This is a genomic window from Thalassotalea crassostreae, assembly GCF_001831495.1.
GTDB classification, from domain to species: domain Bacteria; phylum Pseudomonadota; class Gammaproteobacteria; order Enterobacterales; family Alteromonadaceae; genus Thalassotalea_A; species Thalassotalea_A crassostreae.
Genome location: NZ_CP017689.1, coordinates 2479874 through 2595216, shown reverse-complemented (window position 1 = coordinate 2595216; position 115343 = coordinate 2479874). Strand labels below are relative to the sequence as shown.

General features: G+C 38.4%; 96 protein-coding genes (2 of these 96 running past the window's edge). 82 read left to right on the top strand and 14 right to left on the bottom strand.

Going from position 1 to position 115343, the window contains the following annotated elements; translation table 11 throughout:
- The 50 genes from cysN to LT090_RS10880 form a co-directional block, all read left to right on the top strand.
- Window positions 1-924, top strand: partial view of a sulfate adenylyltransferase subunit CysN gene (cysN, locus tag LT090_RS11125; RefSeq protein ID WP_068546622.1) — the 3' portion only. The gene continues 492 nt to the left of window position 1, outside the view; only the last 924 of its 1416 coding nucleotides appear in the window; its start codon lies beyond the left edge, outside the window; it ends in the stop codon at window positions 922-924.
- A gap of 348 nt (window positions 925-1272) precedes the next feature.
- The gene (locus LT090_RS11120; protein WP_332452295.1) at window positions 1273-3003 is read left to right on the top strand and encodes an SLC13 family permease; all 1731 of its coding nucleotides are present in this window, start codon (window positions 1273-1275) and stop codon (window positions 3001-3003) included.
- A 24-nt stretch (window positions 3004-3027) separates the two neighbouring features.
- Complete coding sequence (cysC, locus tag LT090_RS16950) at window positions 3028-3633, top strand: adenylyl-sulfate kinase (RefSeq protein ID WP_068546623.1); 606 nt, start codon at window positions 3028-3030, stop codon at window positions 3631-3633.
- A gap of 252 nt (window positions 3634-3885) precedes the next feature.
- Complete coding sequence (locus LT090_RS11110) at window positions 3886-5949, top strand: M13 family metallopeptidase (protein WP_068546624.1); 2064 nt, start codon at window positions 3886-3888, stop codon at window positions 5947-5949.
- Between the two features lie 549 nt (window positions 5950-6498).
- A complete protein-coding gene (locus LT090_RS11105) occupies window positions 6499-6729 on the top strand; it encodes a hypothetical protein (RefSeq protein ID WP_068546625.1) in 231 nt (76 codons plus the stop codon).
- Between the two features lie 66 nt (window positions 6730-6795).
- A complete protein-coding gene (locus tag LT090_RS11100) occupies window positions 6796-8130 on the top strand; it encodes a phosphoenolpyruvate carboxykinase (ATP) (protein WP_157726633.1) in 1335 nt (444 codons plus the stop codon).
- A 368-nt stretch (window positions 8131-8498) separates the two neighbouring features.
- Window positions 8499-8969: a four helix bundle protein gene (locus tag LT090_RS11095; protein WP_068546627.1), complete on the top strand. Its 471-nt coding sequence runs from the start codon at window positions 8499-8501 to the stop codon at window positions 8967-8969.
- A gap of 158 nt (window positions 8970-9127) precedes the next feature.
- Window positions 9128-9742 carry a hypothetical protein gene (locus LT090_RS11090; RefSeq protein WP_068546628.1) on the top strand — a complete coding sequence of 205 codons (615 nt, stop codon included), beginning with the start codon at window positions 9128-9130 and terminating at the stop codon, window positions 9740-9742.
- 96 nt (window positions 9743-9838) lie between these two features.
- Window positions 9839-10444: a hypothetical protein gene (locus tag LT090_RS11085; RefSeq protein ID WP_068546629.1), complete on the top strand. Its 606-nt coding sequence runs from the start codon at window positions 9839-9841 to the stop codon at window positions 10442-10444.
- Window positions 10395-11882, top strand: a complete 1488-nt coding sequence (locus LT090_RS11080) for an O-antigen ligase family protein (RefSeq protein WP_082897177.1) — start codon at window positions 10395-10397, stop codon at window positions 11880-11882. Before LT090_RS11085 ends, LT090_RS11080 begins: the two co-directional genes overlap by 50 nt.
- A gap of 300 nt (window positions 11883-12182) precedes the next feature.
- The gene (locus LT090_RS11075; RefSeq protein ID WP_068546631.1) at window positions 12183-13466 is read left to right on the top strand and encodes an outer membrane beta-barrel protein; all 1284 of its coding nucleotides are present in this window, start codon (window positions 12183-12185) and stop codon (window positions 13464-13466) included.
- A 79-nt stretch (window positions 13467-13545) separates the two neighbouring features.
- On the top strand, window positions 13546-14121 hold the full coding sequence (locus tag LT090_RS11070) for a polysaccharide biosynthesis/export family protein (protein ID WP_082897178.1): 576 nt from the start codon (window positions 13546-13548) through the stop codon (window positions 14119-14121).
- A 52-nt stretch (window positions 14122-14173) separates the two neighbouring features.
- Complete coding sequence (locus tag LT090_RS11065; protein WP_082897179.1) at window positions 14174-16426, top strand: GumC family protein; 2253 nt, start codon at window positions 14174-14176, stop codon at window positions 16424-16426.
- 157 nt (window positions 16427-16583) lie between these two features.
- The gene (locus LT090_RS11060; protein WP_068546633.1) at window positions 16584-17222 is read left to right on the top strand and encodes a hypothetical protein; all 639 of its coding nucleotides are present in this window, start codon (window positions 16584-16586) and stop codon (window positions 17220-17222) included.
- 291 nt (window positions 17223-17513) lie between these two features.
- A complete protein-coding gene (locus LT090_RS11055) occupies window positions 17514-18149 on the top strand; it encodes a NeuD/PglB/VioB family sugar acetyltransferase (protein ID WP_068546634.1) in 636 nt (211 codons plus the stop codon).
- A gap of 395 nt (window positions 18150-18544) precedes the next feature.
- Complete coding sequence (locus tag LT090_RS11050; protein WP_068546635.1) at window positions 18545-20065, top strand: hypothetical protein; 1521 nt, start codon at window positions 18545-18547, stop codon at window positions 20063-20065.
- 11 nt (window positions 20066-20076) lie between these two features.
- A complete protein-coding gene (locus LT090_RS11045) occupies window positions 20077-21009 on the top strand; it encodes a hypothetical protein (RefSeq protein ID WP_068546636.1) in 933 nt (310 codons plus the stop codon).
- Window positions 21010-21018: 9 nt separating this feature from the next.
- Window positions 21019-21516, top strand: coding sequence for a hypothetical protein (locus tag LT090_RS11040; RefSeq protein WP_068546637.1), 498 nt, complete (start codon window positions 21019-21021; stop codon window positions 21514-21516).
- A 10-nt stretch (window positions 21517-21526) separates the two neighbouring features.
- Window positions 21527-21721 (top strand): hypothetical protein, encoded by a 195-nt coding sequence (locus tag LT090_RS11035; protein WP_068546638.1) that lies wholly within the window; start codon window positions 21527-21529, stop codon window positions 21719-21721.
- 177 nt (window positions 21722-21898) lie between these two features.
- Complete coding sequence (locus LT090_RS11030) at window positions 21899-27211, top strand: sulfatase-like hydrolase/transferase (protein WP_068546639.1); 5313 nt, start codon at window positions 21899-21901, stop codon at window positions 27209-27211.
- A 30-nt stretch (window positions 27212-27241) separates the two neighbouring features.
- Window positions 27242-28294, top strand: coding sequence for a hypothetical protein (locus LT090_RS11025; RefSeq protein WP_070795962.1), 1053 nt, complete (start codon window positions 27242-27244; stop codon window positions 28292-28294).
- A gap of 60 nt (window positions 28295-28354) precedes the next feature.
- Window positions 28355-28942: a hypothetical protein gene (locus LT090_RS11020; protein WP_068546641.1), complete on the top strand. Its 588-nt coding sequence runs from the start codon at window positions 28355-28357 to the stop codon at window positions 28940-28942.
- A gap of 254 nt (window positions 28943-29196) precedes the next feature.
- Window positions 29197-30489 (top strand): hypothetical protein, encoded by a 1293-nt coding sequence (locus LT090_RS11015; protein WP_068546642.1) that lies wholly within the window; start codon window positions 29197-29199, stop codon window positions 30487-30489.
- Between the two features lie 51 nt (window positions 30490-30540).
- A complete protein-coding gene (locus LT090_RS11010; RefSeq protein ID WP_068546643.1) occupies window positions 30541-31812 on the top strand; it encodes a nucleotidyltransferase family protein in 1272 nt (423 codons plus the stop codon).
- A 235-nt stretch (window positions 31813-32047) separates the two neighbouring features.
- On the top strand, window positions 32048-32986 hold the full coding sequence (locus LT090_RS11005; protein WP_068546644.1) for a hypothetical protein: 939 nt from the start codon (window positions 32048-32050) through the stop codon (window positions 32984-32986).
- 224 nt (window positions 32987-33210) lie between these two features.
- A complete protein-coding gene (rfaH, locus tag LT090_RS11000) occupies window positions 33211-33735 on the top strand; it encodes a transcription/translation regulatory transformer protein RfaH (protein WP_068546645.1) in 525 nt (174 codons plus the stop codon).
- 378 nt (window positions 33736-34113) lie between these two features.
- Window positions 34114-35295: a polysaccharide export protein gene (locus tag LT090_RS10995; protein ID WP_068546646.1), complete on the top strand. Its 1182-nt coding sequence runs from the start codon at window positions 34114-34116 to the stop codon at window positions 35293-35295.
- Between the two features lie 6 nt (window positions 35296-35301).
- Window positions 35302-35736, top strand: a complete 435-nt coding sequence (locus LT090_RS10990; RefSeq protein ID WP_068546647.1) for a low molecular weight protein-tyrosine-phosphatase — start codon at window positions 35302-35304, stop codon at window positions 35734-35736.
- Window positions 35737-35788: 52 nt separating this feature from the next.
- A complete protein-coding gene (locus LT090_RS10985; protein WP_068546648.1) occupies window positions 35789-38029 on the top strand; it encodes a polysaccharide biosynthesis tyrosine autokinase in 2241 nt (746 codons plus the stop codon).
- Window positions 38030-38372: 343 nt separating this feature from the next.
- The gene (tviB, locus tag LT090_RS10980; protein ID WP_068546649.1) at window positions 38373-39653 is read left to right on the top strand and encodes a Vi polysaccharide biosynthesis UDP-N-acetylglucosamine C-6 dehydrogenase TviB; all 1281 of its coding nucleotides are present in this window, start codon (window positions 38373-38375) and stop codon (window positions 39651-39653) included.
- 24 nt (window positions 39654-39677) lie between these two features.
- Complete coding sequence (locus LT090_RS10975; RefSeq protein ID WP_068546650.1) at window positions 39678-40826, top strand: glycosyltransferase family protein; 1149 nt, start codon at window positions 39678-39680, stop codon at window positions 40824-40826.
- A 9-nt stretch (window positions 40827-40835) separates the two neighbouring features.
- The gene (gene wzx, locus LT090_RS10970; protein WP_068546651.1) at window positions 40836-42251 is read left to right on the top strand and encodes an O-unit flippase-like protein; all 1416 of its coding nucleotides are present in this window, start codon (window positions 40836-40838) and stop codon (window positions 42249-42251) included.
- Complete coding sequence (locus LT090_RS10965) at window positions 42235-42660, top strand: serine O-acetyltransferase (protein WP_068546652.1); 426 nt, start codon at window positions 42235-42237, stop codon at window positions 42658-42660. The genes wzx and LT090_RS10965 overlap by 17 nt, the downstream gene beginning before the upstream one ends.
- Entirely contained in the window at window positions 42657-43097 is a 441-nt protein-coding gene (locus tag LT090_RS10960; RefSeq protein ID WP_082897181.1) for an LbetaH domain-containing protein, read from the top strand. Before LT090_RS10965 ends, LT090_RS10960 begins: the two co-directional genes overlap by 4 nt.
- Window positions 43098-43107: 10 nt before the next feature.
- The gene (locus tag LT090_RS10955; protein ID WP_068546654.1) at window positions 43108-44193 is read left to right on the top strand and encodes a glycosyltransferase; all 1086 of its coding nucleotides are present in this window, start codon (window positions 43108-43110) and stop codon (window positions 44191-44193) included.
- A complete protein-coding gene (locus tag LT090_RS10950) occupies window positions 44193-45347 on the top strand; it encodes a hypothetical protein (protein WP_068546655.1) in 1155 nt (384 codons plus the stop codon). The genes LT090_RS10955 and LT090_RS10950 overlap by 1 nt, the downstream gene beginning before the upstream one ends.
- A 17-nt stretch (window positions 45348-45364) precedes the next feature.
- Entirely contained in the window at window positions 45365-46141 is a 777-nt protein-coding gene (locus LT090_RS10945) for a glycosyltransferase family 2 protein (protein WP_068546656.1), read from the top strand.
- Between the two features lie 168 nt (window positions 46142-46309).
- Entirely contained in the window at window positions 46310-47458 is a 1149-nt protein-coding gene (locus tag LT090_RS10940; RefSeq protein WP_068546657.1) for a glycosyltransferase, read from the top strand.
- Window positions 47459-47468: 10 nt separating this feature from the next.
- Entirely contained in the window at window positions 47469-48407 is a 939-nt protein-coding gene (locus tag LT090_RS10935; protein WP_332452296.1) for a UDP-glucose 4-epimerase family protein, read from the top strand.
- A 43-nt stretch (window positions 48408-48450) separates the two neighbouring features.
- Window positions 48451-49017 (top strand): sugar transferase, encoded by a 567-nt coding sequence (locus tag LT090_RS10930; RefSeq protein ID WP_068546659.1) that lies wholly within the window; start codon window positions 48451-48453, stop codon window positions 49015-49017.
- 2 nt (window positions 49018-49019) lie between these two features.
- Entirely contained in the window at window positions 49020-50186 is a 1167-nt protein-coding gene (locus LT090_RS10925; protein ID WP_068546660.1) for a nucleotide sugar dehydrogenase, read from the top strand.
- 55 nt (window positions 50187-50241) lie between these two features.
- Complete coding sequence (locus LT090_RS10920) at window positions 50242-51270, top strand: NAD-dependent epimerase (protein WP_068546661.1); 1029 nt, start codon at window positions 50242-50244, stop codon at window positions 51268-51270.
- 2 nt (window positions 51271-51272) lie between these two features.
- Entirely contained in the window at window positions 51273-52148 is an 876-nt protein-coding gene (gene rfbA, locus LT090_RS10915; protein ID WP_068546662.1) for a glucose-1-phosphate thymidylyltransferase RfbA, read from the top strand.
- Window positions 52148-52696, top strand: a complete 549-nt coding sequence (gene rfbC, locus LT090_RS10910) for a dTDP-4-dehydrorhamnose 3,5-epimerase (protein WP_068546663.1) — start codon at window positions 52148-52150, stop codon at window positions 52694-52696. The genes rfbA and rfbC overlap by 1 nt, the downstream gene beginning before the upstream one ends.
- Window positions 52697-52707: 11 nt before the next feature.
- Window positions 52708-53580, top strand: coding sequence for a dTDP-4-dehydrorhamnose reductase (gene rfbD, locus LT090_RS10905; RefSeq protein WP_068546664.1), 873 nt, complete (start codon window positions 52708-52710; stop codon window positions 53578-53580).
- A 15-nt stretch (window positions 53581-53595) separates the two neighbouring features.
- The gene (gene rfbB, locus LT090_RS10900) at window positions 53596-54693 is read left to right on the top strand and encodes a dTDP-glucose 4,6-dehydratase (protein ID WP_068546665.1); all 1098 of its coding nucleotides are present in this window, start codon (window positions 53596-53598) and stop codon (window positions 54691-54693) included.
- Between the two features lie 114 nt (window positions 54694-54807).
- Complete coding sequence (locus LT090_RS10895) at window positions 54808-55605, top strand: DUF2971 domain-containing protein (RefSeq protein ID WP_157726635.1); 798 nt, start codon at window positions 54808-54810, stop codon at window positions 55603-55605.
- A 23-nt stretch (window positions 55606-55628) separates the two neighbouring features.
- Window positions 55629-55928 carry a hypothetical protein gene (locus LT090_RS10890; RefSeq protein WP_068546667.1) on the top strand — a complete coding sequence of 100 codons (300 nt, stop codon included), beginning with the start codon at window positions 55629-55631 and terminating at the stop codon, window positions 55926-55928.
- A 196-nt stretch (window positions 55929-56124) separates the two neighbouring features.
- The gene (locus LT090_RS10885) at window positions 56125-56703 is read left to right on the top strand and encodes a hypothetical protein (protein WP_068546668.1); all 579 of its coding nucleotides are present in this window, start codon (window positions 56125-56127) and stop codon (window positions 56701-56703) included.
- Between the two features lie 445 nt (window positions 56704-57148).
- A complete protein-coding gene (locus LT090_RS10880) occupies window positions 57149-57679 on the top strand; it encodes a hypothetical protein (protein ID WP_068546669.1) in 531 nt (176 codons plus the stop codon).
- Window positions 57680-58186: 507 nt separating this feature from the next.
- Here the strand turns inward: LT090_RS10880 and LT090_RS10875 are convergent.
- Window positions 58187-59419: an Arm DNA-binding domain-containing protein gene (locus LT090_RS10875; protein WP_068546670.1), complete on the bottom strand. Its 1233-nt coding sequence runs from the start codon at window positions 59417-59419 to the stop codon at window positions 58187-58189.
- Between the two features lie 606 nt (window positions 59420-60025).
- On the opposite strand from LT090_RS10875, the gene LT090_RS10870 reads away from it, so the two are divergent.
- Window positions 60026-62200: a nuclease-related domain-containing protein gene (locus LT090_RS10870; protein ID WP_068546671.1), complete on the top strand. Its 2175-nt coding sequence runs from the start codon at window positions 60026-60028 to the stop codon at window positions 62198-62200.
- On the opposite strand, the gene LT090_RS10865 is transcribed toward LT090_RS10870, so the two are convergent.
- Genes LT090_RS10865 through LT090_RS10850 form a run of 4 tightly spaced genes read right to left on the bottom strand, consistent with a single transcriptional unit; the run spans window position 62197 to window position 68802 of the window.
- The gene (locus LT090_RS10865) at window positions 62197-63582 is read right to left on the bottom strand and encodes a hypothetical protein (RefSeq protein ID WP_068546672.1); all 1386 of its coding nucleotides are present in this window, start codon (window positions 63580-63582) and stop codon (window positions 62197-62199) included. The genes LT090_RS10870 and LT090_RS10865 overlap by 4 nt on opposite strands.
- On the bottom strand, window positions 63572-66709 hold the full coding sequence (locus LT090_RS10860) for a site-specific integrase (protein WP_068546673.1): 3138 nt from the start codon (window positions 66707-66709) through the stop codon (window positions 63572-63574). The genes LT090_RS10865 and LT090_RS10860 overlap by 11 nt, the downstream gene beginning before the upstream one ends.
- A gap of 15 nt (window positions 66710-66724) precedes the next feature.
- Complete coding sequence (locus LT090_RS10855; protein WP_068546674.1) at window positions 66725-68290, bottom strand: hypothetical protein; 1566 nt, start codon at window positions 68288-68290, stop codon at window positions 66725-66727.
- A complete protein-coding gene (locus tag LT090_RS10850; protein WP_068546675.1) occupies window positions 68287-68802 on the bottom strand; it encodes a hypothetical protein in 516 nt (171 codons plus the stop codon). The genes LT090_RS10855 and LT090_RS10850 overlap by 4 nt, the downstream gene beginning before the upstream one ends.
- 224 nt (window positions 68803-69026) lie before the next feature.
- Between LT090_RS10850 and LT090_RS10845 the strand changes: the two genes are divergently transcribed.
- From LT090_RS10845 to LT090_RS10820, 6 genes are all read left to right on the top strand, one after another.
- A complete protein-coding gene (locus LT090_RS10845) occupies window positions 69027-70235 on the top strand; it encodes a GIY-YIG nuclease family protein (protein WP_068546676.1) in 1209 nt (402 codons plus the stop codon).
- Window positions 70236-70389: 154 nt separating this feature from the next.
- Complete coding sequence (locus LT090_RS10840; RefSeq protein WP_068546677.1) at window positions 70390-71778, top strand: AAA family ATPase; 1389 nt, start codon at window positions 70390-70392, stop codon at window positions 71776-71778.
- Window positions 71762-72487 carry a retron system putative HNH endonuclease gene (locus LT090_RS10835; protein WP_068546678.1) on the top strand — a complete coding sequence of 242 codons (726 nt, stop codon included), beginning with the start codon at window positions 71762-71764 and terminating at the stop codon, window positions 72485-72487. Before LT090_RS10840 ends, LT090_RS10835 begins: the two co-directional genes overlap by 17 nt.
- A 450-nt stretch (window positions 72488-72937) precedes the next feature.
- Window positions 72938-74212 carry a Vi polysaccharide biosynthesis UDP-N-acetylglucosamine C-6 dehydrogenase TviB gene (gene tviB / locus LT090_RS10830; protein WP_068546679.1) on the top strand — a complete coding sequence of 425 codons (1275 nt, stop codon included), beginning with the start codon at window positions 72938-72940 and terminating at the stop codon, window positions 74210-74212.
- 376 nt (window positions 74213-74588) lie between these two features.
- Entirely contained in the window at window positions 74589-75614 is a 1026-nt protein-coding gene (locus LT090_RS10825; RefSeq protein WP_068546680.1) for an NAD-dependent epimerase/dehydratase family protein, read from the top strand.
- Between the two features lie 435 nt (window positions 75615-76049).
- Complete coding sequence (locus tag LT090_RS10820; RefSeq protein ID WP_226996469.1) at window positions 76050-77939, top strand: polysaccharide biosynthesis protein; 1890 nt, start codon at window positions 76050-76052, stop codon at window positions 77937-77939.
- Window positions 77940-78486: 547 nt separating this feature from the next.
- Here the strand turns inward: LT090_RS10820 and LT090_RS10815 are convergent.
- Window positions 78487-79044 carry a porin family protein gene (locus tag LT090_RS10815; protein ID WP_068546682.1) on the bottom strand — a complete coding sequence of 186 codons (558 nt, stop codon included), beginning with the start codon at window positions 79042-79044 and terminating at the stop codon, window positions 78487-78489.
- 796 nt (window positions 79045-79840) lie between these two features.
- A complete protein-coding gene (locus LT090_RS10810) occupies window positions 79841-80368 on the bottom strand; it encodes an outer membrane beta-barrel protein (protein WP_068546683.1) in 528 nt (175 codons plus the stop codon).
- Window positions 80369-81001: 633 nt separating this feature from the next.
- Between LT090_RS10810 and LT090_RS10805 the strand changes: the two genes are divergently transcribed.
- The 13 genes from LT090_RS10805 to LT090_RS10745 all read left to right on the top strand — a co-directional run bounded on the left by LT090_RS10805 (window position 81002) and on the right by LT090_RS10745 (window position 93671).
- Window positions 81002-81334, top strand: coding sequence for an SH3 domain-containing protein (locus tag LT090_RS10805; RefSeq protein WP_068546684.1), 333 nt, complete (start codon window positions 81002-81004; stop codon window positions 81332-81334).
- Between the two features lie 428 nt (window positions 81335-81762).
- Window positions 81763-82329 carry a porin family protein gene (locus LT090_RS10800; RefSeq protein WP_068546685.1) on the top strand — a complete coding sequence of 189 codons (567 nt, stop codon included), beginning with the start codon at window positions 81763-81765 and terminating at the stop codon, window positions 82327-82329.
- Window positions 82330-82365: 36 nt separating this feature from the next.
- Complete coding sequence (locus LT090_RS10795) at window positions 82366-82920, top strand: hypothetical protein (protein WP_068546686.1); 555 nt, start codon at window positions 82366-82368, stop codon at window positions 82918-82920.
- Window positions 82921-82923: 3 nt separating this feature from the next.
- Window positions 82924-85044 carry a tetratricopeptide repeat protein gene (locus LT090_RS10790; protein ID WP_068546687.1) on the top strand — a complete coding sequence of 707 codons (2121 nt, stop codon included), beginning with the start codon at window positions 82924-82926 and terminating at the stop codon, window positions 85042-85044.
- The gene (locus LT090_RS10785) at window positions 85044-88250 is read left to right on the top strand and encodes a tetratricopeptide repeat protein (protein WP_068546688.1); all 3207 of its coding nucleotides are present in this window, start codon (window positions 85044-85046) and stop codon (window positions 88248-88250) included. The genes LT090_RS10790 and LT090_RS10785 overlap by 1 nt, the downstream gene beginning before the upstream one ends.
- Window positions 88237-89016: a tetratricopeptide repeat protein gene (locus tag LT090_RS10780; RefSeq protein WP_068546689.1), complete on the top strand. Its 780-nt coding sequence runs from the start codon at window positions 88237-88239 to the stop codon at window positions 89014-89016. Before LT090_RS10785 ends, LT090_RS10780 begins: the two co-directional genes overlap by 14 nt.
- Window positions 89009-89476 carry a hypothetical protein gene (locus LT090_RS10775; RefSeq protein ID WP_070795960.1) on the top strand — a complete coding sequence of 156 codons (468 nt, stop codon included), beginning with the start codon at window positions 89009-89011 and terminating at the stop codon, window positions 89474-89476. Before LT090_RS10780 ends, LT090_RS10775 begins: the two co-directional genes overlap by 8 nt.
- A 100-nt stretch (window positions 89477-89576) precedes the next feature.
- Window positions 89577-90227, top strand: a complete 651-nt coding sequence (locus LT090_RS10770) for a MotA/TolQ/ExbB proton channel family protein (RefSeq protein ID WP_068546691.1) — start codon at window positions 89577-89579, stop codon at window positions 90225-90227.
- 14 nt (window positions 90228-90241) lie between these two features.
- On the top strand, window positions 90242-90805 hold the full coding sequence (locus LT090_RS10765) for an ExbD/TolR family protein (protein ID WP_068546692.1): 564 nt from the start codon (window positions 90242-90244) through the stop codon (window positions 90803-90805).
- Window positions 90802-91368, top strand: coding sequence for an ExbD/TolR family protein (locus tag LT090_RS10760; protein ID WP_068546693.1), 567 nt, complete (start codon window positions 90802-90804; stop codon window positions 91366-91368). The genes LT090_RS10765 and LT090_RS10760 overlap by 4 nt, the downstream gene beginning before the upstream one ends.
- Window positions 91365-92309 carry an AgmX/PglI C-terminal domain-containing protein gene (locus LT090_RS10755; protein WP_082897182.1) on the top strand — a complete coding sequence of 315 codons (945 nt, stop codon included), beginning with the start codon at window positions 91365-91367 and terminating at the stop codon, window positions 92307-92309. The genes LT090_RS10760 and LT090_RS10755 overlap by 4 nt, the downstream gene beginning before the upstream one ends.
- Before the next feature lie 532 nt (window positions 92310-92841).
- Window positions 92842-93129, top strand: a complete 288-nt coding sequence (locus tag LT090_RS10750; protein ID WP_068546694.1) for a GIY-YIG nuclease family protein — start codon at window positions 92842-92844, stop codon at window positions 93127-93129.
- A gap of 254 nt (window positions 93130-93383) precedes the next feature.
- Complete coding sequence (locus tag LT090_RS10745; protein WP_068546694.1) at window positions 93384-93671, top strand: GIY-YIG nuclease family protein; 288 nt, start codon at window positions 93384-93386, stop codon at window positions 93669-93671.
- A gap of 377 nt (window positions 93672-94048) precedes the next feature.
- On the opposite strand, the gene LT090_RS10740 is transcribed toward LT090_RS10745, so the two are convergent.
- The 3 genes from LT090_RS10740 to LT090_RS10730 form a co-directional block, all read right to left on the bottom strand.
- The gene (locus LT090_RS10740; RefSeq protein WP_068546695.1) at window positions 94049-94909 is read right to left on the bottom strand and encodes a universal stress protein; all 861 of its coding nucleotides are present in this window, start codon (window positions 94907-94909) and stop codon (window positions 94049-94051) included.
- Between the two features lie 140 nt (window positions 94910-95049).
- Entirely contained in the window at window positions 95050-95901 is an 852-nt protein-coding gene (locus LT090_RS10735; RefSeq protein WP_068546696.1) for a universal stress protein, read from the bottom strand.
- Between the two features lie 194 nt (window positions 95902-96095).
- Window positions 96096-97007 (bottom strand): hypothetical protein, encoded by a 912-nt coding sequence (locus tag LT090_RS10730; protein ID WP_068546697.1) that lies wholly within the window; start codon window positions 97005-97007, stop codon window positions 96096-96098.
- 2207 nt (window positions 97008-99214) lie between these two features.
- Here LT090_RS10730 and LT090_RS10725 point away from each other — a divergent pair.
- The 5 genes from LT090_RS10725 (at window position 99215) to LT090_RS10705 (ending at window position 104645) form a co-directional block, all read left to right on the top strand.
- The gene (locus LT090_RS10725) at window positions 99215-99607 is read left to right on the top strand and encodes an HvfA family oxazolone/thioamide-modified RiPP metallophore (protein WP_068546698.1); all 393 of its coding nucleotides are present in this window, start codon (window positions 99215-99217) and stop codon (window positions 99605-99607) included.
- A gap of 696 nt (window positions 99608-100303) precedes the next feature.
- Window positions 100304-100687, top strand: coding sequence for a response regulator (locus LT090_RS10720; protein ID WP_068546699.1), 384 nt, complete (start codon window positions 100304-100306; stop codon window positions 100685-100687).
- A 205-nt stretch (window positions 100688-100892) separates the two neighbouring features.
- Complete coding sequence (apt, locus tag LT090_RS10715; protein ID WP_068546700.1) at window positions 100893-101438, top strand: adenine phosphoribosyltransferase; 546 nt, start codon at window positions 100893-100895, stop codon at window positions 101436-101438.
- 94 nt (window positions 101439-101532) lie between these two features.
- The gene (dnaX, locus tag LT090_RS10710; protein WP_068546701.1) at window positions 101533-104121 is read left to right on the top strand and encodes a DNA polymerase III subunit gamma/tau; all 2589 of its coding nucleotides are present in this window, start codon (window positions 101533-101535) and stop codon (window positions 104119-104121) included.
- A gap of 194 nt (window positions 104122-104315) precedes the next feature.
- Window positions 104316-104645, top strand: a complete 330-nt coding sequence (locus tag LT090_RS10705) for a YbaB/EbfC family nucleoid-associated protein (RefSeq protein ID WP_198360693.1) — start codon at window positions 104316-104318, stop codon at window positions 104643-104645.
- A gap of 127 nt (window positions 104646-104772) precedes the next feature.
- Here the strand turns inward: LT090_RS10705 and LT090_RS10700 are convergent, their stop codons facing one another.
- The 3 genes from LT090_RS10700 to LT090_RS10690 all read right to left on the bottom strand — a co-directional run bounded on the left by LT090_RS10700 (window position 104773) and on the right by LT090_RS10690 (window position 108636).
- Window positions 104773-105771 (bottom strand): LacI family DNA-binding transcriptional regulator, encoded by a 999-nt coding sequence (locus LT090_RS10700; RefSeq protein ID WP_068546703.1) that lies wholly within the window; start codon window positions 105769-105771, stop codon window positions 104773-104775.
- Between the two features lie 133 nt (window positions 105772-105904).
- A complete protein-coding gene (locus tag LT090_RS10695; protein WP_068546704.1) occupies window positions 105905-107230 on the bottom strand; it encodes a glycoside-pentoside-hexuronide (GPH):cation symporter in 1326 nt (441 codons plus the stop codon).
- A 77-nt stretch (window positions 107231-107307) separates the two neighbouring features.
- A complete protein-coding gene (locus LT090_RS10690) occupies window positions 107308-108636 on the bottom strand; it encodes a GH1 family beta-glucosidase (RefSeq protein WP_068546705.1) in 1329 nt (442 codons plus the stop codon).
- Window positions 108637-108911: 275 nt separating this feature from the next.
- Between LT090_RS10690 and LT090_RS10685 the strand changes: the two genes are divergently transcribed.
- The 6 genes from LT090_RS10685 (at window position 108912) to LT090_RS17285 (ending at window position 113376) form a co-directional block, all read left to right on the top strand.
- Window positions 108912-109700 (top strand): CBM9 family sugar-binding protein, encoded by a 789-nt coding sequence (locus LT090_RS10685; protein ID WP_226996468.1) that lies wholly within the window; start codon window positions 108912-108914, stop codon window positions 109698-109700.
- A 62-nt stretch (window positions 109701-109762) separates the two neighbouring features.
- Entirely contained in the window at window positions 109763-110092 is a 330-nt protein-coding gene (locus tag LT090_RS10680; protein ID WP_068546707.1) for a hypothetical protein, read from the top strand.
- 456 nt (window positions 110093-110548) lie between these two features.
- Complete coding sequence (locus tag LT090_RS10675; RefSeq protein WP_068546708.1) at window positions 110549-111910, top strand: leucyl aminopeptidase family protein; 1362 nt, start codon at window positions 110549-110551, stop codon at window positions 111908-111910.
- A 208-nt stretch (window positions 111911-112118) separates the two neighbouring features.
- Entirely contained in the window at window positions 112119-112718 is a 600-nt protein-coding gene (recR, locus tag LT090_RS10670) for a recombination mediator RecR (protein ID WP_068546709.1), read from the top strand.
- A gap of 134 nt (window positions 112719-112852) precedes the next feature.
- Window positions 112853-113077 carry a type II toxin-antitoxin system ParD family antitoxin gene (locus LT090_RS10665; protein ID WP_068546710.1) on the top strand — a complete coding sequence of 75 codons (225 nt, stop codon included), beginning with the start codon at window positions 112853-112855 and terminating at the stop codon, window positions 113075-113077.
- A 2-nt stretch (window positions 113078-113079) separates the two neighbouring features.
- Window positions 113080-113376, top strand: coding sequence for a type II toxin-antitoxin system RelE/ParE family toxin (locus tag LT090_RS17285; RefSeq protein WP_068546711.1), 297 nt, complete (start codon window positions 113080-113082; stop codon window positions 113374-113376).
- A gap of 130 nt (window positions 113377-113506) precedes the next feature.
- On the opposite strand, the gene LT090_RS10655 is transcribed toward LT090_RS17285, so the two are convergent.
- Complete coding sequence (locus tag LT090_RS10655; RefSeq protein WP_082897183.1) at window positions 113507-114718, bottom strand: acyltransferase family protein; 1212 nt, start codon at window positions 114716-114718, stop codon at window positions 113507-113509.
- Between the two features lie 382 nt (window positions 114719-115100).
- Between LT090_RS10655 and htpG the strand changes: the two genes are divergently transcribed.
- On the top strand, window positions 115101-115343 hold the start of the coding sequence (htpG, locus tag LT090_RS10650) for a molecular chaperone HtpG (protein WP_068546712.1). The gene runs 1701 nt beyond the window's last position; the window shows 243 of its 1944 coding nt (coding positions 1-243); its start codon is at window positions 115101-115103; its stop codon lies off the right edge, out of view.

Below are 115343 nucleotides of genomic sequence, written 5' to 3'. Positions count from 1 at the left end.
AATAAAATGGACTTGGTTGATTATAGCCAAGAAGATTACCGTAGAATCAAAGAAGAATACCGTGATTTTGCAAGTGCATTGAATGTACCAGATATCCGTTTTGTACCAATCTCAGCGCTGAAAGGCGATAACGTTGTTAATCGTTCAGAAGCGATGGACTGGTATCCAGGTGCTACGTTAATGGGCCTATTAGATACGGTTAAAATTGACGAAGATAAAAACCTTGAAGACTTCCGTCTTCCTGTTCAATACGTTACTCGTCCTAACTTAGATTTTCGCGGCTTTTGCGGCACTATTAGCGGTGGTGTAATAAACGTAGGCGATGTAATTACGGCACAACCTTCAGGCAAAACGTCGTCGGTTAAAGCGATTGTTACCGCGGACGGTGAATTAGAATCGGCACAAGTTGGTCAAGCGATCACGCTAACATTAAACGATGAAATTGATATTTCTCGTGGTGATGTCATTGTACGTTCTAATAAACTGGCAACTATCACTGACAAATTCGAAGCAACGATTGTTTGGATGAGTGAAGCGGCATTACAACCAGGTAAAGAATACGAGTTAAAAATCGGCTCTAAAAATACCTATGGCCGCATTGACAACATCAACTACCGCATTGACGTAAATAGCCTTGATCACATCCAAGAAGATGAGATGAAGCTAAACGAAATCGCTTCTTGTAACATTTCAACCAATGGCCCAGTGGTTATTGATGCATATGAGCAAGTTGAAGGTACAGGTTCATTTGTGATCATTGACCGTTTAACCAACATCACTGTTGGTGCCGGTATGATCAGCAAAACCTATATTGAAGGCGACGGCAATGAACCTGAAGTGGTTCGCCAATACAGCAAGACTGAAGTGGAGTTAAACGCGTTTATTCGTAAGAACTTCCCTGAGTGGGGCTGTAAGCCAGTTTAACCGCTCGCCCGATAATAAAGGGCGCAAAGGGCGCAAAGGGCGTAAAAGGCATAAAGTGCGTGAATGTTTGAGCTAGCATTACAATTAGAGCACAAATAGAATTTTAATAGAGGCGAGGTAACTCGCCTTTCTTTTTGCCGCTACTGAATTTGTCGCTAACGAAATTCACGTGAGTCTTATTGCGTTTAAACAGTTCGCCATAAATTAGAAAATACATTAAACATTGCCGCAGAAATATTCTTGGTATATGTTTATAAATAATTAAAAAATAACAGTTTTCATCAACCTTTGTGCTGTGAATATGAAAAAAACAACTCAAAATGATGATAACAATAAAAAGGTTTCTCCATGCTGAGCATTGATCAATGGGCGATGTTAGCAATATTCTTGCTTACGTTTGCCGGATTAGTGAAGTATCAAAACAGTCCTGAACGCGTATTTGCTGCGGCAACTATGGCGTGTCTAACCTTATCTTTTGTAACCACTGAACAAATTTTTCAAAACGCCATTAACCCTGGCTTATTAACCCTAATATTATTGATTAACTGTTCTTTTTCGTTTGAACGTACCAGTTTTTTACGGGTTGTTGCCAGTTCATTGATCACCAAATCAGTGAGCGCGTCATACATTAAAACCTTATTCACTACTGCATTTGCTTCGGCAATATTAAATAACACTGCGGTAGTAGCAACGCTTATCTCACCGATTAAAAACAATAAGTTTATTAACCCCGGACGCTTATTATTACCGCTGTCTTATGCGGCGATTTTAGGTGGTACGTTAACACTTGTTGGTACGTCAACGAATTTAATCGTTAACTCGATGTTGATTGAACGCGGCATTCCTGGACTACAGTTTTTCGATTTTACCCTCATTGGTTTAGCGGCCATGGGCGCCTGTATGGTCGTATTATTTTTACGCATTAGTACCTTACCTAAAATCGTTGCTAACCCAAAAGATGACAAGCATTATTTTGTTGAAGCGCGGGTCACTGAAGATTCAAAATTAATTGGTCGAACGATTGAAGAAAATGGTCTGCGCTCAATGGATTCATTGTTCTTGGTAGAAATTATTCGTCACGGCCATTTGATCTCTCCTGTGACTCCGGAGGAATTTATTCAGCCGGGCGATAAACTTATTTTCACCGGAGACATTTCAAAAGTATTTGTATTGCAGCAATTTGACGGTTTACAGCTTTTTGCTGAACAAGATGGTTTACTGCGCGATAACTTAACGCAAGTATTAATCAAACCTGGCTCAGCAATAATCGGAATGACGTTAAAGCAAGCCGGTTTTCGAGCTCGTTTTGATGCCGCAGTTGTTGCCATACGTCGTGAAGGCTCTACCCTGTCTGGTAAACTCGGCGAGTTAATATTGCAATCCGGAGACTTTTTAGTACTCGCGGTCGGTAACGATTTCTCGACTCGTACTAACTTAACCAAAAACTTCTTTATTCTAAGCGGTGTTGAAACCGAAGATATGTTGTCGGGCTGGCGCGATAAATTTACCCTTGTCGGCTTTTTAGCCACCATTTCAACCTCAGTGTTTTTCGAAATACCATTGGTCAAATGTTTATTATTCTATATCGCTGCGCTATTTGCCTTTAACTGTTTGACCATTAATGAAATTAAACGTCGATTCCCATTAGAGATATGGCTGATAGTAGTTAGCGCATTGACGCTAGCAACAGCACTGGAAAACACCGGAGTGTCCTTTGTTATTGCCGATTACGTGCATGGATTTTTAGAAGATAAGAGCGCGATGATTGCGTTTGTGATGGTGTTTTTTATTACCCTGATATTAACTGAAATCATTACCAACAACGCAGCGGCGGCATTGATCTTCCCAATAGCCTATAATATTGCTATTGGCTTAGGCGTTAATCCATTGCCATTTATTATGGCGGTAGCATTTGGAGCGAGCGGCAGCTTTATTAGCCCTTATGGTTACCAAACCAATGTCATGGTATTTAACGCCGGTAATTATAAATTAATGGATTTTGTGAAAGTAGGTGTACCGGTATCAATTACCTATAGCGCTGTAGTGCTTTACATGATCCCACTGATATTCCCATTTTAGACTGATAACAATAGTGAAATTAAAATGAAAACTGAAAATACTGTTTGGCACATGCATCAAGTTACTAAGCAAGAGCGTAGTGAGCTTAAAAACCAAAAATCATGTTTATTATGGTATACCGGCTTAAGTGGCTCAGGAAAATCAACCATCGCCAATGCTGTAGATGACTTGTTGTTTAAAGAAAAATGCCATACTTATCTTCTTGATGGCGACAATGTGCGCCATGGTTTAAATGGCGATTTAGGTTTTAGTGATGAAGACCGCATCGAAAATATCCGCCGCATTAGCCAAGTTGGCAAATTATTTGTCGATTCAGGGTTGATTGTCACCACCGCGTTTATTTCACCATTTCAATCAGATCGTGACATGGCCAGAGACATGCTAGAGCAGGGCGAATTTATTGAAGTATTTATTGATACGCCAATTGAAATTTGTGAGCAACGCGACCCAAAAGGCTTGTATAAAAAAGCCCGTGCTGGTGAAATTAAAGACTTTACTGGTATCGACTCTACCTATGATGTGCCAACAAACCCTGAGATACACGTAAAAACAGCCGACTTAAGCATTGAACAATGCGCTCGCCAAATTGTTGACCATTTAAAAGCACACGGTTATATCCAACCAACCTAAAACCTAAATACTGGTGTCAGAATCCACTAAGTTTTAGAAACAATTTAGTGGATTCTGACACCAGTATTTTTTGAAAAGTGTGATCTGACCCTACTTATTGATTTATGACAGGTAGTGCAGAAATCTTTACAAAAATGATTGAAAATTTGTAACAATTCATTTTAGCTTTCAGTTAATACTAGATCTTGAGCTCAATAACGAATAATATCAGGCTCGCAAAAATATTTACGTATTAATACACGGTATAACAAAATGAAAACAATTATTGCAGGCGCAGTAGCCTCATCTCTTTTACTTTTAGCTGGTTGTAATAACTCAGCTGAATCAACAGCGACGACTGCTGTTGAAGTTCAAAAAACAACGTTAGTATCGGGTATCGATGCTTCAAACATGAATACAGAAATCCGTCCTCAAGATGATTTTTACTTATACGTTAATGGTGGTTGGTTAGATTCTAACCCTATGCCTTCTGACAAAACTGCTATCGGTTCATTTTATGACCTACGTGACAAATCTGACGCCGACGTTAAAGCTATCATCGAAGAGTTAGCGGCTACTGAAAACCTAGAAATGGGCACTGACGAGCAAAAAGTTGCTGATTTATTCAAATCTTACATGAACGTTGAAGCGTTAAATAAAGCAGGTGTTAAGCCAATTGAGCCTATCTTAGCTGAAATTGCAGCAGTTGACTCAAAAGACGCGTTAGCAACATTCATGGGTAAAGCACAAAAAATGGGTGTATCTACGCCATTAGCTTTCTATGTATACATCGATGCAAAAGACTCAAGCCGTTACACTAGCCACATCTGGCATTCAGGCTTAAGCCTTCCAGATCGTGATTACTACTTCAAAGAAGAAGAACGTTTCGTAAAAATGCGTGCGGATTACGTAGCACACGTTGAGAAAATGTTTACTTTAGCTGGCCAAGAAAACGCGGCACAAGCAGCACAAACAGTAATGGCTATCGAAACTAAGATGGCAGAGCATCACTGGACTCGTATTGAATCTCGTAACGCTGAGAAACGTTACAATAAATTCAATACTACTGACTTAAACACACTTACTGATAAGTTCAACTGGAACGCTTGGTTAACAGAGCTTGGCGCTGTAAATCACCCTGATATTATCGTAAACCAACCAAACTTTGCTGAAGCATTCGGTACTATTTTTGCTGAAACTAGCTTAGCGGATTGGAAGACTTACTACACGTGGAAAACTATCACTGGTTTCTCTTCAGTATTGTCAGAAGACATCGCTCAGGAAAGCTTTGAGTTTTACGGTAAAAACATCAACGGTCAGCAAGAGCAAAAACCTCGCTGGCAACGTGCTGTTGGCCTGATCAACGCAAACTTAGGTGAAGTTGTTGCTAAAGTTTACGTTAAGCGTCACTTTAAGCCTGAAGCTAAAACTCGCATGGTAACCTTAGTTGAAAACCTACGCAGCGCTTACGGTGAGTCAATTGATTCACTAGAGTGGATGAGTGATGAAACTAAGAAAGCATCACGCGTTAAATTAGCGGCATTCACACCAAAAATTGGTTACCCAGATCAATGGCATGACCTTTCTGCGATCAACATTACTGAAGACAACATCGTTGCAAACTCAATCAGTGTTGATATGTACAGCCACAACCAAGACATCGCAAAACTTGGTGCACCTATTGCAAAATGGGAATGGGGTATGAACCCACAAACGGTTAACGCTTACTACAACCCGCTAGTAAACGAAATTGTTTTCCCAGCAGCTATCTTACAACCGCCATTTTTCAACATGGAAGCTGATGACGCTGTAAACTACGGTGGAATCGGTGCGGTTATCGGTCACGAAATGGGCCACGGTTTTGATGACCAAGGTTCTAAGTATGACCACGAAGGTAACTTAAAGAACTGGTGGACAGAGAAAGATTTAGAAGAGTTTAAAGCTCGTGCACAACAATTAGTTGTTCAGTACGACGGTTACCAAGTATTTGATGACTTAAACGTATCAGGTCAATTAACGCTGGGTGAGAACATTGGTGATCTTTCTGGTTTAACTATCGCTTACCGCGCTTACAAAAACTCACTTAACGGTGAAGAAGCGCCAATTATCGACGGTTTAACTGGCGACCAACGTTTCTTCATGGGGTACGCACAAATCTGGCGTGGCAAGCGTACAGAAAAAGCAATGCGTGAGCGTGTAGCAACTGACCCTCATTCACCAGGTCACTTCCGTGCACTAGGTTCATTGTCTAACATGAATGAATTCTACGAAGCATACGACGTGAAACCAGGTGATGCGATGTACATTGCTCCTGAGAAACGTGTAAAAATTTGGTAATACAAAACTAATTACCTTCTTTTGACTTCCTGAACTCGTTTCAGGATCTCAAGAAGGTTAGGGCAATCTGCATTCTTTCGAGTTCCTGAACTTGCTTCAGGATCTCAAAGAGGTTACAGCAACCTACATCCTTTCGACTTCCTGAACTCGTTTCAGGATCTCAAGAAGGTTAGGGCAATCTATATCCTTTCGACTTCCTGAACTCGTTTCAGGATCTCAAAGAGGTTAGGGCAACCTGCATTCTTTCGACTTCCTGAACTTGTTTCAGGATCTTAAGAAGGTTAGGGCAATCTATATCCTTTCGACTTCCTGAACTCGTTTCAGGATCTCCTCAGGATCAAAGCCACCACCAAATTATAAAAATCCCAAAGGCGACCGCTAGGTCGTCTTTTTTATTCGCTAATTAATTGAAACGAATGGTTAAACTTGCCACTCTCTTGTGTCATAACTACTAACAGGTTATTATCTCGTCAATAGGCTGAACGAAAGGTTCGGCATTAGAGTAAATCAAACACTCTTATTGAAGTTCGCAGTACTTTGGGTGACATAATGGCTAGTAATAAAGATAACGTAGAATTAAATAATGATGATAATCAAGAGTTGTCACATGAAGAAACTCGTCGTAATTTTATGAAAAAATTCGGTAAGCTTGCCGCTGTTACGCCGCTGGCTGTAACCGCTTTAATGAGCCCGAAAACCTCGGCTGCACCTAAATCATGTAAACCTCAGCAGAACAATAAGCACTGCAAGGCTGAACCTGCATCTAAAAACAGTTTTTAACCGCTAATGTTCTAGTAACACCTAAATTTATCTATTCTTAACCGACTAATCTCTAATCGGTAATATATGTCCTTAATTAACATCCCCCTCAATTGTGATTTTCTTTCTCTCTATATCGAGAATGAAAAGGGCATGGTGTTTCATCACCGCAAACAAAGTTTATATCAGTTACCGTCAATATCAGTGGCATTCGTTCTCGCTATTGATGAAGGTCTTACTGAACAACGTGCGATAAGCGACATTAAACAACAAAGCAATTTAACCGAAACTCAGTTGCGAAGCTTTTATATCGAAGTGAAACAATTGTTTGTTAGCGATGAAGAATCGATAAGTTATCTTGATGGACGGTATCCCGAACTTAAACAAGAGCTTAAACAAGAGCTTAAACAAGAGCTTAAACAAGAGCAAGAACCAGAACAGCCAAGCGATACTATAGAAACCAAAAAGCCAGCCGTTAATTTATTAGAAGATGCCTTAGCTGAAATCAGTCGCTTCGCTAAACCAGGCGCATTTGTTTGCCAAGTTGCCAACACTAAGTTTGCCATTAGCAGCAATTGCACAAAATTTATTAATGAAGTAAAAGCGCTTTTAAAACCAATAGAACAGTCAAACGGAAAGCCAACGTCAAAGCAAACTCTTTCAGAAGACATTGAAATAGACTTTGAACTTGATGTCGATCTTAACGACGACGAATTCTTTGTTTTCTCCAATGACCATTTGATTGCCCAAGACTTACGCTTTGACGAAATTATGCCCGAGCTAATCGATCGCATGCAGATATTGGCATTTCAAAGTACCGACTACTATTTTTGCTACCATGGCGCTGCTGTGCAAACCGAGCAGGGCACATTGCTTATACCGGGTAAGTCAGGAGCAGGAAAGTCTACGCTTTGCGCAGAGCTGACGAACGCAAAAGCGCCGTTATATTCTGACGAAATCATCGCCCTTGATAAGCACTTTAACTTGTTGTGTTTGAACCTTCCGATGGCAATTAAAAGCGGCAGTTGGCAACATCTTGCAAATCAATATCCTGAGCTAGAAAGCGCCAGTATCTTTAAACGCCTTGATGGTCGAAAACTAAAATATGTGTGGCCGGAAAAGTTCGCCTTTAATCAATCGATAAAACAGCCTATCACCAGCAACAAGGTACTTTTAGTCAACCCTAAATTTGTTCAAGCTAACCAAACGTTAACGGATACTCATAAGGCCGCGGATGCAAAACGATTGACCATAATCGATACCCTAGCCATGCTTAGTGAAAGCGGTTATCAAATTGGTGTTGAAATGGATAAAGAAAAATTAGACTTATTGATCAACTTCTTATTGGATATTCATCGATTCGAATTAACCTATCAAAGCAGTGAGCAGGCCAAGGTTGGGCTCGCCAAACTTTGGTCGTGATTAGCTCTGATAATACCCGCAATATTTGAACGCTTCATTGTTCGACTTATCATTCGACCATTCCACAAAGTTAATGGCAAAAAAGAACGAGCAAAATAAGTAGGGTCAGATCGTACTTTTTGCTCCCACGTTTTGGCAGCACTGTTTTGTCATTATTGACCTGTATAAACCCCTGCCTATAATTTTAATTACTTTAATTACTTTAATTACTTTAATTACTTTAATTACTTTAATTACTGAACGGTCTGTGAAAACTATGATCTGACCCTACTTATAAGCCCTACATACTGCTGCGGCCCATTTATTTATCTCGAAAAACCAAATTTATCGGCTAAACTTTAGAAGTACATTTTAAAAAGGACTTTAATATGAATACTTCAAATAATCACTCCAACCAAGCTGAACCTCAAACCAATCACGCTGCAGACAATCAATCAAATAGCCATACCGTTAACCCCGCTAACAGCAACCCACAGTTAGCTTATGAAAATCTCGATTTGTGGAATAAGAGCTGCGACTTAACTTTGACCATTTACCCGGTGATCATGCAATTACAAGATTGTATGTTTAAACAACAAATCAGTTTAGCCTTGTTGGCAATTCCGGCAAAGATTGGCGCGGGACAAGAGTTTTACTTTTATCGAGAGCGATACCCTTACCTAATTGAAGCCAAAGCTGCTTTGGCAAAATTTAAAACGCTATTATTTATTGGCATTAAATTAGACTTTTTTACTGAGCAGCAAGCCAATCCATGGCTCGAGCTATCGACGCAAGTGGCAAAAATGCTCTGGGGTTATAGCAAATATAATCAAGAGCAAAATGATGGCGGTGCCAAATAGTCGCGAAAATAGTAAACGTTAAAATATTGCCTGATAAGTTAACACATTGTAAATAAACGCCTTCAGGCAATTAACACTATAAAAATCGTTAAATTAAGGTTATTATCGTCAACTAATGGTTAAAATTAATTCGAATCGGAACAGAACTGGAAAGTAATATGAAACGTAAAAGTGCAGCACTTATATTACCTTTATTCTTCGCATCATCAATATTGGCGGTTTCGTCTTTTAAAGATGATTCGTCGCTGTTTTCTGGTTCCGGTAATTTTCTTGCTGATAGTGATATTAGTAGTGATGCTGATATGGCAGCAAATGACACTGACAGCGAAGAAATCGCCAGCAGCGAGCAATATACCACTGATTCTGATGTACTAATTTATGAGTCTAAAGAAGATAAACGTAAGCTCAAGCAGCAAAAACGAGAGCTTGATGCTGAGCTCAAAGCAAAGCTAACGAAACAGTTAAATGAAGAAGCGTTATTAGCGTTAGAAAAACAGTTAGCTGAAAAGGGCAGACCGGTAACCGCACAAGATAAAGCGCAAGTTGAAGTCGTGCAGGCGGAACAACAACCTGAACTGAAGCAAGCTGACGTTATCGACACTTTAGAGCCAGAAAATGCTGATCAAGAGTTAGCGATGTTAAACACTGCACAGCAATTAGAAAACCAACGCCGCGCGTTAAACCTAGCGCCGCCAATTCCACCCGGAACACTTGGTGGTGGTAATGGAAATGGCGGCCCCGGCGCTGGCCAATTTACCGCATCGTCAAATTAAAGGTTTCGCGCATATAGTGTAAACAGCCTTGAGCAGTAAACAGCCATGAGCAGTAAACAGCCTTGAGCATAACGATTATTTAACCTGAGAGTATTAATGAAACGTATTACCATAGCTATCATTATTTTACTGCTGATGTTTGGCTCAGGTGCAGCCATTAACAACTTTAAAGGCAGTGACGCTCAGTTTGAAACCACTTTAAACTCTCACCTTAACTCTCAACAAGACTTAATAGTTCCAGTCATAGAAAATGAAATAGCCATAGAAAATGAAACTGTTGTTGAAGCAGAAATAGCTGAGCAAGAAATTGCTGGCCAGTTAGCCATGAACGAACTCGCCGTTGAAGAGCCAGCTGTTGAAGAACTGGCTGTTGATGAGCTCGCAGTTGACGAAATAGTCATCGACGACAAAAACTCAATTGAATACCAATTAGAAAAAGAAAAACGCAAGCAAGAAAAACTCAAACAACAATTAGCTGAAAACAAACAACCAGCGGTTAGCGAAAAAGAAGCTGAAACGCTCATCAACCCAGCGTTAAATCCAAAACAACAAATAGACTCTGTAGAGTTAACTGCAAACCAGCAACTTGCCAATCAACGCAAAGCATTAGACTTAGCGCCGCCGATCCCGCCAGGAACATTAGGTGGTGGCAATGGCAATGGCGGACCAGGTGCGGGCCAACAAACGGCGTCGTCTAATTAAGCAAATGCAGCACAACCATTCCCGCAAAAAAATTCAAAACAATAGATTAAGCACTATCACCTTTGGTGCTTTTTTATTGTTGTTGTTTTGGTTACCTATACCGTTAGGCTCAAACCGACCGTGGGCATGGGCGATCATGGAAGTTGCCAGCTTTGCAATTTTTGCAATGACGATCTTGAGCTATTCATTATCGTATATTCGACAGTCATTAGGACTCTATTGGCCAATCGTTATTGGTTTGGGCGTGTTTGTACTGTTTCAATTGATTCAAATAACGCCATTACCAGCGCCAATGATCAAACTGCTAAGCTCGAACATCTACTATTTAAAAAGCCAGTACATCAATGTGTCAGCTGATGCGTGGATGAGTTTGTCTTTAGATCAAGTACAATCACAAATCGCCACACTAAAAGGCCTTAGTTATTATTTATTAATGTTGTCTTGTTTGGTGTTGGTCAACAATTTTAACCGCTTAAAATTATTACTTATCTCTATTATTGTTATTGGCACTTGGCAAGCATTTTACGGCAGCTTAATGGCGTTAAGCGGCAGTGAAAAGTCGTTCGTATTAGGCCTTAACAATAGCTCTGCTGCAAACGGCAGCTTCGTTTATAAAAACCATTTTGCCAATTACATTATGATGTCACTGTCTGTTGGTATGGGTTATTTAGTGGCGACGTTAAACAAAGATAGATTGCGCTCAGGTCGTGATCATATTGCCAATGCCCTTAGAATGTTGATTTCGGGTAAAGCGGCGTTGCGTATTGCCTTAGCCATTATGGTTATTGCACTGGTGATATCTCGCTCGAGAATGGGCAATACCGCCTTTTTTGTTGCGCTGTCGATTGCTGGTGTGATGGCGCTTTGGTTAATGCGCGATAAAAGCCGAAGCTTACTGTTTTTACTGCTCAGCATCTTTGTGGTCGACACCATTATTTTGGGTGCCTACTTTGGTATCGATAAGGTGAAAACGCGCATCGAAAATACATCAATTGCTAATGAAGCGCGGGTTGATGTCAACGAGTACAGTGTTGAACTAGTGCAGTTGTTTCCCGAAACCGGCACCGGCGGTGGCAGTTATTACAGCATTTTTGAAACGGTCAAAGGACAAGACGTTAAAGCCTTCTTTGACCATGCACATAACGATTATCTGCAATTTGCCATTGAATATGGCATTCCCGCTTCTATCTGGTTACTTATTGTGGTGCTAATCACCTTAGTGCATGCAATACGAGCAATGAAGCATCGTAATAGTCGAATATTGCAAGGTGTCGGCTTTGCATCGACCATGGCAATATTAGGCATGTTAATGCACATGAGTGTAGATTTTAATTTGCAGGCACCGGCGAATGCGATGTTGTTCCATATGATAATTGCCCTTGCTTGGATTTCCCACTCTGGCCTTAAGTCAAAAAACTACGTTGAAGACCTATCCTAAAAGCGACACAAAGCGCCTTTGAAATTGTCAAAGAAAGCCTGTGAGAATAGGGTGAAGTTTCGTTAAACCCTTTGTTTTTAAACACTTGTACAATAGTTTAAATGTAAAAAAAATGATCTGGAGACTGTTTTTTAAACGCTTGCTAGGTTATGCTAGGCAAGTATAAAAATAATTAAAATTCGCACGCCAAAAGCAAACGTTAAAAGCTACGTTTATAGTAATGTTAAAAGCAAACACTAATAACACCTGCTAATAAGTGCGAAAAGCTAATAATAATATTTTTCAGGGTTTAGAGCGTTAATGAAGTATCGCCGCGGTATAGCCAGTTTACAACCAGCGAGTTTAAGTTCAAGTAACTTAGTTTTAGCAGCAAGCTTTTTGCTGTGCCTTGCCGCACCTGTAAAATATGCCAACGCATTAGATCCGCATACGTTTAAGTTTGCCGAGTTCGATGCCACCCCGATGTTAAAAGCAACTCAGACTTTTGATGATAACTACTTAGATGTTGAAAACAGTGAACAAGACACTTGGATCACCCGCATCACCCCAAGCATTGCATTAAGTCGCAGCAGTGAGCTAAATAAACTGCAACTTAATTACCAATTTTCTAATGTCACTTTTTACGATGATAGCGATGACAGCTATCTCGACCATAAACTAGATTTTATTGGTGCGTTTGATTTAGGCTCGCGCCACCGCCTTAATACGCAAGTCGGCTATTCATATGGCCATGAAGAACGTGGTAAAGGCTTTTCAATTGGTTTTGGTCCGTTACTGACTGAACCTAGTACGTTTGAACAAACTAAAATAGACTCCGAATACGTTTACGGCTCTAAACAAGCCATTATGAATATTGGCTTTAAATACCAATGGCTAAAAATGCGTTGGGGTAGTGTTTATGATAACGATCTTGAGCCTGGTATTTTACCTGAATCACCGGGATTAGATTACACCGCTAATCGCGAACATGATGCGCACACCATTGGCAGTAATATTTACTATAACCTTGGCGCGTTCACTAAAGCGACATTTAATATTGCGCACACCAACGTGGAATATCAAAATCAACGGGCATCTGAGCCAACATTAGATAGCAGCAGTTTCTCTATGTTTGCAGGTTTTGAATGGCAAGGAAGTGCGTTAACTACTGGTTACGCTAAAATGGGGTACTCAAACAAAGACTTTGATGCCGGTAATCGCGAAGATACCAGCGGTTTGCGCTGGCAAGTTGGGGTGCTATGGACGCCACTTACTTACTCAAATTTCGACTTTTCGACATCGCGTGAAGTATCGGAAACCAAAGGCCAGGGCAGTTTTATTGAAAACACCAACTACAATCTTGCATGGCACCATCAATGGTTAAATCGCCTTGCAACAAAACTTTCATTTACCCAAAGTGATGATGACTACGGTGACAGTATTCGAGAAGATGAAAACACCATCATTTCTGCGACGGCTTATTATAAAATGCTTCGCAACGTCGAATTTTCAGCGTCAATAATTAATTCAGAAAGACAAAGTAATGTAAGTGTTTTAGAATACCAAGGTAACAGTTTTGAAGTAGGTCTAACGCTGTCGTTTTAGACGCTTGTTTGAACACCTGTTAAAACGTCTATTGTTACCAACAGAACTTATCGATACATAACTGAGTAATCGTTTATAAATGACTAGACTAGATTCTTTTTTTCATCAAATTTCAAAGGCTAGAGTGTTCATTGCTCTGTCATTTATGACGCTGCTTTTTTCAACTGTTTTTATCGCTAAGCAAGCCAATGCTGCACAAGCCTATCAACTCGATTCTGGTGATACTATCAGCATTAGCGTATTTGGCGAGCCAGATTTACAAAAAGAAATTATCATCAACAATCGTGGCAGCATTAATTTTCCGTTTTTAGGGGAAATTAGCGTCAAAGGACTTACTTTAAGCGAGCTTGAAGTTAAAATTGTTGATGGCTTAAAACCTGACTACTTTATCAACCCGAATGTATCAGTGGTGATCAAACAATATCGCCCGTTTTTCATTAAAGGTCAGGTTAAATCGTCTGGCGCCTACCCATATCAGCCGGGACTTACGGTTGATAAAGCGGTGGTATTAGCTGGCGGTTTTACCGAGCGCGCATCGAGGGATAAAATATTTATTATTCGTGCCAAGGATGCCAGCAAAAAGTCGGTCAACGTTGCTATCGATGCGGAAGTGTTTCCCGGGGACATAATAACGGTGAAGCAGAGCTTCTTTTAATATCAGTTAAAAATTCGCTAAGCAAAAGCCAAGCAAAACTAATTAAACTTAAATGAGTACAAACGCTATTAATACCAACAATAAACAAACATCAAATAAATCACTCGCCTATTCCGATGATATGCAAGATTATGACGATATTGATTTTGGTCAACTGTTTAAGGTTGTTTTTCGCCGTCGTTGGGCCATTATCGCTTTAGCGATTGTCGCTGGCTTAATTGCGACGATTTATGCGTATTCATTAACACCAATTTATTCAACTTCGGCAACCCTATATCTTGAAACTGAAAACTCTAAAGTGGTAAGCCTTGATGATGTTTATAATGATGGAGGTGGTCATCAGGAATATTTTTATACACAACTTGAAATTATTCGCTCTAAGCCGATTGCTGAGCGCGTAGTTGAAAAACTTAAACTCGATCGTCACCCAATATTTAGCATTAATAAAAAAGATTATTTGATGGCGAACCCGGAGTTAATTTCGCTTTCAGACGAAGAGTTACAAAAACAAATTAGTACCATTGAATTTCACCGTGCCGTTGGTTATGTCTATGGTGGTATTGGCGCAAGTGGCATTAAAGATACGCAATTGGCGTCGATTTCTTTTACTTCGCCTCATCCTGAATTAACCGCTATGATCGCCAACGCAGCAGCGCAAGCGTATATCGACAATCATATGGATGTAAACCTTCAGCGCATTGAAAAATCGGCAACCTGGTTAAACTCATCGTTAGCTGGTTTAAAAGAAAAACTTGAACTATCGGAAGAGCGATTACAAGCGTTTCAAGAGCAAGAGTCGATTGTCGATGTAAATGGCGTTAAAAGCTTTAATGCCATTGAGCTTGAAAACTTAGCCCAAGAACTAGTGAATGCTAAAAGCGAGTTAAAAGATGTTCAGCTTGTATATAACATTATCAACGAGCATCAAAAAGACGTAGAGCAATTAGCAAACCTGCCTGATATTTTAAGCCATCCTGCGGTTAAAGAAGCTAACGCGCAAAGACGCGATGCCGAAGAAACGCTCGACGAGCTTGGTTTAACCTATGGTGTTAAGCACCCTAAAATAATTGCCGCTAAGGCCGATTTGCGCCGAGAAAATGCCAACGTTAATAAAAACATTAATCGTTTAGTCTCAAACATAGGTAATGAGTACCGTAAAGCACAAAAACAAGTGGCACAAATCAATCAATCGATTGAACAAGCAAAAGACGATTACCAAAAACTTGCTCGAGTTGATAACCGCCGCCGCGAGTTAAGACAAGAAGTAGAAACCAATAAAAACCTCTACGATTCATTCTTCACAAAACTTAATGAAACCAGCCAGCTCGAAGGCTTTGAAGTATCGGCTGGCCGTGTTATCGAAAAAGCAGAAGTACCTTATGGGCCGTTTAAGCCAAATAAGAAACTGATCATTGTTATCGCGGTAATGTTTGCTGTTGCCGTTGGCGTTGGCGCGACGTTATTGCTTGAAGCCGTTAATAGCACAGTGAGAACACTTGATGACGTTGAAATGAAATTGCATCAAAACTTGCTCGGCATTGTGCCTATGGTGACCAAGCAACAAAGTGGTGAAGGCGAAACATTGCTGCCTGGTAAGCAAAAAAACAAAAAGCAGCCGCTTAATATCAGACACTATTTTGACGGTGAAGATCACAGTTTTTCTGAATCAATTAGAACCTTACGAACAAGCTTATTGTTGCTGAACTTTGAAGATACCAACCAAGTGGTCAGTATTACTTCTACCATTCCAGGTGAAGGTAAAACCATGGTTTCAACCAATTTGGCATTTGCGTTAAGTCAGCTTGATAAAACAATATTGATTGATACCGATATGCGCAGGCCTTCCGTTGCTAAAAACTTTGAGTTATCAATGAATACGCCTGGCCTTTCTAATCTTATTGCCGGTACCCACAAGTTAGAAGAATGCATCCACACTGATAAAGAAACCGGTCTAGATGTGATTTGTGCAGGTACACTGCCGCCAAACCCACAAGAGCTATTAGCAAGTAATCGCTTTAAAGAGTTAATCAAAAACTTAAAGCAAAGCTATACACGCATCGTCATCGATACCGCGCCAATACAAGCCGTAAGTGATGGAATGATCGTCGCTCGTCACGCCGACAGCTTGCTGTATGTGGTCAAAGCTGAAGATACAAAAGAAAAACTGGTAAAGACCGGCATCAAACGTTTGATCCAATCTGGGGTTAAAATAGACGGCGTTGTACTTAACCACGTCGACCTCGCCAAAGCCCAAGAATACGAAGAGTTCCATGGATACTATGACCAATATGGCTATAACTCGTAAGCTAAAAATAAGTAGGGTCAGATCACACTTTAATGAAAAGTGTGATCTGACCCTACTTATTTGTGCTGCTCGTCACTTCTTTGATTATATTGGTCACTTTCACGCATCAATTCGTCATTCCCACGAAGGTGGGAATCTATGTCAAAGCGCATAAAGCATGGATAACCTATTCAAAACCATAATCATCATCGCACTAATTACCGGCGCAACATTCGCTGGTAAACACGGCATGGCGAATTACTACTTTAAACAAGCAGAGCATCAACTAACATATCTTCAAGGCCAAAAAGCGAATACAGAACAGCAAACAGTAGAAAGCACTGGTCAAGAAAGCGCTAGCCTAGAAAGCATTAGCCAAAAAAATAACAGCCAAATAAACCTCGAAGTATATAACCAAGCCATCGGCTACATAGACGATGCGCTAAATCTACATCGCAACCCACAGTACATCGAAGCAAAAGCGCAAACCTTTGAAATCGCCGTGCGCTTAAACTTAACTAACAATAAAAGCGCGACTTTATTGCAAGCGAAAGCTTTATACCTTGAATCAACAGAGCTAAGACCGACATGGCCGGTCACTTGGGCATCACTGGCATTAATTAAATGGCACATGCAAGAATTTGATGCGGAAATGATCCAATATTTAGACAATGCTTTCACTTTCGGAAAAAACCGGGTTGAAGTGAAAAATATATGGCAACAACTTGGCCAAGCATTAAGTAACAGCTCGAATCCCGCTCATCGAGAACTAATAAAACCACACCTAAATAAACTGAATTACTACAAACAAAAATAGTGGTGTCAAACACTACTTTGATTCCTGACTCTTTGAATCTCTAATATGTCGATTCCCTGAGCTTGTCTCAGGGTCTCTTAGAGAAATACATTGAATTTAAACAGATACTGAAACAAGTTCAGTAAATCGAGCTCGAGACTTTAAACTTGATCTGACCCTACTATTTTCTTGTTGAGCAAATAAATCCTTGCCAATTAATTCGCAACGCGCCAATATAAATATCTAGTTAAACTGAATAATTAGTTAACCACTAACTTAACAACTAACAAATCGACTAACACTGGAGTTCTTGTGCTTACCAACCCAAATACTATTGCCATTTTAGGCACTGACGATCACGGCATCGTTGCTGCTGATATTGCGGAACAAAACGGCTATGACGTTTACTTTTTTGATGACAAATACCCAACTGTTAGCAAGTGTGGAAAATGGCCGGTAAAGGGCACTGAAGATGACTTAAAGCAACACGGACATAACTACAATGCAATATTCATAGCCACCAGTCACAACAAAATTCGAAAAATTAAACTCAAAGAGTTTAAGCAACTTGGCTTTAATATCACCACATTAATTTCTAAAGACGCGACAATTAGTAATTACGCAGAGATTGCAGATGGTGTAATGATTGTCGGTAATGCTTGTATTAACTACGGTACAGTCATTGGCGATGGCTGTATTATCAACACAGGCGCCAATATCGATCACGGTTGTACGATTGCACCTTACGTTCATATTTCGCCAGGCGTAAACATTGCAGCCGAAGTGAAAGTAGGGGAGTACAGTTGGATTGGTATTGGTTCAACACTTATTCATCAAATTAGCGTAGGCCATACCGTTATTGCAGGTGCTGGCGCTGTGATCTTAAATGACGTTCCTAAAGAAGTAACTGTTGTCGGTTGTCCAGCCCATATTGTTCGTCGAAAATAGTTAATATACTTATCAATCCCCTTATTAATTAAAGCTCTACTCGTAGGGCTTTTTTGTCTAAAAATTATTTTTAACATCATAATTATTCGACTTTTTGTCCTTCCTTGTCATTATTGTTGTTATTCTGCATTCTTTGCTGTTACCTCTCAAGTTATTGATATTAAAAGTAAAAATAACCAACCTGTAACTTGGGCATTTAAATATTTTTACCTAGTCGCTTGATTCTAATGAAAAATAATTTGTAGTTGACATCGTTATCATTTCTGTTACATTTTGACACTGTGTTTATTTTTAAAGGAATTGATAAACAAGGTTGAGCGCCAATTTCATAATAAACAACTCAACTAAATGAAATGGACTTTAAATCAAATTAATTGTTTTAGGGTATTTTATAAATGAAATCCAACAGAGATAAAGACGCTCGAAAAATAGGCCGTTCTGCACGCGGTTTAAAGTTTTTTCTACTCAGTATAATCCCAATATTTATGTTTAACGCTCATGCAACCAACATCATGAGTATGGACAAAAATCAAGCTTTAACAAAAGATACATTTATTAGTGCCTCAGCAGAAACTGTTAATAGTAACGGCGCTAAATATATGTCGACGTTAAAATACGGGCTGAGCACAGAAAAATACGGTTTGTTTGAGTTTACGCTTGCTGATGACTTTACAAAATCAAGTGATACAACAGTTACTTTGTCTTTTGCAATTCGACAAGCAGCCGAAGATGGCACACTTTCTCTTCGTTCATTTACAACTGCAAACGGTTTTGATAGTTCATCTATAACCTATGGAACAGCGTTTGCCGATCCTCATAATTTAGTTGTCGGTGCTGAAGAATTAACTATTGCGATAAAACAACAAACTAAAGCAGCTAATAATTTCCAAGGTACAATTTACAACCTTGATATTACCTCTCTAATTACTGGTCCAGGGAATTATTATTTTGCGCTAACTAATAGTGGCACTAAGGTTATCGATGTTTTTTCAACAAATGTCGCAGGTGACTTAGCAACTAATGCACCTAGTATTGAAATCAGTAACTACAAGACCAGAGGTATCGCCGTTACGCCAAGTCACCTATTGCTTAATCATGCTGGCGGTAGTCAAGCTCGTTCTGCTTTAGTTACGGTGACAAATGAAGGTACTGATGTTGTTGAATATCGTGGACAAGATAGTAATAAACCCGAAGATGCTAACTTTTTATACGAGGTATACAACAAGTCGCTAAATAGCTGTTCTACCGGCTTAATGTTAGCACAAGGTGATTCATGTAATTTTATCCTTATTCAACAAGTTAACCAGCAAACAGCAGGTGATGTTGTAAGAGATATTTATCGACTTAAATATCGTTATCCTAATGCAGAAAATGAGATTAAATATTACCCTGTGTTTATCCAAGATTCAGCTGATGAAGCTGCAAGCGATCAAGCTAAACGCCGTGTTGCGCCAATCCTATTAGATTTTCAGGTTGTAGATAACGATACCACAACACCGATTTCTGGAGCCCCAACAGCAGGTGAACCTTATGATATAACGTTTACTTTAGATGGTTACCACGAAGGTTATCAAGCCATTGTCGCTTTATTTGATTGTGCTGATACATCCGATGAAAATTGTGCCGCTGGATATGGTAGCAATATAGGCAGTTATTACTTGGCTGATGTAGGTAATGTAACAGGTATTGGCTCATACAAATCGCCGGCTAATGTTACAGTTGATTCAAATGGATACTCTGTTAAAGCAGACATAGATAGCATGCCGACTTTTAATAATACATTAGTCGCGAGGGTTTATTATCGCGCAGAAGTTGATAGCGAAAGTAACTCTAAATATGTTTCTGCGATTGCAACCGGTGGGCAAGGTATGGTTTTTGCTGATGGTCTTGGCCGCAAGCTTGTTGTGCAATATTAAGGAACGAAAAAATGAAATTAATGACAATTAAAAAAACAGCTATGGCATTACTTTGCTTTTCTTCTACAGCATTGGCAAGTATTGAATTAACTGACAACAATGTTTACGTAAAAATGCAGAGTTCTGACGAGATCGCGCAAGTAGTAAAAGTAATTGATGTTACAAATGTGTCTGGTGCGGTTATGGATTTGACCAGTAAAGTAAATCTTGTACGTGACGATAATGTATCTAATTTCCAAGTAACAAATGACTGTACAAGTCTTAACGACCAAGAAGATTGCCAAATTACCATTACTTACGACCAAGTGGACTTCGATCCACAAGGTTTTGGCATAGAAATAGAAGACAGTAATTCGGTTAAACACATGGTGTTTGTTTCAAACTATTTTAATCAATCAACTGCAAATGAAGCAAAAAGACGTTTATCACCTGTTGTTGAAAAAGCAGAAGTATTTGCAAGTTCTGATACAGGTTTCACGACACCTTTAACAGGTAGTTTAGTGCCAGGAACATATAATCTTCGATGGACAGTGCTCGCCTATGAAGAAATATTAGGTAAGCTTGTAGTTTATGATTGTGGTTTAGAAAACGAATCTGATAATAATTGTGCAACGAGTGAATTTGATAGCGAAAAAATCGACAATACCTCAGCGCTGACTGGTGCAGGCGTCACTGGTGACAGTGAATACTCTTATTCAGGAAACCAAGCAACACATCAACAATTTGTAGGTGAATTTGCGATAGTCGATGGTAGCTTTGTTTCTGGTACTCACGATTTAGCTTTTAGATTTTTTCATCGAACTAAAGCTGACAGTGCCGTAGCAATAACTCGTAATGTAAGCACGGTATTATCTGGCAACTTGAATTTTATGGGCTTAGGTAATGATGGTTATTATGAGTCGGACGGTCGTCGTTTAACAGCGAAAGGCGAGAAAGGCGAATAGGGGATACTTATGAATAAACTAATTATTACAAATATAATTTGCGCGGCGATTTTGGCTGGTTGTGGCGGTGATACACAAGAATTAAACGAACTTGAACAAACACCTACGGCCTCATTAAAGCCAGTAAATAATTTAGAGTTAAGCGATGAAAGCTCTAATGAAGTCGAAGCCGAAACTGAAATAGATAACGTTGAACTCTTAGGTGTAGTAAATCTAGAGATGCCTACAGTAACCAAAGTCAAAATGTCGACACATAATAATGATGTTCAATTAAAGTGGCGCTCTGTTAGAGGCGCAACTGCTTACAACATTTATTACAGTGACACTAATAGTGTGGATTCATCGAGCCAAATGTTTACAACTCAAGGCACTCGTTACACTCACAAAGATTTAAATGAAAGTGTTCACAATTATAAGATTCAAGCCGTATACGACAACGGCGCTGTATTAAGCCCGTTAAGTTATGCCCTAAGCGCTGATCTTAGCAAAGTAAAAGTTTCTGACTAAGGATCAACCAATGAAAAATTTAACAGAAAAAAACGCACATAATGAACAAACAGAGCAAGAAGAGCAAAAACTAGATTCTCGCAGAAACTTCATTAAAAAGTACGGTAAATTAGCGGTTGTTACACCTGTTGCGGTAACGGCGTTAATGACACCTAAGACATCGCATGCAATGAACTCAGATGGTGCAAGTCCAAGTACTATTTAGAGAAATCAGCTTAAAGGGAGGTCTATACCTCCCTTTTGTTTTTTGTTAATAAGTTGAACGTTTTAAATAGCACATGCTTATGCTCGTACATATAGTTGCATGGTTCCTTAAAACATAACTGCAACCTCCAATATAAACTCCGAATCTACAGTTGCTAGCCAACGGTTGAACAATAATATGATGACTTTTACTCGCCTCGCCACACTCGTTTTATTGACGCTTTTGTCGAGCTTTCATGCCCAGGTAACAGCAAATACCGAGCAACGCCCGAATATATTATTTATTGCGATAGACGATCTTAAAGCGTCGTTGCCAAGTTACGGCTATAGCGAAATTTCGGCACCAAATTTAGACGCGTTAGCCTCACAAGGTGTGCAGTTTAATCGTGCCTATAGTCAGTGGCCGGTTTGTGGCCAGTCTCGTGTAAGTTTGCTTACTGGATTGCGCCCTGAAACCTCAGGCTTAACGAGCTTAAACGATACTATGCGAGACTTTGTGCCGAATGTGGTTACCTTACCGCAACGCTTAAAACAACACGGTTATCAAACTCAAGCAATCGGCAAAATTTTTGATTCTCGTAACGTAGATAGTGATCATGATGCGGTGTCGTGGTCTATTGCCTATCAAGATGCGTCTACATCAAATACGGTAGACAGCAAATCTGCCAACAATAACGTAGCGTTTAAATCGATTGATCAAGATGAAAGCTTATTTGTTGACGGTAAAATCGCCACTCTTGGCGTTACCGCAATTAATGATTTGGCCGATACTAATCAACCGTTCTTTTTAGCGGTCGGTTTTAAAAAACCGCACTTACCGTTTTACGCCCCTAAAACATATTACGATCTATACGATCGCGAATCGCTCGATTTGGCGTTTTATAAGCAACTCCCAATCAATGCCAATGCTAGTTATAACAGTAATTATGAAAACTCGGGCGGTAATGAACTTTCGAATAATTATCGAGCAGATGAAGTTGATACGCTATACGATCCGGCAAACATAACCGAAAGCCAACAACGTGAATTAATTCACGGTTATTACGCATCAGTGAGTTATATCGATGCACAAGTAGGAAAATTACTGAGTGCGTTAACGGCCAATAATTTAGCTGAAAACACTATAGTGGTATTGTGGGGCGATCATGGTTTTCATCTAGGCGAACAAGGTCAATGGGGTAAACATTCTTTACTCGAAAATGCCAACCATGTGCCAATGATCATTAAAGTTCCAGGCGAAGAGCCGTTAGTGACCGATGCTTTATTTGAACTTACCGATATTTATCCAACAATTTTATCTCTGGCTAACTTAGAGCAACCAACCGATATAGACGGACAGTCACAATTAGCGGTGATTACTCAGCACGCCGAACACGTTCGAACAGGAGCTATTTCTCAAATTCAACGCAATGGCAACATGGGTTATTCGTTGCGCACCGACGAATATCGTTATACCGAATGGTGGGATATTAATAATAAAACTTTAGAGTACACTGAACTATATTATCTTCCCGACGAGCAAGTCATTAATGGTGAAAGTGAAAATATATTCGATGCCAACCAAAACAGCAGTTTGCATATCGAGCTACAAAATACCTTACGCCAAAATAGCAAAGGTTTAGCGTCTATGACCGTGCCTTCGGTCGCTCAGCCTATTCAAGTTGCCGAATTTGGTGAAGCGCGCAATGTAAGTGAAAACTTATTTGGCTATAACGGAAATATGATGCAGCACTTGTCTGATCAGCCTTGGCTAGTTGATGGTGTAAATGAAGTATTTGGTAAATCGGGTGCCAATATTATGCGCTACCCTGGAGGCACCATTGCTAATTATTTTGATTGGACTGTGGGCGCCAAGTTTAGCTGGGTCGACGGCGTGCAAGTATTTGATAACGGTGATTATACGCTTGAAAACTTTGAAGTGGGCTATACCAACCACCAGTTTGCCCCAGTTTACGTACTAAACTTACTTACCCAAACCTTACAACAAACGCTAGACGCTTTAGCAATCGCCAATGCAAGTAGTTTGCCTATTAATTATATTGAGCTTGGCAACGAGTTTTACTTAAACGATGCGGAATATACCTCTGCGTTTGCTAATGGTACTGAGTTTGGTCAACATGCCTGTACCTTTGTTAGCGCCATAAAACAACAATATCCAAACGTTAAAATAGCGTTTCCATCGACAATGAAATCTGGCAGTCGACAACTTACTTGGGACAGCGAAGCTCGCGCTGCGTGTCCTTTATTAGACATCGCAGTTGTACACAGTTACCCGCGCAGTGGTCTAACACCAGAGCTTGCTGCTTCAGGTGAAAGTTACTTTGGTACAGACGAAGAGCAACAATTAAAGTGGACTGAGTTTAATCAGCAAAGCAATGTTGAAGTTATGCTTAGCCAGCCATTTGTTGAATGGCAAACCTACGTAACGGAAAACAATTTACCCCTTGATGAGCGTATCTGGATCACTGAGTTTAACTACAAAGATACCGTAGGGCCAACAAGAAATACTTGGGCGCATGCATTGTTTAATGCCAATCAAATTCAAAGTTATTTGCTCGATGGTCGAGTCGATATGATACTAATGCATAACTTAATTACCGGTGCTAAAGCCGCAAGTTTTGCTTTTGCCAACCCATTTGATCGTCTTTCTATAACGCACGGGCAGGGCGATTTAACAGCACCTAGGTTTGGCCTGTCGGCGTCGGGCATTATTATGCAAGCGTTTGCCCAAACCTTAAATAATAGTCAGCAAATCGTACCGATAACCATTAGCGATAGCCAAACTTATACTGCGCTTGAGCAAACCTATGATGCAGTCTATGGTTGGCAAGGCATTCAAAATGATGGTTCTCGTTATGTGTTAGTCAATACATCAAGCAGCCAAGTTGTGCTCAGCCGAGCTGGCTTTGATCCTAAAACTAACCTAATGCGCCAATATCATGCTGCGCCGCAAACCTTCGTCTATTCTACCGGTGCGTTAAACGGCGGCCTTTACCAAGAATTACCGGACCTAATCGTGTTACCGCCATACAGCGTAACGGCACTGGGTATTGATCAACAAACTGACCCTATTGCCGACAAAGTCACCAACATTACGTTAAACGTTATTGATGACCACCATGCTAAAGAAACAGCACCAACAAGCAAAGGCTTGGGCGATGATGAAAGAGTGTTTATTAGCGGCGAAGTATCTGATCAATATATCCCATATTTTAAATTCGACTTATCTAAGGTTAATGGCACGGTTGATCTGGCAGAGTTGTCAATTGCATCCGATAACGTTAATCAAACGGTTGAAGTGTATGCAACCGCCAGTAATTGGGATGAAATGAACCTGACTTGGAACACCAAACCTGAATTACTGATTGAAAACAAAATTGATGACGTTACGGTATCGAGCGGCGGTAATTTAATTTTGGATGTTACCAATCACGTAAATCAAGCCAAGCAAGCAACGCAAACAGCACAAGGCCATGAACGTACGTTTATCACCTTTGCCATTAAATCTGCGATGGACAATAGGCCAGTTTTTCATTCAAAAGAAGCTGGCATAGGTGAGCAAGGTGCAACGTTAACAATAACCGCTTCGCAGACACCTTTGTCAACACAAGCGATTAGCGACTTTACCGCGCCAATGTTTGAGCTGTTTAGCGAAAGTGTCCGCAGTTTTGTCAACAACACCGACAATGACAGCTTAGTATTTAGCAAAGTATCTGGTCCAGCATGGCTTAGTGTATATGCAAATGGCACAGTGACAGGCATGCCAAGGCAAACGAATGCTGGTACAAACAGTATTGATATTGTAGCATCAAACGGTGATCACTCGACAGTGTTTACAGTAAACGTAAACGTATTAGAGCAAAGCATTGAGCAAGTCAGTAATTCGCTGATATTGACGCCAATTTCCGATACCTATATCAGTCAAAATAACCCAGATAAAACTTATGCAACCGTGGCATCATTGCAATTACGCCAAATAGGTGGCTCTAACTTTGCTCGCGCGGCATTTTTTAAATACGACTTTTCAGATGTTTCAAATAAAGTGATGGAGTCTATTACGCAAGCTCAATTGAGCTTTTACAGCGCCGACTTAGTGGCACCGGTGAATGTGCATACCAGTGCAACCAACTGGCAAGATGATGAATTAACCTGGAATAACTCGCCGAGCTTATCAGACACAATCGCCACTACAGTTGCTGCCGCTAACAGTTGGTTTATTGCCGACGTAACCGATGAATTTACCAACCTGTTAATTAGCCCTAGCGAATACTCATTTGTGTTAAATGAGCAGGGCAATTCTGTTGGTCGAATAGATAGCGTTGAAGCCATTAATAAACCGTATCTAACACTCACCTACGGGCAAAAACAACAACATTGGGTTAGTAACTTTGAGTTACAGCAAGTAAGCGATGACTACGGTCATATGCGGGTAGATGCAAAAGTGTTGATTGTTGATGAATATGGATTGCCAATTAATAACGCCCAAGTGACCATTAATTTTATTGGTAGTTATCGTCAAAGTGTTACCGTAACCACCAATAATCAAGGTGAAGCATTGGTGAGTACGCCATATTTTGCCAATAATTTATCGTTGTCGGTAACGGTAACCAATGTGCAGCGCCAAAACAGTGATTATGCAATCGACAACAATAGTCAAAACCAATTACAGTCTAATTATGTTGCCGAGCAAATATACGCCAGCCCAACCGCAATCTTGCTAACCCATGATTCCAATAATGCTTTGGGTAATTCGCAAAGCATTCGTTTAATGAATAGCACCAGTGAAACTATCGCGTTAATGGAATTTAACAGTGACGGTTTTGAGCTAAGCAATGGCTTAATCAGTGAATCGAGTAGCGACTGTATAAGCTTGCCAACGTTATTACCAAACACACACTGTGATTTTATCGTAACAGCAACTAATACCTCGCCAGCCCAAGGCGTTATTTCAGTGGATACCGATTCGGTCGAACACCCGAAATTTGTCACCTTTGTAACGCAAGGCATGTCTAAACGCCAAGAAGCACAACATCGAGTACCGCCTACTGTTAGTGACTTAACTGTTACTGACGTACTTTCCAATACTAGCGCTACAGAGTTTCTTGCTGGTAACAGCTATTTATTAAGCTTTAGCGTGCAAGGCTACCACTTAGATGGTTATAAAACAGCGATGGCGCTATTTGATTGCGATATCGTTGATGATAGTTGTGCTCAAAGCTTAACCGCAAAACTACTAAGCGACGTCGCCGAGCAAACTGCGGTCAATAGCGGCAGTATAAGTTTTCGAGAAGAGCAAGCAAATCAATTCGATTATCAAGTGTATTTCACTATGCCGGATGATTATCAACAAAACGTGTTGGTGCTGCGCTTGTTTTATAAAAACCAAATGGATAATAACACCAATAAGCAGTGGATATCCTTGGTTATACCCGGTGGTTTAGGGTTCACAGGCGTTGATAATCTTGGCCGCAAAATTGTCCTTGCTCAGTAATAGCTAGCTCAAAGGTAAATGGTTTATAAAATGAAAAAACATCTATTTCTATCAACATTAATATACGGTTTTTCAATTGTTGTATCGATTGCAACGATAAACACCGCGTTTGCTCAGGTATCAATGTCGAGTAGTAACTTTATTTTTCGCGCCGACATAAAAGACTCTGCCATGCAAAGCCAGCAATTGGTGCTGACCTTTGATGCGCCGACAACGCTTTCTCTAGATGACTTTCAAACAACGGCACTTATTGGCGATAGTATAAGTTTTAATGTCAGCGATTGTATCAACACTTGGCAAGCTAATGATATGTGCGCCATTTTGGTAAATTATCAAAGCGCCGGACCAGGCAACCATAGCAGCGTGCTTAGCATAAATGACGTAGTCGAAGGTGAAACAATTAAAGTGTTTGCCAGCAATTTTAATTTTGAGCCAGCAACCGATGAAGCGCAGCGCCGTTTAAGCCCAATTATTGCTTATGTAGAAATCATTGATGTAAGCGATACGCAAAACCCAAGCTTAGTAACTGATGGCCCGTTATTAGAACAAACGCCTTACACTATGAATGTCATTGCAATGGCCTACGACGATATCGCGCTAAGCAGTTATATATTCAACTGCGTTAAAGATAGCGACGAAGATAACATTTACGATGAAGCCGACAGTAATTGTGGCACTTCTGTATACAGCCACCGTAATCCGCAGTATGTAGATGACAGCGATAATGGCGTTATTGACGGAGCTTTTGTTAATACCGATCAATCGGATTTTATTAGCGGTGAGGTTCTCACCAATAATCAAGCACAAGGCTATGGTTTATCCGGTTATAGCTTTCGTGGCGAAAAAGCTTCGTACACCCGTTTTAGCTATAACTTTATACTACCGCAAGGAACTAAAACAGTAGTTAACGATGCCTTGGTGATACGATTTTTGGCCATTCAAGACCACAATATTAAACACAATATGGACACGGGCGTATCGACGATATTGTCCGGCAATTTGAACTTTTTGAATTTAGAAGAAAGCGCTTATTACCAACAAGACGGTCGACGTTTAACGGTTACAGTGCTAGAAAACGACTAAGACGCGATCTATAGGCAAAAAATACAAAACGCACAAATACAAAACGCTAATGAGAAGACAATGAATACAAACTTTAACCCGCTTCAGCGCATAAAAAACGTTAATCGAGCAGTGATCACATTGTTTGTAATGCTACTGATATACGGCTGCGGCGGCAGCGCAAGTAATAACAGTAAAAACAGCGATAACCCAGCAATAGATAGCGCATCAGAAACGGTTACGCCTGAACAACCAAGCGATGACAAAGCTGACAATACCGACGACGATACAATTGTTGAAACGCCTGTTTCTGAGCAAGAGCTAGACCGAGAGCAAGAGCAAGACAAAGATCAAGAGCAAGAGCTTAGCATTGATCAATCGGTGGCCACACCATTTGGGTTTTCGATGTATCAAAATGAGCAAAGTGTGCTGCTGAGTTGGCAGCGCATTAGTGGCGTAACAGAATACCGTGTGTATATTGGTGAAAGTGGCGAAGCAACATTGGAAAGTGATTTTGTTATCGCTAATACCAATGTTTTTCGATATCAGTTGGATAATAACCAACGTCTTTCGTTCAAGGTACAAGCGGTAATTAACAACAAAGCCAGTTTATTGTCGAGCGAAATTAATGTTGCAGCAAACAAGGTGCTATTGTCTGATAGCAATTAGATTGTGGGTAGTTTGCTATGAAAATAAACAGCAACGAAAATAAACAGCAACAAATAAAAACAACACAAGCTATTCAAATGTATAGTCCTGCAATGCACAAAGCAATTGTCACGATGACAAACAGTGAGTATCCACACAATTGAACTTATAAACCTAGTATTAGCAAAAGGCCTTTGTTAATCTAAAGCAAGCATTAAGCATACACCTAAGCACATACAATAATCATTTAATACAAGCGAACTCAAACGCCCTTTATGCCGTATCAACGTATTCAATTAAATAACCAGCAATTAAGCGTGTGGCTTGAAGAAGACAATGGCATTGTCTTTTCTAATCAAACCAAATCGCTGTTAAAGCTTTCGCCATTATCTATTGCCTTGTTATTTGCCTTTGATGAAGGTTTAACGTTTGAGCTTGCGATAAAGCAAGTACAAGACGTTAGTGGCTTACCAAGTGATCAAATAAGCGCTGCAGCTAAACAAATTAAACTGTTATTTACTGAGCAAAGTGACCAACAACAAAAAACCTATGCCGATGGTAAATACCCAGAATTAAAACCACATAATAAACAAAAAAATCCGCAAACGGGTTTTGTCGTTCAAGTGACTAATTCACTGTTTTGCATCACCAGTGATTGTGACTTTTTACACAACGAATTAACTAAATTACTACAACCTATCATTCTAAGCTCACAAGAAGTTAGCTCAAATGATACTAGCTCAGACACCAGCTCAAAAAACAAGGGCGCCAATAGCCCAAACCTTGCAAATCCTGAAATAGACTTTGTATTGCACATTATGGTTTTTGATGAGGGTTACGCGCTGATATCAAACGGATTAACCGTAGAAGAAGGCTTAACGCAATTACAATTAGTCCCAATATTAATAGATCGCTTACAAATATTAGCGTATCAACAATCGGATTATTGTTTTGGTTTTCATGGCGCGGCGCTAGTGAATAACCAGCCCACACAAGAGCGTAACGAGCACAACCCGAAACTCGCAACTACCATATTGTTACCTGGGGTTTCAGGCGCCGGAAAATCAACATTAGCCAGTGAGTTATCGACAAAAGGCTATGCCCTATATTCTGATGAGATCATCGCGTTTGACGATAACTTTAAGTTATTGCCCTTAGCGCTGCCGATGGCAATTAAGCAGGGCAGTTGGGCACATATTGCTATGCTTTACCCTCAATTGACCGAGCAAACCGAATGGCATCGCGTTGACGGGCGAATTTTAAAATATATTTGGCCACAACAGATCGCTAAAATAACAAAAGCAGAGCAAGTACAAACTGACACTAAAACCTTAATGTTGTGCCCGCGTTTTGATGCAATGGCAAATGGTTCAAGTGAACCGTTATCGGTAATGGCAACGTTAGAGCTAATAACTCATGGCGGTTATCAGCTCGGAATTGAACTAACTGCCGATAAAGCCGAACAACTGATCCGGTTTTGCGAACACATTCATACTGAAAAACTTGTTTATGCCAATAGTGAACAATCGCATTCGCTTATCGATAAGATTATAAATAGCCACGAATAAAAAAGCGGCGAATCAAAATAGCCAGCGCTTTAAATAAATAGAAGTAAAAATATGAGCCAAACAACCGACAACAATGAAAGCACTAAAAACAAAGTGCAAATGAACAAGGTAACACGACAAACCTTCATCGACCTTGGCATGTGGCTTACTCACCCAGAGCAACACAACGCCGAACAATTGGCTACTTTATTAGATGAAGATAAGCGTTTACCGCTTATTATGTTAGCCAATCAGCATTACCTTATTGGCGCACTAAAAAACAGTTTGGAACACTCTAGTATTTGGGCACAACTTGATGAAGAGTTGATTACCTATTTAACGGAACTCGAGCAAATGTTCTTTGAGCGTAACCAAGGCATTATGGAAGAAGCGCTATTTGCCTGTACGCACCTATCAAGTGCCAATATCCCGGTGATCATGCTTAAGGGCGGCGCAAGCTTATTTAATGGTGTATTTAGCCCGATAAGTAATCGCTTTATGACCGATGTTGATTTACTCGTACCAGAAGAGCTGCAAGATAAAGCCAATGAGGTTTTACAACAGCAGGGTTATGCACCGAATCAAGATGATATGGATATCCATGCGGTAAATCATCACCATGCACCTGCATTGTTTCGACAAGGCAAAGGACATTGTTGCGTTGAATTGCATCGTTGGGCTTTATCTAAGGCACATAGTGATGTGTTGTCTACTAAAGAGGTTTGGCAACAGGCGATTCCATTATCGTTAGCTCCATTAACATTAACTCCAGAAAATCAGAATACATCGAAATCATCAAAATCAAATGACAAAGACCCTTTGACGATTTTACAACTCAGTCCAGAACATCAAGTTGTACTATCTATCGCCCATAGTGAATTGTCTCACCGAGCTTTCGATGAACAATTTATCGATTGGCGCCAGCAATTAAACTTACAGCAAATTATAAGTTTTCATGAAAACCAAAATACACTATTGAACTGGCAAGATATTGAAAAACACTTTAATCGCTGTAATAAAAGCGATCCACTTTTTAGCAGTTTATATACGATTGAATATTTGTTTAATCAAAAAACACCCTTGAATATACGTATTAATAAACAAGCGAAACAACACGTAAAACGCTGTATTGATTTATTTGTAAAACGTCAGCGCTCAGGAAAGAAATTTGGCCATCTATTCTCCGTGTTAAAAGGTTATAAACGGGAAAACATATACGTAATTTATGGCAAAGAAGGTTATTTTCCTGCTTCATCTGGGAGACTAAAACACGCTAAACGTCACCTTAGAATGATGTTTAAAGCGAAATATTTAAGCGATTTTATTCGCCGAGCATTTAAATAAAAAGAAATAGTAGGGTCAGATCTGCCTTTTATCTTATTCAGGAAATAGAGGTGTCAGATCTGACTTTTAGCCTATAACCATAAACTTTATTCTTGTTTCACTAAAGTCTGCTCTGACACCAGTATTTCTCCAAAATCCAATAAATTTACAATACCTTGTTTCTAATCTACTTTTATTCAAAGGGACCAAAACTAAAACCAAAATTAAAATTAGTCTAAAAAAACAATAAAACATCATGAACAAAACTCTGATCTTAATTCACGGCAGGGCAACTAAACCCGAAGAACAGGACTTAAAAGCGTTATGGCTTGATGCCATTCGCCATGGCATAAAACGTGATCATGGTCAGGAAACGCTTGATATCTTCAACCAACTTACCATTGATTTTGTTTACTACGGTGATTTATCTAATCAGTTCTTAAAACAGCATGACGACTCGCTTACCATCCCCGATGACATCGAATCTAGGCAAGACGCACTTAACCAGCTAAAAAACTACAGCCCCAAACAGTTTAATAAAACTACCTATAACAAAATCAATAAAACCAATCATTTTAAAGAAGCCCTTGCCGATACGTTTTCAGGTATTCTTGCGGCCCTTGGCGCAGGCGATAACTTAATTGGCGCGGTAGCGCCGGATATGAAGCATTATTGGTATAACGATAGCTACTTTGGCTCTGACGTACGTTATCGTTTAACCAAGGTATTAACCAAACGATTAAGCCAAGATAAAAACATCATGCTTGTTGCCCATAGCCTAGGAAGCATTATTGCTTATGATAATTTATGGAAGCTAAGCCATTACAGTGAATACCGCAACAGCGGTATTAAACACAAAAAGATTGATACCTTAATAACCTTAGGCTCACCGTTAAGTGATGAAAATGTAAAACAACACCTAAAGGGCAGCGCCAACAGCGGAAAATACAAATACCCAAACAACATAAAACACTGGGTAAATATCGCCGCTGAAGATGATTATATAAGCCATGATTCACAACTGAAAAACGATTACCAAGAAATGCTTCACTTAAATCTTATTGAAAACATTAAAGACATCACACCGGTTTATAATTTAACCGTTAGAAATCAACGATCTAATCCACACTCTTCAATTGGCTATTTAATTCACCCCAAATTTATCCAACAATTAGTACATTGGTTCACCCCTTAGCATCTAACGTATTATGTAATTTAATTACAAAAAGCTACAAATTTTCTAGAATTAGACAATAAAGTTCTATATAATCGTTGGCTTGTTTTAGCCGCTTCTACGGAGATTAAAAGCGGTTAAAATGTAAGCATGAAATTGCCTTTAGAGCAATTAGATGCTCACCCTTAAGCTAAGATTAAAAGATTTAATTTGCGCTTAGGTTTTATAATAATCATGGAACGAAAATGTCCTTTGCAGAAACACATAATTGGTATGTCTTAACGAGTAAACCTCGTGAAGAACAACGTGCTTTTGATAACCTTTGTCAACAAGGTTATGACTGCTTTCTGCCTAAAATCTCTAAGCTCAAAAAACGCAATCAAGTTAAAACTGTATCTCTTGAACCGCTGTTCCCTAATTACTTGTTCATTTATTTAGACAAAGACACCGCAAACTTTAATGCAATTCGTTCAACCAGAGGGGTTGGCAGTTTTGTAAAGTTTGGTATTGCACCGGCAATAATAGACAGTTTTTTGATCAATAAAATCAAAGCGGATATCGAGCGCGAAGATACAGATAAAACTGTTGCCGAATTAGAAAATTATACGCAAGGTGAAAAGGTAGAAATAACAACTGGTCCGTTTAAAGGCTTAGATGGTATATACCAAAACAAAGATGGCTTAGAGCGCAGTATTTTATTAATCAAAATGCTTGGTCAGCAAAACGAAATTAAAATAGAAAACCAAGCAATAGAAAAAGTGGCACTTTAGTGACATCCTGAACTTGTTTCAGGACCTCCTCAATAAATAAACCATTTTGAGGAAAATTAACGTAAGAGAGGATTCATCCTCTGACGACGTAATAAGAAAATATGATCTTCACCTCGTCATTCCCACAACGGTGGGAATCTAAAGAAGAAAACAACGGACTCGACCTCGTCATTCTCACGACGGTGGGAAACTGAAGAAAATAAGCTGAGACTAATTACCTCAAGCAACTAGAAAAACAATGCCTTTTGCAGCCAAAGCAATGGGCGGAAGCGTACCTAAAAATTAAAACTAGAGTATGCTAACTTACTAAATAACGATAACAAAAAGTCGAAATGGTACGACTTATTAACCATCGAGCCTCGTACCTCGGACATAAAAATGAAAACTAATATAAACCTAAAATTAATCACATCTCTTATTTTCGCAACGAGTCTAATAAGCCTAACCGCCTGTACCATCCCTGGTGGTCACATTGAAGGGGTGAGTGCGAGCGAGCAACAAGAATTATGTGAACAACAAAATGAAGAAACTAATGGTGAGCAAACGGATGGCAACTGTGAAGACTCGCAGTTTGATATCACAGCCGAAGTAAATACCATTTTAATCACACCAAAAGTGTTAAACAGCATTAAAGAAACAGAGCCTACTGCAAGTCAAAACCCAACATTAGAAAAGCAATTAGCAAATTATGCTTATACTGTTGATGTTGGTGATGTGTTAAATATCATTGTTTACGATCATCCTGAATTAACAATTCCTGCGGGTCAATTTCGCGATCCAGAACAAATGGGTAACTTAGTTGATGCCAATGGTAATATCTTTTTCCCATTCATTGGTCAGTTACATGTTTCAGGCCAAAGCGTTGCAACCATACGTAACGCCATTACTGCAAAATTAAAACGTTATTTAGAAGACCCACAAATTGATGTAAAAGTTGCTGCTTATCGCGCAAAGCGCACTTACGTTACTGGTGCGGTAATGCAACCAACCGTGGTACCAATTGGCAATATTCCAGTAACTTTGTTAGATGCGATTAATGGCGCTGGTGGTATTAAAGAAGATGCGGATTGGCGCAGTGTTATTTTAACCCGCGACTCAAAAGATGAACGTTTAGATTTATATGCCCTATATCAAAAAGGCGATATGAGCCAAAACCGTTTACTTAGACACAATGACATTATTCACGTACCGCGCAACGATGCCACCAAAGTATTTGTTATGGGTGAAGTAAAACGTGCATCAACACTGCCAATCCATCGCAGTGGTTTAACACTAGCAGAAGCTTTAGGTAACGTCGGCGGTTTCAATGAAATGACCGCAGATGCTAGCGGTATATTTATTTTACGTGCAAGCCAAGATCCGGAAAAAATTGCAGATGTTTACCAGTTAGATGCATCTAACGCTGCAGCTCTTATATTGGCAACACAGTTTCGATTACAACCTATGGATTTAGTGTACGTTACCAGTGCGCCAATTGCTCGTTGGAACAAAGTTATCTCGCTACTATTACCAACTGTGCGTGGCTTAGATGACTTAAACGATTTAGAAAACGATTTATAAACACACATGTTTAATAATATCTTAACCGTATGCATTGGAAACATCTGCCGCAGCCCAAGCGCAGAACGCATATTGAAAGCCAAATTGCCGAATAAAAATATTAGCAGTGCTGGCTTAGGTGCCATGGTAAACCATGAAATCGAACATAATGCGGCGCAGATATTAAAACAACACAGCTATAACGACGCTGATCATCAAGCAAGACAAATCGACAATCAAATGATCATCGATGCCGATTTAATTTTGGTGATGGAAAAAAAGCATCAACAATCGTTAATGAACAAATACCCATCGGCCAGCGGCAAAATTATGCTGTTAGGCAAATGGAACAATGATGAAGAAATCCCCGATCCTTACAAAAAGAGTATCGATGCATTTCAACAATCATTTATACAAATAGAACATAACTGCCAATTATGGGCAGACAAACTCGCGCGTTAGCGCCATCCTGAGTTAATTCGGGAAATAACAAAGAATATTAGAATTTAAAACTATGACAGAACAGTTAAAAGCATCAAAATTTCAAAAAAACAATAACGACGTTGATAACGCTGATGATATCGATTTCGCACGATATTTTAATCTATTACTGGAAAGTAAGTTTTTAATCGCAACGATAACTAGCGTATTTGCTGTTGCCGGTATTATCTTTGCCTTATTGCAAACACCAATATACAAAGCTGATGCGTTAATTCAAATTGAGAAAAAATCTTCTGCAGTGCCTGGGCTTGGAGACTTTGAAGAAGTATTTGGCGCTGGTAATAACGATGCCGAAACAGAACTTGTTTTATTAAAATCTCGCAAAGTAATGGGATATGCAGTTGAGGAGCTGAATTTAGATTGGGTGGCAAAACCGAAGTATTTTGGCAAGTTAGGTAAAATGGCTGCTCGTCGTCATTTCGGCAATGAATTTAATAGTCCGTGGTATTCAATATTTTTATCAGATGATTATGCATGGGGCGGCGAAAGTATTCGTGTGAGCAAAATGCGCATTAGCGACAAATATCGTGGCGTAATGTTTAATCTTATCTATCAAGGTAAGAATAGCTACACGCTAGAGCGTAATGAACAAACAATCCTAAGCGGCAAAGTCGGTGAAGTCGCGAAAGACTCTTCTGGTGATATTGAACTGTTAATTAGCGAGTTAAAAGCTGAACAAGGCACCGCCTTTATCGTTGGCCGCAGGTACCGCGAAGATGTTGTCGCCGAGCTTAAACGCTCTGTGCAAGAACAAGGGCAAGGCAAAGATACTGGCGTGTTAACTCTTGCCTTAGAAGGCGAAGACAGAGCTAAGATTAAAAAAGTGCTCGACACCATTGCTGACGGTTTCTTACTTCAAAACGTGCAACGCATGAGCCAAGAAGTCGAAAAGTCGATTGAGTTTTTAAATCAAGAGCTGCCTAAAGTTGATCAACAACAAATGTCGGCGGAAGAAGCGCTTAATCAATATCGCTTAGAAAATGATTCTGTTGATCTAACCTTAGAAACTGAATCGGTATTAGATCAATTAGTAGAGCTTGATACCAAAATTCATGAATTGTCGTTTATCGAAGTTGATATTGCGCAAAAATATACGAAAGAGCATCCTCGTTATGTCAGTTTGCTTGCCAAAAAAAGTGATTTAGAAGCGCAAAAACAACGTTTAAACGATTCTATTAAAACATTACCAAAAGCCCAACAAGAGATACTTCGCATGGCGCGTGATGTTGAAGTAAACCAACAAATCTATTTAGCGCTTCTTAACAAGGTACAAGAGCTTAATGTAGTGAAAGCCTCTACCGTTGGCAATATCAATATTGTTGATAGAGCCGAAGTAGGACGTTTCCCAATCAAACCTAAAAAAGCACTGATTGTCGTTATTATCACTATGCTTGGTGGTTTCTTAGCGGTGGCATTTGTCATACTAAAAGCGGCATTTCATCGCGGCGTAACCAACCCTCAAGAATTTGAAGACGTTGGTTTAACTGTGTATGCGACTATTCCTTTATCGGAAGAGCACGTTAGACGTACCCAAGTAAATAAACTTAAAGATAAAGTTAGCAGTAATAGACGACGAAAACAAGCCAATGATTTGCTGGCCCTTGTTAATCCAAGCGATATGGCAGTCGAAGCCATTCGAAGCCTTCGAACCTCATTACACTTTGCCATGCTAGAAGCGAAAAACAATGTAGTGATGATCTCGGGCGCAAGCCCGGAAGTAGGTAAATCATTTGTTTCATCAAACCTTGCCGCCGTTATTGCACAATCAGGTCAAAAGGTACTCGTGATTGATGGCGATATGCGCAAAGGCTATATCCAAAAAATATTTAATCAAAAATTCGAAAATGGTTTATCCGATCTACTCATTGGCGATATCAATTACAGTGAAGTGATTAAAGAAACGGCAGTGGAGAATTTACACCTGGTTACCCGTGGTCAAATACCGCCAAACCCAAGTGAGCTATTAATGAGCGAGAACTTTACTAAATTTATTGAGCAAGCCTCAAAAGACTACGATTTAGTGGTTATCGATACGCCGCCAATTCTTGCGGTAACCGATGCGGCAATTATCGGTAACCAAGCTGGCACCACATTAATGCTAGCCAGGTACGACATGAGCCCATTAAAAGAAATCATTACTGGCGCAAACCGTTTCGATTTAAACGGCGTAGAAATCAAAGGCTTGATATTCAACGCCGTTGAAAAACGCAACAGTGATTATGGTTATTACAACTACGGGTACGAATACAAGTAAGTAGTATTCTTACTAGGGGCGTCATTACAAATGTTCGTCATTCCCGTGAATACGGGAATCTATCCCAATAGAGTAACCTGCTGGGATAAAAAGCTAAACTAATAAAAGAGCACCGTCATCCCATCACGAGCACTAGCGAGATGTGGGACCTCCTTCAGTCACAATGTGACTCTGAAGGAATAAAATAAACTGACTAAACCGAACAAAAAAGTGTGAAACACGCTTAAAAACACTGACCAATCGACATGAATTCTTTCATGTTCGACTTAGATAAATTTAACAAAATTGAACATTGGATTTGCACGAATGATCCAAAATTGCAGATAAGAAATAGGAACATCTTATGAGTATGTCATTAGATAATGTAAAAATTGCAGTTATTGGTCAAGGCTATGTGGGCTTGCCATTAGCAGTAGAGTTCGGTAAAAAAATGCCAACACTAGGCTTTGATATTAATGAAGAACGAATTGCCGAATTAAATTCTGGTAAGGATTCAACACTTGAATGCAGCGAAGACGAGTTAGCCGAATCTAAGTTTATTTCATACTCGGCAAATGTTGATGACCTAAAAGAGTGTAATGTATATATAGTTACTGTGCCTACACCTATAGATAAGCATAAAAAACCAGATCTTACTCCTTTAGTAAAAGCAAGTGAGATGTTGGGACAGGTAGTTAGTACAGGAGATATCGTTGTATACGAATCCACCGTATATCCTGGCGCAACTGAAGAAGATTGTATTCCTGTCATCGAAAAAATATCAGGACTAGTTTTTAATAAAGATTTTTTTGCTGGTTATTCTCCTGAACGCATCAATCCTGGTGACAAAGAACATCGTGTTACTAACATAATGAAAGTGACATCAGGTTCTACAGAAGAAGTAGCTAATTTTGTTGATTCTTTATACCTGAGTATTATTAAAGCGGGCACGCATAAAGCACCTAGTATTAAAGTAGCAGAGGCGTCAAAAGTAATAGAGAATACCCAAAGAGATTTGAATATTGCCCTTATAAATGAGCTAGCAATTATATTTAATACATTGAAAATAGATACTTTGGAAGTATTAGAGGCTGCGGGCACTAAATGGAATTTCTTACCATTTAGACCAGGATTGGTCGGAGGCCATTGCATAGGCGTTGATCCTTATTATTTAACTCATAAATCTCAATCAGTCGGATATATACCTGATATAATTTTATCTGGACGTAGAATTAATGATGGGATGGGAACTTTTGTCGTATCACAATTAGTAAAATCATTAATTAATAAAAAGATACATGTTATAGATGCTAAGGTTTTAATTCTAGGTTTTACATTTAAAGAAAATTGTCCGGATATTAGAAATACTAAAGTAATAGACATAGTAGAGGAAGCTAAAAGCTATAATATGAATGTCGATATCTTTGATCCGTGGTGTTCTGTAGAGGAAGCAAAATCTGATTATGCTATCGATATATTAAAATCAAAACCAAAAGAAAAGTATGATGCAGTTATTCTAGCTGTAGCCCATGATCAATTTAAATCCTTGACCAGAAAAGAATTATTAAATTGGGTTAAATCAAATCATGTTATTTATGATCTTAAGTACGTTTTGCCGAAAGATGAAGTTGATATTAGGCTTTAAAAGAACAGAGGTTGTGAAATAGCAATGACGAAATCAGTATACATATCATTTCTTGACGAAAAAAGATTAAGTGGCTATAGAAAAAAAATCCATGGCCAATGTGAGGCGTTAAATACTGGAGACAACTTATGTTATTTGATAACTGTAAGTGGTAATGATGTTGTACAATACAATTTTAAAACAGGTGAAAAAACAACACTATTTTCATATCAAAATCGAATTTTTGATAAAAAAAACATAATTGATGAATTTAGGCTTTTTAGTAAATTTACTAGAATTTGTTTTGATAGAATAAAAAAAATAGCTCCAGATCTAATTTATATAAGACGAATTATCCCGATCACATTTGCATTGTTAAATTTATTGAGCAACCTGCGGAAATCCTTTACTAATACAAAAATTATATATGAATATCCGACTTACCCATGGGAAAAAGAGTTGCTATCAGAAAAAAAATACTTGTTTTATATAATCGACAGGTTGCTTTTTAAACATTTGGAAAACAGAGTTGATAAAATTGTTGTCGTTGGTTCGTCCTTAACTTTAGGGAGCAAATATTTAAATATAAATAATGCAATCTCTTTAGAGCAGTTTAATTTTCAGGAGTCCCCAAAGAAAGTCAATTCTCAATTAAACTTAATTTCCGTAGCTAACTTCAATATATTTCATGGTATAGATAGATTGCTCGAAGGCTTATCTCTTTATGTTTCTAATAACCCAAATATTACAGTTAATATCCATTTAGTTGGTCCTATTGCTGATTCTCTCGGTATCCAAGGTATTATAGAAAAGCATAGATTGGAAAAGTATGTAAATATTCATGGTTATCTCGAAGGAGAAAAATTAGAAGAAGTATTTGCTACTTCTGATCTTGCAGTAGGGTGTTTAGGTGTACATAGAAAAGGGGTTCTTTCATTAAACTCTTTGAAAAATAGAGAATATTGCGCTAGAGGTTTACCATTCATTTTTAGTGAAAAAGATGACGCAATAGAAAAACATGAACCAACTTTTATATTCAAGGTTCCGTTCGACGATTCGCCAATCGATATTAAGAGTGTAGTTGACTTTTATGAAAAACTAAATCTAAATCAAGAGCAGATTAGGAATTTTGCAAGTGAGCATTTATCTTGGGGAAATGAAATGCGTAAAGTATTAGAAACCGTCGGATATTAACGTCTTATTGTGCGAAAATTTAAAAATAAAGTTTATACTCTAGGTGTAATTAGCCAGCTTTTACATTCGGGGCTAAATCTAATTCTCTTACCATTTATACTATATTATTTACCTAGTGAAGTTCTTGGGGTCTGGTATAACTTTACGATGCTCTTTGGCTTGGTTCTCCTCCTTGATTTTGGCTTTTCAACCACTATAACTCGAAATGTAGGCTATGCATGGGCCGGTGCTGATACTCTAAAATCTAAAGGTTTGGCAGGTGTGTCAAACGGTCTTGTTAATAAATTTTTATTATCCAATATAATCAGAATTAGTCGTAGAATATATGCACTAATAGCCAGCTTTGGTTTCGTGGTGCTTGGTATTGGTGGTTCTTGGTACTTGAATTACGTAATTGGTGATGAGGCGGAATTTTCAAAAATAAGTGCTTCTTGGATAACTTATTTGTTGGCTATTTCGATACATATGTATTTTATGTATTGGACTCCTCTGTTAAAAGGCACTGGAACTGTAGAAAGTTATTACAAAGTTAATATACTTTCAAAATTATTACAGTTAATAATTAGCGTTTTAGGGTTGTTAGCAGGAGGAGGCCTCTTTGCTATTTGTTTTGCTTATTTAGTTTCGGTTTTAGTAGCTAGATTATGTAGCGTATTGTATTTCAAAAAACACTTAGCTGCCAATATAATTGGTTTTGAAGATTTGCTCGGGATGTCTTCAATGGCAGACTCCAAGGAGTCGTTTAAAAATTCATATGTTGGAATGGTAAAGCAAGGACTTATTTCTGTTTCGAATTTTTTAATTGATAAAATATCACTTCTTTATGTAACGATTTATACTGGCCTTTTGGTCTCATCAAGCTTTGGCCTTACAATGCAAGCTATTGGTGTCATTTCAGTATTAGGTCATGTTTATTATAATACCGTCTTACCTAAACTAATCAATTTTAAAGCTCAAAATAAGTCTCACGAATTATACGAATATTTTTGTAAGGCATTAGCTATTCAGTTTTATCTTTTGTCAGTAGGTGGAGTGTGCTTAGTGTTTTTAGGGCCTAGCATATTACATTTGTTAGGCTCGCAAACAACTATGTTAAATACTTGGGATATTATTCTGGGTTTAATTTACACTTCTTTATATAGTTTTCAACTTTTGTGTGTGAACTATATAATATTGGGCAATGAATATCCTATGGTGAAAGCATACATCTTAAATGCTCTGCTACTTCCCATATTAATATTTCTAGAGAGTTTTTGTATCGAGATTTCAGTAACAGTTATTTTATTGAATCAAATAGCTATTTTATTGCTATATAATGGCTGGAAATGGCCCATAAAAGTAGCAAAGTTAAATCAAAAATCTTTAGGGCAACTTCTAATAGATGTACTTTGGGTAAATAGAGGTAGAAGTGAAAAAAGAATCTAGCGTAATTAGGCTGTATAGGTTGGCTAATTATTTTTATCGAAAAGATTATAAAGGTATAGCAAGAGTTTTGACTAGAGTTCTTCGCTTATTATTTTCGGCTGAAATACCAGCAAGTTGTTACTTGGGATGTGGTGTAGAGTTGAAACATGGCGGTCTAGGTATTGTGCTCCATGATAATTTACAAGTAGGTGAAAATACCGTTATTTATCAAAATGTCACGATCGGGGGAAGAGAGCAACACGGTACTCCAAAAATAGGTAAGGGGGTTTATATTGGTGCCGGAGCGTGCATTTTAGGAAATGTAATTGTTGGTGATGGGGCTAGAATTGGGGCAAGTTCAGTTGTTTTAAAAGATGTCGTCGAAGGTACAACCGTTGTAGGGAATCCTGCTCGACAGGTTGAAAAATGATGAAAAACTTTATAAAAATTATTTTCCCTTTTATATTTCAATCTGAAAAAATTTTATTTTGGCAAAAAATGTCTAATAACTTATTTATCAGAGGCTTTAAAAGGTGCGCATTTTTTATTGAAGGTTGGATAATGTCTAACTATGGATGTGCAATTTCTTGTCAAGCGAACCTATCTAAAAATATAAAGTTTCCTCACCCAATAGGTATTGTAATAGGTGCTGGTGTAACACTTGGCGAACGAGTTGTTATATATCAAAATGTTACTATTGGTCGTAAATCTATGGATATAGACGGTTATCCAATTATTGAGAATGATGTTGTCATATATTGTAATGCCGTTGTGATAGGCGATATTACAGTCGCTGAAAAAACTATCGTTGGTGCTGGGAGTTTCTTAGCTAAAAGTACTAACAATTCTCAGGTTTTTATTTCTTAAAGAATGAATCATGAATAAGAAAAAAGTTTTATTTATTTATCATAAGATTACCTACAGTGGCGCAAATAAAATGGTATCTTTTTTGTCAAATAATCTTGATAAAGAAAGATTTAATTGCGTTATGTATACTTATGAAACTTCAGAATATCCATATTACAAGTTAAATGAAAACATAAATCTAATTAGGCGAGATAAAAGATTGGCATTACCTATCTTAAAAAGATTAGGTGACTTTTTATCAATTTTAAAGGTAGTAAAAAAACAGAAACCGGACGCTATTGTTTCATTTAATTCAACTAATAGTTTCTACGGTTTTTTGATAAAGGTTATTTGTGGTTGCACCTTAATCGTCTCCGAAAGGGGATTTCCTGCGTCTGAAACTAGATTAATTTCAAAAATTAAGAGATATGGAATGGAAAGAGCTGATGCTGCGATATTCCAAACTCCTGGTGCTAGGGCTTATTTTCCTGAAAAATTGCAAAAACAATCAATTATATTGCCGAATCCAGTTATTTTAGACGAATGTAGACCTATAAGTTGGGATGACAAAAATATTGCAATTTCGTTTGTCGGTAGATTTGAATTAAAACAAAAGCGTCAAGATTTAATGCTGAATGCATTGAATATATTAATTGAAAAATACCCTAAATTAATTTTGAACTTTTATGGTGATGGACCTGATTTAGCTATAGTTAAGGACCTAGTCAAGCAACTAGGTTTGTCTGATAATGTTGTATTTCATGGCCTGGTGCAAAACGTTAAGGAGCAAGTTAAGCAAGATAAGATTTATGTCTTATCATCAGACTTTGAAGGAATTCCTAATGCTTTAATTGAAGCAATGTCGATTGGTTCTGCTTGTATAGCGACTGATTGCGACCCAGGTGGTGCTCGGCTATTAATTGAAAATCGCATTAATGGGGTATTGGTTCCTAAGGGAGATTACATATCTTTAGCAAATGCGATTGATGAACTAATCACGAATGATATTTTCGCAGAATCTTTGGCAAGCGAAGCGATGTTAATATCAGAAAAGTATAGTGTAGATAAGATATCTAATAAGTTTAATAGCTTCTTAGACTCTATGTTAAACCGTTAATGTTTACTAAAAATAAATTACGGCTTTCTAAAGCAAGGTTCGTTATTTCCTTGTTTGCAATAGTAGCTTGTATAGTTGCTAGGTTTTCTTTTCCATTTGGAGATGAACCTGATTATAACTATAGAGCCTATCAAATAATTCAGGATTCGCATCCCATTATTTCACCATATCACTGGTTGGAAGGTATGTTGTCGAACCTCGATATTAATTCTAATTGTCAAATAAATTCAACCCCCACTAGTTTAAATGTGTCTATAGACGCAGAATCATGTCAGCAGCCATTTTATCAAGCGTTAATCCGGATTTTTATTGCTTTGTTTTTTACAATACCGATACTGATGCTTTGTGTTACAAAGCACAAAAGTGACAATCCTCAATTTAATTTTCGCCAAATTTCTATTTTGTTGAGTCTTTGCTTTCCTGGTTTTATTTACTACTTGGGTGTTTTAGCTGATGAGCAATTAGTTTTGTTCCTATCAATATTAATCGTTTTATATTTTAAAAATATCTATGTTGTAATAGCTTTACTAATGGCAATTTTTGCAATAGATGCTGGAAGCTTTATTGTTGTACTGTTTTTTTATTGTTTAACGATTGTTTATCAATGGCTATATTCAATTAAAGGTTTTAGTTGGTTATTAACAGTCGCGACAATACAAATCATAGTGTTTTATGTTCTGGGTACAGAGATATTAAAAAACATACCTTACATACCTATAATAGCTGAGAAAGCAGAAGCTATGTTCTACGCTCTGGAGAGCAAAGATTTAGTTGATAAATATCCTGTTATTTTGAGACCAATAATAACATACATGTCGTTTATCTTCTTTACTCCTGCATATGTTAAATCTCCTATTTTATATGCGGCTATAGGCTGTTTGATTTTTTACTCAATATTTAAATTAGCAAAGAATTTTAAATCTATAGAAATCTCGCACGTTAATGATTTCATCGTTCCGTCAATTGCTGGGTTTGTTAGTATATTATGCATTGTTTTTGTATTTCCTAGTTATGTAAATGCTAAATATTATGTTTTCATGCTTCCTTTTTTTATTGCTGCTGCCTTGCCTGTCTTATCATACAAAAAAATTTTTTACACCTTCATATGCATAAATCTAATGCTTCATGTAAATCTAATTTATTTTAAAATTTAAGTGAGAAAAAGTTAAAAATGGCTACGATTTATATTTCAATAGTGTCTCATAATAACGAATCAGACCTTATCAAGAATGAAGAGTTAATTAAAATAGGTAACTTACCAAATGTTACCATTTTGTTACGAGATAATGTTGGAAATTGTCAATTAAAAAAATTTAGTTTGAAAAATGGCTTCCATTACTCTGAATCTGCAATTCCTTTAGGATTTGGTGAAAACAATAATAAAAACTTCTCTATCGCTCTAAAACATGGAATTAAGCCTGCTGATTGGTTTATAACAATGAACCCGGACGTGGTTATTTCGTGTGATATGATAAATAAATTAACCAATATTCTATCCACTAATTCGATGAACTTATTTGCGATAAATCTTTTTTCTGATGAAAAATTGACTCGCAGTGAGTTGTCAATTCGAAAGTTTCCTTCAAATAAATCTTTGCTTAATCTTATTCGTAGATTGCCTGTAACAGACGCTTATAACAAAGCTGAACTTAGACATTTAGATAATGTTGACTGGGCGGCAGGATCATTTTTAATTTTTAGGTGTTCTCTTTATGATGAATTGAACGGGTTTGATCAAAACTATTTTATGTATTATGAAGATGTTGATATATGTTTTAGGGCCAACAATTTACTTTCTGAGCCAGTAATATATTTAAAAGAAATTAAAGCTTTTCATATTGGCGGATATCAAAATAGAAATATTTTTTCCAAGCATTTTCGATGGTATTTAATTAGTCTAATAAGGTTTCTTGTAAAACAAACAAAACATAGATTAATAAAAAGATAAAGATCGTGAAATACTTACCTGCATTAGATGGACTGAGAGGCGTCGCTGTATTATTGGTTGTAATAGCTTATTTTCCTTATGTAAATGGAGCAAATCTAATCAATTCTATTAGCAATTAAAAAAAATTGGTGTTAACAGTAAATTATAAAATAATATTGACAGCTAAAAATGAAAAGAATATTAGTTAATGCGACTAACTTAATAAAAGGAGGTGGCATCTCCTGTGCAGTTTATTTTATCGAAGAGTCCCAATTTTGGAATAACAAAGGGGTAGAGTGGCACTACTGTGTTTCCTCGCAAATATATGAAGAAATAAAAAATTTAGGTATTCAAAGACAAAAAATATTTGTTTTCAGGCAAAGCCCAGCTAAAAATATAATTTCTCGATTTAGGTTGAAAGCCATAGAGCGAAGAGTCTTACCCGATATGGTTTACACAATATTTGGACCTGCATATGTAAAGTTTGATAGCTTTCATATCATGGGCGTTGCTAATACTTGGTTAACAAAGCCGAAAGAGATCCCGTTTACAAAAGTATATAAAAATTATTTAGATTTAGTTTTTTTTAAAATGAGCCTTTCTTATAAACGAAGTTGGCTTTTTAAAGCCGATAGTTATATTTGCGAAACGCAAAGAAGTGCAAAAGATTTAGCTTATATAGTAAATAAAAGCATTGAGGAAATAAGTGTTGTTCCTAATATAAACACAAATTTTGGTAAAAGTATAACTAATGCTAGTCAAGAATGTATAAATAATAAAATATTAAAACTATGTAATAACAACATTCTAATGTTGTCTTCTTATTATCCTCATAAAAACTTTGAAAATGTCATCAAGGCCTGCGTAAAAGTGAGAGAGAAAAATAAAAATTTTAAGCTGTTATTAACAATTGAAGACTTTGAGTTCGAAAAGCTTTGTAAAAATTGTAATTTAAATTCAGTGTTTTTATTGAACAACATAGAGAATCTAGGGAAAGTAAAAAGAAAAGACTTATTTAGACTGTATAGTATTAGCTTGTTTACAGTGATCCCAAGCTTCAAAGAAGATTATTCATCCGTTTATTCTGAATCTATCGAAAGCTGTACACCTCTGATCGCTAGCGACTATAATTATGTTAGAGATATTTTAGGTGGGTATGCAGTTTACGTTGATCCGAATTCTATAGATGCAATTCACGATGGCTTAGTGAAATTACTAAATAATGATCATCGAGATATGATTATTAAAAAAATGCGGCAACAGGTTATGAACAGTCAGTTTAAAACAACTAAGTTTGAATTATATATGCAAATATTTAACAAATATCTAAGTTTATAGGATAAATATTGTGATTTTGCTTACTGGAGCAAGTGGCTTCGTTGGAAAACGATTACTTAAGAAATTAAAAAATAATGACTCAAAGGTTGTAACAGTCTTTCGAGGCGAAATGGTAGATAAAGAGCGTGAAAAATTTGTTCATGGGATAGACTCTGCTACAGACTGGAGTGATAAACTGTTATCTGTTGATATTATTATTCATTGTGCTGCTCGGGTGCATGTAATGAGAGAGTATGCAAAAAATCCCCTAGAGGAATTTCGTGAAGTAAATGTTTTAGGTACTATGAAATTAGCTCGCTCTGCAGCAGAGGCTGGCGTTAAACGATTTATCTTTGTTAGCTCAATTAAGGTGAATGGAGAATCTACCACAGGCAAAAAACCTTACACTTCAACAGATCAACCTGCACCAGAAGACCCATATGGTATTTCAAAAGCTGAAGCTGAAGAGCAATTAATTGCTTTGGGAAAAGAAACAGGAATGGAGATTGTTATCATCCGTCCCCCTTTAGTATATGGGGCTGGCGTTAAAGCAAATTTTGCCGCTATTTGTAACTTGGTCAGTAAAGGTTTACCTCTTCCGTTTGGCTCATTATCTGCCAATAAACGTTCAATGGTTTATGTTGGTAACTTAATCAGCTTGATTATTGAATGTGTGAAAAACGAGAAAGCGGCAAATCAGATATTTTTAGTGTCAGATAATGACGATTTATCTTTATCAGATTTTATTAAGCGTTTGAGTATAGCTATGGGCAAAAACACTTTGCTACTGCCATTCCCTAAATCTTTATTTGAATTAGCTGGAAAATTAACAGGTAAAACTACTTTGGTTGATAGGTTAGTTGGTTCACTTCAAGTAGATATAAATCATACGTGCCAAACACTTGATTGGACACCACCTTATTCCGTTGAAGATGGCTTTACTGAAACAGTAAAAGACTTTCAAAAATAACCCTTATTTATTCAATAATTTCTTTTTATTAATAGAGAGACATATGACTCATTTTGTAATTCGTATCCTAGATTTTTTATTTGCCTTCTTTGGGCTTTTATTTGGGTTTCCTATTTTAATTGTATTAACCGTTGTCGGTTATTTTGATACTGGCTCTCCTATTTTCATTCAAGAGCGAGTAGGGCGTAATCAAAAGCCTTTTAAACTTATTAAGTTTAGAACCATGACCGTAGGCACAGCTTCTGTGGCAAGCCATTTAGCATCGAGTGCGTCTATTACTAAATTTGGTAACTTTCTACGTAAAACCAAATTAGATGAATTGCCACAACTTTGGAATGTATTTAGAGGCGAAATGAGTTTAGTAGGACCTCGTCCTAATTTGTTTAACCAAGAAGAATTAATTAGTGAGCGTGAATCTCGAGGGGTTTATAATGTGCGTCCCGGTATCACTGGCCTTGCGCAAGTGAATGAAATTGACATGTCAACTCCAGAGCTTCTAGCTAAAACGGATGAAAAAATGATTTTGACGTTATCTTTAGGTGATTACTTTAAGTACATAATTCAAACTGTCACAGGTAAAGGAAGTGGTGATAGAGTTATAAAGGATTAATTATGAAAATTGCAATTGCTGGTACAGGTTACGTAGGCCTTTCAAATGCCATGTTATTAGCGCAGCACAATGAAGTTGTTGCTGTCGATATCATTCCTGAAAAGGTAGAGTTATTAAATTCAGGTAAATCACCAATTGAAGATACAGAAATATCTGATTTTCTTGAAAATAAGAGTCTAAATTTTTTAGCTACTTTAGATAAAGAAGTAGCATATGCAGGCGCTGATTATGTGATTATTGCGACACCTACTGATTATGACCCTACTACAAATTACTTTAATACATCTTCAGTTGAAGCAGTAATTAAAGATGTTATGGCGATTAATCCATCTGCTTGTATGATAATTAAATCAACAGTGCCAGTTGGTTATACAGCTCGCATTCGCGAAGAGTTTGGTTGTGAAGGTTTAATCTTTTCTCCTGAATTTTTACGCGAAGGTAAGGCTCTTTACGATAACCTTTATCCATCACGTATAATTGTTGGCGAAGATTCAGAGCGTGCTCGTGCGTTTTCAAGGCTTTTAGTTGAAGGTGCTTGGAAAGAAGATATAGAAGTTTTATTTATTCGTTCTACTGAAGCTGAAGCTGTTAAATTATTTTCTAACACGTACTTAGCTATGCGTGTTGCTTATTTTAATGAACTTGATTCTTACGCCGAAGTACATGAATTAGATTCTCGTTCAATTATTGAAGGGGTTAGTTTAGATCCTCGTATAGGCAGTCATTATAATAATCCTTCATTTGGTTATGGTGGTTACTGTTTACCAAAAGATACTAAGCAGCTATTAGCTAATTACGCTGATGTACCTAATAACATGGTTGGCGCAATTGTTGATGCCAATCGTACACGTAAAGACTTTATAGCGGATTCAATAGTTGCAAGAAAGCCAACAATTGTTGGTGTTTATCGTTTGGTGATGAAATCTGGCTCAGATAACTTTAGAGCTTCATCTATACAAGGGATTATGAAACGCATCAAAGCCAAAGGTATTGAAGTTGTTGTTTATGAACCTGTACTTAAAGATGATGAGTTTTTTAAATCTCGTGTAGTGGCTGATTTAGAAGAATTTAAATCTATTTCTGATGTTATTGTTTCAAATCGTATGGATGAAGAATTAGCTGATGTTGCTAACAAAGTGTATACGCGCGATTTGTTTGGTAACGATTAGGTTTAAATTATTGTTGAGAAATCCTGACTATGTCAGGATTTTTTTAGGAAAAAATATGAAATATTTAGTTACCGGCGCTGCTGGTTTTATTGGCCACTTTGTTGCGCAGCGTTTGTGTGAACAAGGGCATGCAGTTATCGGCCTTGATAACTTGAACGATTATTACGAAGTTAGTTTAAAACAAGATCGTTTAGAAAACTTAAAACCTTATTCTGATTGTGGCTTATTTAAATTTGTAAAAATGGATTTAGCAGATCGTGAAGGTATTGCTAGTTTATTTTCGGATGAAAAGTTTGACCGTGTTATTCATTTAGCAGCACAAGCTGGTGTGCGTTATTCTATTGAAAACCCTCTAGCGTATGCAGATTCAAACTTAGTAGGGCACCTAACCATATTAGAAGGCTGTCGCCACAATAATGTTAAACATTTAGTATATGCATCATCGTCCTCTGTTTATGGTTTAAATACTAAAGTACCTTTTGCTACATCTGATAGTGTTGACCACCCTGTATCACTTTATGCAGCAACCAAAAAGTCTAATGAGCTAATGGCTCATAGTTATTCGCATTTATATAACTTACCAACCACGGGTTTACGTTTTTTTACTGTATATGGACCATGGGGAAGACCAGATATGGCTCCTATGTTATTTGCTGACGCCATAACTAATGGCCGTGAAATCAAAGTGTTTAACCATGGTGATATGCGTCGTGATTTTACTTACATTGATGATATTGTTGAAGGTATTATACGCATTCAAGGAGTTATACCAACAGCTAACACAGATTGGAATGTTGAGACAAGCTCTGCCGCTAATAGTTCTGCACCTTACAGTATTTATAATATTGGTAATGGTAATCCTGTTAAGTTACTTGATTTTATTGAAGCAATGGAAACTTCGTTAGAGGTTAAAGCTGAGAAAAACTTTATGGATATGCAACCTGGAGATGTTTACCAAACTTATGCTGAAGTTGAAGACTTATTTGAGGTTACAGGGCAGCGACCAAAAACATCTGTGAAAGAAGGTGTTGCTGAGTTTGTTAATTGGTATCGTGAATATTACAATTTAGAAATCGAGAATTAGTTATGAAAGGAATTATTTTAGCTGGTGGCAGTGGAACACGCCTTTACCCTTTGACAAAAGTTGTTAGTAAGCAACTTATGCCAGTTTATGACAAACCAATGATTTACTACCCACTTGCTACATTAATGCAAGCAGGTATCCGCGAAATTCTTATTATATCCACCCCTGAAGAAATTCATCGATTTGAGCGTTTGCTTGGCGATGGTTCTGGTTTTGGAGTGTCACTTACATATGCTGTTCAGCCTTCACCAGATGGTTTAGCACAGGCATTTATTATTGCTGAAGACTTTCTTGCTGGTTCTTCTGCGGCTCTAGTGCTTGGCGATAACATGTTTTATGGTCACGATTTAGTTAAGTCTTTACGTTCGGCTGCTTCTCGTGACGTTGGTGGTACAGTGTTTGGTTATCGTGTTGCCAATCCTACATCTTACGGTGTGGTTGAATTTGATGAGACTGGCAAGGCTATTTCAATTGAAGAAAAGCCTGCAGTGCCAAAATCTAGTTATGCAATTCCTGGTATATATTTCTTTGATTCTCGTGTGGTTGAATTTGCTAAGAATGTTAAACCTTCCGCACGTGGTGAATTAGAAATAACAGACGTAATTGATCAGTATTTACAGGCTGGTGAATTAAACGTGCAAATTATGGGACGAGGTACTGCTTGGCTTGATACTGGTACTCATGATGATTTATTAGCAGCGGCTCAGTTTATAGCTACGGTTGAAAAGCGCCAAGGTTTGAAGGTCAATTGCCCAGAAGAGATAGCGTTTCGTAACGGTTGGATCACTGCTGAACAATTACGGGTCATTGCTGAGCCACTACGTAAAAGTGGTTATGGCGAATACTTGCTAAATATTATTGAAGAGAAGATCTTTTAATGAAGTTTATTAAAACTGACATTCCTGATGTTGTAATTTTAGAGCCTACAGTATTTGGTGATGAACGTGGCTTTTTTATGGAAACGTTTCGTGATGATACGTTTCAGTCGGAAGTTTGTGAGCGTCGCTTTGTACAAGATAATCATAGCAAATCAAGTTGTGGCATATTACGTGGCCTTCATTATCAAACTGAAATGACTCAAGGCAAACTTGTTCGTGTCGTCTCAGGTGAAGTTTACGATGTTGCGGTTGATATGCGTAAATCATCTCCGACCTTTGGTAAACATGTTGGTGTTGTGTTGTCTGCAGATAATAAACGTCAATTATGGGTTCCTGAAGGTTTTGCTCATGGCTTTTATGTTATGAGTGACTCTGCCGAGTTTGTTTATAAATGCACAGACTATTATGCGCCTGAATTTGAAGTATCACTCAAATGGGATGATCCTAGTATTGGCATTCAATGGCCGTTAGTTGATGGTAAGGCTCCTTCACTATCAGCAAAAGATGAGCAAGGGCTTAGTTTTGCTGAAGCTCCATATTTTGAATAAGTAGGCTATTGATGAAAATTGTAGTCATAGGCAAAAGTGGTCAGCTTGCTACTGAGCTAGGTTTACTTAATAGCGAAGAATGCTCTGTTGTATGTTTAGGGCGAAATGATGTTGATATAAGTGATGTTAATTCACTTAAAAGTGTTATGGGTTCATTAGGTGCAGATGCCGTTATTAATGCATCAGCATATACAGCCGTTGATAAAGCAGAATCAGACGTTGAAAATGCCTTTTTATTGAATGAACAGGCCGTTAAAAACATCGCGGTTGTCTGTGCTGATTTAGGCATAAATTTAGTGCAAGTATCAACCGATTTTGTCTTCGATGGTAGTAAATCTTCTCCTTATACTCCTGATGATACATGTACTCCAATAGGCGTTTATGGTGAGAGCAAACTCGCTGGTGAAAAAGCGGCTATTGATGTACTTGGTAGTGCCTGTTGTGTAATACGTACCTCTTGGGTATATTCGGTGCATGGCTATAACTTTGTTAAAACCATGCTTAGACTAATGAATGAACGAGAGCAATTAGGCGTAGTTGGCGATCAAATCGGCACGCCTACACATGCTTCTAGTTTGGCAAAAATATGCTTACTCGCTGCTAAAGAAAAACTTTCTGGTGTTCATCATTATACTGATAATGGCGTAGCAAGTTGGTATGACTTTGCAGTAGCCATTTGTGATATAGGTTTAGAGCTTGGTTTATTGAATAAACAAATCAATATAAATTCAATTGCGACGACTGAATATCCAACCCCTGCGAAAAGACCTAGCTATAGTGTATTAGATAAAAGCAGTTTATTAGCTGCATTACCAGATGTGTCTTTAGTACATTGGCGAGAAGAACTGCGCTCAATGATGGCAAAGCTTAAAACTTTAAATTAGTTAAAAGATTAAATTATGAAAAAATTATTAGTAACCGGTGGTGCCGGCTTTATTGGTGCTAACTTTGTACATTATTGGTTAGCCAATTACCCAAATGATAAAGTAGTGGTATTAGATGCATTAACTTATGCGGGTAATATTGCCAACTTAAAGCCTGTTGAAAGCAATGATAACTTAGCTTTTGTAAAAGGTGATATCTGCGATCAAGAACTTGTTGAGAAATTATTAGTTGAACATAGTATTGATACTTTAGTGCATTTTGCTGCTGAGTCTCATGTTGACCGTTCAATAACAGGACCAGATGCCTTTATTGAAACGAATATCATTGGTACCTATTCGTTACTTAAAGCAGCAAAGAAAGTGTGGCTAGATGGCCCTGAGGTGCTTGAGCATCGCTTCCATCATGTATCTACCGATGAAGTATACGGCACACTATCTGCTGATGACCCAGCTTTTACAGAAGACACCGCTTATGCACCTAACTCGCCTTATTCGGCAAGTAAGGCAGCGAGTGATCATTTAGCAAGAGCATATCATCATACATTTGGGTTAAACGTTACTACCAGTAACTGTTCAAATAACTATGGTCCTTATCATTTCCCTGAAAAGCTTATTCCTTTAGTTATTACTAACATATTGCATAATAAAGAATTACCTATATATGGTGATGGTATGCAAATACGTGATTGGTTATATGTAGAAGATCATGCTTACGGTATTGATTTAGTATTACAAAAAGGCCAAGTAGGTGAGAACTATAATATTGGTGGTCACAATGAGTGGGCTAACATTAATATTGTAAAAGAAGTTTGTAAGCTTGTTGAAAACGAGTTTGCTAACAACGAATCACTTGCGGGAAAATTTGCTGACGCAAAAGCGGCAATCGCTGGTGATACAAAGTCTTTAATTACTTATGTAAAAGATAGACCAGGTCATGATAGACGCTATGCAATTGATGCAACGAAAACTCAAAATGAACTAGGTTATAAACCTAGAGAATCATTTGAAACAGGTATTGCTAAAACAGTAAAATGGTACCTAGAGAATGAAGAGTGGTGGCAAGCTGTGATGGACGGTTCTTATCAGGACTGGGTAGAGAAGCAGTATAGTTAATAAGAATAAATAATTCACAATAAAAAGCTCTGAATATGTTATCGGAGCTTTTTAGTTTATAAGAGTAGTAAAATGACTAGATGTTACAAATTTAGGTCGGTCAATGATAATAATTTGTCTTCATTAAAGGAACAATTTCTATGGTTTTCTGATATTGAAAAAATGAATGATCCATTCGAGGGGATGTATGTTTTTGAAAATGATTTAACCGAAAATCAAATTAAAAAGTTGACCCCTTTTTTTCATCAAGATCCCGCACAGAAAGTTGGGAATGAAAAATTTAAGAATATGCTCTTAGAGTTAGGGCTTGAAGATGGTAAGTTCAATTTTGAAGAATTAGTTAACGCAGTTCTCGAGCATGATTTAAAAAAACTTATTCGGGTTGTACATAATTCTAAAGTTCTTTGTTTAACTTTATCAAATGAAGATGAAGATCCACTGTTAGAAAACTTAATGTGGTCACATTATGCTGACGGATTAAGAGGTTATTGCTTAGTGTTTGATACTGAGGAATTAATTACGGACTTAAATTCAAAGAGCCCACATTCGATAAAACCAATAAATATAAAATATCAAAACAAACCTAATAAATTGTCTTTGAGTAAGTTTTTAGATACTGGGATTTTAATGGGAAGTGAAAATTATGAGTATGTAGATGAAGTATCGGAAACTATTGCTACTAAATCGACTTCTTGGTCCTACGAAAAAGAAATACGTTTTTTGTCTTTGGATTCCAATGAAAAGGTTCAATATAGCAAAGACACACTTAAAGAAGTGGTTATTGGTTGTAAAATGCCTTTAAATGAACAGCAGAATATTATTAGCATTTGTAAAAATGTTAACCCAAAGGTTTTAATAAAAAAGGCTCAATTAAAAGATAGTTCTTATGAACTAGAAGTTGTTGATTATTAATTATATAAAATTTAGAAGAAAATATGAGTGAAAAAAAATCCAAGTCTGAAGGTAACCTTATAGAAGGTAAGAAGCGTTATAATGATTTATATGTAGAAACTATATATGACGGAAAGGACCTAATCCAAGTACAAGAAATTTTCCATTATGATGAAAATGGCGAAAGAATAAACATTAAAGCCTTAACTGATTTATGTATTGGCATAGACACATGTGCAGACCATGGTCATAAAGGGACAGAAACTTTAAAGCTCTTAATTGAATCTAATTTAAAGGCATACGAAATTACTTTCGATACATTAACTGTTGATGAATGGGAGTGACATGTAGAGTTAAACTTTACTATTTACCAATAAACAATTAATTTTTCATCTATAATTAACCTGTCTAAAGGTTTGTGTACTTTCGTATACTAATAAAACGTCAAAGCTCGTCTTCCAAACGAGCTTTTTTGTGTTTAATTTGTCGCCCTAAAATTCTATAAGAAGATGATGACTCCTAACAAACTTTGGAGTCATTATGAAAAAAGATACTCAACAGTCACCATCTAAATTAACCCTTGAACTTGTTATGTCTGCGCAATTAGGAAATCGTGAAGCCATTGATGTTTTGGTACGTGAATGTCATCTAAGTATTATGAAAGTGGTTAATCAGTCATTTCGCCAAAATCGAAACTCAGTTAGCTGCGAACTTGCCGACTTTGAGCAAGAAGCCAAACTTCATTTCATTCAAGCTATAGCAAGTTACAATGTAAATCGTTTTACCCCTGGTGGCTTTGTTAACTATTGCCTTCAAAAAGTAACATGGCGATTAAAAGACTTCGCGCGTCTTGAACGTAAACATTTACCTTACGAAGTACTTGAAGACTTTAATGATGTATTAGAGTCGGATGAACTTGATGTGCCATGCTTTGTGATTAAAAAAGTGCAGGGCGTTCTTGCGTTGAAATCAAAACGCGACCGCACTATTTGGTATGAAAAATTTACCAATGGCTATATTGACCATCAATGCCTAAATAAGAAATACGGAATAAAGCGTAACCATTGCCTAAAAATAATCAGAGGCATTAATGATGAAATCATAAAGCAATGCGCTTGATTCTTTAAACGCCTAGTAAATACCGGATGAATTTTTGATCCGATACTTACTAGGCGTTTACTTTTTTGTTATTTGTATCTTTACTTCTTATCTTCTGCTTCCGTCATCTGTATATCATTTCGTTTCTTATCTGACTGCTACTGTTTTTTAACGCTGATTTTTTGACACGCGTGACACCAAAAATTTAGGTCAACCTTAATATATGTGTTCTAGCAAAGTGTTTGTGGCAAACAATTTGCGTATTTTTTAGATTTATTTGTTATAACGGATTAGTTTTTATTACTTTTCTGATTTTCTTTGCTGTTTTAACTGTTTGCTAATCGTTAGTGCATTCTTATTTTGATCTTGGCTTATTTGAAAATTGGGCTGAATTTGTGACGCAAATTTGTCGCCCAAAAAATCTATTAGATGATGAACATGTCAAATAACTATAGGAGCCATTGACATGATTAATCATAATCACATTAACGAAGACGCAGTAAAACACATCCAAAGCACAACTTGGACTTTAAGCACACTCGATGCTCACAAAGGCGACATGACAATGTTCGTTGAAGTTGACGGCAATAAAGATGCCTTTTTATTTAAAGTCTCTAAGTTGTCGATGATGCTGGGCTTTAAACTGAAATTAGGGATAGAGCTTTCAGACTATCAAAAATTACAGTTTTTATGGATCTGCGATGCGTTAGTACTTAATAATGAGTTACGCTATCAAATTTGGATGCATGTGCTTTTTGATAAACAGCCTTGTACGTTAACAATAGATGAACGACCTGTGCTAAACACTAAAGCGTATAATAAATCTTTTGTACGTATAAAAGATGAAAACCACTTATTCTATATCAGCGATTGCTGCTACATAAATGGTGTGGTTAAGGCCGTTGAAATCCAATCGACCATTGGCGATGTGGTTGGCGTTCGTTGGTTCTATATGAAGGATATTGAAGGTCAAATCATTGATGTAGACATGCATTAATTGTTTAACTGCTAACACATATCACAATCAAGGCTCTCCAGTAATGGCGAGCCTTTGTCATTATATGGACTGGTACTGCGTAACACTATTTGTGATCCATTAAATTTAAGACGAATTTACCCAATATGTGTATATATGCGGACGAAATGGGAAAAAGTGGGAAAAAAAGTGAAATTAATTTTTTGGGTGAGGTTCATAAAGGAGTATATCCAAAGTGACTTGGGGTTTATGGTTTAGGATAGTGTAGAGAGGGCTGATAAAATTAAGGCACAAAAAAACCGACTGGTGGTCGGTTTTAGTTGTTTGCGAAAACGCACATATCTTAAGCACTATCTACTTTATACCTCTAAGTTTGTGTTTTCAAGTTTACTAGGGTTTTAATCTAGCTTGCGCAGCTCTTTTAAAAATTGAATTCGGCTATAAATCAAGAGTAAACGATAAACGGCCACAACGCTTTAGGTTGTGGCCGCACAGTTTGAATGTAAAGGTTAAGGTATCGATTGATGTCTAGCCTTTATGTCTTTTCTTTGGCGGTGCAAATGGGATCACATCGTTTGCTGCTCGTCGATGAATAGCAGGTTGGTTCATCATTTTATCAAAGGCGCTGCCATCGTACTGACTGATGTTGTGTACAAATGGTGCGTACACATCATATAGCATGCGAGTACCTGAATGGCCAAGTAGGCGTGACACATAAAGCGGATTTTCATGTGCTGCTAAATGCAATACGGCGGCGGTATGACGTGTTTGGTATGGTTTGCGCTTTTCAAGGCCAGCCTTTTTTAATGTTGGGTACCAAATACTGCGCGCGACAAAATGCGTGGTCAGTGGTTTGCCGGACTTCTTGGTGAAGATAAAGCCCTGACGTTGCTTTTCTTTGTCGGGCATATTGGCAACGGCGCTTTTCAAAGCATGATACACCGTTGGCGTCATATGAATATCACGGCGAGATTTCGGTGTTTTGACGTCGGTAAGCTCTGTCACAAAATTACGGCGCACCATAATGCGACGATGCTCAAAATCAACACAGTCCAATTTTAAGCCATGCACTTCACAGCTGCGCATGCCAGTGTGAAAACGCAAGGTGTAATAATCGCGCCACTTGGTGTCGACGGTGTCTAAAAACAAATTTACCTCACGTTGGTTTAACGGCGCCGGATCGCTTGGCTCTTCTCTGAGTGCTTTTAATCGTTCAAACGGGTAAGGAATGTCTAACTCAGCCGCGGCCATGTGCATGACTGAAATGACAGGCACCATAATGGCATTGATGCGTTTATTCGATAGCTTTCTTGAACCATCTTTTTTGGTTAACTCACAAAGGTGTGTGCGAAAACGCTGAGCATGGGCAAGGGTAATTTCATCGACTTTATAGTCTTTGAAAAATGGTAGGACATATAAGTCTAACGTGCCATTTAAACAACGCGTATAGGTATCACGCCATTGGTGCTCATTGCGCTCAACATACTCTTTCATAAACTCATCAAAAAATACGTTGGCCGAGCCTTGCAGTTTCTCGCGCTTTAATTGTTGGAATAGGCTGTTTTTCTTGCTGCTTGGAAAGTATTTTCGGTACTCAAACGTGCCAAGGGCGACTTCGGCGTTAATTTGTTTGAGCATCTTTTTCGCTTTCACCACATTAGCTGGCGTGTTTGGCAAGCCGGTGGTTTCGCGAAAGCGGTGACCGTAAATGTGAATATCCATTTGGATACAGCCGCGTTTTGGGTAGCGTAAATGTGCCATAAGCGTTCCTCTATTGTGGTATTAAAAAACAACGTCCTTATTTCATAATACGAATAGTGGCGAAAAAATACGCATTTGGGATGTGAGTTAACGTGGAGGCTTCATACTTTGAACAGTATCAAGCGTGTAGGTTAATCCTATGTTTGAAAGAGTGTTGAGCGGTAATCGCTGTTTAATTAATAGTGCATTTTAATTAACCTACAACATTTTCTTTGGCCCATAAGATACATATATGCGTACTTTTTTTTAAATATGTGCAAATGAATTAAATTTTAAAAAATTTTTTTTATTTGTCTAAGCTCGCCATGAAAACCCTAATTACCGATAGCTAATGCATTGTCATACAGTGGTATGTGGCAGCGCTCATATCACAAATGCCTGCAACATCGATCGACGATACAGTCTGTTTTATTTTTGCTTGCGAATGCTATGTTCTCTTTTGTTTGGTAGGCAGCAATTAAAAGAATGTAATGGCATATCAATTTAAATAAAGTATGGTAGGATTTATTTAAATTGAGATTGTTCGGTTAACGTACTTTCGGTCTTCAAAGGCTGATTCACAGAACGATTGTAGGAGCACACACTGAGACATGGATTCGTTTAGATATGGATATTAACGCAGATTTATCTAAAGCCATTGCAACGCCACAAGCATATTACCAATCCGTATTTAGCGCTCGTGCTAATAACGACTCTATTTGCCAAGCAGCACTCTACACCATCGAACAGTTTCTAGACGGTAAGTATCTAGGTAAAGCGTCGAAGCAAGAGAAAACTGAAGACTTTTGGCAAAGCCCATTCTTATTTGATGTGTCAGATGAGGTGCTCAAGCATCCGTCATTTACCATCGCATTATCTCAGTATTTTTATGTTGGATTGCCAATCGATAACCCGATAATTTTAGATATTGCCAACCGATCAGCTCACACCTTGATAAACGCCATTCGTTATAGTGAAATCGTGACAGATAAACAATTTACTACGATACCATTATGCGAAAAATTGAATACACCAAGTGATGAAATAACATCGTTTTTAAACGTGTTTACCGCGATAAACAACGAATTCCAAGTGGCTGACGAAAGAGCCAAACAAGCACAACATCAAATTGCGAACCTGTCGTGTGTTGAGCTTTTGATGTATTGCGCACGCTATATTTTTGAGACGATATTACCTACAGTGGACTCTAAGCCACATGAGTTGGTCCACTACTGGCACGTGATTAATGAACTACTAAAACATAACCTTATCGACAATCAACAACAACGCTTGCAAATGACGGAGCGTGACGTTGCTTTATGCGCTAAAAAAGTGTTTATGAGTGATTTGATAGCACAGCCAAATGCGGATTGTCTTAACGACTACCAAGCTGTGAGCCAAGCTATGATCGCGCAATCGGTATTGGTTAATTTTACGCAATCGATTGTTGAAGAGTTTTGTTATAACGACGACGCAGAGTTTTATGTTGACGATGGTCGGGCATATCGAAAAGAAGGCTCGGGTAGGCAACGCGATATTTGTCTCGAGAAAAAGCAATCCATGCTCAATACTTATTGGCAATTAAAAGCGTTAGATGTTTTTGAGCAATCTAAATATGCCGGAAAGCTTATTGGAACTCCTGAGAATCATGAAGAAAATCAGATTGCAGTTTTGATGACGATGGTAAGTGAACTTCAGTTATCATCACTATATGGTATTGAGACGATTAAAACCGACAATAACATTCACGTAAACGTATTTGATGCACTGCTCGCGATGAATTTAACCAGTGCGTTTTATCAAAAAGAATTTATTGAGCGATATAAGTCAAATCTAACAGCCTGTAGCTCTGTTCAGGAAGCTCTATCAAGCTTTATGCTAGAAGGATTATTGTCGTTAGGTGAGAATCGTTTTCCTGTTACATTTTCAAAAAAGAAAGATAAAATTAACCGGTTCATGGATTGGACGGTTAATGATAAATACTCAAATGGTAATAGGGCAGTTGCCAAAGCGGTGGTGGATTTTTGGCAGCACAACCTTGCTCAAACAGCCAATACACTTAACGAAAATAATGGTGCGTTAATGCCGTTATTTAATGAGCGGCCATTGCTGAATGTCGGTAGTATGATTATACAAATGCCATGGGTTGGTGCTTTTCAAAATAACACTACAGCAGCTGTAAACAACCTTCGACGCATCGGTGCAAGAAGGGCTGATGTTAAATCGGAAACCTCTCGGATCGAAGAAAACCTTTCTAGGGCATTTCGGGCGAAAGGCGTCACGGTACTTGTTGGTTATCACCCGCCTAAAGTTGACGACACTGACCCTGGGGAAATAGATTTAATTTGTGCGCTAGGTGATAGTGTTCTGGTTATCGAAGTGAAGTCTTCGTTTATAAGAAACTCTCGAAAAGAGCAATGGCTGCACAAAGTAAATGGATTACGAAAAGCAGATTCTCAAATAAGTAGAAAGGTTGCTGCAGTGCAGGATTTGATACAATCTAATGTTGAATTTTGTAAACAATTAAAGCTGCCTGATATTAATTCGATTGCAGTTGGAAATGTGACAGGGCTAATTGTCGGTACGTCTTTAAGCGCTGAGCGTCATTCCAATAGCGGGCATTTAATTACATCTCTTGAAGAGACACTGATAGCTTTGTGGGATGACCCACAATATGTTGTCAAAGAAGCCTCGTTAACAGGTGAAAAGCTAGCCAGAGAATCGATGAAGAGCTTATTCCCAAATGGTTTTACAATATCTGACTTAATGTGTGCTATTCAAAGCGATCGAATTTTTAATTAGTGCTCTGAATCGATACCATCTTCACCATCGCTATTTTCACCTTCAACTTGAGCAACCCAATCTTCTTGGAAATTCGACTTGTCTGCAAAAATGGTATTCAATAGTGCCCCATCATTTTCGTTGATAGGTGCATTATTTGCTACATCGTCTGGAAATCCATTGAGTAAATTGCAAGGGATTGGCGCTGAGTAGTGTGGTTTACCATCAATGGAGCCAAATACTTGAAGATGATCTTGATTATTTATTGTGAATATTCTTAATTTAACGTGCTGGTCATCATATTCTTTTAACAGTGATTTTTTCATCAGCGGGCTTTGAAATTCGACAATAAAATGCTCCGGAGTAAGTGCCTGGTAAACTGGGCATTGGTTTAAATGGGTATTTCCTTTGATGTTAGAGTTAACAAAAAGTCGCTCGTCACCATCATAATCTAAAAGGACATGAGGGTAAGCGCCGGTAACTTTCGGCTTTATTGATACCGAAACAACACGGTTGAATATCCAATCAGGCATTATTAGTGCATGTTTGGTTTCACCTATATCGATGTTTTCATCAAGAAGCTGTTGAGCGATTTCTGGTGTTTCGAAAATTGCTTGAAAATCATCACCATCTATTTGCGTGGCATTTCTCTGTTGAACAAGGGTAACGTTATCGGATTCAGACTTTTCGATTTTATAGGCGAATTCTTTGAATGATGCATAAGGCAAAGCCATATCAAGGTCTTGCTCAATGCGAGTTTCAAAATTTATAGTTGTCACTTGAGCGTTATGAAAAAGCAACGCAACGGCAATACCTTTTTCGGTTTTTAATCGTATGGCCTTTGTGGATTTTGGGATGATATTACAGACCGACGACAATAAGTCGGTCAAATGGGTTTTATTAACTTGGCAAGCATTATTGTATTGACTAGCTGCTCTTATTTCTTCTGGCTTCTCACCCAATTCAACAAACATGCCAGTGCTCGCATGACTGTTCGGATCAGAATGTACGGCTGTTAATGTATTGCATGCGATAGCATATGAAATTGGTGCATTTTCGTCGTTATTGCGCATGGCGCTATCAATCAAATCGCAAAAGCTTTCAGCACGATAATTATAAAAATTATTCAAGGTGTTTAGGGCGTTGTTAACTTGTTCGTCAGTTGCATTTTCTGCAATATAAAGCTCAGAATCAATGTTAAATTTTGAATGAAATCTATTCTTTTTATTGCGACACCAAAGAAGCATTTCAGTTTCTTTGTATTGGCAAGTCACTTTTGATTCTATGTTGTGTTTGTGATTTGACTTAGAACAAAAGTGATATATATCGTTTGCCACATCCTTTTCTAGAAAAATTCGAATGAATGCTGGTGCATCCATTTCTAAAATTCGGTTAATTTGCATGAGTTTTCTCCAGTACTAGGTTTAAAAAATATTTAGGTGCGTTAAATTGCAAAGTCGCCTTTAATGGCTTTTGCGAATTTCTATCGCTGCTTAGGTTATATATGTGTCTAAATTTGGATGCTGTGGTAATTTTTTTTGCTTGAGATAAAAATAATTCCATTGGCAGTATTAAAACCTCGTCATCTGATGTCTTTACAGGTGCAATGGAAATGGTTGTTTTGAGATACTTAAAAAGTGGTTCGTTAAGCAATCGACAAAGCTGAACAAATACCCTATCGTTTGTTGGTAACACAAAAACGAAAGGTTTTTTCGCTTGGTATTTGTTTTGCCAGCGATTTAATAGATTTCGGTTAACAACCGATAATGCGGGGCAGCCGGTAGCGAGAGATGGGTAGTTTTTACGTAAGTTTGATAGCATTGCCCAATGGTTATTGTTTTGTATTTGCGACGCGTTATTAAATTGAACGTTTAGTAATTGACTCCAAAAGCTGCCATTAGAAGACACCCGTTTTTTGAAAGATTCCTCTACGCTCATCTCATCAAGTTTTAAATCACTATTGCTTTGTTTAGTTGGGCTTAGGGCTTTTCCTTGGTTTACGAGTGTTTTACTGCCAGATGGCTTTTTAGCAGCATCAAAAGGATCGGCGTTTAACGCAGTTAACCCACCGACTTGTTTGTTTTCGCTTGGTTTTATTTCGACGAATTCTTCACAAAACGATTTGGAATTTATCATTAACGGCAACAACGCTGAACGGTAGATCAGCAGGTCATTTTTCTCCAAAGGATATTGGCTTGCTAATTCTGTAGGTAATGATTCTTGCGTATAAAGTAGCTTAAGTGTGTTGTGCTGTGTTTCGTTGCTGAACTCTTTTTTCGGCGCTAACAAAGATAAACGTTCAATGGCTCTGGCGAGCCTTCTGTCTTTTTTAGGAAGCTGCAGTAGTTGCCTAAAATGTGTTTTTGAAATGGTGATATATGGCGACGCAAAAGCATCACATACCCATTCATGACCGTGCAGGTAACTTAGCCGAGTTGTTGCAAACGACGAGTGCCCCAGCATATTTTTGATCTCGTCAAAGAGCACACCGCAGTTTAAATGCTCAATGTTTCGGTTTTCACACCAATACCAGAAACGCTTTTCACAATACGCTTTTGTAAAAAGCCACGCATCTCGTTTTAATATTGCTGGTAAAGGTGTCGCAGGTGTAAAAAGGCGAATTCCCTGCATCGTTAATACCCAAGCACCGCCATGTCTCAAGTGGTGGAACCGAGCAGATTGACCACAAATTGCCTTGATGGCAAGGCTGATTGGCTTGAAATAGCGTTGCTCTCGTTGCGATTGCGTTTCTTGGCCATAACCAATGAGTGGCTCATCGATAGGGGCATGCTTTTTCAGCTCAAGGATCATGTTTAGTCGTTCTGAGTCCTTTTCTGGTAGTGCTAAATAAACGTAACGGGTTTTACGTCTTTTCGTTTTTCCTTCTTTGGTGTTGGTTATTTTCAGACGATAGACATCGCCCGTTGGCGATAATCGTTCACAATCTTGAATTCTCAGGCGTCTCACTTCACCCCGGCGCAAAGCGCCATGAAAAGCAAGTGCCAAGGCAAGACGGGTAAATTCTATTGACAGTGGGTCATCATGGCTTTGTGCTTCGATGGCACGATCTATGATCAAAACTTCGGATGGCGTGATGGTATTGGCATCGGTCTTCGGTTTTGTCCAGACAGGCAATAATTCACTCAAATCCAAATTTTCGATAATTGATTGGTAACGAATGCGTTGCAGAAACTTTAAAACCGTTTTACGCTGGCTGGTGTTTTTGGCATCGTTATAAAGGTTTAACGCCCAACGCTCCAATTCGCTTTCATCGAAGCATTTATACAAAGCCAGAGGGTGTGACTTTAATAACCCTTTAATTGCGGTGTAATTTTCAATGGATGATTTTTCGATTGGTTTTGTCGGGTTTGAACCACCAAATTCAATGAAATCTTTTACACAATAATAATGCAATGCAGGCACAATATTGTCTTCATCGTATTCAATGTTCTGCTGTTCATGGAACAATAATGCGGCCTCTCGGTTCTTACCATCGTATCGTTTTAGCAACTCTACCGTAGGCGGTACTCGAGTTTTAGTTGAAGAGCTTTTGGCCTCTGTTTCAGCGGAAGCTTTATCAGGTTTTGTTTTACTTTGCTCAGCTTTGAACGTTCTAAATAAATCCAATCCATTTAAGTAATCCTGTTTTGGGCGCAAATGGTTTGAATTTACTAATTGATGGTAGCGCTCTGGCGGGATTGCCCATTGGTTTTCGGGGTAGTATAAATCTGCTGCGGCCCAGGTATTTGTTTGCCACTGCCAATGGCACTTTAAAATCAAGGGTAAGTTTGTTTTGCTTATTTTAGCGCTAGGCAAAAGCTGTTTCACATAGGCAAGTAATTCTGTTCTTAGCTTGTCTTCAGATATCGGCGTAAAATCGTGATAAGTGCTCAGCAATAAATACGTAGTTGGCCTTAATGCGATGCGTGAATACTGGGTTGAAATGCTGTCTTTGTCGATGACAAACTCAGCAGTAGGGGCGCTAAAATGGTTTAACTCAGTAACCGAGTGATCATCAATTGCTTTTTTGCTACTTAGCACTTGCGCTAAGTGGGCGAGTGACAAAGGCATGGTTTCTAATAAAAACGTTAAGGCGATAGCGCCGATTGGTATTTCTGCACCATTATCTAGAAGCGAAGTTAGATGGCGCTGGTGTGCGGCATGAAGCTTTTCGGTTACTTTGTTAAACGATGATACTCGTTCAAATGCTTTATTATATTTGTCTTCGACTTTTTGTTGCTCGATTGGTGGTAAAGACCAATCAAAATGATAAACGTGAACAAATAAAATGGCGTCTCGAGCAATACCATATTGCATCTTCTCATTACCAGAGAAAGAATTAGCATAACTGTTTATTCTCGATATATACTTTTGCGAAAAGTAGCGTTCTCGGTCGCTATAGAGCTCAGGTGTTTGCGATAACAAGTCTTTAATTTTTCCGGCATTCACTTTGATATCACAGTGAGTTTCGTAGATATTTGCTATCTGGGTGCTTACCTGTTTTATGTTGGGTTGTTTGGAGTAAAACATCGCTTAAATCCCTTTCTATTTCGCTTCAGTAAATAAACAAGCAGGACTTAATTGGTCTGCTAATTCATTTAGATATTTTTGTTGTTTTCGATTAGTGGCATTAAGCGTTAACTTCAACCCATCTTGCTCGCCATAATTGCCATGGCCCATGTGGTGGTTTAAATGAGTCGATGAGCAATGAGTAAGCGTAACCATCAGTGAGCTGAACGCTTTTCTAAAATGCTTAGGGGCTAGTTTCGGGTTAATGCCTGAAACAAACTTTTTAATGTTTGATGCGCAAATAGGCGTGACTTCGCCGGAGCTTTCGATTGTGCAAAATATAGCGTTTTGATTTCGAAGCTCAGGGAATATCGAACTGATATGTTTGAAGTGTTCTTCATATTCTGCAAATTGCTCAGCTAAAAAGTTACACAAAATGATCAGTCGAGCTTTGCCTTTATCTTTGATGCAAAAGCCGTGTTTATTAACAAACGTTTGATCTGGGCCGATGGCGTGAGAGGGCCTTATACCTGTAAGAATAAGTGTGTAGCAGGCCAGCGAAAACGTTAAGGTATTATGCAGTTCACACAAGTTTTCAATGGTATTTGGAAGCTTTCGCAGGTGAATTACCTTCTCAAAAAGAGCATCCATGAATAACCCTATTTGACTTTCGTTTGGGACAAAATCAGCGCCGATGGTTCGAGGGGCTATCGTGCCAGCTTTTTTGACATATTTTCCTTGCACAAACTCGGGAATAACAGAAATACATTCTGCAAGCCTTGGCGGCATATCGTAGGTTGGATCGATGATCGCGATAGTCTTTGATAGTTGATTGTGTGAGTTCTCAGCAATATCAATTTGAAGCTTATCGATTAATTCCCACGAAACGAGCGCATTGCTGATACGCGTTAGGGCTCTATCAAAAGCATGGAATAAAATGTAACGCAGGCTATCCGTTTCGATATTGTTATAATAGCCAGACATGTGGTTAGGTAATTTGTCTTGGGCAATTTGCGCATTTTTCGCTAGCTTCAGAGCCAGCTCATCTTTGATTAGAAAGGTATGCAAGTAATTCGCAAATTGATGGAACGTTGCAATGGCATGCGCAAACATGCCTTTTTTAGTTTTTTTGTACTTTTCAAAATTAGACACGAGCTCATTACACGCGTTTTTAAACAAGGACGACTCATATTCTTTTTCTTTGATCACGGCCCACAAAAAGTGGTTAAGTTTATGCGGAACGACGAGCCAGACGTGGCAAGCAATATCTCTTACGTTGCTGGTATGGGAATATTCAACCCAGCCACTGTGGTGATCGCCAACCGTCCGGATATACCAGGTATTTTGATGATCTTTATCGAGTAGGTTGGCATCAGAGGTCCTTATTATGGTCGGCACTTTTTCTTTACCTTCGACCCAGCTAAAATTATTTTTGAGCCAACACAACATAAGCACGACAATTTGATCGCGAACATTACGTTGATTTTTATTTTTAATGTTTAAGCAAAGTAGGGCGAATCTAAGCGCTATACTTATTTCATTTTGAAATGGGGTGCCTTCAGTTAAACTGCGATTATATTCGCCAACATGGTGGTTACTCATCGTTTACTCTCCACTTTTTTTAATGATTTTCGAGGGTGCACGTTCGAGCGATCACAATCCATCAGATCAGCGATAAACGAATCCGTTAGCGCGAATGTTTGGTATTTTTTCATTAGCGCTATGCGCGCAGAAATCGAACGCTTTAAGTGCTTCGTCTCACGGATTTTTAATGAAGGTAATGTGTGCAGTAAGAAGTTGCATAGCTCAGTCCACTCGTGTTCATTTTCGATCTCAATGACATTGATATGGACTGAGTAAGTGTGTGGTTCAGGTAAACTCAATAAGTCATTGAGTAATTTATTTGGGATCAGCAATTGATATGGCGTTTCTTTTTCGCCAGTAAAAATCACATTCACGACTACTTGCGCATACGACAGCTCCTGTTCAATGTCGCTCAGCGCTGGCAAAGTACGTTGTTTTTGATACACATCATTTTTAATCGCGTCAGCGATATCTCTTGGAATATGATGAATGATTTTTTTTGCATCAGTTGTTTTTGGAACGATTTTCATAGTCACCTCAAATTAGTTGTTAGTTTTATGCTCTTTATTTATATGTGTGCAGTTTTTTTAGCTTTTGTGCGCTTTTTGGTGAAATTAATTTAAAATAAAAAGGTTTTTTCTGAGGGGTTGTTGTAAGTTTCTGTTTTGTAAGGTTTATATTTACTTGTGGATGCGAAAATAATTTAAAGATAGGATAGGTGAAATACAAATAAGTACACTAAAAAGGCGTTTTTATGGGCTTGATAATAAAGATTAATGAACAAATATCGATTGAAGAGAATTACCCTTTATTTAATCTGAATGCCTTAGATATGTTATCCGATAGAAATTCATCTGAGTTACATATGCCATATTTGGGGTTTAAGAAAGAGCGGATCAAGATAAAAAAAAGATGGTTTAATATTTTATCGCCTAGTGAAGTTGTAAGGCAATCGAGCGACATAGATGGGTACTATCGAGTTATTTATATTCAAGTCAACTGGTCAACGGGTGAGTACTATATTGGCAAATCAAATCGGCCAACATGGAAACAGTTAAATCGTTATCAAGGCTCAGGGTTAAGATTTCGCCATAAATATAAAAAGCATAAACATGACTTTGTTCGTTATTTTATAGCGGCGTGCAATACGGCGTTAGAAACAGAGCGACTTGAAGCATCTATAGTAGATCACGAGTTACTGATGGATGAAAAGTGCCTTAATCTTATCGCAGGCGGTGGAGGTATCAATAATAAACGTTCCTCAAAAGCTGAATCGAGTGTTAAAAAACGTGAATATATGCTTAAACACCCAGAGCAATTCAAGCCAATGTTAGAAGCATCTATAAAAGCATTTCAGTCAGGCGACACGGCGGAATTGAGAGCGCGCAATAAAAAAATTAAAGAAACGATGAATGATGATTTTTATCGAGACATGTCGAGAGATCGAATCGCTAACTGGAAAAACAATAATCCGGAAGATTATACTAAGTCGCGATTAAAAAACTTGGAAGCAATAAAGTCTCCAGAAGTTCAGAATAAGCGAAAGGCCAGCTTGGATAAATGGCGAAGCGAAAATCCAGAAGAGCATGTCGCATGGCAACAAAAGCTTATCGAATCTAGAATGAGCCCTGAAGTAAAAGCTAAACGAAAAGCTTCCCTTAAAGCATGGAACAAAAATAATCCTGAACAAGCAAAGCAAAACGCGCAAAAGCGTGCAAAGGCTGCTGCGGCGAAAACGAGCAAAGCCGTAAGTATGTTGGATTTAGAAACGGGTGAAGTGTTAAAGACTTTCGCTAGTCAGCATGCTGCAGCGAGATGGTTGGTGGAGCAGGGGCTCGCAAAGAATACAAATTGTGTGTCATCGATTGGGGCTGTTTGTTTAAGAAAGCCTTGTTCTACGGGTTATGGTTATCGGAAAAAAGCTTATGGTTTTGGTTGGAGCTTTTATTTCAATGAGGAGTAACTCATAATTAAATGTTATTCAAGGATAAGTTTTTACAGTATTACTTATCGATTATTCGACAACCGTAAATTTTACAAGAACTAAAATCGATTCTTAATTGTGATAATTGCATAGAAATAGTAAAGTAAAACAAATCATTATAAAGTTTATCAATATGAAAATAAGTCATTTAGCATTTAAAAATTATCGAGGGTTTAAATCGTTTGAGTGCGATTTAGAGCCTGACTTGAATGTACTAGTTGGTCAAAATGGTCATGGTAAATCTACTGTGCTTGATGCCTTGGCAGTTTCATTAGGACAATTTGTAGGTGGCTTTGGGCCAGGAAAAGATAAGGGTATTGAAACGAAAGATATCCATTTAGCAAAATTATCAGGTGGTTTTTCTGATGGTTTTAGTGATGCATTTCAGAAATATGCAATGGAGCATCAATTTCCGGTTGAAATATCGGCATCATCCTTCGAGTCTGAATATTTACCTTGCACAGATTGGACTCGTAGAAGAAATACACTGAAGGGCAAAACAACTCAAGTTAGAGAGCTTAAAAATTTAGCTGCAACTCTTCAAAAACAAGTTCAAGATAACGAACCAGTTATATTGCCTTTAGTCAGTTATTATGGAACAGGCCGATTGTGGAATGTTTTAAAACTGTCAAGCAAGGCTACGAAAACGTTAAAAGAGGGGAGTCGACTAGACGGTTACCTAAACTGTTTGAATCCATCAAGTACTTACAACGCATTTAGTAATTGGTTACGACAGGAAACTATTAGCGATTATGAACATAGAATGAAATTAATTGAGCATTTAGGTTTTGAGGATGCTTATGTAAAAGGTGAAACGATCCATGGCCGCTTGATAAAAGCTGTTCAAAGAGCGATTGATACTGTTCTTGAACCTTCAGGTTGGGGACATATACGTTATAGTGCTAATCAGCATCAGATTGTTGCAACGCATATAGACGATGGTGATGTCCCTGTATCATCATTGAGTGATGGGGTACGAAATATGATCGGTATGATAGCAGATATCGCGTACCGAGCAGTTAGGTTGAATCCGCATCTAATTGATAAAGCAGTGACTGGCACTCCTGGTATAGTCCTTATCGATGAAGTTGATATGCATTTACATGCAAGATGGCAACAGACGGTGTTATTAAACTTAAAAGAGGCGTTTCCTAATATACAATTCATAGTAACAACGCATAGTCCGCAAGTGTTATCGACTGTAAAGCGTGGGAACATTCGGATTTTGGAGAATGAGCTAGGTGTCGGAACTGCGGTGAAGCCTTTAGGTACAACATTCGCTGAGTCGAGTGCGGATATTTTAGAACGCGTATTGAGCGTGAAAAGAAGGCCACAGTTAACACAAGTGACATTGTTTGAAGATTATATGAAACTTGTGAATCAAGGACTTTCAGGATCTACTGATGCTAAAAATCTCAGAAATCAATTAGAAAACCTTTTAGGGAAACAGCATAATGATCTGTTAATGGCTGACAGAGCAATTCGTAGAAAGGAATTCTTAGCAAATGCGAAAAATCAGTAAACTGCCTACCTTTCCTCTAAATGATTTAAATCGAGCAAATCAACCTGTTCCACCTCAAAATAGTCATGAAGCAAGTTCGCGATGGGGACGATTTAACTCAGATAATGTCTATAAAAGACTCGCAATGGAACAGTATGGATTATGTGCTTATACGGAATTGAATATTCAAGATTTTAGAGTTGAACACCAAAGTATTAAAGGTGGTCACATTGAACATATGAAGCCTAAAAGCGCGTATCCATTGCAAACCTTTGATTATCAAAACTTAGTTTTAAACGCACTGGATTCTGAGGATCTAACTCAATTTGCGAGTAATCAGAGTTTTGGCGGACAATATAAACAGAGCAATTTCGATCAAGTTAAATTCTTAAATCCAGTTTCGAATAATGTTCGAGATTACTTTGAATACCTGGAAACGAGTGGTGAAATCATACCCAAATCAACTCTGTCAGATACCGATTCAATGAAAGCACGGTATATGATCGACTTGTTAAACCTAAACGCGCCATACCTTATGAATAAGCGAGCACAATGGTGTGCAGAAATTAATAGCGTTATTGATGAAATGGTAGTGAATCAAGACTATATAGCTTTTGCGAATTTCAAGATGTTTGAAACAGAAAAATTTCCCAGATTTGATGAAGTTTTAAGAATAAATTATGATCAAGTGAGTTCTTTTTATTCACTCACTGAGCAACTATTTAAATAACTATCAAAGTAAAATTGGCTGCACTTTACAACACACTGACAGTCACTTTTTGCGATAAACTCAAATAAAATGTCACGAATAATTCGTTTAATTAGTGGCATATTTTGATTGGTTTTTTAAAGGTTTAGCAAGGGGTTTGTTGCATGTTGCAACATGGTGGCAGACAATATGGCATCAAAGGCTGGAAAAAATGTGACTAGCAACTGTCTATCGAACTTTCTTGAATGCTAGGTAAATAAAGGGCTGTGACGTTTTAACTAGCAGTTGAGCGTATTGGGACCGTTTGTTGCCCTAAGTTTAAGCTCGCTTCAATATGTCAAAATTAGAATATAAACTAGGACAATGCATGTGGATTACTCATATTAATTTTTGCTAATTAGCCAAACCTATTCCCCTTTTTAATAACACTGGCTATACTGAATTAATCTAATAAAAACAATACGTAAAAACATGGACTTTAAAACAAAAAAAATAGCAGTAATTGGATTAGGGTATGTTGGTTTACCGCTGGCAGTAGAATTTTCTTATAAGTATTCAACCATTGGCTTTGATATTAAACAAGAGCGTATCGATGAGTTAAGCTCTGGTGTTGATAATACCTTGGAAGTATCGTCTGTGCAGTTATCAAAAGCCACGCAACTTTCGTTTACCTCTAATGTTGAAGATTTGGCCTCATGTAACTTTTATATTGTTACCGTGCCAACGCCTATCGATGTTCATAAACAGCCCGACTTAACACCGCTTATTAGTGCCAGTAAAATGCTCGGTAAGGTCATCAGTAAAGGCGATATCATTGTTTTTGAGTCCACTGTTTATCCAGGCGCGACTGAAGATGATTGTGTTCCAGTGCTTGAACAAGTGTCGGGCTTAAAGTTTAACCAAGATTTTTACGCCGGTTATTCACCAGAGCGAATTAATCCTGGTGATAAAGAACACTCCATTACCAAAATCTTAAAAGTTACCTCAGGTTCAACGCCAGAAATTGCTGATGAAATTGATGCGGTGTATGCGAGCATAATTACTGCTGGTACTCATAAAGCCTCATGTATACGGGTGGCAGAAGCGGCAAAAGTCATTGAAAACACCCAGCGAGATGTCAACATTGCTTTAATAAATGAGCTTGCCATTATTTTTAATAAGCTCGATATAGACACTTTAGAAGTATTGGAAGCTGCAGGCACAAAATGGAACTTTTTACCATTTCGTCCGGGCTTAGTTGGCGGTCATTGTATTGGTGTTGACCCGTATTATTTAACGCAAAAAGCCGAAGATATTGGTTACCACCCTAAAATGATATTAGCCGGTCGTCATATCAACGATGATATGGGAGAGTACGTCGTTAGCCAGTTAGTTAAAAAGATGATGCAACAAAACATTCATGTTGAGCATGCGAACATCTTAGTGATGGGCCTTACGTTTAAAGAGAATTGTCCAGATCTGCGAAATACCAAAGTCGTTGATATTGTCAATGAGCTAAAAGACTACAATATGAACGTAGATGTGGTTGACCCATGGTGTGATAAAGACGCGTCAAAAGCACTTTATGATATTGAATTAGTTGATGAGCCTAAAACCGACCATTATGACGCAATAATATTAACCGTTGCCCATAATCAGTTTAAAGAGCTTGGTATTGATGCGATTAGAAAATGGGCGAAAGCAGATCATTTTGTTTATGATTTAAAATACATTCTTGATAAAGATGATGTTGATTTGAGGCTTTAGTTGCTGGTTAGGTTTGGTGCTTCTTTATCGATTTGCTGAACTTGTTTCAGTATCTGCTTTTTATGAATGAGACCCTGAAATAAATTCAGGGAGTCGAGTTGGAGTCAGGGAGTCGAGTTAGTGTTAGGGAGTCGGATTGGTGTCAGGCATTCCGTTGGAGTCTGGGCGACTAGTTTAATCTTTCCTATTTGATTTACTGAACTTGTTTCAGTATCTGTTTATTATGAATGAGACCCTGAAATAAATTCAGGGAGTCGAGTTGGAGTCAGGGAGTCGAGTTGGAGTCAGGGAGTCGAGTTGGTGTCAGAGAGTCGAGTTGGTGTCAGGACGTTGATAAAGGAATGTCGAAGTAATGATTATAGGTAGTAATATTTAAATGAGTTTAAGTAAATTTGAATTAGTGAAACAACAACTTGTTGATTCACCTAAGACATGGTTAGTAACAGGTGTAGCAGGTTTTATTGGTTCTAATTTATTAGAGAATCTCCTTAGCTTAGGACAAAACGTTGTTGGTTTAGATAACTTTGCAACAGGATATCAAAAAAACTTAGATGAAGTTAAAGGCGCTGTCGGTGATAAACACTGGCAGCGTTTTCGTTTTATAAAAGGGGATATTCGAAACCTTGATGATTGTAAAGCAGCAGTAAGTGGTGTTGATTACGTATTGCATCAAGCTGCGTTAGGCTCAGTGCCGCGCTCAATCGAAGATCCAATTACCACTAATGCGGCCAACATTACCGGCTTTTTAAATATGCTAGTGGCTGCGCGTGATGAAGGCGTAAAAAGTTTTACTTATGCCGCATCAAGCTCTACTTATGGCGATCATCCAGCACTTCCTAAAGTTGAAGAGAATATTGGTAAACCGCTTTCTCCTTATGCAGTAACGAAATACGTAAACGAGCTTTACGCTGATGTCTTTGCCAAGACCTATAACTTTAATTGTATTGGACTACGATACTTTAATGTGTTCGGTAAACGCCAAGACCCAAACGGCGCATACGCGGCGGTTATTCCTAAATGGACTGCGGCAATAATAAGTAATGACGATATCTACATTAATGGTGACGGCGAAACCTCCCGTGACTTTTGTTATATCGACAATACCGTGCAAATAAATATATTGGCAGCTGTGGCGAGTGATGAAGCAAAAAACGAAGTGTATAACGTCGCTGTAGGAGACAGAACCACATTAAATGAATTATTTAATGGCATTGGCAGTGCGCTTAAAAATAATGGCGTAGACTTTGATAAAGCGCCTATTTATCGAGATTTCAGAGCAGGGGATGTACGCCATTCACAGGCAGATATTTCAAAGGCTGAAAGTAAGTTAGGTTATGCGCCGTTATATACCGTTGGTGATGGGCTCGGGCTGGCGATGCCTTGGTATGTGAAGAATAGTTAGGGATTTGAATATAGAAGATTCCCACTTTCGTGGGAATGACGAGTTAAAAGGGAATGACGAAAATTAGTTTTCCTTTTATATAATCCGCTATAAAGTCAAGAAAGCTGATTCTTCATCGATTGGCTTTTTAATGTATTTGGTCAAAACTACCAAGAACACAGATATGTAAATACAAAATACAGAAAGAATTAGAAGTTAAGAGTAGGGTTTATTAGGTTTGGAGCAAAGCAATATGTATTGGGTTAATATATCTTCCTAATAGAGTCACCCTTTATAATTTTGTTTCTATAAACAAACTCTTTTGTTAATATGCCTTTACGAATTAAAGTACTAATTTTTATTATTCGAGAAATTAATTAAGATTTTTGGTTATTTGAAGGAATCACTTTTTCAATGTGAACCTTCATGTGATCTATACAAGGCAGTAGTATCCACGTGAATGGCATTTTTCAATTATCCCGTCCTCTCAAACGTTTAATTAGCGTTGTCTTTGATGTCACCTTTATTATTGTGTCGTTTTGGCTGGCAATGTTTTTGCGCCAAGATCATGAAGCAGATATTTTTAATGTGGGTTACTGGCATCTATTAGCGATTGTTATTTTTGTATCGATTATTGCCAATATTCAACTTGGTTTATATCGCGCTGTGATTCGTTATTTAAATTCTCGCGCTATTGCCGCTGTCGCGTTTTCTGTCTTTATCTCTTCTGCCTTTGTCGCTATAGGCTCACTGGTATCTGAAGTTAATATTCCTCGTTCTATTCCAATTATTTATGGAGCTTTCTTATTAATTTGTATTGGTACTCCACGATTTTTAGTGCGCAGCTGGGCCAACAGAAGCACTCAATCTAATCAGGTTCGGGTACTTATATACGGCGCAGGCTCTTCAGGTATTCAATTAGTAACAGCACTTAGAAACGGCAATGAATACGATCCGGTAGTTTTTGTTGACGATGATAAGTTGCTTAAAGGCTTGTCGATTAATGGCCTAAGAGTATATGACAATGCCAATCTGCAGCATGCAATTGAAAAGTATAAGGTAGACCGAATTTTACTCGCTATGCCATCGGCAACTAAAAGTGAACGTGCTCGGATATTAAATAAATTAGAGCAGACCAAATTAGAAGTATTGGCGATACCTGGTATGGCAGATTTAGTGTCTGGTAAAGCGAAAATTGATGACTTTGTTGAAGTATCAATTGAAGATTTACTTGGCCGTGACCAAGTACCGCCAAATATTGATTTAATGCACGCCGATATTAAAGGCAAAGTGGTTATGGTGACTGGCGCCGGTGGCTCTATCGGCTCTGAGTTATGTCGCCAGATTATTGAACAACAACCAAAATCTCTATTGTTGTTTGAAATGAGTGAGTTTGCCTTGTATTCAATTCATCGTGAACTGGAAGGTATAGTTCAAAATCAAGAATTAGATATTACCTTGTATCCATTTTTAGGCTCGGTTGAAAAACGTAATCGCATGACTCAATTGATGAGTAAGTTTCATGTGCAAACGGTTTATCATGCGGCGGCATATAAGCACGTGCCTCTTGTGGAACACAATGTCATTGAAGGTGTTCGTAATAATATCTTTGGTACCTTGCACTGCGCACAAGCGGCAATTGATGCAAAAGTAGAAACCTTTGTATTAATTTCTACCGATAAAGCGGTAAGACCTACTAATGTAATGGGCACAACAAAGCGTATGGCAGAGCTTTGTTTACAAGCCTTAGCGGAGAAAGAAGATCATAATACGCGTTTTTGTATGGTGCGCTTTGGTAACGTATTAGGCTCATCGGGTTCAGTTATACCTTTGTTTAAAGGGCAGATAGCTAAGGGCGGACCAATAACGCTAACTCATAAAGACATTACTCGTTACTTTATGACCATACCTGAAGCGTCACAATTGGTGATCCAAGCCGGCGCAATGGGCATGGGCGGTGATGTATTTGTATTAGATATGGGGAAACCGGTTAAGATTTTTGATTTGGCGTACAAGCTTATTCATTTATCGGGCTTACATTTAAAGCATGAAGGTAACCCAGAAGGCGATATCGAAATTGTTGAAACAGGATTGCGACCTGGTGAAAAGCTTTATGAAGAATTACTTATTGGTGATGATGTTGAACTAACGGGTAATGAACGTATTATGACCGCGTCTGAGGTGTTTCTGCCGTGGCAAGAATTGTCGATAATGATTGATGATTTAGATAAAGCATGTTCTGCGTTTGAGCACGAAACTATTCGCGATATATTATTAAATGCGCCAACTGCGTTTAATCCAAGTGATGATATTTGTGACTGGGTGTATTTGCAGGGGAAGGATTAGTTAGATTCTCGCATTCGCAGGAATGATAGTTCAAATGAAGCCTGGTAATGCCAGGCTTTTGTGTTTTTGTAGATATGTATATTAAGGAACCCATGCCGATTTGCTGAACTTACTCTTCGATTTGCTGAACTTGTTTCAGTATCTTTTTGAGTGCTAACTTGGTTTTATTCTTTCCTGAGACCCTGAAATAAATTCAGGGAGTCGAATGTGTTTTCAAGGAGTTGAGTATTGAGAGTCGACTATGGATTCAGCGAGGCGAATATGGCCGGGTCGATTTGCTGGCTAACCCCTTCGATTTACTGAACTTGGTTCAGTATCTTTTTGAGTTATATATGCTTTGTTCTTTCCTGAGACCCTGAAATAAATTCAGGGAGTCGAATGTGTTTTCAGGGAGTCAAATATGTGGAGTCGAATTTGTTTTCAGGGAGTCAAATATGCGGAGTCGAGTGTTTTCAGGGAGTCAAATATGCGGAGTCGAGTGTTTTCAGGGAGTTGAGTATTGAGAGTCGACTATGGATTCAGGGAGTCGACACCTTAAGAGGGAGTATTAAAAGCTCACTCTAAATCCAGCGTTTAATGTACCATAATTTAGATCGTTAAAGACATAACCTGTCCCGCCAAATACCCAGCGGGCGCGTTTATTAACTTTAAATTCAACACCCGCGCCAAATGATGGACCAGAATCAGAATCGGTAACTTTTCGATTGGCAAAGATAGAGGTAACTTCAATGTCACTGTATCCAGCTAAGCCGTATACATTCCATTTCTTGTTCAATTCAAAACTGTAAACAGCGTAAATACCCATTAATGAATCTAGTTCACGCTCAAAGTAAGTTAAATCATCCTCTTGTAATGAGCCGCCATAGCGAAGCTCAAAACTTAGCGAACTAGAATGGTTGTAACCTAGGCGTGCGACCATCGCAGATGGGCTAAGGTTTTCAAAAGATTCTTCATTATGAACAGCTAAACCAAATTCTGCGCCCATATAATATGCTTGATTAGGTTGAAATGTTCCATATTCATCATTAGCTAACGCCGTTGAACTAAAGCTTAATAAAGCCGCTATTGGCATTAATGCAGTAGCGAAAATTAATCGTGTTTTCATTGGATGGAAAATTCCTTTTTTGTTTTATTTTTAATAGTTTATGGTCAATATTTTAATGATAGCATTATTTTTAGTGATTGCTTATTGAAATTTTGAAGGCTAAGGAATTGTAGTTTTGACGTTAGTTGTTAGTTGTTAGTTGTTAGTTGTTAGTTTGGCCTCTCCCGTCGATTTGCTGAACTTGGTTCAGTATCTTATGAGTTCTACATTGTTTTTTTTTGTTCCTGAGACCCTGAAATAAATTCAGGGAGTCGAGTTTGGATCTTTTGAGTTCTGCATTGGTTTTGTTTTTTCCTGAGACCCTGAAATAAATTCAGGGAGTCGAGTGTAGTTATGGAGATTAGTGTGGTTAGGGAGTCTAACTAAGGCTTCACCCGTCGATTTGCTGAACTTGGTTCAGTATCTTATGAGTTCTACATTGTTTTTTTTTGTTCCTGAGACCCTGAAATAAATTCAGGGAGTCGAGTTTGGATCTTTTGAGTTCTACATTGTTTTTTTTGTTCCTGAGACCCTGAAATAAATTCAGGGAGTCGAGTTTGGATCTTATGAGTTCTACATTGGTTTTGTTCTTTCCTGAGACCCTGAAATAAATTCAGGGAGTCGAGTTTGGATCTTTTGAGTTCTGCATTGGTTTTGTTTTTTCCTGAGACCCTGAAATAAATTCAGGGAGTCGACAGTGTATCTTTTGAGTTTTATTGTGGTGAGTTGTGGCATTAAAAAGCCCACTGATATTGCTATCAGTGGGCTTGTGTGTTTTTTGCTTTGTTCGAATTTGTATTTGAATTTTTATCTTAGTTTAGAACGCGTACGTTGCGCCGAAACCAAATGTGCCGAACTTAGCGTCGCTGATTGAGTAAGCCATCACCTCAGTGTTAATGCTTAAGTTATCAGTGATTGTGTATTCTATACCTGAACCGAAACTGGCACTGGTTGTGTCTTGTGTGTATGAACCGCCGCCATCAGTTGTGGTCGTGATTTCAACATTAGAAACACCGGCAAGCATATAAACAGAAAACTTATCGCTCATTTTGTGACCTAATTTTAAGTAACCACCATATAAACCATCAAGCTCTTGAGAATAGCCGTCATAATCTGTTTCAGACAGTGATTGACCAACACGAAGCTCCGTTGCGATGTGTTCATCAAATTGATAACCAAAACGTACGATTGCGTTAGAGAAATCAATTTCATCTTTACTGTCTTCATTAAAGTAACCATGAGAAATGTTTGCGCCAACGTAAATATTTGGTTCTTGCTCTGCCATTGCCGGTGCTGCTATAGCCGCTGTTAGGGTCAATGTTAATGCAGTAATTAATTTTTTCATGATATTTATCAATCCTTTAATATGATATTGAGGAATCTTATTTGGTTGTAAGGTTTATCTGTATTTTTTACTGTGGTTAGTATAGGTCGACGCCCAAATATTAAATAGATGTTAATTGTTAATAAGGTTAACAATTTGTAACTCGAGAATTATTATAAAACAGATCGGGGGTAATCCAATAAAAGGTGAAATAAATGGCGAGTAAGTTTGGCGTATTGTGAGTGGTGGCGAAAAGATTTAGCGTGTTGTTAGCCGTTATTATTCGCGGATTTATGCTGCCTTAAGTGCATTCGCTGTTTTTTTGCATAAATGCTATTTTATTCGCTATTTTTGCTTTTTTATTTAGTTTAAAGCTGTTAGATTCATTCATTAATGTAAATATTAGGTTAACACTAACGTTTTTGTTATTTAGGCATGGCTCTTATATTAGAAAGCGGTTAATAAATACATAGTAAAAAAATAGTTAAATGCGTTGTTAGAAATAAAGTTAAAAGCAATGCAGTTAACGAATATTTAAGCAGTGTTAACTAACGCTTAGATGAAAAGTGTCGATAGAATTTCGCATTAAAAATGCAGAAAAAGTAAAAATAAGATAATAAAAAATATAATAATTTATATAAAGGGATTGAACCAATGCAGTTTTTCAAATCAATTGTAGCTGGCATCGCTATGTTTTTAACGTTAGCACCGCTACATGCCGCAGAACAAATCAAAGTGCAAGTTGCTGCCCCCTATGTCGATATGCATTCAGGTCCAAGTAGCGACTACCCTAAATTTTATGTTGCCGAAAAAGGTGAGTGGATCACCGTTGTTGGTCGCCGTACAGGTTACTTTAAAGTGATCAGTGCTGATGGTACTGGTGGTTGGGTAAGTGATGCCAATATGGCGAAGACCGTTGATAGTCAAGGTAACGCCGTTGTTATTACCTCCGGTGGTATTAAAGGCATATTAGAAAAGTTTAAGTAAATCCTGAGAACGTAATTGAATTCAAAAGATCCTGAAACTAGTTCAGGAAATCGAATTGGGTTCAGGAAGTCGAACTGGGTTCAGGAAGTCGAATTAGGTTCAGGAAGTCGAATTAGGTTCAGGAAGTCGAATTAGGTTCAGGAAGTCGAATTAGGTTCAGGAAGTCGAATTAGGTTCAGGAAGTCGAATTAGGTCCAGGAAGTCGAACTAGGTTCAGGAAGTCGAATTGGGTTCAGGAAGTCGAATAAGGTTCAGGAAGTTGGATTGGGTTCAAGAAGTTGGATTGGGTTCAAGAAGTCGAATTGTATTGTTCTGGCTAAGGCGAGAACGATTTAAAGAATAACAAATTAATAAATAGCCGGCGCAACGCAGGTTTAACTAATAAGAATAAAAAGATCACCAAGGTGGTGATTTGTAGGAGCAAAAACGTGAAAAATGTAACGGCAAAAGCTTGTTTACTGGTCGGTTTAATGGCTTGTGGTACAGCAATGGCAGAGCAATCAGATTTGATTGAACCAATTATTGAAACTCAATCAACAAACGTAGACATTCATTCTGCGGATTGGGAAATCGGTATCTTTGGTGGTGCAGCTAATTTAGATGGCGGTACAACCCATGGCGTATTTGGTGCACGTTTAGCCTATCACTTAACGGAAAACTTTTTTGCCGAAGCTTCGTATTCTGTAACAGGGCATGAGCCTGAAGTGAAATATTTAGACGGTGTTCTGGGTTATAACTTTCACAGTCAGTTATTTGTTTCAAGTGATTACCGTTTTAACACGTCACTGTTTTTTGTTGGCGGTGGTGGTTATACCGAACTTGAAAATGGTAGTGAGTTTAAAACGATTGTTGGCGGCGCTGGTTACCGTGTGATGCTTGACGATAAATTTTCAATGCGCTTTGATTTACGAGGTCACTTACATCACCAGCTTGATAATGATGAAGAGTGGGCACTCGATGCCGTAGCAACCTTAGGCATGGCTTATTATTTCTAAGTTGGTAATAAGTTAACGCAAGATAAAGGTAGCGATATGAAAAATATAATAAATACTGCGAAAACAAACCAAACTGCTGTTATTAAGTTGATAACGGCGCTAATTACGGCAACGATCACCACGTTTTCACAGGTAAGCATTGCTGAAGAAGCAACGAGTGAGCAACAATTACAAGCGTTGAAAACCGATATGGTTGACATCGCTGCTGATATTCAATTGTTAGAGCAGAAAATGTTTTACCCAGATTCTGAACAAGTTGCAGTTTATTTAAAAGTAAACTCAGCCGGAACATTTAATGTCACTTCAACCAAAGTGTTTATTGATGGTGAAGAAGTTTCTCTAAGCAAATACGATGAGCAACAAAGCTCAGCGTTAAATCGAGGCGGTGTTGAACGTCTTTATATTGGTGACGTTGATGCGGGGCCGCATACCATTACCGCAATATTTTCTGGTGTTGATGGTACCGGCAGTGCAACCAAGCGTGCATTAACCCATAGCTTTAACAAACAAGTGGAGCCAGCAGTCTTTGAATTGAGTATTAGCTATTCACAAAGTGCAATGACGCCAGTTGTTTCATTAAATGAGCTGTAATATATGAGCCGTTCATTTAATTCTTCAAAATCACCCTTTGCTGACAGTGTTAACTGGGCTAGCGAAATGCGTTTAAGTCGCATTAGCCGTTCGTTGCGCGCAGCAGGGATCAGCATGGCGTTTGCAATAAGCGGCGCAAGTGTTGTACTTACAGCAAATGCCTACAGCGCTGAAGCAGAGCAAGCGCCGTTATCCAAAACCGCAGTGGAACAAACAGAAGTAAAAACGACCAAGCTGAAAACAGGTAAAGGCGTCGCGATATATAACTATTTGCAAGACGATTACTTTCAATCGTTAACCGAATTGGTGCTGCTCGAAAAACAAGGTGTTGCCCTTGATGATAAATCTAAGCTTCTTAAAGCCGGTTTAGAGTTGCACTTTGAAATGGATAATGGTGCGGGTCAGATTTTTGCTGAGCAGTTGTTAGATTCGGCAAAAACTTCAACCGATCCAGCCTATAAAGATTTTGTATTTTTTCGTTTTGCCAAAGCACTTTATAAAAAACAGCAATACAACAAAGCCAATAAAGCGATTAATCAAGTCGGCGAAAACTTAGCGGCAGAATACGTTGATGAATTTTATTATTATTCGGCGCAAATAGCCCTTCGTATAGACGATTTACCTGCGGCAAGAGCGGCAGCGGCAAATATCAGCGAAGGCTCTATTTATCATCGTTATTTAGCGTTTAATGTAGCGATGGAGTTGTTGCAACAAAGTGAAAAACAAAAAGCCATTGATGCCTTAGCGGTCGTGGTGACATTGCCTGGCGATAATTCTTTGCCTGCTGGTGAGGGCGAAAGTGAAGCTGACGCCGATAGCCAAAACGTTAGCACGCAACCGGTTGAAATTACCGACGAGATTGAAGCATTAATTGACCGAGCAAATTTGGCCAAAGGCTATTTGCATATTCAACTTGATCAAAACGATGAAGCGATTGAGTGTTTTAAACGCATTTCAGCCGATTCATTAGATACTGAATCAGCGTACTTAGGTTACGGTTGGGCAATGGCGAACAAAGGTGACTTTGATACCGCACTTGCCGTTTGGCAAAAACTTGGTGCAATGCCATCAAACTCTACCTTTGTACTTGAAGCCAATATTGCTCAAGGATATGCCCACGAGCAGCTTGACGATACCGACAGTGCCTATGCTGTTTACAGCAAAATGGTTGACCGTTTTCAACGTCAACAAACTTCCCTTGATGATGAAATTGCCAAATTAGCATCCGATGAGTATTTGATGTCATTGCTTGCCGTTGAAGAAGCGCCGGTAGTTTACGATGACAATGGTGAAGTGATTCAAGCACCGCAAAACTTAAAAGGTGGCAAAGTTACCTTTAACGTGCCAAAAGACTTTAACAGTTATGATGTGGTTGCTTCAAACGAGTTCCAACACAATCTTGAAGACATTAATGATCTAAACGTCATGCACAATACTTTGATATTGCTGCAACAAAAAAGCGATGAATTAGCGAAGAGCTTTTATCAGCAAGATTTGAATGATAAGGCAGCAGTCACTGCCGCTACGGTTAAATCGCCAATTGAAAAGCAGCAAGAAATTGAACTTCGCCAGGCACAAATTAATGAATTAGAACGTCAATATCGAGCGCTAGATAGCCAGTTAAACCAAACCGCGTTTGGTTACGTTGGCAAGTTATTCACCAGCGATCCGGTTATTGGCAATCGCAATGAATTGACCAGCGTTTATCAACAATACATAGCGTTAAAAGCACGTGTTGATGCAACCGGCACAGGCCCTGAGCAAACCGCGTTGAAACTGCGCCTTGATAGAATTGCAGGTTCATTGTTATGGCAAATTGGCGATCATTATCTTGATCAAGAAGGTCGCACGCTTAAGCAAGCAAACATTAATTCGTTAGCGAAATTACAAGAAAACCGAACCCTTGGTTTATCGCCAGTGTTTGATATGCAAACCAGATTGTCAGAAAAAATGGCAACGACTCGTGGCTTACAAAAACAATTGTTAATGCAAATGCAAGAGCAGTTAATAGCCGGGCTCAATGAGCAGCGCAGTGATTTAAGTGATTATATGCAAAAAGCGAAAATGGCCATTGTACGCATTACCGATGATGCCTTTATTAAACAGCAAGGAGGAGAAGAATAATGAAAAAATCTATTTTATCTCTTTCGATTAGTCGTTCATATGCTCGTTCATTTGGCCGCTCAGTTGCCGCGGTGGCAATGTCGTCAATGTTACTGTCGGGTTGTATTTTAACTGATGAGAACTACGACGAAGAAGTGGTTGCTAAAAGACAGCGTAGCGCCACAATTGGCGATGTACAATTGCAACCTGCAACGGGTATTAAAGCTGATTTGCCTGAAATGTCATTGACAGAAATAACTCAATCTTACGAAACGTTATTACTCGAAGTTGAAGACCCTGCAGTACAAGCTGAACTTAAACAGCGTATTGCGGTATTAAAAGTAATGCAAGGTGAGCAGTCGCAGCTTGACGGTGAAGCCAATAACGACGCTTATTATGGCGGCGCTATCACCGCATTAACTGGGTTTATTGATGACAATCCAGGAGCAGAGGGCAACGATAAGTTATTGTATCAATTAGCTAAGGCTTATGATTTACAAGGCGACAGCGCCAATACGTTAAAAACAATTGACCGTTTAAATAACGAATTTCCAGAAAATCCTTATTTGCTGGAAGTGCATTTTAGACGTGCCGAAATTTTATTCTCTGATCAGCAATATGCAAAAGCATTAACTAGCTATCAGGTTGTCACTGCCACAGAAGATGATAACCCTTATTATGCTATTGCCCTTTATATGCAAGGTTGGAGTTACTTTAAATTAGAGCAGTACCAACAAGCGTTGATCACCTTTAGTAAAATTTTTGATAGCGCTATGCCTGATGATGTGATGACTGATGTTCATACATTAGAGGAATTATCGGCAGTGTTGCCATCAAGAGATAAGCAACTTGTTGAAGAAACCTTTACGGTAATGACATTGATCTTTTCGGCAACGGAAGGGGTGGACAGTTTAACTCGTCATTACATGAATATGGGCGAACGTCCATATGAGCATTTAAGTTACGCCGAGCTTGCCGATTACTATTTAAGTAAGCAGCGTTATAGCGATGCTATTGGTGTATACAGTCGTTACATAGAGACCCATCAAGACGATGAAATGGCGGTAATTTTTGCCATGGATAAGATGACAGCAATGCGTCGTGGTCGTTATGTTACTGAGCTTAAAGACGAGAAAGTGGCCTTTGTTGACACTTATAAGTTTGCTGAAGGCTCTCAACTTGCTGAAGGCTCTCAACTTGCTGAAGGCTCTCTACCAGCTGATGACTCTCAACCAGCTGATGGCTCTCTACCAGCTGAAGGCTCTCAACCTGCTGAAGGCTCTCAATCTACGGGCGGCATGCAAGAAACGCCATATTGGCAAGGCAAAGACGGTTTAGTTCGTGAAAAAGCAACGCCAGTATTAATGGCGCTTACGCAAGAACTCGCACAAAATGCCCATGCAAATGCTCAGCAACAAAAACGATTATTAGCGTCAAACAATACCAATGCCCAGCGCACAAAGGTAAATACAGCTTATAGTGAAACGGCACGTTATTATCAAATGTTTTTAGCAAGTTTCCCAGGACACATCGGCGCAAGCACGATGAGTTTTTATTTAGCGGAAAGTTACTATGAAATGAGCGACTATGACCAAGCGGCAAAATACTACGAAAGTGTTGCCTATGCTGGCAATGATTCAACCCAAGCGAATACAGAGCCAACAGTAGAGGGGACGGACGCTGGTGAAACGGCCGCGACTGACAGCGAACTCGATCCAGAACTTCTTGCTGAGTTTAATAAAGATTACAGCGCCGAAGCCGCCTATGCGTTAATTTTAACCTACGATAAACGCATTAAATCGGCAGAAACTCAAGAGCAAAAACAACGCTTAACCAATGAACAGAGCGATTATAAAACACAATTTATTGCTAGCTATCCAAATGATAGCCGTGCAGCCAGCGTGCAAAGTGATGTGTTCCAACAGTACTTTAAATCTGGCGATCACGAAAATGCGATTGAGTTTGCAACGGCGGCACTCGCGATGCCTGAAAACTTAACCGCAGAGCAACGATTATCGGCACTACTTGTGATTGCACATAGTCAGTATGCAGAACAAGATTATGCCGCGGCTGAAGAAAGCTATAAAACTATCTTAGCGTCATTGGATAAAAACGATCGACGTTACAAAGATATGAACGATAGATACGCTGCAAGTATTTATCGTCAAGGTGAAATTGCTGCCAACAGCGATCCTGCCGATTTAGATTTAGCGACTAAGCACTTTGCCAGAGTCATTGAGCTTGCGCCTGATTCTAAGATACGAATCAATGCTCAGTACGATTTAGGTACACATTTGTTGACCCAGAAAAAGTACAAGCAAGCGATTAATCAATTTTCTGATTTTAGAACGCGCTACCCAAATAATGAGTTATCAAAAGATATCCCAACAAAATTGGCCTTTGCATTCCAACAAACGGGTCAATGGGAACAAGCCGCGAACTACCTGAAGATGACATGGTCGGTAAATCCTAAGTCACAAGACACCCGTCAGATGCTTTGGTTATCGGCTGAAACTTATATGAAAGCCGGTAATAAGAACCAAGCAATGCGTGCCTATCGCAGCTACGCTCATACTTACCCGATGCCATATTCAACGGCATTGGAAGCTAAGTTTATTATGAGTGAGTTTTACAATAAAGACTCAGAGCAAAGCTTGACCAAAGAAGGCGATGAGTACAAACGGAAATTCTGGCTGAAGAAAATTGTCGAAGCAGATAGTAAAGCGATAGGCGCAGAAAGAACCGCACGCTCTCGTTATTTAGCCGCGATGTCTCAATTAGTCTTTGCCGATGAGAAAATGATCGCCTTTAGACGCGCCAAGTTAACCTTACCGTTAAATCAATCTTTAGCGAAAAAACGTGAGTTATTAAACACCACACTTGCAGCATACAACCAAGTTGTAGGTTACCAAGTTGCCGAGTTTGCAACCACGGCAAACTATCGAATTGGTGAGGTGTATCGTCAACTAGGTAAAGATTTATTGGCTTCAGAGCGTCCGAAAGATTTAGATGCATTAGAGCTTGAGCAATATGAAATACTGCTTGAAGAACAAAGCTTCCCATTTGAAGACCAAGCGATCGCAGTGCATGAAACCAATGCACAGCGCACGCAAGGTGGGGTTTATGATGCATGGGTAAAACGTAGCTTTGCAGCGCTGGCTGAATTAATGCCTGGTCGATACAACAAGCAAGAGCAAATTGTGGAGAATATTAATGAAGTTTATTAATCAATTGCGAGTACCGGCTAAATGGTTGCTTGCAAGCTCAGCAATTACCTTAGCGGCGTGTTCATCATCACCAGAGATTGTTGAAACCGAAGCTGCTAATGCAACAGATACAACTGCTAATCAAGCCGTTGAAGAAGTTGTAGAACAGACGATGTCTGATGCGGAAAAAGCCGCGCAAGCTAAGCAACAACAATTGGCAGCGTTAAAGGCCGCTCCAAACGCCTATCTTGATAATGCGGCGCCTGTCGACGCGAGTGTTAAGCAAGCGATTAACGCAGCGGTTACCAATAAAAGCTCTACTGATTTAACAGCACTTGCAGAGCAACATCCAACGTTATCGGGTATTCAAGTATATCTTGGTGATATTGCCCTGACTGAAAACAATGATGAAGCAGCCAAAGCGCACTTTAGTCAAGCCGTTGCGATAAACCCAAATAACTACTTTGCTTATAACCGCTTAGGGTTACTACAACGTAAATTAGGCGAATTTGAACAAGCCAAAGTAAGTTACCAGGCAGCCATTGCAAGCTGGCAAGGTTTTGCGCCTGCGCATTTAAATCTAGCGATTTTGAACGACTTATATATAGGCAACAAAGCAGACGCGTTAGCAAGCTATGAAACCTATGAGTTGTTGACCAATGGCGAAAACAAGAAAGTAAAAGGCTGGATCAGAGATTTAGGCCTTCAGCTAAAACAAATTGCTCGCCAAGAAGCGGCAAAGGTTGCCGCTGAAGCAGAAAACAATCAGGAGAATGGCGGTGAATAAACCTAATTTTTCGAATCTGTTAGTGTCAAAAAACTCAGTGCTATTTGCATTAAGTATTAGTGTGTCTGGTTTGTTTGTACCTATGGCGGTAGCGCAAAGCGAACAAGCTGAAGAAACTAATGTTGAAGTTGCTAACTCTGAAGTTGTGCATGAAAACATGGCCAATGCAGAAGATTTAATTGATGAAGATGGCAGTGGCGAAACCGATGATGCCGCGTTAGCCGATGAGCAAGCACTTAAAAATGCTAAGCCTAAGCGCGCTGTGATCACGCTTGAGTCAACCATTGTCGGTGATAAAGAACAACCTAAAGTGTTGTCAATTGTGCCATGGCAGAAAGCGGATCAAAAACCGGTTTCATCGAAGCCAATTAACAGCAAAATTGAAATGACATTTAAGCCGATTGAAGTAGAGAGTTTGCAGCGCGAGCATGCATACCACGAACAATCAAAACAGCAATAGCATTTTTAGCTTTATAAGCTAAACAGAATTAATTTTTAACCGAATTTTTAACCAAATTTTTAACTTTATACAAAACATTATAATAAAAAGGTAGGACCCTATGTTTGATACAATTATCCGTTTTTTCCAAGAAGGTGGCACCTTCATGTTTCCAATTGCCATCGTATTAGCAATTGGTTTAGCAATTGCCGTTGAGCGTGCAATTTACCTATTTAAAATGTCTAAGCAAAATGGCGCTGCGATGAATAACATCACGCCAATGCTACAAAATCTTGATTTTGACGGCATCGCAAAATTAAACGATAGCGCGGCGATTTCACAAATCTTCAAAGCGGGTGTAAATCGCATGCAGCAGACACCACGTCGTGATGAAATTGAATTTGCAATGGAAGAAGGTGTAATGGAAACATTGCCGCGTTTAGAAAAACGTACGTCGTACTTAGCAACGTTAGCAAACATCTCTACCTTGTTAGGTCTACTTGGTACTATCATTGGTCTGATCGCTGCATTCTCTGCCGTAGCAAGTGCTGATCCTGCTGAGAAAGCGTCATTATTATCACAATCAATCTCTGTTGCGATGAACACAACAGCATTTGGTTTGATTGCAGCAATTCCATTATTGCTTTGTCATTCAGTCTTACAAACTAAGACAACTGAAATCGTCGATAACTTAGAAATGGCTGGTGTGAAATTCTTAAACATCATTAGCAAAAACAACACTGTTGCTGCTAAATCACGCTCTACAGATTAATTTAGGTAGATATTATGTTAAGAAAACCCCGTATCAAACGTCAGGAGGCTGAGTTAGACATCACGTCATTTATGAACTTGATGATCGTACTTGTGCCTGTGCTTTTGATGATGATGGTATTTTCACATATTACCGTTCTCGATCTTAAGTTACCTGAGTTGACTGATCCAGCCTTGCAGGCTGAGACAGATAGTGACGAGGTAAAACAATTAGAAGTCATGGTTCGCAAGGATCAGATTGAAGTGTATTACCCGCAAACATATTTGCTAAAAACCATACCTTCAACTGCCGATGGTTACGATTACAAAACTTTAGTGGCAACATTGAAGCAAGTGAAGCAATTATTAGCACAGCAGGGCATTGAAAAACGCGATTTATCGTTGTTACTTGAACCAGAAATCGATTATCAAAGTATTGTCACTTTAATGGATAATGCCCGCTCTTATAAAGCAGTTGTGGCAGCGTCAGTGGTTGATGCTGAATTGTTTCCTGATATCTCTTTAGGTGATGCGCCAAACGTTAAAAATGCTGAACTAGTAGAAGCCGTGGGGCAAGCAAGCCAAGGAGGTTCTCAATGAAGCAGTCTGTAAGAGCCAAGCGTATGGCGAGACACCATCAGCGAATGAATAAAACCTCTAAGCTGAGTTTAGTGTCATTGATGGATATCTTTACCATTTTAGTTTTCTTCTTAATGGTAAATGCCTCAGATGTGCAAGTGTTGCAAAACAACAAAGATATTAAGTTACCTGAGTCTTTATCTAAAGAGGCTGCTGAAGATAATTTGATGTTAACTATCAATCGCAAAAATGTGATTTTACAAGGTCGTAAAATTATCAGCGTTGAAGAAGTGGTAAATAGTGAGTCGGTCGTTATTGAAAAACTAACCACTGAACTTGAATATCAAAAATCAAAACGTCCTAATTTAACTCAATATGAGTTAGAAAATGGCCGTTCGATTAATATCATGGCGGATAAGAGTGTTGAATATGCATTATTGAAAAAAATCATGCAAACATCGGCACAAGCAGGATATACCAATATCTCATTAGCAGTTGAGCAAATGTATGGCGCAAGCGATGAAGAAATCATCGAGCAAAATAGCAATGCAGCAGCTAATGACGTGGAGGCAAATGCATCGTGAGTAAAATCGATAAAAATGCTATGCCAAAATGGAATGCTGCAGAAGATAACAAAACCTTTAATCGTATAATTGTTGTATTTTTAGTCGCAACGCTTATTTTTACTTTTATCGTATCGATCGTGACTTTACCGGAAAAAACTCGTGAAGAGATTGAAAAAATCCCTCCGCAGTTGGTAAAAATACTTGAAAGAAAAGTTGAAGTTGTGCCGCCAGAGCCTGAACCAGAACTTCCGCCAGAGCCAGAAGTTGTCGAAGAAGAGAAGGTTGAAGAAGAGGTCGAAAAAGAGCCAGAAGTTAAGCCTGAATTAAGCGAGCAAGAAAAACAGCAAAACGCCAAAGAGAAAGCGAAGAGCTCTGGCTTGTTAGCTTTATCTGACGAGTTGAGCGCGATGCGTGAAACGGTTGATGTTGATAAGCTTGGTAAAACTGAGCTGATGGAAGGTGCTGGTGAAGCTGAAACTACAGAGCGTGTTTTGTTAGGTGGCAAAGCGACAAGCACCAGTGGTGGTGTTAAAAGCTCAAGCTTATCGTCAGATGTTGGCGGTGGCGGCGAACTTGAAGGTCGTGATACAACAGCGTTTACTGCAAAAGTAGCAACTGAAGGCGGCGCTGATGAAGTCTCAGAGCAAACGGCATCTGAAATTGCTAGCGGTAACCGTACTACTGAATCGGTACGTCAGGTATTTGATAAGAACAAAGGTGCGATTTACTCAATCTATCGCCGTGCTCTTCGTCAAGACCCAGGCCTAGAAGGTAAAGTAGTCGTGTCATTGGTGATCATGCCAAATGGTAGTGTTAAAGATGTGAAAATCATCAGCAGCGATATCGACTATGATGACTTTGCAAGCAAACTAATTGCTCGTATTAAGCTGATTAACTTCGGCGCCATGGATGTGAATGAAATTGAAACGAAATACACTTTCAACTTCTTCCCGTTCTAAGATAAAGCAGCGATAGGAGTTAGGTTCTAAACACAAAAAACGTCGGTAATTCCGACGTTTTTTTATGCCTGATAGATCTGTAATCAGCAAGTTATTAAGCTTTGTATATAATGGGCTCTATTTAATGGACTCTGAGACCAGTATTATTGTGATGTATATAGTCGAATCGATTCCAGTATTAATGGAATTATTCTTGATATTCGAAATCATTCCTCGACTTTCTGAAGCATACTTCGATTTGCTGAACCACACTTCGACTTGCGGAACCAAACCGTGATTTGCTGAACCAAACCGTGATTTGCTGAACTTGTTTCAGTATCGGTCTGGCTTGAGAAAAGACCCTGAAATAAATTCAGGGAGTCGAGATAGAGAGTTAAATTACAGAGCTAAACCTAGATTTTCTGAACCCAAATTAGACGTGCTGAACCAAACCTAGATTTGCTGAACCAAAATTCGACTTGCTGAACTTGTTTCAGTATCTCATGAAAAAGCATCTATACTTTGGATTCAATCAATTGAAAAGGAATTCAATATGAACAAAGCTGCGATATATATTCTCACCAATAAACCTAATGGAACTCTATATATTGGAGCGACCAGTAATTTAGAAAATCGAATTGACCAACACCGTTTCAAAGTTACCGGAAGCTTTTCTAAAAGATATAACTTGGACAAATTAGTTTATTTCGAATTGTTTGATACATTCTATGATGCGCTTACGCGAGAGAAACAGCTCAAGAATTGGCGCCGACAGTGGAAGATAAACTTGATCGAGAAGGTTAATCCTCACTGGGATGATTTGTGTAATACGTTGATTTAGTTTATTGAGACCCTGAAATAAATTCAGGGAGTCGAAATGGTGCTTGTGAATTCTTCTGAGACCCTGAAATAAATTCAGGGAGTCGAGATAGAGAGTTAAATTACAGAGCTAAACCTAGATTTTCTGAACCCAAATTAGACGTGCTGAACCAAACCGTGATTTGCTGAACCAAAATTCGACTTGCTGAACTTGTTTCAGTATCTCATGAAAAAGCATCTATACTTTGGATTCAATCAATTGAAAAGGAATTCAATATGAACAAAGCTGCGATATATATTCTCACCAATAAACCTAATGGAACTCTATATATTGGAGCGACCAGTAATTTAGAAAATCGAATTGACCAACACCGCTTCAAAGTTACCGGAAGCTTTTCTAAAAGATATAACTTGGACAAATTAGTTTATTTCGAATTGTTTGATACATTCTATGATGCGCTTACGCGAGAGAAACAGCTCAAGAATTGGCGCCGACAGTGGAAGATAAACTTGATCGAGAAGGTTAATCCTCACTGGGATGATTTGTGTAATACGTTGATTTAGTTTATTGAGACCCTGAAATAAATTAGGGAGTCGAAATGGTGCTTGTGAATTCTCCTGAGACCCTGAAATAAATTCAGGGAGTCGAGATAGAGAGTTAAATTACAGAGCTAAACCTAGACTTGCTGAACCAAACCGTGATTTGCTGAACTTGTTTCAGTATCTGTCTGGCTTGAGGAGAGACCCTGAAATAAATTCAGGGAGTCGAAATGGTGCTTGTGAATTCTCCTGAGACCCTGAAATAAATTCAGGGAGTCGAAATGGTGCTTGTGAATTATCCTGAGACCCTGAAATAAATTCAGGGAGTTGATTAAGGTTTAGGATACGATAAGTTGACGTCGTGGGACGTAATGACGGAAACACTGTCCATAAACCTCGTATTAAGGCTTCAGCGCCAACACATCGGTTTTTAATAAGCTCAAGATGCTCTCAGCGGTATTACCGATGATCTTCTGCTCAAGACCTTTTCTGCCCACTGTACCGGTAACAACAATGCTGGCCTTGCAATCTGCAGCCACAGACGTGATCACTTTGTCTACTTGGCCGGCTTTGATATGAATATTGTTAATATCAATGCCAAAACTCGTTGCAATGAGCTTGAGCACATCACCAAGATCCGCACGATAATCAGATTCCATTTTCTCTTTGTTGTGAATGCCTAATTTGCGAAGGATCGGAGTAATCGGCACTGCATAGCATACGTGTAATTCTGTATTTAATTGCTTGGCTAATATGCTTGCGTGCTCCAATATCTTTTCATTAAGTTGCTTCTTGTCTGGCATCAATGTTTCAATATCAATGGTTGCCAGTACAGTATTTGCTTTATGCCATTTTTTGTTAGCGGCTATGTACACCGGAGCTGGACATTCTCTTAACAAATGCCAATCCGTTGGCGTATAAAAGAGCGCTTCACTGCGATGGCCTGTTTTGATGACCATTGTCGGTTTAAAGTCGGTCACATATTTATTAACCCAAGGCGCAACGTTCTTTTCCCAAACCGTTTCAAAATCATAGTCAGCAACGCCTTGTAAGGTGTTCACGAGTTTATTCGCGGCAATTTCATGGTGATCTTGAACGATGCGCGCTTTCGCTTCTTCAATATCAACCACGCCGCGAAGGTTGTGATAGCAAAAACTGACGATATGTAATTTTGCTTTGTAGGCTTTGGCTAAATCTGCTGCCTGTTTAATGGCAGTGTAATCTTGTTCTTGTGAATCGTTAATGACTAAAATTGTGTTCATTGTTTTGTCCCTCTCACTGTGTCTGTTTGCGTGAGTATTTGTGAGAAAATCTAAGCGAGATAGCTAAATGAGCTTTAATTAAGTGGATCTGACCCTACTTATTTTGCCCTATATGTTTGTGTTATCGTGCTCATGCCACGTTAGGGTTTAAGCACCATTACGTTGGTTTTTAATAGACCAAGGATTTTTTCTGCGGTGCTACCGAGTAATTTTTCTTTTCGTCCAACGGAACCGATAACCACAATGCCTGTGCGAAGTTTGGCAGCTGTTGATGGGATCACTTGCTCTGGTTTACCGGCTTTTATGTGGAAGTTCTCGACCGGTATTTGGTATTGTGCGCTAAGCTCTGCGATAACCGGCGCCATGGTTTTCTCAGTTTCCACTTCAACTTCGTCTTTGTATTGCAAACCAAGATCTCTTAAGAACGTTGAAAATAGTGGGGTGTAACATACCTGAACGTTCACATCGAGTTTAGTAGCCAACTCTTTTGCTTTGGCTAAAATGGTATGGTTAAGTGCCTGTTTGTCTTCAATTTTGGTGCTTAAATCCACTGCCGCTAAGATGTCATCGGCACGCTTCCATTTTTCTTCCGATAATAAAAACACCGGAGCAGGGCAATAACGAATAAGCTGCCAGTCAGTTGGCGTATAGAATAGTCGCTCACTGCGATGGCCGGTTTTTAATACCATAATTGGATCATGGCTTTGGCAGTAATCAATGGTCCATTGGTCTACGTGCTTTTCCCAAACAACTTCATAAGTATAACGATTGTTATTGGCGTATTCGGCCAATTGGTCATTCGCTTTTTCGTCAAGTCTAGCAAGAATGCTTTGTTTAAACGCTTCACCTTTTGCTCTTAAACCACGTAAATCTTCATGGAAAAAATAGACAACGTGCATGGTTGCATCATAAGCTTTAGCTAACTTGTCGCCTTCACTTATAGCGATATTCTTTTCAATACTTGCATCCGCGATAACCAATATCTTGTTCATAGCTCACCTGAGTTTTATGTTTATAGTCTAAGCATAATCACTTTTTACAAGTTCGGTTTGATTTGAATCATATTTTTCAATAAAACCAGGTCGTTTGTTAGCAATTTATTTACATTTTTTAAGTGCGCTTAAATGCCATTATAAGGATACGATTTTTAGCTCGATTTAAGCTGTTCATAGCAAGTAATGTCTTGTTATATCACGGTATAGTCGAAAACCTTTGAAGTAATTTTTACGGTGCCTTTGACATTGCCTTTTTCAGGGCTTAAATCATTGTTATTAGGTTCATGGACAATGATAGGGACGCGTTGTCTATTGCCTAGTTCAATGCTTTGCTTAGAGCCATTGCTAGAGCGTTGTTCAGAACCGCACTTAGGACCGTTTTCAGAGCCTAAACCACCCTGATAAATCGCCTGTTTTCTCGGTCTGCCAGGCTTCATCTTGGTAAAGTAGAAGTTATGGTTTAACGCTAAACTTCGCAAAAATTGACTGTCGCCAATAGGGAAGTTATGGCTTAGACGTTCAGTAATAAAATCGCTCAACGTTTTAGAGTCAATTAGTGTACTTATGCTTTGATAACAGTTCTTGCGATTAAGCTTGTCATCGGCGAGCATCAAGTAGATAGGGTGGGGACTAACATCTAAACACAAATCATTTATCTGATGCTGTGCATTTTGCCCATAGCTCGACCACGGATAGTCGATGAGTTGGTGGCATATGCCACTGACAATCGGCGCATACTCGATGTAATGCATCGCTGATAGTAAAAATTGCTTAGGCTCTATGACTGATGATTTATGCCTTCCTTGGAACAATGAACCCGTGCGCTGATATCGTCGATTAAAGTACTTAACATAACTGCTACTCACTACCTGCATTAATCGACCTATGCTGTCTTCATCACTTGGTGTTAATAATAACGTAATGCGATTATCCAATAAAACGAAGGCATGTAGGGCTATCTTAGTTTTATTTATGCTTGCATTAAGTATTGTGATGTAGGTGTTAAAGTCATTGGAGCAGTAAAAACATGATTGTAAGTTATTGCCACATACTTGTATTAAGTGCGGCATATTAGCGATGTATAATCTTGGTTTGCGTGGCATGTGAATTCCTTTTCATTTGCATTGTAAGTTGTAAGTTGTAAGTTATAGCGGTGAGTAACTGCTAATTTATGGCTAAACTCTTTAACCCTAGTTATATTGGCGTTGTCCCTATTCAACAGCGGTTTAATATTTATAGTTTTTTTTGAACCTATGTAGAGAATGCTTGAGGTCGATTAGCAATAGTATTACCCCATCCATAGGGTATTAATTACTATCTACAACACCTCAATTTCTCCGAAACCTAGTAAACCTGTGGTTTCTGTTTTGCTATCCATAGCAAGGAATGATCGGATCCTTTTGATCAACCCTTTGTCATGGCATTTTGTCGCTTCTTTCTATGCTTTAGCGTCTGCCTTGTTTACTTTAGCTTAGCTGTTACAGAAGTAGCGCTATTTGAATGCTATGACTGCCAGTATCCTGGCGTCCTTTATGCTCCCTGCATATAACTCAATCCATTGAGCTTTCTCCTAGTTAAACGTTACTCCATTAACGTTTTAATTCACTCCGCAGTGGTTAATTTGTAAAATTAGTCTCCGGAGTAGAAATATGGTCATCATTAATATTTGCGAATAGATATTTTCCCCAGATTTTGACTATTCACATGAAGATCCCTTCGAATTGCTGATTGATTAGCTACAAGAGTTTCAGAGACAGACTGAGATTTTATTTGGGTAAATAGAGAGATACGCTTTCTGCGCAGCTGCAGTTCACACACTAAAGATTTGCGAACACGAGTCGGTAAAAAGGAAGTTGTTCTCGAGTTAAAAGAATAGAAACGTCCATGTTTGTTCATATTGCCTCCTGCAAATAGAAAATGTTATTTAAAACCTTAAATAAAACTAAAGTAAAAACTTAAATAAAACTAAAGTAAAAACTAAAGTAAAACCTAAATAAAACCTAGGTAAATAGTAAACCAAACAGCGAGCAGCAGATATGGTTTTACGCAAAGTAGTTGATTATAAAATTTCTATACACAGGGCGTGCATGTGGAGATGAGCATTGCTGCAAAGTTAAAGGTAATGCTTTTACTTCTGTCCTTATTCCTTGATTACGCTACATGTTCCTACATGTACGTGTTAATGCAAAATAATCTATATCAAACCATCGATATTAATAAATAAACTACCCATATTAAGAATTAAGAGCATTTTAATTAAGAACATTTTACAGTAACTGCCGCTGTTTAAATTGCTAGCTAATTGAATCCATATTGAACTGAATTAGTAGTCAATTTTAACCTTGCGATAAGTTAAAATTTAGACCTTAATTTCGATACCTGCAAATAAAAAACTGATTAATTTTTTAAGCTTTGATAATTCAAAGAGTTAGCGTTTTTAATAAGTGAATAAAATGACGTGATGCATTTCATCTCTTATGATTTCCTTGCTGCATGCAAGGAAAATCCGGGGATTCGAAGCTAAGTGGAAACTCTAGGGGGATACAGAACTTAGTATAATTGGCCTACTTGTTGATAAAGTCGGCACGACTATTCGCTTTAATTAACGTGGCTAATATGGCTGTTAAGAGTGGTACTTATAGCGCGGATAAAAAGGGGACGGATCTAACATGAAAGTTCAATGCAATGCGGAGCATAATTTTGTAACTATTTTTGCTAATCATTTCAATTGTTTGAATGTACTATTCAAAATCTTTTAATAAATCACATTGACAATTTTTTCTGATCTAACACACTTTAAATGTACTTCAATTTTAAGCCTGTTAAATTGAGTGCGGTCTCACTTAAATGGATTTTATGAGATTATTCCCTTGCTCACAATCTCCCTTTATTGAGAAACCGGTAATGTTATTAAACGTGCCAGGGGGCTTTTGAGTCGAAAGCTAGGCATTTTCTGTTTCAGTTAAGGATGACTGTATGCTTAATAACATTACCATTTTTATTATTTTCTTACGTATTTTTATCAGTTGTTAAAGAAATTTACTCATAAAAATGAGCTGGTTTATGATCAAAATTGGGGCGGGTTTTGTACTATATTTACTATTAGAACTATTTGTTTTCATTGAAAACTTGCTAAATTGTAAATTAAGTGAAATATTTTATAGGTATCCTTGGTCTTACTTAATAACCATGGACTTGGGTGTTTAATGGTATTAACGTCGTAATAATTAGTACAACCAGTCACATAATTATTTGCGCAATTATTAATGAAATTATTTCAGTAAATATTACAACAAGCAGGAAGAAAATTATGAAACAATTAAAACACTATTTAACAACGTTAGCCCTAGGCGCTCTTGTTTTAGGACTAATGGCATCAATGCCAGCGAAAGCTGAGACTAACCCATTTGAATCACAAACTGTTGTTACTTCTTCAGAATTTGATGCAGAAAAAGAAAAGTCAAAATGTGGCGAAGGAAAATGTGGTGAAGGTAAAGAGAAGCACAAGTGTGGTGAAGGCAAGTGCGGTGAAGGCAAGAAAAGCAAATGCGGTGAAGGCAAGTGCGGCGAAGGCAAGAAAAGCAAATGTGGCGAAGGCAAATGTGGTGAAGGCAAGAAAAAAAGCAAATGCGGCGAAGGCAAATGTGGTGAAGGTAAGAAAAAAAGTAAGTGTGGCGAAGGCAAATGTGGTGAAGGTAAATAGTAACGTAACCTAGTTTTACTAAAATTCACAACACACACTAGATAAAAAAGCAGCGTTGAGCTGCTTTTTTATTGCCAGCAATATTAATTAGCAAAGTAATGAACACTGAAAATTGCACTTTGCTAACGACCGACAACGAAAACATATCCGTTTTTAATTAATTACCCAAATATCACTACCCAAATAGCACTGCCCAAATTTAACGAGCCAAATTGAGCTATTAGGCACTACAAACCAACGGCAAATGCCACGCACTAAGCGTTACTACTTTTATTAGAGTGGATGGTGATAATTTTATTGTTAAAAATGTGTTAAATTTTCATTTCAAAAATGTTCATTTTGAGCACTAATTTGGTGCGTTTAAATAATATTTAAAAATAAATAAATTGATCTATATCAAACTATTTCGCATTCGTGTATTATCCGCGCAAATTTTCTATTCGAGAGTATTATAATGTCACACGATAACTTTAAAGAATCTACTTCTAAACGTCATTTAGCAATTGCAATTACAACTATGTTAGCAATGCCGTTACTACCAATGCTTATGGGTTGGTATACGTTCGCTAGTTAAGTGATATCGTATTGCTCTAATAAAGAGCTAAAATTTTTAGTTATCACTTATAGTGTTTAATAAGTTAACTTAAATACTTGTTAAATAAAGATTTTGGCAAATAGTGAAATAAAGGAATTCCTATGACTAAGCGTATTTTAATTGTTGAAGATAATGCCGCTGTGATGGCTTATTTAGAACAAACGCTAACCAAGAATGGTTACACAGTCACCACTGCAATAAATGGTTTAGATGGTTTTAACAAAGCACAAAAACAAGACTTTGATTTGTGTATTGTCGATCATTTAATGCCGTTGATGAATGGCCTGCAATTTGTAAAAAATATGCAGTCGTTATCAACAACAAATAGCCCGAAATTGATATTTTTATCGACTCAAGACTTGGCTGTTGTGATGCAACATCCAGAATTGAAATTAGTGGATAAAGTATTATCAAAACCAATCAGTGAAACTGACTTGCTTGTTAACGTTTCAGCTGTATTGGCAGAGCAGTTAGCGACTGCTTAAAATTAGATAAAAAATTACCGAGTTGTAATCATCAATATTTGTTCAGACGTGAGCAAATATTGATCTAATTTTCTTCCTTTTCGATATTGGCCCTGTCGATGTCCGATAATATTCTGATAAGTTACAAATGTGACTATAAAATTGAGCCAAGATCTATTATTCTATTAGTTAACTTATTTAAATAATTAATTTAAAGTCCTAGCTAATGACAGAACAAGATATCTCTTTTCTAAAAAGCGCCATTGTCGATGTACCTGATTACCCAATTGCTGGCATCATGTTTCGCGATATCACCGGCATTTTAGATGATCCAAAAGCCTTCGGTTTATGTATCGACACCCTTAAAAAACAATATCAAAATCATGGCATCACCAAAGTTGTTGGCACTGAAGCTCGTGGATTTTTGTTTGGTGCACCATTGGCTTTAGCCTTAGGTGTAGGTTTTGTGCCCGTTCGCAAACCTGGCAAGTTGCCAAGAGAGACTATCGGTCAAAGTTACGATCTTGAGTATGGCCAAGATACATTAGAGATCCATAAAGACGCTTTATCTAGCGATGATGTGGTGTTAATGGTTGATGATTTATTAGCAACCGGCGGCACCATTGAAGCGACAACAAAGCTCATTCGAAGTGTTGGTGCAACGGTGACTGAGGCGGCGTTTGTCATTGGCTTGCCAGGCTTAAAAGGTCACGAACGATTGCAACAGCTTGATGTTAACGTCTATTCAATGGTGGAATACGACGGCGAGTAGTCAAGTTTTCAAATAACTACTGCAAACTTTACGCGATAGATAAAACAACAATAATAAAGTTTTCGACAATATAATATTCAGGTAAATAGAAACTATGAGCTATCAAGTCCTTGCACGAAAGTGGCGACCAAAAGATTTTACCCAGCTAATGGGGCAAGAACATGTGGTTACTGTTTTAGTTAACGCGCTAATGCAAGAGCGTTTGCATCATGCTTATTTGTTTACCGGTACACGTGGTGTTGGTAAAACTACCATCGCTCGCATATTTGCTAAAAGTTTAAATTGCCAAGAGGGCATAAGTGCCAACCCTTGTGGTAAATGTGGTGTTTGTTTAGATGTTGATGATGGGCGTTTTGTTGATCTTATCGAGATTGACGCTGCTTCTCGCACTAAGGTCGATGATACCCGAGAAATATTAGATAACGTGCAATACGCGCCAACCGCAGGACGCTATAAAGTGTATCTCATTGATGAGGTACACATGTTGTCGAAAAGTAGTTTTAACGCACTACTTAAAACGCTAGAAGAGCCACCGGAACATGTTAAATTTATTTTGGCGACTACCGATCCACAAAAATTGCCAGTAACGGTATTGTCACGTTGTTTACAATTTCATTTAAAAGCATTGACTGCTGCACAAATTGAACAAAAACTTACCGAGATATTAAGCGCTGAAAGCGTCAGTCATGATGCTGGAGCATTAACCTTAATAGCGAAAGCCGCACGCGGCAGTATGCGTGACTCACTCAGCTTAACCGATCAAGCGATCGCTCAAGGCAAAGGCCATATTGAATCGGCTAATGTTCAACAAATGCTTGGCGGCGTTGATCAAAATTGGATTTATAAAATCCTGATCTCATTGATAAAGCAAGACAATAAAGGGCTATTAGAGCTCAGTAAAAGTATTGCTAGCTTCGCGCCTAACTATCATCGTTTGTTGGCGGAATTACTGCAATTGTTGCATCAAGTGGCGTTATGGCAACTGGTGCCAAGCTCGGTTGATGTCGATGCACAGCGTGAAACATTACTCAGCAAGTTTGCTAATTCGATGTCTCCAGAAGATGTGCAACTGTATTATCAAATCGTGTTAAATGGCCGTAAAGATTTGTCTTATGCAAGTGATGAGCAATCGGGCTTTGATATGGTGCTATTGCGCATGTTAGCGTTTAAACCTGCGGCAATTACCGATGCCGGTCAGGAAAAGCAAGTCGTAGCGTCAACCAGCACTGATTTTGATGATATTGATTTAACGGTTAAAGCTGTTGAAAAATCGCCAGCGCCAGTAGCTGAAACGAAAACTGAAACAAAAGTTGAAACTAAAGCTGATACAAAAACAGAGGCCACCGTTGAAGTACAATCAACTTCTGAGCAAGAGCCACCAGCACAAGCTCCGTTAACTCAACAGCCAGATGTATTAACCATTGATCGCAACGCTGTGACCGCTGACGATGTTGATACGAAAAGTGAATTAGAGCAACAGCAAGTTGAATTGGAAACCTTGGCCGCTGAACAAAAGCAACAAGTTGAACCTGCTCAAGTACCAGCGCCGCAAGAACAGCCACAGCAAGAGCAAACACCAGAAGAGCCTTCTTTAGGTGATATGTTTGCTGATGCAAATACTGAACAACAAGCTGATGAGCTAGTTCAGGACGTTGCACCACAGCCAGAGATTGCACTAGAGCAAATGCAAACGCCAGTGCAAGAGCCAATGCAAGAGCAAGAGCCGTCTAGTCAAGAACAGCCTGTTCAAGAAGCAGAACCTGTTCAACAAGAACAAACACAAATAGAAAAAATGCTTGCTGCCCGTAATATGCTCCGGAGTCGAAAAAAGGCTGTGGAGGATAAGGCAAAAAAGCCCCTAGCTAGCACTGCTAAGAAACCAAGCAGTGCTGAAAATCCGGACTCACCACTTAATAAACATCGTAATGTCGCGAATAACGGCCAGTCAACAACCGCAATTGCAGGTCACGAACAAAGCCAAGGTGTTGAAAATCAAAATTCGGCTAAGGTCGAATTTGATGCGAGCGATTTACCGTGGGATTTAACTGCCGATGAAATCGGTATTGCAACGGCCTCAGATGCAGCTGCGCTATCAAAAGTTCATCAACAACCTGACGTCAATGAGTCGAATACTGTTGACGGTGAACAACAAAATGAGCAGCAAGCCAACCCAGGTACTCCTCTTGCGTCGCCAAGCAATGTGCCAACAGCGCAAATTGAGAACGAAATTGATTTTAAACAGTTAGCTAATGAAACTTTTAATCCAGAGACTATTGATCCGAGTGTGATCCGTGATGCCAATCAATTAGATCAGTGGGCTCAGCTAATTGATGCCATGGGACTTGGCGGCCGAGTTCGACAACTGACATTAAATGCGTCGATGGATAAAGAAAGTAACGAACAGCAATTGGTGATTAACTTAGACCAGAAATACGCTCACATTAACTCGCCGCAGGCGTTAGAACATATCACCAAATGTTACACACGTTTAAAAGAACAACCGACCGAAGTATTTATCAATTTAGTCAATGATGCCGGTGCGACACCAGCATTAATTCAGCAATGTATTAATCAAAAGCGCTTGGTATGGGCAAAAGATGTCATAAAAGATGATGACTTTGTAAAAGCCTTGCAAAAAGAATTCGGCGCAAAAGTGATTGAAGAATCGATTGAACCACTTTAAATAAAAAATACTGGTGTCAGCGTCCAGTAATTTTTAGTGGGCTCTGACACCTGTATTTGACACCTGTATTTTCATTGGCAGATAATATTTGAAAACTGCGCTTTTGCCCCCATATATTCATTAGACGCAATTAAACACTTGAACTTTATTCCTATTGGCGCGAAAATTAAGCGCACACATGTTTGGAGAAACTTATTATGATGAAAGGCGGCATGGGTAACCTGATGAAGCAGGCCCAACAAATGCAAGCGAAAATGGCAAAGGCTCAAGAAGAGATTGCTAAAATGGAAGTTACTGGCGAAGCTGGTGCTGGCATGGTTAAAGTAACAATGACGGGTAATCACAATGTACGTCGTGTTGAAATTGACGAAAGTTTAATGGAAGACGACAAAGACATGGTAGAAGATTTAGTTGCTGCAGCGTTCAATGATGCAGTACGCCGCGTTGAAGAAACTAATAAAGAAAAAATGGGTGCGTTAACTGGCGGTATGCAAATGCCTCCAGGGATGAAAATGCCATTTTAATTTTTAAAGTATATAATATATAAACAGCGCCTTAGGGCGCTGTTTTTATTTGTGAATGTTAGTAAACCCTCATGGGAAATTGCACTGAAAACCTTACCGCTATTTAAGCCGATAAAACACTTTAATATTAGCGTTGCTTTAGTGACTGTCGTTCAATCAATTTCGGCTTAAATACACGCTGTAAATCGTCAGCTTTTTGTTGATAAACATCTTTTAATATCAATTGTGCAGCAACTTTACCCATTTCATAGATAGGGTTATCGATGGTGGTAAGAGTCGGGTATAAATAACTCGCAAAACTAATGTTGTCAAAACCGATAATAGATAAATCATTTGGCAGGTGATAACCATGCTCTCTTGCGTATTTGATTGCACCAGAGGCCATTTCATCATTGGCACAAATGACAGCAGAGAAGCTTAATTTGTTATCGATAAAGTGCTCTAGACCTTCACTGCCTCCGGTTTCTTTAAAGTCGCCAATGTAAAGTAGGTGTTGATCAAATGGAATATTGAACTCGGCCAAAGCACGTTTATGACCAAGCAAACGGTTGCATGCATCGGCTTTAAATTGTGGACCGGTAATATAAGCAATATCTTTATGCCCCTTATCTAATGCTGCTTTTGTGGCTAAGTAGCCGCCTAATTCGTTATCTAGACTTACGCACTTTTCTTCTAAACCTTGCACATGGCGGCTCATTAAATAAATTGGTGTTTTGCCTTTGTTTAGTTCAATTAAATAGTCATCGGATAACGCTTCAACATGGGCAATGATGGCATCACAGTTTCGACTGATCAAAAATTCGATACCATCTTTCTCTTTGTCTTTTTCACTGTGACCTGTGGTGATCACAACGTGTTTGTTTACTTTTCTGAAGGCTTGTTCAATAGCTGCCATCATTTGACCGAAGAACGGGCCATTTAATTCTGATACTAAGATACCAATACTGTTGGTGCGATTTGAGGCTAAAGACTGGGCGATAGAATTTGGCCGATAACCGAGATCTTTCATCGCTTTCTCAACTTTCTTGCGGGTGTCTTCACTCACTCGCGCATTGTTATTCATGACTCGAGATACTGTTGCGAGTGAAACACCTGCAAGTTTTGAAACCTCGTAAATTGTTGCCATGAATATCCTATCTTATTTTTCTATTGTTAAGTTAATTTGTAAGTAGTTGCCAATAAAACCAATGTATTGATAATCAATCGCTATTTATCGATTCAAATCTAATAAATAGCGCTTTGAAATTTAGTTCATCAATCTAATTGGTTGAAGACAGTTGCTGTTGAATGTCTTCAACTCGTTTATCATCTAACATGTACCATTTCATAACGAAAGCAGCAATAATCGACCCGAGTGCCGGTAATACAGTAAAGCTTAACAACAAGCCTTGCTTGGTTGCTTCTGTTTGAACACTATCTGCTTGGTAATCATAAAACGCTAACATCCAACCGGCAATTGCGCCACCAAGAGCAACCCCCATCTTAATGAAGAAAATAACTCCGGAGTAAACCATACCTGTTACTCGGATCCCCGTTTTTTGATGACCATAGTCAATGGTATCAGCCATTTTTGCCCATAACAGTGGCGTGCCCATATCGAGGAAGAATTTCCAAAGGATAAATGCAGCAAATGCCAGAGCTAGCTGGTCGCTAGTGATAAAGAAACTGAATACACAAATTACAGCAGCGATGACTTGCAGAGTAATATAGGCCTTAATTTTACAGACTCGTTGGGCAAGAGGTTGAGCAACGGCACAACCTAGCATACTTGCAACTACACCTAAGGTCATAAACAAGGTGATCAGATCTTCTCGGCCTAAGAAATATTTCACATAATAAACTGCCAAAGTAAATCTAAGCACTTGGCCGGTAAGTAAAAATAAAGCGGCAAGACATAAAACTCGCCATTGATCGTTTTGCCACAAAGACTTTGCGCTGTTTAACATTGATTGGCTTTGAGATTTAGGCTGCTTGATACGCTCTTTGGTGCCTACAAAACACAATAAAAATAACACAAAGCCTAGGATACTCATGGCAGTCATCGCCATTTGATAACCTTTGGCTGTATCGCCTTGACCAAAATATTCAACTAACGGCATAGTAGAAGCGGCGACGATCACACCGCCAAGCATACCAAATACAAATCGATAAGATTGCACGGTAACACGTTCTTTGGCATCACTGGTTAGGACGCCGCCTAAGGCACAATAGGGAATATTGATTGCGGTATACGTGATCATCAACAAGGTATAAGTGGTAAACGCGTAAACTATCTTACTAGTACCGGTTAAATCCGGTGTAGTGAAAGCTAAAATACTAATGATGGCAAAGGGAAGGGCTAGCCATAAAAGGTAGGGGCGAAAATGTCCCCAACGGGTATGTGTTCTATCGGCAATTGCACCCATTAATGGGTCGGTAACTGCATCAATTACGCGCACGAGTAAAAACATTGTCCCGACCACCGCAGGCGATAGACCTACGACGTCGGTGTAATAAAGCATTAAGAACATCATTACTGTTTGGAAAATTATATTACTGGCGGTATCACCTAAGCCGTATGCGATTTTTTCTTTAACAGAAACCATGGAAACCCTTATTTTTTTATACTTTATTTAAATCTTATTTAATGTTTATTTGCTCTTATTTTATTGCAATTTTAATGTTATCTGTTCGATACTAATTGCTTATAGGCCAAGCCACTAGCTTTAATTGTGCGTGCTTGGCTTTGATAATCAACATAAACAATACCAAAACGCTTTTTGTAGCCTTCTGCCCACTCAAAGTTATCCATCAAGCTCCAAGCAAAATAACCATGAATATCAACGCCGCTTTCAATCGCTGAATCAACTGCATTTAAATGAGATTGATAATAGTTATATCGCATTTCATCATCGACAGCACCATCAACAACATGGTCATTTACCGCAGCGCCATTTTCAGTGATATAAACCGGCGGTAGTTGGTATTGTTTATTTAGGTCGGTAAGTAGTTTAGTAAATGCTGATGGATATATTTCCCAACCAATATCTGTACGTGGTGCCAGTGCTGGTAATTCTTCAAAAATCTCATCTTTACAAGCTTTATATATGGCACGGGTGTAAAAATTAATACCAAGAAAATCGAGGTTTTGACTAATAATTTCCATGTCACCGGGTTGAATATCGGGTTGTTGAGACGTTGGCATTTGCTCAACTATATCAGGGTAACTGCCGTCTATTACTGGCTTTATATACCAATGATTAAAGTAATCGTCAGCATACTGCGCAGCCTTTACATTTTCAGCTGAGTCATCGACGGAATAGGCAGGGGTAAAGTTTAATACAATGCCATTTAAGCTATTTGGACTATAGGTTTGCAGTTCGTTCATTGCTAAGCCATGAGCTAATAACAAATGATGTGCAGCCTTTTTACCGTATTCCTTACCCACTTTTCCGGGGGCATGGATACCTGCTTCATAGCCTAAATAGGCTGAACAAAACGGCTCATTAAGAGTGGCATAAGAATGCACCAAGTCGCCAAATTGTTGACAAATAAGTTTGGCATAATTTGCAAACTCATAGGCGGTTTGACGATTTAACCAGCCACCTTGGTCTTCAAGGTGTTGAGGTAGATCCCAATGGTATAAAGTAACAAACGCTTTAATATTTTTTGCTTTCAATGCGTTTAATATATTGAGGTAAAAGTTAACGCCTTCTTGGTTTAACTTACCGTCAACAGTCATCACTCGTGGCCAAGAAATCGATAAACGATAAGCATCAACGTTTAATGAATCGATTAGGTCGATATCTTGCTGCCAAAGGTTAAAATGATCACACGCAACATCACCATTACTGTTATCTTCTATCTTACCTGGTGTCGCACAAAAGGTATCCCAAATACAAGGTAAACGGCTATCACGACCACCTTCAATTTGAAATGACGCGGTAGCTACACCATAGGTAAAGTCTTTAGTGAGCATTTTTGAATTTTTGGGTAATGTTAAAATCGACATTCGCGAGAAATATCCTATGTGTTATTTGTGGTATTTATCCGTTTTATACTATGTTCTACTGTAAGCGCTTACAAGTTATGACGTATATAAAGGATGAGATTTCAATTAATTCTTGTGTAAGCGCTTACATGTAGGTTAGTGTGTTAAAAGTGAAAGGTCAATATTTTTTATTGCTATACAGCTAACGGTTTAGCCGCAAACTGCATAAAGTATTGATATCACGTATATTAAAAAATTGACGTCGGCGAGACATTTATAAACAAGGTAAAATTATTTTGAATATTAAAAAATACAGTATGTTAGTTCTTGCGTTGTTAGGCTTTTTCCAAACAAACGCACTCGCATCTACTAAAGGCTTTGAAGCAACCTTTACTGATATTGAGGTAGTGATTGATGGGCATGGACAAGAAGCGGTTTGGCAGCAAGCTAATTGGTACCCACTTGATCAGCTTATTTTAGGCCAGCCGGTGAGTAATGACGATTTTACTGGGCGTTTTCAATTAGCGTGGGATAACAATTATTTATATTTGCGAGCTGAGATCAGCGACGATATTTTAATTGACCGTTATGCTGATCCATTATTGCGTTATTGGGATGATGATTGTTTAGAGATTTTTATTGATGAAGACGGCTCAGGCGGTGAACATCAAAACAACTTTAATGCTTTTGCCTATCATGTGGCGTTAGATAATCAGGTGGCGGATATCGGCCCATTGAAAATTAATAAACAGACTAATGAGCAGGAAACCAATTTCATTTTGTTAAATGACCATGTAAGCAGTGTTTGGCAACGCAGTACGACGGCTCCCCACCTAATTACTTGGGAACTAGCAATTAAAATTTACAGCGATAAATTTAAGATTGGCGAAAATAAAGATGCATCGAGGGTAAGCCTTAAAGAACATAAAAAGCTCGGTTTTATGTTGGCCTATTGTGATAATGACGGTAGTGAAGAACGAGAAAGCTTTATTGGCTCAACTTTCATCAAAGGCATCAATGGTGATAAAAATCTTGGTTATAAAACTGCGGATGTTTTCGAATCACTTATTTTAAAGGCTAAATAGCTTTAAATGACAAATAGCATAAAAAAATAACAAAAATATAAGAAGTTAAAAAACGGCTAAATATGAATATTAAAATTCTCCCTCATTTGATCATTGCTTCGTCATTTATATTGACGACAGCATGCACAGAGTCAGCGGTAGATAAAAGCGCAATAGATAACAACGCAATAGACACTATAAAAACATCTCAGACAGACGCGGGCGCTTATGCAGATGCAAAAGCTAAGCGGTTAGCCGCTGTAGAGCAAAACGTAGAGCAGCAAATGGCAAAACTGACCTTAGATGAAAAGATATCTTTGATCCATGCCAGCGGTAAGTTTCATGTCAATGCGATAGAACGCCTTGGTTTACCTGAATTATGGCTTTCGGATGGGCCACTTGGTGTGCGTTAGCAAATAAAACGTGATGATTGGGGCTCTGTTGGCTGGCCGAGCCGGGCAAGTTTAAAGTGAGTCTCGCTGCTTCTTTGTCAGATATTCGTTTAACTCAAGAGTTCGAATATAAAAGAAAGCGTTAAACAAACCAGCTCTACATAAAACTCTGTATAAGTTCTGTTTAGCTCTGTACAAGCTCCGCAATTATGCGCCGCTTTGAATGTTATTTGCTGAGTTTATCTAATACTTGCGAGTAAAATTTCTCATTGAACCGATGAAAATTTTTGGAAAATTACTTTGCAAAACGGAGCTTATTCAGTGTTTAATAGCGGTCACTATTACGACAAGCAGTTGATAACAACATGCTATTCCATACAGCAACTAGTTAACCGACTAATTTTTAGTCTAGGCTTATCTTAAATTGACGTTGTGACTATTAGAATTTCAAGTTAGTAAAATTCAAAGAGAGTAACTATGAACAATCATCTTATCGCTGGAAACTCTGGCATTGCATTACATGTACTAAACGCCGAAGGCTATCAATCATGGTTGCCAAACCAAGATGACTTTACCAACAACTGGTTAAAAAACTCAGGGTTCACTGGCAAAGGTTCAATTGTTATTCCAAATAGCGACGGGGCGATATCTTGCGCTGTTGTCGTACTTAATCATATCGATGATTATTTTGCCTGCGGCAATTTAATTAGCAGTCTACCGGCTCAGCAATACTTTTTGAGCAGCGACAATGAAAATGTACAAGCGGTAGCCTTTGGGTGGTTAATTGGCGCTTATCAATTTGATCGTTACAAAGCATCTAAAAAGACCTTTGCAGTGCTGGCAATAGACAATGAAACCTTGGTTACCGACACCATTAAACATGTTCAGGCAACGGCATTAGTGCGCGACTTAGTGAACACTCCGGCGGCAGATATGATGCCACAGCACTTATCTAAGGTGACCCAAGATCTAGCGAACGAGTTTGGTGCGAGCTTTAGCGAAATTGTCGGTGATGAATTGCTCGAGCAAAATTACCCAACCATTCATGCCGTTGGCCGAGCAAGTTGTCATGCGCCTCGATTATTAGATTTACACTGGGGTGATGAATCGGCACCGAAAGTAACTTTGGTAGGTAAAGGGGTATGTTTTGATAGTGGTGGTTTAGATGTTAAACCGGCTGCTGGCATGCGTTATATGAAAAAAGATATGGGCGGCTCTGCCCATGTATTAGGGTTAGCTCGATTGATCATGGCATTTGGCTTAAACGTTCGTTTACGTATGTTAATACCTGCGGTTGAAAACGCTATTGCAGGCAATGCGCTTCGTCCAGGTGATGTGGTTACTACCCGTAAAGGCTTAACCGTTGAAATAGATAACACCGATGCAGAAGGGCGTTTAGTATTATGTGATGCTCTAGATGAAGCGATGAATGATAAGCCTGAAACTATTATTGATTTTGCGACGTTAACTGGCGCCATGCGTGTTGCTTTAGGCACAGAACTTCCTGGCTTTTTTGCAACAAATGATGAAACAGCTCAAGGGATCACGGATGCCGGTCTTAAGATCAGCGATCCAGTGTGGCGAATGCCATTGCATCAGCCATACAAAGATATGCTAAACAGTGATATCGCCGATTTAAGTAACTGTGCTACCGGACCTTTTGGTGGCGCAATTACTGCGGCGCTATATCTGCAAGAATTTGTTGACCAAGGCACGGACTGGTGTCATTTTGATATTATGGCTTTTAATGTTAGATCGTTATCTGGTCGCCCTAAAGGCGGTGAAGCTTTTGGTGTGCGTGCTGTTTTTGCCTACTTGCAAAACAAATACGGTGCATAGTTGACTCATATAGTTAATTTAGAACTAAGCCCAACTAAATAGATAAATAAATAGATAAATAGCGATTTAAAGGCACTTCCTTAAAGGAATGCCTTTTTTAGTGAATTTATTTAGAGCAGCTAAATAATGAAAAAACACTGGTCTAGCAATTACACAATTTGCTAATATCGATAATCATTATTGCCAACCATATGAACAATTAAACACAATGAAACTCAGTCCTCTTGTACAAGATCTTATCGACGGCTTAAAGTGCTTACCTGGTGTCGGACCAAAGTCCGCACAGCGCATGGCGTTTTATTTATTAGAGCGTAATCGCATTGGTGGACAAAAATTGGCAACAGCATTATCGAGTGCTATGGAAGATGTCGGTCATTGCCAAGGCTGCCGTACTTTTACTGAATTAGAATATTGTGAAATTTGTCAAAATCCTAAGCGAGCGTTAAAGCGCATGCTGTGTGTGGTTGAATCTCCAGCAGATATTCTCGCAATAGAACCTACAGGTGAATTTACCGGACGTTACTTTGTTTTGATGGGGCATTTATCGCCAATCGATGGCATTGGTCCTGATGAACTAGGGTTAGATAAATTAGACAATTTATTGGCCAGCGGTGAATTTGATGAAATGATCTTAGCGACAAACCCAACCGTTGAAGGCGAAGCAACGGCCCACTTTATTGCTGACATGGCAAAAAAATATAACATCACGCCAACACGTATCGCTCACGGTGTCCCAGTAGGCGGTGAACTTGAATATGTTGATGGTAATACCTTATCACACGCATTTAGCGGACGAAGTAATTTATAGACGCTACGGCTTTTTTAGGTCGATTTGCTCTAATGTTAGTAGTGCCTTTATTGTTTATTTTAATTTGTTGGTTTGGCAAGCTTTGCCAATATATGCCATAATAAAATTGATTATCGACATTAGGAATAATACTCATGGCTACACTTAATATATCAATTCCAGATGAAATGCGAACTTGGATAGACAGGCAAATAGAGTCTGGACGTTTTGCCAATGCAAGTGACTACATCCGGGACTTGATACGTCATAATCAAAGTGAAAAAGACGCAATTAGAATGGCTTTGGTTGAAGGTGAGTTAAGTGGTGAAAGCGAATTGTCTGTTTTGGATATTATTAAACAACAAAAATCAAAACTTTGATAATGATGAAGTACACACTTTCAAATAAAGCCCAAAAAGATTTAGAAAAAATATATCAATACACTGCGATCGAATATGGAAAGCTACAAGCCGAAAGTTATTTAATAAGTATAAACGATTGTCTAATTGCATTGTCTGATGAGCCAGAATTAGCTCATGAGATAAGCGATATAAGAGTAGGTTATTTTCGGTATTTGTATAGAAAACATAGTATCTTCTTTAAAAAAAGGAAAAATGACATATTGGTCGTTAGAGTCCTTCATCAACAAATGAAACTAGAGCTTCATTTAACAAGTTAGGATAATATTCCAATGAAGACTGTGGTAAAAATTTGACGTTAACTATTTAATTCTTCTACTCTCCTACGCAATAGCTCTAAGCAACAAACCTAAGCAACAAACCTAAGCAACAGCTTTCAGACAGCGACTTTTATTTATTTGCTCTTGCTTTTACGCTCACCAACACCTCAGGCTCTAGTGATGTTGGGTAAGTTAGTGAATACTTTCTGCCATTCAAAAACTGTCCAATGAATGTGCTCCTTACCAAATAGTGATAGCTGACAAAACAAATAATACCACTACTAATTAAGGTAAATAGGAATTTAAATGTCGCGTCCAATGGCCAATCAACAATAAAGCTTGGAATAATGCACACGATAGGTAAATGAATTAGATAGACCCAATAAGATGCGTCTGAAATATAGCGCATTTTTGACGAGTGACTACTGCCGTATCGAATGAATAAACCGGTAATGCCAAAAATTAACAGCCACACCATAATAGATTTTAAAATGATATGTGTCTCATAAATAAATAAGTCTTCCATGAAGTGATGAATGGAAAACAGTGCTACTCCTAATAGCATGCAAAACCAGTCAAATTTCATCATCGACGCTAATTCATGCTTAGATTTAAATAGAATCCAACCGACAACATAAAAAAAGAAATAGTATACGAATGTGTTTATATCTGGGACAAATGAGTTGGATGTGTCTACAGACCAATTTCCCATAAACATATAGACAATGGCTGTTAAACTGGCAAAAAATAATACTCGTACTAGTGGCTTTTCTATAACCCAAGTAAATGCTGATGATACACGACTTGTTACTGTTGGTAGTTTTGATAAAAACAACGCAATTAACGTTGTAAGAAGTGTAATCATTACTAAATAATACAAAAACCAAAGATGAAATGTTGTTTTAGGTATAAAGGCTTCAAGATTAGAAAAATAAGCAAACGTCTCGCTCAGAGCATTGGTTCCACCCTCAAATACCTGTTCGGTGTAATTAAATGCAAACCGAACTAATGGCCAGAGAAGTATGACGAAAACGGCGAAAGGTAAAACAAGTCTATTGACTCTATTTTTAATCATTTGATGCGGTCGCTTTTCATAAAATAGCATGGAGCCAAAAAAGCCTGCGATTACAAAAAACAACTGCATTCTAAAGGCGTGAATAAGAAATACGATATAATCATTTGAAGCGTGAGTCGCATTGGGATCTTGTAGAGGCCAAACATCACTATAATCAACAGCACCATAGGTTATAGCTGTGTGTATTACTAAGCCTAATAGCATCATTATTGCCCTTAGGGAGTCTAATGAATGTAAACGCTCAGTCTTTTGATTTTGAACTTTCATCTAACTTACCTGTTATTTTTTCTGTAAACTTCAGCATCCGTTTGGTTTACAGGTATACAGAGCCATGAAATATGTATTTTTAAATGCGCATGGTTCGCATATTTTAATTGTATAAAAAATATACAGTTGTAATAGGTTAGTAAAATAATAGCGATTCAGCAATTAAATTGGCTATTAAGCTCAATTAATGAGTGAGAGATAGAGGCGATATAAATAGTTTTATTTAAAAAAAATTACTCACTCCCTTTAAAAAAAGTTTTCCACCCCCACATATTTTTCATAAGCAAATTTCATAAACAAAAATTTGGTTGTCGTTCCAGCGTTACTTGCTAGTGATGGCAGTCAAATATCAATTTACAACGTATTTAGGAGATGTATTTTTATGTCTGATACAGGCCATAAAGAAGTTCACGGTTTTCAAACAGAAGTAAAGCAATTATTGCAACTTATGATCCACTCGCTATACAGCAACAAAGAAATTTTCCTACGTGAATTAGTATCAAACTCAGCCGATGCTGCAGATAAACTTCGTTTTAAAGCATTATCGAATGGCGACCTATACGATGGTGACGCATCACTTCGTGTACGTGTTAAAGCTGACAAAGAAGCCAATACGATTACTATT

What these genes read in the sequence shown, in the direction of transcription:
- LT090_RS10995 (WP_068546646.1), top strand. Translation starts at nt 34,114, where the DNA reads ATGAAAACTAATATAAACCTAAAATTAATCACATCTCTTATTTTCGCA.
- LT090_RS10760 (WP_068546693.1), top strand. Translation starts at nt 90,802, where the DNA reads ATGAAGCAGTCTGTAAGAGCCAAGCGTATGGCGAGACACCATCAGCGA.
- LT090_RS11015 (WP_068546642.1), top strand. Translation starts at nt 29,197, where the DNA reads ATGCCGTATCAACGTATTCAATTAAATAACCAGCAATTAAGCGTGTGG.
- tviB (WP_068546679.1), top strand. Translation starts at nt 72,938, where the DNA reads ATGGACTTTAAAACAAAAAAAATAGCAGTAATTGGATTAGGGTATGTT.
- LT090_RS10945 (WP_068546656.1), top strand. Translation starts at nt 45,365, where the DNA reads ATGGCTACGATTTATATTTCAATAGTGTCTCATAATAACGAATCAGAC.
- LT090_RS11085 (WP_068546629.1), top strand. Translation starts at nt 9,839, where the DNA reads ATGAAACGTATTACCATAGCTATCATTATTTTACTGCTGATGTTTGGC.
- LT090_RS11065 (WP_082897179.1), top strand. Translation starts at nt 14,174, where the DNA reads ATGAGTACAAACGCTATTAATACCAACAATAAACAAACATCAAATAAA.
- LT090_RS10955 (WP_068546654.1), top strand. Translation starts at nt 43,108, where the DNA reads ATGAATAAGAAAAAAGTTTTATTTATTTATCATAAGATTACCTACAGT.
- rfbC (WP_068546663.1), top strand. Translation starts at nt 52,148, where the DNA reads ATGAAGTTTATTAAAACTGACATTCCTGATGTTGTAATTTTAGAGCCT.
- LT090_RS10940 (WP_068546657.1), top strand. Translation starts at nt 46,310, where the DNA reads ATGAAAAGAATATTAGTTAATGCGACTAACTTAATAAAAGGAGGTGGC.
- LT090_RS10985 (WP_068546648.1), top strand. Translation starts at nt 35,789, where the DNA reads ATGACAGAACAGTTAAAAGCATCAAAATTTCAAAAAAACAATAACGAC.
- LT090_RS10975 (WP_068546650.1), top strand. Translation starts at nt 39,678, where the DNA reads ATGACGAAATCAGTATACATATCATTTCTTGACGAAAAAAGATTAAGT.
- LT090_RS10805 (WP_068546684.1), top strand. Translation starts at nt 81,002, where the DNA reads ATGCAGTTTTTCAAATCAATTGTAGCTGGCATCGCTATGTTTTTAACG.
- LT090_RS10740 (WP_068546695.1), bottom strand. Translation starts at nt 94,909, where the DNA reads ATGAACACAATTTTAGTCATTAACGATTCACAAGAACAAGATTACACT.
- LT090_RS10720 (WP_068546699.1), top strand. Translation starts at nt 100,304, where the DNA reads ATGACTAAGCGTATTTTAATTGTTGAAGATAATGCCGCTGTGATGGCT.
- LT090_RS11045 (WP_068546636.1), top strand. Translation starts at nt 20,077, where the DNA reads ATGAAATTAATGACAATTAAAAAAACAGCTATGGCATTACTTTGCTTT.
- LT090_RS10960 (WP_082897181.1), top strand. Translation starts at nt 42,657, where the DNA reads ATGATGAAAAACTTTATAAAAATTATTTTCCCTTTTATATTTCAATCT.
- LT090_RS11060 (WP_068546633.1), top strand. Translation starts at nt 16,584, where the DNA reads ATGGATAACCTATTCAAAACCATAATCATCATCGCACTAATTACCGGC.
- apt (WP_068546700.1), top strand. Translation starts at nt 100,893, where the DNA reads ATGACAGAACAAGATATCTCTTTTCTAAAAAGCGCCATTGTCGATGTA.
- LT090_RS10725 (WP_068546698.1), top strand. Translation starts at nt 99,215, where the DNA reads ATGAAACAATTAAAACACTATTTAACAACGTTAGCCCTAGGCGCTCTT.
- rfbA (WP_068546662.1), top strand. Translation starts at nt 51,273, where the DNA reads ATGAAAGGAATTATTTTAGCTGGTGGCAGTGGAACACGCCTTTACCCT.
- LT090_RS10765 (WP_068546692.1), top strand. Translation starts at nt 90,242, where the DNA reads ATGTTAAGAAAACCCCGTATCAAACGTCAGGAGGCTGAGTTAGACATC.
- LT090_RS11070 (WP_082897178.1), top strand. Translation starts at nt 13,546, where the DNA reads ATGACTAGACTAGATTCTTTTTTTCATCAAATTTCAAAGGCTAGAGTG.
- recR (WP_068546709.1), top strand. Translation starts at nt 112,119, where the DNA reads ATGAAACTCAGTCCTCTTGTACAAGATCTTATCGACGGCTTAAAGTGC.
- LT090_RS11095 (WP_068546627.1), top strand. Translation starts at nt 8,499, where the DNA reads ATGAATACTTCAAATAATCACTCCAACCAAGCTGAACCTCAAACCAAT.
- LT090_RS10810 (WP_068546683.1), bottom strand. Translation starts at nt 80,368, where the DNA reads ATGAAAAAATTAATTACTGCATTAACATTGACCCTAACAGCGGCTATA.
- dnaX (WP_068546701.1), top strand. Translation starts at nt 101,533, where the DNA reads ATGAGCTATCAAGTCCTTGCACGAAAGTGGCGACCAAAAGATTTTACC.
- LT090_RS10690 (WP_068546705.1), bottom strand. Translation starts at nt 108,636, where the DNA reads ATGTCGATTTTAACATTACCCAAAAATTCAAAAATGCTCACTAAAGAC.
- LT090_RS10735 (WP_068546696.1), bottom strand. Translation starts at nt 95,901, where the DNA reads ATGAACAAGATATTGGTTATCGCGGATGCAAGTATTGAAAAGAATATC.
- LT090_RS10815 (WP_068546682.1), bottom strand. Translation starts at nt 79,044, where the DNA reads ATGAAAACACGATTAATTTTCGCTACTGCATTAATGCCAATAGCGGCT.
- LT090_RS10675 (WP_068546708.1), top strand. Translation starts at nt 110,549, where the DNA reads ATGAACAATCATCTTATCGCTGGAAACTCTGGCATTGCATTACATGTA.
- LT090_RS10790 (WP_068546687.1), top strand. Translation starts at nt 82,924, where the DNA reads ATGAGCCGTTCATTTAATTCTTCAAAATCACCCTTTGCTGACAGTGTT.
- cysC (WP_068546623.1), top strand. Translation starts at nt 3,028, where the DNA reads ATGAAAACTGAAAATACTGTTTGGCACATGCATCAAGTTACTAAGCAA.
- LT090_RS11100 (WP_157726633.1), top strand. Translation starts at nt 6,796, where the DNA reads ATGTCCTTAATTAACATCCCCCTCAATTGTGATTTTCTTTCTCTCTAT.
- LT090_RS10930 (WP_068546659.1), top strand. Translation starts at nt 48,451, where the DNA reads ATGACTCATTTTGTAATTCGTATCCTAGATTTTTTATTTGCCTTCTTT.
- LT090_RS11120 (WP_332452295.1), top strand. Translation starts at nt 1,273, where the DNA reads ATGCTGAGCATTGATCAATGGGCGATGTTAGCAATATTCTTGCTTACG.
- rfbB (WP_068546665.1), top strand. Translation starts at nt 53,596, where the DNA reads ATGAAAAAATTATTAGTAACCGGTGGTGCCGGCTTTATTGGTGCTAAC.
- LT090_RS10665 (WP_068546710.1), top strand. Translation starts at nt 112,853, where the DNA reads ATGGCTACACTTAATATATCAATTCCAGATGAAATGCGAACTTGGATA.
- LT090_RS11020 (WP_068546641.1), top strand. Translation starts at nt 28,355, where the DNA reads ATGAATACAAACTTTAACCCGCTTCAGCGCATAAAAAACGTTAATCGA.
- LT090_RS10890 (WP_068546667.1), top strand. Translation starts at nt 55,629, where the DNA reads ATGAGTGAAAAAAAATCCAAGTCTGAAGGTAACCTTATAGAAGGTAAG.
- LT090_RS10680 (WP_068546707.1), top strand. Translation starts at nt 109,763, where the DNA reads ATGAATATTAAAATTCTCCCTCATTTGATCATTGCTTCGTCATTTATA.
- LT090_RS10885 (WP_068546668.1), top strand. Translation starts at nt 56,125, where the DNA reads ATGAAAAAAGATACTCAACAGTCACCATCTAAATTAACCCTTGAACTT.
- LT090_RS10655 (WP_082897183.1), bottom strand. Translation starts at nt 114,718, where the DNA reads ATGAAAGTTCAAAATCAAAAGACTGAGCGTTTACATTCATTAGACTCC.
- LT090_RS10695 (WP_068546704.1), bottom strand. Translation starts at nt 107,230, where the DNA reads ATGGTTTCTGTTAAAGAAAAAATCGCATACGGCTTAGGTGATACCGCC.
- LT090_RS11030 (WP_068546639.1), top strand. Translation starts at nt 21,899, where the DNA reads ATGATGACTTTTACTCGCCTCGCCACACTCGTTTTATTGACGCTTTTG.
- LT090_RS11025 (WP_070795962.1), top strand. Translation starts at nt 27,242, where the DNA reads ATGAAAAAACATCTATTTCTATCAACATTAATATACGGTTTTTCAATT.
- LT090_RS10855 (WP_068546674.1), bottom strand. Translation starts at nt 68,290, where the DNA reads ATGAGTAACCACCATGTTGGCGAATATAATCGCAGTTTAACTGAAGGC.
- LT090_RS11075 (WP_068546631.1), top strand. Translation starts at nt 12,183, where the DNA reads ATGAAGTATCGCCGCGGTATAGCCAGTTTACAACCAGCGAGTTTAAGT.
- LT090_RS10780 (WP_068546689.1), top strand. Translation starts at nt 88,237, where the DNA reads ATGAAGTTTATTAATCAATTGCGAGTACCGGCTAAATGGTTGCTTGCA.
- LT090_RS10770 (WP_068546691.1), top strand. Translation starts at nt 89,577, where the DNA reads ATGTTTGATACAATTATCCGTTTTTTCCAAGAAGGTGGCACCTTCATG.
- LT090_RS10860 (WP_068546673.1), bottom strand. Translation starts at nt 66,709, where the DNA reads ATGTTTTACTCCAAACAACCCAACATAAAACAGGTAAGCACCCAGATA.
- LT090_RS11035 (WP_068546638.1), top strand. Translation starts at nt 21,527, where the DNA reads ATGAAAAATTTAACAGAAAAAAACGCACATAATGAACAAACAGAGCAA.
- LT090_RS10750 (WP_068546694.1), top strand. Translation starts at nt 92,842, where the DNA reads ATGAACAAAGCTGCGATATATATTCTCACCAATAAACCTAATGGAACT.
- LT090_RS11040 (WP_068546637.1), top strand. Translation starts at nt 21,019, where the DNA reads ATGAATAAACTAATTATTACAAATATAATTTGCGCGGCGATTTTGGCT.
- LT090_RS10865 (WP_068546672.1), bottom strand. Translation starts at nt 63,582, where the DNA reads ATGCAAATTAACCGAATTTTAGAAATGGATGCACCAGCATTCATTCGA.
- LT090_RS11080 (WP_082897177.1), top strand. Translation starts at nt 10,395, where the DNA reads ATGGCAATGGCGGACCAGGTGCGGGCCAACAAACGGCGTCGTCTAATT.
- LT090_RS10835 (WP_068546678.1), top strand. Translation starts at nt 71,762, where the DNA reads ATGCGAAAAATCAGTAAACTGCCTACCTTTCCTCTAAATGATTTAAAT.
- LT090_RS11050 (WP_068546635.1), top strand. Translation starts at nt 18,545, where the DNA reads ATGAAATCCAACAGAGATAAAGACGCTCGAAAAATAGGCCGTTCTGCA.
- LT090_RS10925 (WP_068546660.1), top strand. Translation starts at nt 49,020, where the DNA reads ATGAAAATTGCAATTGCTGGTACAGGTTACGTAGGCCTTTCAAATGCC.
- LT090_RS10850 (WP_068546675.1), bottom strand. Translation starts at nt 68,802, where the DNA reads ATGAAAATCGTTCCAAAAACAACTGATGCAAAAAAAATCATTCATCAT.
- LT090_RS10745 (WP_068546694.1), top strand. Translation starts at nt 93,384, where the DNA reads ATGAACAAAGCTGCGATATATATTCTCACCAATAAACCTAATGGAACT.
- LT090_RS11110 (WP_068546624.1), top strand. Translation starts at nt 3,886, where the DNA reads ATGAAAACAATTATTGCAGGCGCAGTAGCCTCATCTCTTTTACTTTTA.
- LT090_RS10730 (WP_068546697.1), bottom strand. Translation starts at nt 97,007, where the DNA reads ATGCCACGCAAACCAAGATTATACATCGCTAATATGCCGCACTTAATA.
- LT090_RS17285 (WP_068546711.1), top strand. Translation starts at nt 113,080, where the DNA reads ATGATGAAGTACACACTTTCAAATAAAGCCCAAAAAGATTTAGAAAAA.
- LT090_RS11005 (WP_068546644.1), top strand. Translation starts at nt 32,048, where the DNA reads ATGAACAAAACTCTGATCTTAATTCACGGCAGGGCAACTAAACCCGAA.
- LT090_RS10795 (WP_068546686.1), top strand. Translation starts at nt 82,366, where the DNA reads ATGAAAAATATAATAAATACTGCGAAAACAAACCAAACTGCTGTTATT.
- LT090_RS10840 (WP_068546677.1), top strand. Translation starts at nt 70,390, where the DNA reads ATGAAAATAAGTCATTTAGCATTTAAAAATTATCGAGGGTTTAAATCG.
- LT090_RS10825 (WP_068546680.1), top strand. Translation starts at nt 74,589, where the DNA reads ATGAGTTTAAGTAAATTTGAATTAGTGAAACAACAACTTGTTGATTCA.
- LT090_RS10950 (WP_068546655.1), top strand. Translation starts at nt 44,193, where the DNA reads ATGTTTACTAAAAATAAATTACGGCTTTCTAAAGCAAGGTTCGTTATT.
- LT090_RS11105 (WP_068546625.1), top strand. Translation starts at nt 6,499, where the DNA reads ATGGCTAGTAATAAAGATAACGTAGAATTAAATAATGATGATAATCAA.
- LT090_RS10845 (WP_068546676.1), top strand. Translation starts at nt 69,027, where the DNA reads ATGGGCTTGATAATAAAGATTAATGAACAAATATCGATTGAAGAGAAT.
- tviB (WP_068546649.1), top strand. Translation starts at nt 38,373, where the DNA reads ATGAGTATGTCATTAGATAATGTAAAAATTGCAGTTATTGGTCAAGGC.
- LT090_RS10880 (WP_068546669.1), top strand. Translation starts at nt 57,149, where the DNA reads ATGATTAATCATAATCACATTAACGAAGACGCAGTAAAACACATCCAA.
- rfbD (WP_068546664.1), top strand. Translation starts at nt 52,708, where the DNA reads ATGAAAATTGTAGTCATAGGCAAAAGTGGTCAGCTTGCTACTGAGCTA.
- LT090_RS11090 (WP_068546628.1), top strand. Translation starts at nt 9,128, where the DNA reads ATGAAACGTAAAAGTGCAGCACTTATATTACCTTTATTCTTCGCATCA.
- LT090_RS10700 (WP_068546703.1), bottom strand. Translation starts at nt 105,771, where the DNA reads ATGGCAACAATTTACGAGGTTTCAAAACTTGCAGGTGTTTCACTCGCA.
- LT090_RS10990 (WP_068546647.1), top strand. Translation starts at nt 35,302, where the DNA reads ATGTTTAATAATATCTTAACCGTATGCATTGGAAACATCTGCCGCAGC.
- LT090_RS10920 (WP_068546661.1), top strand. Translation starts at nt 50,242, where the DNA reads ATGAAATATTTAGTTACCGGCGCTGCTGGTTTTATTGGCCACTTTGTT.
- LT090_RS10785 (WP_068546688.1), top strand. Translation starts at nt 85,044, where the DNA reads ATGAAAAAATCTATTTTATCTCTTTCGATTAGTCGTTCATATGCTCGT.
- LT090_RS10870 (WP_068546671.1), top strand. Translation starts at nt 60,026, where the DNA reads ATGGATATTAACGCAGATTTATCTAAAGCCATTGCAACGCCACAAGCA.
- rfaH (WP_068546645.1), top strand. Translation starts at nt 33,211, where the DNA reads ATGTCCTTTGCAGAAACACATAATTGGTATGTCTTAACGAGTAAACCT.
- LT090_RS10875 (WP_068546670.1), bottom strand. Translation starts at nt 59,419, where the DNA reads ATGGCACATTTACGCTACCCAAAACGCGGCTGTATCCAAATGGATATT.
- LT090_RS11010 (WP_068546643.1), top strand. Translation starts at nt 30,541, where the DNA reads ATGAGCCAAACAACCGACAACAATGAAAGCACTAAAAACAAAGTGCAA.